This window comes from Phyllobacterium sp. T2-21 (assembly GCF_055378485.1).
The window spans coordinates 1,011,224-1,123,506 of sequence record NZ_AP027912.1 but is presented as its reverse complement, the minus strand read 5'-3'; the positions used below and the strand labels follow the sequence as shown (position 1 = coordinate 1,123,506).

Genomic DNA, 112,283 nt, shown 5'->3' with positions numbered 1-112,283 from the left:
AGCGTTACCGGCCCGCCAGCAAGATCAAACACAGCAAATGAATACAGCGTATCCCGGTTCATACGGATGACCGTTTGCTTGTCAACCGGCACAGGCTCGCGGGAGTGCTTGAACTTGCCCAGTCCGCCTATGTCCTTTGTATTGGCCGCGAGGTAATGGTCGGTCTCCGCGCGGGCGAAATTGTCAACTGTGACCGGCATTTTGCTGCCTGATGTTTCGGCAAATGCTCCGCTGGCCCATACAACCGAAGCAACTGCTAGACTGATCTTAACCGAGCGGAACATGGATATACCTCTTCGTTCAAACTGACTAACGACCCCGTGCCATTCCACAGGGGGCGACACGGAGCATGCGAACACCATCTGATCGATCATCATGTGACCAACCGGCAAATTCTAATCAGTCCGTTTTAGGCATAGACGGATCACCGGTCTTGCCATTTTGTGCCAATGTCTGTCCGGCGACGGCATTTCTCCCATCCAAGAGAAAAGGCGCGGAATGGCGACAAATATTCCGAGAGAAACACACCTATCGCAACTGCGATTGCGCGCGAAACTGCTGCGGCGTAACACCGGCTATTCGGCGGAATGCGCGGCTGAAATGTGCCGGATCGGAATATCCGGAAGCAAATGCGATATCAATAATCTTGGAATCGGTATCCCGTAAAAGGGCGCTCGAGCGCTCAAATCTGACGGTATCGAGAATATCGGAATATGCAAAATCAACGTGAGAGAGTTTGCGTTGAAAGGTGCGCGTGCTGACGCCCGCCATCTCCGCGACCTCGGGAAGCGTTGGAACGGCTCCGTCGAGATAGGATGGCAACATCAGTTTGAGCACCTCGACGATATCGTAGCCGGAAGGCCCATCCTCATGCTCATGCGACGAGGCAAACAATTCGGTCGAACGATTGGAGAGACTAAGGCACGCAATCGGTATGCTGATCCAGGCGGCACGCTGTTCAGACAGGAAGCGCACATTTGGCCAGGAAGATTGCGTCGCCGCACCCGGCGTGTAACGAGCTTCAAAAGCCATCGTCGTCGGCATCCAGTTGGGCCCTGTGAATTGCCGGACGATGTAGACAGAGAAAATATTCTGGAGCCATTGCGCATGCTCCAGATGCAGGAGCGCGCTTGTTCTGCCAAGCCTGCTGCAAACCCGCACGTGATCACTATCGTGTTCGATCCACATGCTCAGGACCGTATCCTCCCGTGAGGCCCAGTTGCAGGCGTGCCGCAACGCAACAAGCAGTGTCGGGGAGTGAGCGATCAGCGCTCTGGTCTTTTCTCTCAGATGGGAATAATGCAGGCGCTGGCTGGCCAGGAAGCCAAAATCTTTGATGCCCTGGGTGCTCTGGGCGGTCTCAATAAAGTGGATTGCCGGCAAGAGCGGGACATAGAGATCGTTTTTCGGCTCCAGAGACGATGGCAGCCGAAATTTTTCCAGAAGCGAATGCGTCGGCGCACCAATTTCATCGAGAATCCCGATAAAAGGAAGAAGAAACTGGCTGCGCGTTATGGGAATGGTAGCCATTGCACCTCGTCGCACTCACGTGGTTGACACTATCACTTGCCAAAATCGCGTGAGATTTACAACTTTTGGGAGTAGTGAATTTCACCGTTACATTGCCAGCACATTCGGCTCACTTATTTGGCAAACATAAATGTCAGGGTCGTGCGCAGCCCCCATTCTGGACTGCCCGCGGGTCCATCGGCGTAGTAACGCCCGCCCAGTTGCAAGCTCATAGCCTGGTTATTGATCTTGAAAACCTGGCTAGCGCCCAAATTGATTGGCACTGTCCATTGATTTGCCTCCCAGTCATAGGTTGAATCCACGCTGAGCGACATCGATCTTCCCTGGCCAAAATTATAGGAAACAAATGGCTGCAACAGACTGGCACTGACATCCTGCCTGCTCGAAGACCCTGCGACCGACCAAATATGATTGCCCAATGCGCCGACCGTCCACTCCTTTCGCTGGACAAGTGCCACCGCTGTCGGCCCAAGTCCGAATTTGCCGCTACCAAGATAATCATCAGTGGCCGTGGGCAGAAGAAACACCGGACCGGCGCCCCATATCAAACCGCCAGGCCCTGCGTTTTTGGGAGATAGAAAAAGGCTGGCATTTATATCGCCTAAACCGGAAACACTTCCGCCTGGCGTGTAGTCCCGGTAGGCGATCGGTATAATCGTGCGTGATATAACGTTCCACTCATCGTTTATGCTGAATGGAATGACAGGCTGAATGTTGAGCCCGTAGGCAAAGCCGTCTTTGTTGGCACCGGCTTTAAAATCAAAATTACTTTGAAGGGGAACGCTGATCAGACTGGCCAGCGGATTGGCTAATTGTTGCGACAGATCGTCAGCAGAAGGTTGCGACCAAGCCGCGCCAGAGTTAAATGTAATAAAACCAATAACCGAAATAATCGTGGCGCAGGGCCGCTTAAGCCCACCGAACAGATCATTTATGTACTGCATTTTCCACCCATCCCCTAAACATCCCGAGAGCTAGTCTTGCTTTAGCAAGACTATGTTATTTGCAACATTTCACGTTTTCCCATCGGAAACTGTGCCGATCCGCACAGTTTCCGATGGGAAAATTTGCTTTTATTGTCATTGTTTTTTGGCAGTCCACATCTCGGCAAGATCGGATCGCCAATGAGAAATTGATACGCGGCTTTTGGGCAATGACTCCTGTCAAATGATACAATTGGAGAAAAGGTGCCGCGTATGTCGCGAGCGAATGCCGAATGCACAGCCCTTTTCTTCCATGACCCAGGTCACGGTGCTCCTCCTGACCAACGAGCCCCATGCCATTCCACAGGGGGGCGACACGGAGCAAGAAAACGCCATCCAGCCGATCATTGCGCGATCGACCGGCCAATTCCAGTTAGCTCGTTTTTAGCATTGGTGGATCATCGGTCTTGCCATTATGTGCCAATGCCTGTCCGGCGACGGCCTTTGGCCCATTCAAGCGAAAGGGCGTTGAGCTTCGTCACCGGTTGACCTGATTTTCCATCTGCGGTCGACCAGAGCCGATCAAGACAAAATGAACACAAACATGAGTTTCGTACGGCTTCGGCGGGTCAGGGCGACATGGCTATTGTGGTCGACGGTTGAAGATTTCTGGTGCGGCGGGCGGCTCCAACTTGCGCCCCAGAATAAGTTTCCAATGCAGCAGTGCTGTTCAGTTGTCTCGTTGATCCGATGTTACGGTTACGTACCTTCCGGGATTGAAGCACTTCAGCGATGCTGGCGTTTCAACGGGAGATGTCCGACCCCAACCTTGCATGTTCGAGCTTTGGGAAGAGATGACAGGGCTGCGGACCTCTGATCGCCGGGTGTCGAAGACGCACCCCGGAAGCATACTTGACTGCGGCACACGAAAAGGAGCGGCAATGCAACAGGAACTTCCCGATGTTCTCGATCCGCGCGAACTCAGTCTGATCGACCGCTACTGGCGCGCTGCAAACTATCTTTCCGTCGGCCAGATTTATCTGATGGATAACCCCCTATTGCGGCAACCCCTGAAGCCCGAACATGTAAAGCCACGCCTCCTGGGACACTGGGGAACGACACCGGGGCTGAATTTCATCTATGCCCATCTCAACAGGTGCATCAAGGCGCGCGATCTCGATATGATCTATGTTTGCGGCCCTGGCCATGGTGGCCCCGGCATGGTTGCCAACACGTATCTCGAGGGAAGCTACAGCGACATATATCCGGCAATCTCCCGCGATGAGACTGGCATGAGGAAACTGTTCAGGCAGTTCTCGTTTCCCGGAGGCATTCCAAGTCACGCCGCACCGGAGACGCCCGGCTCGATCCATGAAGGAGGCGAACTTGGCTATGCGCTTGTTCATGCCTATGGCGCTGCCTTTGACAATCCGGAACTCACGGTCGCATGCGTTGTCGGCGACGGTGAAGCCGAGACCGGTCCCCTCGCCGCTTCCTGGCATTCGAACAAGTTCCTCAATCCCGTGCATGATGGAGCCGTCCTTCCGATCCTGCATCTGAATGGTTACAAGATAGCCAATCCCACAGTGATGGGGCGCATGCCGGACAGCGAGCTGAAAAGCCTGTTCGAAGGATACGGATACGAGCCCCTGTTTGTCGAAGGCAGTGATCCCCAACGGATGCACCAGTTGATGGCGGCGGCCTTAAACAAAGCCTTCGACCGCATTTCTGCGATACAATTGGAAGCCAGAACAGCCGGCAAGGCGTCAAAGCGGCCCAAATGGCCAATGATCATCTTGCGCAGCCCGAAAGGCTGGACGGGTCCCAAGGAAGTCGATGGCAAGAAGGTCGAGGGATTTTGGCGCAGCCACCAGGTGCCCATTGCGAACGCGCGCAACGACAGCAACCACAGACAGCTTCTTGAGAACTGGATGCGAAGTTACGCCCCCGAAAACCTGTTCGACGCGAGCGGCAGGCTGGTCGAGGATCTGCAGGCGCTCGCGCCTTCCGGAGACAGGCGGATGGGAGCCAACCCGCACGCCAATGGAGGTGGGGCACATCGTAAGCTGGATCTACCTGACTTTCGCGCACACGCCGTCCCGGTACCGGAATATGGCACCGTCACGGGAGAGGCGACACGGGTTCTTGGCGGGTACCTACGCGACGTAATGGAGCGAAGCGCTGGAAGCCGGAATTTTCGCCTCTTCGGACCGGATGAAACAGCTTCCAACAGGCTGGACGCGGTCTTTGATGTGACCGGTCGCGTCTGGATGGAGACCATCGAAGCCTTCGACGAGAACCTTGCAACAGACGGCAGGGTGATGGAGGTACTGAGTGAACATCTGTGCCAGGGATGGCTGGAAGGCTACACCCTCACCGGACGCCACGGATTGTTCTCCTGCTATGAAGCATTCATCCACATTGTCGACTCGATGTTCAATCAGCACGCCAAGTGGCTCAAGGTCATCAATGAACTTGCGTGGCGCAAGGACGTGCCGTCCCTGAATTATCTGCTGACCTCCCATGTGTGGCGGCAGGACCATAACGGGTTCAGCCATCAGGACCCCGGTTTCGTTGACCTCGTAACCAACAAGAAGGCAGAGATCGTCCGGGTGTATTTTCCGCCCGATGCCAATACCCTGTTGTGGGTGGCTGATCACTGCCTGAAGACGCATAACCGCGTCAACGTCATCGTCGCGGGTAAGCAGCCCTCACCCCAGTGGCTGGGTATCGAAGACGCCATCAAACATTGCGAAGCCGGAGCAGGCATATGGGACTGGGCCGGCAGCAATGCCGACTATGGCGAGCCTGACGTCGTCATGGCATGTGCCGGCGACGTACCGACACTCGAGACGCTCGCCGCGGTCGATCTCCTGCGGCAATGCCTGCCGCAATTGCGTGTCCGGGTCGTCAACGTCGTCGACTTGATGACGCTTCAGCCGCAGGACCGCCATCCGCATGGTCTGACGGATGCGGCATTTGATGCGCTGTTCACAACAACACAGCCGGTGATCTTTGCCTATCACGGCTATCCCTATCTCATCCACCGCCTGACCTATAGCCGCAGCAATCATGCCAACATTCATGTCAGGGGTTTCAACGAGGAAGGAACGACGACGACGCCGTTCGACATGGTGGTTTTGAACGAACTCGACAGGTATCACCTTGCCATCGAAGCCTTGAAACGCCTGCGCGGGCAACCGCCCCGCGGCGCTGAACAGGCCATCGAGCATTTTCGCAGCAAGCTTGACGAACATGCCCGTTACATCCGGATACATGGCGAAGACATGCCTGAAATCCGGGAGTGGAGCTGGCCCTACCCGTCGGCTGCCGCAACCGGGGATTGAGGCCGTGCCGGATTTGATCCTTGTTCTCAATGCCGGATCGTCAAGCCTCAAGTTCGGGGTGTTTGCGTGCTCTGAAACGGCCGTGACGGAGGTCGCCAGGGGGAAATATTCCGACCTTCACGGCACACCACATTTCTCCACAAGCACCGGCACACGCAAAGCCTCCGGGCTCTCGCTGGAAACGGGCAGTTCATTGCGCCATGTTTTGGAGCACTTGACCGGATGGCTAGCGAGCGAAGGACATATGTCATCGATCGTTGCGGCCGGACATCGTATCGTTCACGGCGGCACTCAGTATTATGCGCCGGTCAGACTGACGCCTGACGTCCTTGACGAACTGGACGCGCTGACCCCGCTGGCTCCTCTCCATCAGCCCGCCAGCCTTGAACCGGTCCGCGTGTTACGGGACGTGCTGACCGACCTTCTGCAGATCGGATGCTTTGACACGGCCTTCCACCATCATCTCGGCATCGAAGCCCGCAGCTACGCACTTCCGATCAGGTATCAAACGCAAGGCATCCGAAAATTCGGTTTTCACGGTTTATCCTACCAGCACGTTGCATCCGAGCTTGCGGTCGTCTCCCCGCAACTGAAGGGAAAACGAACCGTCGTCGCGCATTTGGGCAACGGGTGCAGCCTTTGCGCCATGCGGGATGGCACCAGCGTCGATACGACGATGGGGTATACCCCATTGGACGGTCTGATGATGGGAACGCGATCGGGGAGCTTGGATCCCGGACTTCTTCTCCACCTGATACGCGAGCTCAAAATGAGTCCCGATGCAGTGGAACATCTGCTCTACAACCAGTCGGGCCTCCTGGGAGTCTCCGGAATATCCGCCGACATGCACACCCTGCTGGACTCGAGCGACCCGCACGCCTTGGCGGCAATCGATCTGTTCGTCTACCGTGCCGTCGCCGAAGCCGCCAGAATGACAGCCGCGCTCGAAGGTGTGGAGGTGCTGGTTTTTACCGGAGGCATCGGCGAAAATTCCTGGCAGATTCGTGAACGGATCTGCGCCAGATTGGCTTGGCTCGGCGTTCTTCTGGACCATCGGGCAAATCGTGCCGGAGCGGCCATCATCAGCAAGCCCGAAAGCAAGGTTGACGTCCATGTTGTCGCTGCCAATGAAGAGATCGTCATAGCGCAAAGTGTGGCAGGCGTGCTGAAAATCCAGGGCGCTTGACCTTAGCGATCAGGTCCTGAGCGAGCTGCATTCGAGCATTCTGTTACTGTTACATGCTTCCATTGCTTCAATGCATAATCAATTGTTTACTGGGGGAACCGCCTTCGATTCTGGAGATTGCACCAAACTTTATCGATAGCAGCTCAGGCAATTTCGAACTTCGAAGATCTTGAATAGTGGAAGAAGTGGTGTGTTGAGTTCATCCGATGGATCACGATTTGACGTCACCCGCCATCAAACCGATAAATCCCGCAAAGCATTCAAGCTGGAATTTCAACTCGATCCGGAGAGAGATGCCATGACCAACTCGAACACCACCGCCAGCAAATCCGGCAAGACGTTCACGGTCGAGGCCGATGCCACCGCCGCCTATTGGCACAACAGCGCCGGCAACAGCCTGCCGCCACCCGACATGATGGGAGCTTATATGCGCAACCGACCGGTCCTGACCGGGCCGGCTGAACGCCGCAAGGCCTGGATCATCGGCAGTGGCATCGCGGGCCTTGCCGCCGCCTTTTACATGATCCGCGATGGCGGTATGGCGGGCGAGGACATCACCATATTGGATACGATGCACATCGAGGGCGGCTCGCTTGACGGCGCGGGCAATCCGGAGGACGGCTATATCGTCCGCGGCGGCCGCGAGATGAACTGGAACTACGATAATCTGTGGGACATGTTCCAGGACGTGCAGGCGCTCGAACTGCCCGAGGGCTACAGTGTCCTCGACGAATATCGGTTGGTCAACGACAATGACCCGAACTTCTCCAAGGCCCGGCTCATGCACAAGCAGGGCCAGATACGTGATTTTTCGACGCTGGGCCTCTCCAAATCACAGCAGTGGGAACTGATCCGCCTGATGTTGAAGCGTAAGGAGGATCTCGACGACATCACCATTGAGCAGTATTTCAGCGCAGGCTTCCTCGAAACCAACTTCTGGTACCTCTGGCGCTCCATGTTCGCGTTCGAAAACTGGCAGAGCCTTCTCGAAATGAAGCTCTACATGCACCGGTTCCTCGACGCGATCGATGGACTGACCGACATGTCGGCGCTGATCTTCCCGAAATACAATCAGTTCGACAGTTTTGTTCGTCCCCTGGTAGCGCATCTGCGGGAACGCGGTGTGAAGGTGCAGTTCGACACGCGCGCCTATGATCTCGACATGACCGTCGAAGGCGAGGCCCGCACGGTAACAGCCATCCGGGCCAAGGTGGGCGGAGCCGATACCGCCATTGCCGTTGGCCAGAAGGATCTGGTCTTTGCGCTGACCGGGTCGATGACCGAGGGCACTGCCTATGGCGACATGGACAATGCCCCGGTGCTCGACCGCGGCAGGCATGACCCGGGCGACGCGAGCGATTGGGCACTGTGGAAGAATCTCGCCAGGAAGTCGCCCATCTTCGGCAAGCCCGAGAAATTCTACGGCAATGTCGATGGCTCGATGTGGGAATCAGTGACACTCACCTGCAAACCGTCGCCCTTTGTCGAAAAGCTGAAAGAGCTTTCGGTCAACGATCCCTATTCGGGCAAGACGGTGACCGGAGGGATCATCACCTTTACCGATTCCAATTGGGTGCTCAGCTTTACCTGCAACCGCCAGCCGCACTTCCCGACCCAGCCGAAGGATGTTCTGGTGGTCTGGGTCTATGCGCTGCTGATGGACAAGGAGGGCAACTTCGTCAAAAAGGCGATGCCGGCCTGCACCGGGCGTGAGATCCTGGCCGAGCTTTGCTATCATCTCGGCATTGAAGATCAACTCGACGATGTGGTGGCAAACACCAAGGCGCGCATTGCGCTGATGCCGTATATCACGGCGCAGTTCATGCCGCGTGCGGCGGGCGATCGTCCACACGTTGTGCCCGCGGGTTGCACCAACCTTGGCCTGATGGGCCAGTTTGTCGAGACGTCGAACGACATCATCTTCACCATGGACAGCTCAATCCGCACCGCGCGGGTCGCCGTGTACACGCTTCTGAACCTGCCAAAGCAGGTGCCGGACATCAGCCCGACCCAGTATGATATCCGCTCGCTGCTCAAAGGGGCACGGGCGCTGAACAATGGCGAGCCGTTTCCAGGCGAACGCCTGCTGCATCGTCTGCTGGACAAGACCTATTATGCCCACATCCTGCCGCCGCTGCCCGAATCCGACGCCGCCAAGCGCGGGACCGCCGAAAGCGAACTGACGGGGCTTCTCGGCAAGGGCAACCAGGCGCTCGGCACTGTGTTCGCCTGGCTGGAAAAGATGCGAGAAAACTTCACCACAAACAAGAATTAGGGTTCGCCAGATGACGCGTTAAACAGCCGATTTCAGCGCTGCTCTCTTTTCCCGCTTCAGCAAGAGGCTTACCGTGAGCGCAATCCGATCGAGCGGTTTTTCTCCAAGCTGGAGCACTTCCGACGCGTCGCCACACGCTATGACAAGCCCGTCGCTCAGGCCCTGCCTTGCCAGCCCGCTCCGAGCGCAAGCACGCTTCCCGGCCCGTGCACGGCGGCGAAAAACAAACCCGCTACGAAAGTGAAATGGTCGACAAAGAAGCCGAATTCGGCCTGGTTGCTGGCCCAGTGCGACGGGCCGTGGAATGAAAATCCGAGGAAGATGACGTAAACGGCCGCGACTATCGCCGCCGGAGTGAAAACGGCGCCGGTCAGAAAGGCGATGACCAGCAGCATTTCGAGGATCGCTGCGCACCAGGCGAGAAACAGCGGGAACGGGAAGCCGGCGGCGGCGATGTAACTTGCCGTCGCGCCCATATCCATGAATTTGAAGGTGACAGCCATCAAAAAGACAGCGGCGAAGATAATGCGGGCAATGAGAATGGCGGCAGTCTGCCAGGCCGATTGAGCGTTTTCCATGATGAACCTCCGGGTTGAAGCGGTTGATGCTGCAAGGACGGCCAAGATAGGGAGATTCCGACAGGGCTGGGAAAATTTGTTTTGCCGGGCGATCACCTGCATGGGAAAGGCCCGCCAAGTCAGGCGTTCAATTGGGAATTTCCGGGATGCTTTTAAACACTGCACCGTACTGGAAGATGTCCGAGGACGGCAGGATCGGATCTGCAGGGTAGAGCTTGAGACGTTCGCGGGCTATTATTGGCTAGACGTCACCGGTGTGCCGCTCGCATCAGGATAGGAGCTTCTTCAGCTCGCAATACGCTTGCCAAGGATCGTTTGTACGCGCCACAGGCGCCTTGAAAATCTTCCTTTGAAAAAGCCGAAAACAGGCGAGTTTGGGACATTTTCATTGTAGCCCGAAAGTCTACAATCCCGATCAAAAGCCTGTTTGTATCGTACCTCTTGGCAAAAACACGAATAAAGGCAGTCAAACGAACAACGACTGCTTTGCGCGCCCATACCTGTCGATAGGTAATTGTGCCTTCGACCGGAAGCTGACATTGCGGTGACTGCCTAGAGCTCATCGTCGCACTACAACCGGCCATTCCCGCAAGTTCTGTGTGGATCACGCCCGGCTCGCCCGAACGCTCAGCCACCGATCATGGGGCTTTCCAACGCACCGGCGTACCTCGCTGACGATCCAGCCGGCGTCGGTGAGTGCGGACCGCAGGGCGGACTCGCGCCAGTACGTCTCGACGTAGCGCCGGGGCGCTGCAGCACTGCCGTGTGTGGACACATCCTCGCCGTCGCCCTCTCTAACGGAGGCGTGCAATCGGCCACCGGTCCGGGTCGCCTCGGCAAGCCGCCCAAGCACCGTGCCGAGATCCTCGCGCGCAACATGAATCAGGCACGCACAGGCCCAGATCCCGTCGTAAGGCGTACCGGGACGCTGCGGGTCGGCCAAGTCTTCGGTCAGCGGATCCAACGGGTCAGCCTCGAAGCCACTTTCGCGAAGCAGTTCGACGAAACCCTTTGAAATGTCGGTGCGCCGGACGCTAATTCCTCGCTTCTCAAGCTCAAGTGCATCTCGTCCGCCACCGCTTCCAATCTCCAGCACCCTGCCCGCGCCACCCAGCGCGGTCACGAACACATCGATCTCTGTCGCGACCCATTCGGGCATCGCCGCGGCCTCTGAAGCGTACTCCGCCGCGACCATATCATAGGACCGCACGGTATCCAGGTCGGTGCTCATCCCAGCGCTCCTCCTTCAAGACAACAGGTTCGATGAGCGACAGGCCCATCAGTCCGATGCGCCCGTCACACTTCGGCAGTTGGTGACATCGCGGGCGATTTGCTTCCCAGTTTTAGCAGAAATGCGGTCACAGACACCACCGACCGTCAGAAGCTGTTTCATTACCCTTGACCTTGGTTCGCCAAGAAGCAAATATCCGGATTTAGCTGACCCAGGCGGTAGCCAGTCCGTCATATTCGTCACGCCAGAACGCCGTGCTCGAGGCGGGGAACTCAGCTAGACAAGGTCTTGATCGAAATGCGTATTCAATGGTTCCGAACGGCGATGATCGCCGCCGTCGTTGCTACAGGCTGCGTTGTTTTGTCTGCAAATGCTCAAACTCTAACGTTGCCTCCGGCCCACGGTAAATTCGACTACCAGATTGGAGGCGAATACAGCCCGCAACGCAGTGTTAAGATTGTTGTCCGGGACAGAAAGGTTGCCCCTGCAAAAGGTAAATACAATATCTGTTACGTGAATGCCTTCCAGACGCAACCGAAGCAGAAGGAGTGGTGGACAAAAAACCATCCGAATCTGCTGATCAAGAAAGATGGTGAGTATGTTACCGATCCAAAATGGCCAGAAGAGTATATATTAGACACATCTTCAGACACAAAACGAAAGGATCTGATCAAAATAATCGGTCCCTGGATCGACAAATGTGCGGCTGACGGCTTTAAGGCTCTCGAACCCGACAATCTCGATTCATGGGACAGATCCAAAGGCGCTTTGTCACCAGAAACCAATATCGAGTTTGCCAAGCTGCTGGTCAAACGGGCTCATGATGCCAATCTCGCTGTCGCCCAGAAAAACGCCTCGGAACTTGCACCCAAGGGCCCAAAGATAATCGGCTTTGATTTTGCGATTGTCGAAGAATGCGAATACGAGAAGGAATGCAGCGAGTACACCAAAGTGTATGGCAAACAGGTTTACGAGATCGAATACAATGACAACAACAAGGATACCAATGGCAATCCCGTTGATCCCGTAAGTTTTTTCAATGCCGCGTGCGACGCACGCGGTGACAAGATCTCTATCATCTACCGTGACCGCAAAGTCGTTCGGGACACTTCGCCCGATTACGAATACGAAGTGTGCGACTAATGAGATTGACATACGGTCTTGCTTATTCTGCCAACACAATTTCTAGAAGTAGAGGCTGCATCGCTGCAATCGACTGGATGATGGATGGGCCAATTTCTGTAATTCTTTCGATACGATGTTCTCCCATACGCATCGATTACGCCAGCGCCTGGACGTCAATCGATTGGCGCGATTTGCAGCGGATCATCATCGGGACCATGAGGAATTGTGGTGTTGATTTCCACGCGAAACTGAGCCGGTTGGAAAGACCAGCAGCGAGGTCATCGCCTATCAAAAACGCGCACGCAAACCGTCGCGGCGCAACAGCTGGGTCGAGGAACAAGGGAGCGCATACTACGGGAGCAGGCTGCCACAGATCTATTCACAACAAACGACATTTCTAATGGGCGGCCACACTCGGCAAGCGGATGATGACTTCAAGTCCACCATGACTGGAACGTTCAAACGCAATCGTTCCGTTGTTGAGGGAGACAATCTCCGAAGCAATCGCCAGGCCAAGGCCAGTGCCTGTGACTGTCTCGTCCAACCGCCTGTCGCGAAGACCAATCGTACTGTGATCTGAGAACTGAATGCCCGGACCATCGTCGGATATTTGCCATTCGACGAACGCGCCATCCTGCTTAGCATTGATATGGATTTGCGTGTTCGCCCATTGCGCTGCGTTCTCCAATATCACACCGACAAGCTCGACAAGGTCGTTTACGTCGATGTCGACGTTCAGACCATCCTTGACATTAACGACCCAGACCAGTTGTTCGCCTTTGGGTGTTCTTTTCAACACCGCAATCGTGCGGGGAACAACGCTGCTCAACGACGCGCTGAGGGCGTGCATCCGAACGCGTTGACGCAGTCGAACCAGCCTTAACTGATAATCTATCCGGTCACGCATCTCGTTCGTCAGATCGACGATTGATGCTGCGCTGCGAGTGTTGCCGCCTTTTTCCAGCTCATAGGCGATCGTGCCCAATACCGTCAGCGGGGTTTTAAGCCCGTGAGCAAGATCGGATGCACGGGATCGCGCAAAATCCATCGATTTTTGTTGCATGGCAAGGAGGGCATTTACTTCGCCGACCACAGCAACAACTTCCAGCGGATAGATGGCATCGATTGAAGACGCAGCGCCGTTGCGGATACTTTCAATATCCTTACGCAATTTCCTGAACGGAGAAAGACCGAACTGCACCTGCAGGATGACGGCAACGACAAGGACAAAGCCGAGGACCAGGAGGGCTAAGGCCAGCTCCCACCCAAAGCGGGTGATCGCCTCATCGAGGATAGACCTGTCTTGAGCGACGATGATCTGAAAACGCCGTTCACCTTTGGTTTCTGCAAAGCGCGCCGTCAGGGACAATGCAAGCAATGATTGGCCCACCGGCCCTTGAACGGTCGACAGCTGTCCGCCTTCATTTGAGGGGCTAACCTTGAGAACATAATCCCAGAGCGATCGCGAGCGGATGTTTTGCTGGGTGCCAAGATCTGTGATCTGCCAATAGAGGCCGCTGACCGGTGTCTGATAGCGTGGATCAGGCAAAGCGCCAGTAAGCAAAGGTGCGGCACTGAGGGCGTCCGGATTGATCAAGGCGACAAGGCGCGACATTGTCGCCGATAAATCTGCGGATGCGCCTCGTTCCACGTTGTTGGTGAATAGATAGCCGATGGTTACACCCGCCAAGACGAGGGCAATGGCAATCCAAATACCAGCTCCCAGTATAAGACGAACCCGTAAAGACTGGATTCTCAAGGGGCATCCCCACCAAGGATATACCCAAAACCTCGACGTGTTGCGATGATATCGGCACCTAATCTCTTGCGCAGGCGACCGACCAAGACTTCAACGGCGTTCGAACCGCCCTCGAAGTCCTGCGTATAGAGATGTTCGGTAATCTCGACCTGTGAAACGACGCGTCCGCCCTGATGCGCCATGAAAGCGAGCAGCCGGTATTCTTGTGGTGTCAATACGATTGGAACGCCCGCGCGCGAGACCTGTCTCATCCGTGTGTCGAGAACCAGTTCGCCAATTTCAATCTGAGATGATGCAAAGCCACCTGCCCGACGCACGATCGCACGTATGCGTGCCACGACCTCCTCCATCCGGAAAGGCTTTACAACGTAATCGTCAGCGCCGGACTCGATTCCTTCCACTCTTTCGTCCCATTGTCCGCGCGCAGTAAGAATCAAGACGGGAACGTTACGTCCTGCGCGGCGCCAGCGCTTCAGGATCGTCAAGCCATCCAGTGTTGGAAGGCCCAGGTCAAGGATCACGGCATCGAATGGCTCGGTGTCACCCCGGAACCAAGCGTCTTCTCCATCTCTGGCATATTCCGCAAGGAAACCGGCGGCCGATAGCGCTGTGCCAAGCGACTCGGCTATGCGGCGGTCATCTTCGGCAACGAGTATCCGCATGTTTATCTCACTCTTATGAGTTTGCCTGTGCGGGCATTGAAAGAATAGCGGCTGACTTCGCTGTTGGTCTCGAGCACCTTCAACTCATATTGGAGAATACCCCTCACGGGGCGCAACCGCGCGTCAATGATCTGGCCGTTGGTAAGGTGGCGGGCAATGGTTACAATGTCGTCTAGTGGGAGGGCTCTGTTGGCTTGGACGGCTCTTAAAGCGCCATTTGGTCCTTCAAATTTCTCGTCGGGTCGGTTGCCTCCAGGACCGTCGGGGTAAGATTGCTGATCGCTTCCGGAATCATCCGAATCGGAGACGCCATCGCCCGAGTCTGGTCCATCCATAGAGCCACCGTCGCTCGAAGAGCCATCCGAACCGCCGTCGTCGGAGATTTTGATGTAATGAGCACCCTCGTCACTTGTCCATTCGTGTGCCTGCACCGCCTTGGGAAGGTGTAGTGCTAGGACAACGACCGCAAACCGCAGCAACGCCCTCAAGGGCCGAAAACGCACTCGCATCCTCCTAAAACCATCTAAGCCCTTCAAGGGGATAGCTTAGATCAACGAAGCTGACAATTCGCTGACAACGCACTCACGCGTTTTTCAGGCATCATAAAGTATACCCACCACCGTAGAAGCAAAAACACGTGAATTGGCAACGAGGTCAAAATCCATGCAACCGCGCGGACATTAGACGATCGCACACGATGGCATGTCTCTTCGAGATTCGAGCAAAAACCTGGAGCTGCAACATGAGAGTGCTGTTTCGTTTTGTACCAGTCGTCATTTATGTGACTGCGCTATCGGGAATGTTTTTTACGATATTGGTTGCCTGGCCCGACATGCCTGCAGGACATTTCAGATTTTCATACAATGTCGGGCAAACCGGCGGCCCTTATGTCAAAACAATAAACTGGTAACGAGTCTTCACCAGACTTCAATATGCCCGACCGTCACGAATTCCCAATACCCTAAATCGCAGCGTCCCAATCTTCAGAATCGCACCGATTTAAGTCTCCAAGGTCACATATCTTCGACGTTTGATAGGCCCAAAAGGAATACAAAATGCAGACGCTATTTCGCTTTATGCCAGCTGCCATCTATATGGTCGCTCTATTTGCAATCATTTCGTCGATATTGATCGTTCGGCCATCGCATGTCAGCAGACCGTTCAACTTACATTGCCAGTATGAAAAATACTCCGATTGCAAAATGGTGCGTTGAGGCCGCATCCGAACCTGACAACGCTGCGCGTGCAACTTGCCCGCGCCTGCCCAATACGCAAGAGGACAAGAATGAACTCGATCAGAAAAACACGCCGCATAACAATGATGTTGAGCAGCGCCCTTCTTTTGGCCATGACCGGATCAATCACCGTTCCTTTGTTTGAGAGCAGCCAGGCTATGGCTGCGTCATCTGCAAAGATTGACGCAGCCCAACTGCAACTCAATATGCGCCGCTCTCTTTCAACTATTCTTGTTGCTTACAAAAACGAACCCAAAAAAGGCTCGCGGGCTGATGCCATGCTTATGAAAGCGACAAACAAAGCACTGCAGGCACTTGGGAGCCTTGAAAAAGGTATTAATGCCCGCGACCCCAAGAAAATGACGACTGCTACAAGCAGTCTCTCTGTTGCAGTTGGCCGCATTGAAGCAATTTCGGATTCTGCCAGGATTGCCAATCCGACGGTGCGCGAAGGCGTCAGGGCTCTTTCCACGAACTGGGCCGCCTATGGGACGCGCTATGCGCTTACTGAACCAGTCAAATCAAAACCCGTGAGGGCAAGTTTCGAGCAGGTAAAAGAACTAAAGGCGCAGGTAGCTAAGCTTCGTTCACAGGTGAACAGGCTGCAAACCGAAACAAGGTCCAATACTCAGCTTGCAGCCAATATCAGAAGACTGTCGACCCAATTGGACCGGATCGAACAGGACCGTATTGATGAGGCAAACTATCAGCGAACGGTCTTTCTCCTCGGTTCGTTTATGGGCTGGATGGACGGCTATCGGGTCGTCACGACGACTTACTACCCGGCTTATACCCACTACTTCGTAGTGGAACGGGTTACCTATGAATATTGGGAGACCTGCTGGACCGACTATTACGAGCCCTATTACACCTATACAGACTGGAGCTACTACGATGATCCGTTTACGCCCGCCGTCAACATTAACATCAATATCGACGCATCGACACAAGTGGTGGTCAACAACTACGCTGAACAGAACATCAGCGTCATGATTGACGAGAGTCATCAAACTGAAAATTATTTCGAGAACCTGCCAATTGCCGAAACTGATGTTGACATGAAGCAGGTGGACTACACGCCTTCCACACCGGCTTATGAATTGGAGAAAGAGATCACCAGATCCTCATTGGACTCTCCAAAAACGATACCTGCTCCAATTGAGACAGGCAGCCAGGTCGAGCCCAACGACAATACTGCCGATGAAAATCCAACGGGTGATTCAAATGCACGAGTGCCATCGGTCGCAGAAGAACCAGTAGCTGAGCCTATCGTCCCGGCTAGCGAACCGGAGGAAAAAAAGAGCAGCGCGCGGCCTGAATCATCTGTCCGCACCTCAGAGGAAGCTATAATCGTTGATCAGGATGAACAATCCCCATCCACGAAAAGAGAGCAGGTCATAGAGCCTTCCGACAATGATGATGCGAACGTGCAACCGCCTGATCGCGAGCCGGCGGCAATCCCAGAAGCATCGCATGAAAGTGAAGATGAGCAGCCTGTTCAATGAGAGCAGGAATATGAAAGTTTTGCCGCCTGATGAGCCGTTTTCCAGTGGTTGACCGGATCTGATTGAGATTAAGTTGTGATCAAATAAAAGGTCACGAAGTTTATCCATGCTAGGAACCACGACCGATAGCAAACGCTTACGCTACGTGCCGCTCTTTACACACTAGTGCCTGACAGGCTCCGGTCCCGCATGGTCTCCAGGTCATCTTCCTGCTTCAGGTCAAGCACCACGGACTTCTTGCCCCGGTTGAACGCCATGCGGGATGCGCCCATTCCCCGCATAATCCCGTCATAGGTGGTCACACCCAGCCCAGTCTGAACCTTTTCTACGTCGGGAGTTCGGGCTATCTCCATGAAGCTGTGAGGCACCTAATCTCTCCTGACACCTGTTTCGCCGACCGCAACTAGCATTCCGGCCACGTATGAACTATGAGTTGTGGGTAGAAATGACTATTCCATTTATTGAGAGGATCGATGGATCGCCTTGAGGCCATGTCGATGCTGCTGGAAGTTGTCGATCATGGTAGCTTCTCCGCTGCCGGGCGGGCGATGCGAGTATCGCTGCCAACATTGAGCCGTCGAATTTCCGAACTGGAGGCCCTGCTTGGCGCGCGCCTGCTCACGCGCACGACCCGCAAAATCATGCTGACCGATGCCGGCGCTGTCTACGTCGCCGCCGCACGAGAGATTCTCAATAAGGTGAAACAGGCGGAGCGCGAAGTAGCCGGCGAGTTCATCGAGCCGATCGGCGAATTGGTCGTAACGGCTCCCACGATGTTCGGACGCCTTCATGTCTTACCGATCATTACTGAATTTCTGGAACTTTACTCCGGAATTCATGTGCGGTTGGTGCTGATCGACACCAATCTGGCACTCGTCGAGGAGAATGTAGATGTGGCGATCCGGATCGGCCAGCTGCCAGATAGCGCCATGACCAGCAGCCGCGTGGGATCGATCCGGACCGTCCTGTGCGGCAGTCCCCGTTTGTTTGTAGACAAGGGTGAACCGCGCACACTCGATGATATCGCCCACTTTCCCTCAATTACGGTAAACATGCCCATTCCAGTTGCACAGTGGCGCTTTGGTGTTCCCGGCTCGCAGGACGCACGCATTCCGCCATTGTTGTCTCGCCTGACGGTAACAACGCCGGAGGCGGCAGCGGCGGCAGCGATCCAGGGGGCTGGGCTAACTCAACTCCTGCATTACCAGGTGGCCGATGCTGTAAGAGCCGGAACGCTGCGGATCGTTCTCGAGGAGATGGAACCGGCCCCGTCTCCGATCCATCTGCTCCATACGTCAAAGGCTCCGCTGCCGCTCAAACTTCGCCGTTTCCTCGACTTTGCCGCGCCGCGGCTTCGCAGCGACCTCGCGGCTCTGTCATAGCTCCAAGCCCATCGTGAACCGACGAGTGGGCGCGATACTTCCATTTAATGAAATAATATCTTGTCGATTTGCGTAGTTCTCCACGCTTGGCGTAGCGGTTAGATAGGCTTTCGGCAGGTGGCGGCGTTGTGAGTTCTTTGTAACCTCGCAGACCCCCGCCCGTATTACGAAGGAGGTAGAATCGTGGCGCAGGCTGAGTTTTCACATAACCACATGACTTCCATGCAAGGAGATATTAAAGCGGCCGCGCCTGGCACAACTATCGTGCTGGTGCATGGGGCGTTTGTGGATGGTTCGGGTTGGCGAGCGGTACACGATAGACTGAACCGCGACGGTTATCGCGTCGTCGTCGTGCAGAACGCCATCCGGTCGCTGGAGGATGATGTTGCCAATACGCGGCGTGCGATCGCGGCAGCGCCTGGTAGCGTGATCCTTGTTGGCCACTCCTACGGGGGCGTCGTCATCTCGGAAGCGGGCAATGACCCGAAGGTCGTTGCCCTGGTGTATGTCGCTGCATTCGTCGCTGATGCGGGAGAGTCGGTCCAGACGTTGACGGCCAATCATGCACCGGGCGGATCGAAACCACCCTTCCTGCCGACCGGGGATGGCTACCTCCTGTTTGACACCTCCAAATTTCCTGAAGTCTTCGGCCAGGATCTTTCTCCCGAAACGAGCAGCTTCATGGCAGCGGCGCTTAAGCCTTGGGCCATCGCATCGATGGCGGGCAAGGTCACTGCCGCCGCGTGGCGCGTGAAACCCAGCTGGTATGTGGTCGCCACAGACGACAGACTTGTCCACCCCAGTCTTCAACGCAGGATGGCAGAGTCGGCCGGCGCGCGCGTCGTTGAAGTCGCCGGCAGCCATGCGATCTACATGACCCAACCCGAAGCCATCGCCATGACGATTGTGCAGGCGGCAAGAGCCACGGCGGAATGTGGAGCGAGCCAAGTTCTAGCTTAGAGGCTTACCGCCGCGCCGATAGAACGATGCAGTGATTGGCACATCCGGTTAAAATAAGGATTACTCCACATGTTGACACTTTATTACTTTCCCCATGCCTGCTCGATGGCTTCCCACGTCGCATTGGAAGAGGCGGGAGCCGCCTTTGAGTTAAAGAAGGTAAACATCCTAACAGGCGAACAGTTCAAACCTGAGTACCGGGAGATTAACCCGCGGGCAAAGGTGCCGGCACTTCGCTTCGACGATGGTCAGGTTCTGCTGGAATCCACTGCCATTCTCGGCTGGATCGGGAGTGCATTTCCCGATCAAGCGCTCCTCGGCAGAGATCCGTTTGAACGGGCGCAGACAATTGCGACCTGTGCCTGGCTCTCCGGTACCGTCCATCCCACATTCACGAAGTTCTATCATCCCGAACAGGTGGTATCGGACCGGGGCCTGTTTGCAGCTGTAAAGGCGAAAAGCAAGGAGAACTATTGGGACCACCTCCAGGAAATGGACCGCATCATGGAAGGCCGTACGTGGATGATGGGTAGTCATTTCACTGTCGCTGATCCATACGCCCTGGTGTTCTTCTCATGGGGACGCGATCTTGGGCTGCCGATCAGCGACCTGACCAATCTCATGGCCCTGAAAGACCGTCTGATTGAGCGGCCGGCGGCTCGTCGGGCGCTTGAGAAGGAGAAGAGCGTCCTACTGTCCTTGTGAGCGGTTGGCTGATGCCAAGTTGATCACCACGACCGACTACGCAGATCTCTTAGGTGATTACCAAAAAAATATGGCATCTATGGCAAATCGAAAAAAGCTGATGATGCCGCTCCGGCTCGATCATTGACAGGCTAGCCCCGAGTACGCATGAAACGGTAGCCGCCGACACGTAGCGGAATGTGGAAGTACAAAACACATTATTGAAGGAACCGCTACATGAAGCCCTTCCAGATCAGTATCGCCGACGAACAGATCGACGACCTAAAAACACGGCTGCGCCAAACGCGCTGGCCCGGCTCGATATTTCAGAACGGGGACGAGGATGGGGTGAGCCTCGCACTCGTTCAAAAGCTTGCAACACATTGGTCGGACGAGTTTGATTGGCGCGCAAGGGAGGCGCAATTGAACGAGCTGCCCCAATTCACCGTCGATATCGATGGGCAAGACATTCATTTCATCCATAAAAAGGGCGCGGGACCGAATGCGCGGCCCCTTATATTGACACATGGCTGGCCGGGGTCGTTCGTAGAGTTCGAACGAGTGATACCATTGTTGACGGACCCGGGCTCGCACGGAGGTGACCCGCGCGACGCATTTGACGTTGTGGTGCCTTCGCTCCCCGGCTTCGGCTTCTCAGCAGCGCCAAGGCAACCTGGATTGAATGCCCGGCGGGTTGCCGGACTTTGGCAGAAGCTGATGCTTCAACTTGGCTATAAGCGATACTTTGCGCAAGGTGGCGATATCGGAGCGGGAGTATCGGCCTGGCTTGGTGCTCTCTATCCGGACTCCGTCGAAGGAATCCACTTGAATTACATTCCCGGAAGTTTTCGGCCGCCATTGGGGGCGGATTATCCGGCCATTACAAGTGAGGAGCAGCAGTTTCTGGACTGGGCCACAAAGTTCGCGAGCATGGAGGGTGCCTATTCACAGCTACAGGCGACCAAGCCGCAGACGCTCTCGTTCTCCTTGTCAGACAGCCCGGTCGGTCTGCTGGGTTGGATAACCGAAAAGTTCGCGAGCTGGTCCGACTGTGGCGGCGACCTAGAGACGGTGATATCTGCAGATGTGTTACTGACGAATGTATCGATTTACTGGTTTGGAAACACCATCGACTCGTCCCTTCGCATGTACAAGGAAAATCGGTTGCAGCCTTTTTCGTTTCCGGATGTTTCAAACGTAAGCGTGCCGATGTCGTTCGCACATTTCCCGAAGGAACTGCCAACTCCACCGCGATCATGGGTCGAGCGCGTATTCGATGTGCGGCGATGGACAGATATGGCGAAAGGCGGCCATTTCGCCGCGCTTGAACAGCCCGAACTCTTAGTCCGTGATATTCAGGATTCATTCCGCGTGTCTGGCGCACCAATATCCAACCGTCTGAGATGATTGCAGAATATAACTGGTTATGATGGGATCCTCGGTTCGGTTCAGGGAAGCGGCTTCAAGACTGCGCCAGACGCGTCCTAATTACCTTCCGCACACGCCACCAATAAGTCTGCTCCGCACCCTCGCTGCGATACCACGCGCGCTCATGACGGGCGAAAGCCTCACGTTCCGGGTCGGCGGAGCTGGCAATAATGTCACCTGCCATGCTGTCGATCTCAGTCTTCGGGATCATTCTCGGCTTAATAGCGTCTATCCAAACGACCCACAGGATGAGGCCAATGAAAATCACAACCTGACCGCCGCAGAAGATCAGCAGAAACAAAGCTATACCTTGGAAAATCATATCCAACATTTGCCATCCTCGGACACAGGACCGTATGTAGAATATAGTCAACAGACTGAAAGCGGAAGCATTTTTGTGGACTATAATCCGTTGGACTATTGTCTACAGCATGATCAATCCGCAGCATGGAAAACGTTCGCGGAATTCTGGCGCGCAATGTCAGGCTTGGCAGACAACAGCTGCATCTTTCTCAGGAAGAGCTCGCAGCCCAAGCAAATATTGACCGCACCTATATCTCGGGCATCGAGCGGGAAACGCGAAATCCAACCATTACGATCGTCGCCAAGATCGCGGAGGTTCTTGGAACCACGGCGGCGGCGCTGCTTACCAATCAATCAAAAACAACAGAATTCTAGCGTTACGGGACATAACCCTCGCCCCCGCATAACCACCCGCCAGCATACAAGGCAGCCCAGCGGGTATTGGCGGCTGAGCAAGCCGTCTCGGAGGCCGTCTGCGCTGGCTACTTCGTCAGCTTGGCCACCTGCGTGCTGATGATGGCAATGAACAATCCGGGATCGCCAAAAGCCCGCGCGGAGAGCATGGCCCCATGAACCGAGGCCATCAGCATCTGGGCCTCCTCCTCGGGCCGCCCGTTCAACCGGAACAGGTCCTGCTCCGCTCCGGCGCTGAGCACCGACGCAAGCCATGCCGCGAGGCTTTGGAAATGCGCGCGGACGCGTGATGCGACCTCTTCGGGCAGCATCTGCATCTCGCCAGCCAGCATCGCGCAGACGCAGAAGGGCTGCGAGGCATCGCGAATGCATGTGTCCCAGTAATTCAGGTAGAACTGCAACTGTTCGGCAGGGCTCGCGACCTGCGCGCGCAGCGCTTGCAGACCGGTTTCGGCCTGCTGCCTGTAACGGTCCACCAGCACCGCGACCAGTTCCGCCTTCGTTGGAAAGTGATGGTGGATGCTCGCCTTCCGGATGCCGATCGCAGCCGAGATATCGGCATAGCTGAACCCGTTATAGCCTCCCGCGACGATGAGAGACTGCGCGATATCAAGAATTTTTTCTGAAGTCGAAGCCATTGATTTCATAGCGCTGCCTACCTTCTGGTAGGCTAGATGTCAAGGCCGCGCATCGCTCCCGCTTTTCACAATGAGGTGTTCGAGCACCGGGTTGACTCACAAGCACAACCTTCCTACTGGTAGGTAGATAGCAACAAGGAATCTGCCAATGCAAAGCCAACCTTCAACCCCGTCCAGCTGGCTGCGAATCTATTATTTCGCACGCGCCATTTTCTCCGTCGCATGGGTTGCCGCCGCCATCCTCTTCAGTGCGCAACCCGCTCTCGCCGTGGTTCTGCTCGTCATCTACCCGGCATGGGACGCCCTCGCCAATCTGGTTGATGCCCGTGTCAATGGCGGACTGAAAGCCAACCCGCCCCAAGCATTGAATGTCGCGGTCAGCACGATAACGACGATTGCCGTCATCGCAGCGTTGAGCAGCAGCATGTATGCCGTTCTGGCGGTGTTTGGCGTCTGGGCGATCTTTTCAGGTCTGCTGCAGCTGAATACGGGGATAAAGCGCTGGCGTCATTACGGCGCGCAATGGCCGATGATCCTGAGCGGCGCGCAATCCGCCCTTGCCGGCGGGTTCATGATCAGCCGATCCATCGGCACTGTTGCGCCGACAATACTGGACATTGCTCCCTATGCGGCGTTCGGCGCGTTCTACTTCCTGCTTTCCGCAATCTGGCTTGCCGTCACGGCCTACCGCAAGGCAGTTGCCTAGGCGTTATCGCTCCCTAATCGCGATCCGATGCGGCGGTGAACACCGCCCGTTGGGCTGAGAAGGCGCGCTGGTAGGCGGGGCGCGCTTCGCCGCGCGCGACATAGGCAGCAAGGCTGGGGTACTCCGCCACTATGCCCGATGCCCGCAGCCGGATGAGCACGTGCACCATCATCAGGTCCCCGGCGCTGAACGCACCGTCGAGCCACTCGGCCTCACCCAGCCGGGCGGAGAGTTCGCCGAGCCGGTCGCGGATGCGGTTGTCGACGAGAGGCATGCGCTCCGTGCGCCAGCTCCTGTCCCCCTCCGCAAACAGGGCTACCTGACGCTCGAGGATCGGCGGTTCCACCGTGGCGACAGCGGCAAACATCCAGGCGATGGCGCGCGCCCGCGCACTCCCATCATCCGGCAGGAGGCCGGGATGGCGCTCTGCGATATGCAAGACGATGGCGCCGGACTCGAACAAAGCGAGCCCGTCTTCCTCATAGGTCGGAATCTGTCCGAACGGCTGCAGCGCCAGATGCGCGGGCTCCTTCATCGCGCTGAATGAAACAAGTCTGGTGGTGTAGGGCTGACCGACTTCTTCCAGCGCCCAGCGCACGCGCATGTCGCGCGCCAGGCCCTGGCCCTTGTCGGGTGAACGTTCAAAGGCGGTAATGGTGATCGTCATGGCGGTTCTCCATCGCTTCTGCGTCCTGAAGACGATTGGCTATGCGGGATTCCGACACTGCTTGCTTGAGATAATCTTCGCCATTGGGGGAGCGTCTTCCTTGACCCGCTGGTCCATATAAGCCGCCGGCCAGCCGATATCGTCAAGAATATGGTCGGGAAGCTCGTTGATATGCCGGTGCGTGCGGGCCTTGCGCCAGCGTCGCGCAAGAGGGCCGGACAGGCACTTCATCGCGGTGATGACATGTGAAGTCAAATCGGCCATTTCAGCCTCCATCATTCTGGTTTCCCGGTTAGTGCGATGGGCGCCGGTCAGGATCAATGCGCAACGGGGCCCGTGCCCCCTCGGCATGTGGATACGCCCGGACGGCGTATCCACATGCTTGCGGGCAGCCTGAAACGGCTGCCCGTTTATGACGGCTTCCCCGCTGCGGCTTCCCGCAGCTTGCCGGCGCATTCCTCGCAGCAGACTTCCACGGTCTGGTCGCCGATCTTCACTTCGATGACGGTCGCATCCAGCGCGTCGTCGCAGACGGCACAGGTTTTCTGGCTCATGATCTCAACTCCTTTTACCCGCCTATCGGGCAGGTAGAGGAGACCATTGCGGGCGGTTTGCTGCTATCGAGATCTTTAGCTGTTTCCGGGGTGCGCCGACTGGACAAAGGCGCTGGGCGCACGGCCATAGGCCTGTTTGAACGCCGCGGTGAAATGGCTGTGGCTGGAAAAGCCGAGATCGAGCGCCAGCGCCGTCAGATCATCGCAGCGCGGCAGCAGATCGAGCGCGCGGGCAAGGCGCAGGCGCAGGTGATAGCGGTAGAGCGGCATGCCTTCGACCTGCTGGAACACCTGGGTGAGATAGACGGGCGAGCCGCCGATCTCCCAGGCAATGTCCGCCAGGGTCCAGCGGCGGGAGAGATCGCCCGCCAGCAGCAGCTTGACCCGGTCGGCCAGCCGGCTGCGGGCAAAGCTGGCGCGCGGCGCGTGCGAGGTGCGCGGACCAAGGCTGCGGCACACCAGCGTCAGCAGCAGGCTTTCCGCTTCCAGCGGTTCGATGCTGGCGTTTTCCAGATGGTGCCGGAGGAGCGCCACCAGCGCCTGCGCGCGCGGGTCGATGCGCTGGTGCTGGCCGCGAAACCCGAACATACCGCCCTTTTTCATGAGGGACGGCGGCGCCAGCTCCTGCAAAACGGTTTCGGGCAGCGCCATGGACAGGCTCGAGTCACCGCCGACGACGGGGTGGCTGACCTGATAGCCCTCGCCCGCATTGAAGAACAGCACGTGGTTGGCATCGGCCACCGCCTGCCCGCTGCCGACATGCCTGACATAGACACCGCGATAGGGGAAAACGAGGTGGGTGGCGGATGTGCATTCCTCGGCGCTGCGATGCCGGCAATGGCCGTGGCAGCGGACATTCTTCAGCGATACGACATCCGTATCGAGAAGATCGCTGACTTCAAATTCAGGCATTCCGGCCGTATTGCAAGGCTCGTTCATCGAAAGTCCAATTTCCCGCGGTGCTGTTTCAGCCTACAACAGGGCTCCTGACATCCTGATGTCAGGAGCTTTGAACAAATAATTCATCGGCAAATGATTGCTCGCCAATCGCCGAATGAGCCCTTATAAGGGGGCGCAGTGCGGTTTGTTGGGGATAAAGTTCCGCGTGCCTCGATATTGCCATGTTAGACAATAGCCTCGCGCGCAATGGAAGCGTGACGTACGGGACCTGATGACGCGATCAAACGCAAAAAGCAGAATCGAACAGGCAATCGACGATAATTTTGGCGCCATCCGCCAGATATCGCGCATTGTCCGCTTTTCGCTTTTCACCCATGCGCGCTTCCTCTCGGCCATTCTGGTCGCCGGGATTGCCTCTGCCGCCATGTTTGCGGGTGTCCTCACCGTCATGAACCGGCGCCCGCCCGTGGCCATCGCCGCCATTGCCGCACCGCTGCGCACGCGGCCCGAAGCCGCGCCGAAGGGCGACCGCCTCCCCCCGCCCGCCATCGTGCAGGCGGTACCGGTGGCCAAGGTGCTGGAAAGCCAGGCGGACGGTTCGACGGAAAAATTCGCCTATCATCAGGTCAAGATCGGCGCGAACAAGCCAGCGCAGACGCGGACCGGCGCGGGCCATGCCGCCGCACTCGCCCAGCGGTTTCCGCCCGCCAGCACCGATCCGTTCCAGTCCATTTTGACGGAGAAATCCACGAAGACCAAAACCACGGCCATGCCCGTGGCATTGGCGAGCTTGGGCGAAGAACGCATTCTCGTACGCGGAACGCCGATCAATGTCAGCACGGCCAAGGTGCAGCCAGCCCCCGCTGTCGAGCAGGTGGTTGCCCTGCCCACCCAGGGCGGAGACATCGGCGGTCTCCTGGCCGCAGCCAACATGACCAACGAGGATCGGGCGGCGCTGCAGACGGCGCTGACGGCCAGCAGCAGCGCGTCGCCGGAGCGGATCGAGCTTCTCCTGGAAAAGGCGCCGCGCAAGGATGCGCCGGAGCGGCTGCTGATGGCGCGGCTTTTCCGGCATGACAGCCCGCCATCCGATCTGGCGCGCGACGATGGCGGCATCCTGCGGCGTGTCAGCAACCCGCGGCAGTTCGAACGCCTCGCCCATGATGCCCACATGGCAAGCGCCGATGCGACCAGCCCCGATACGCGCAGGGACGACCGGGCGCAGGCGGCCGAAAGGGAATTTCCCGCCGCCATGCAGCAGCTGGAAAAGCTGAATGTTCCGGCCCACATGGCGGGACAAATTCTGCAGCTTGCCAAGGAAAACGGCATCAAGCTGACCGATGCGGCCCTGCTCGACCAATCCGTCGAACTGGTGTTCCGCACCAATGAACAGGGCGAATCCGAGCCTGTTGCCGTGACCTTCAACACGAAGGACAAAACCAAGCGGTTTTACCATTACCGCGCAGCGCCCGGCAACAAGGCGGAATTCTTCGACGAGGACGGCCAGTCGGCCTCCAAGACCCTGATGAAAAACCCGGTTCCGAATGGGCGGCTCGGCGATGGCTTTGCCTGGCGCACGCACCCGATCCTGAAAGTGCGCAAGCACCACAACGGCGTCGACTACGCCGCGCCGTTCGGCTCGCCCATTCTTGCGGCGGGCGATGGCGAGGTGGTGCTGATCTCATCGGAATCCGGCTACGGCAAATATGTCCGCATCAAGCATGATGGCGGGTTCTTCACCACCTATTCGCATATTTCGCGAACCCCGCCATCGCTGAAAGTCGGCCAGCGTGTCAGCCAGGGGCAGGTGATTGCCTATATCGGCTCGACCGGCCTCTCCACGGGCCCGCATCTCTACTACGAACTGCGCATCGGCGATAAATATTACGACCCGACCGCAACACCGCTGCCTGCCGGAACCGATCTTGAAGGCGCGCGATTGACGGACTTCCGCAAGCAGATCAGCCACGTGGAAAACATCGAGAACTATATCGGCGCACGCATCGCTACCGCATTTGCTCCGCCGGACGATGGCCGGGTGCACACGGCCATCCACTAGATTTTTGCAGGACCAATCGGCGAAGGCCGATCAGTGGCTGCCCGTTTCACTGTCGAGATGCGCCATCTGCGCGGCGGCATAGCGTTCTCCGGCAGCAGCGCCTTTCGGCACAGCCTGCTCGATGCGCTCCAGATCATCCCCGGACAAGGTCAAATCCAGCGCGCCCAGTGCTTCGCTCAGGCGATCCCGGCGGCGGGCGCCAACAACGGGAATGATGTCATCGCCCTGCGCGGCGACCCAAGCAATGGCGATCTGCGCAACGGTGACACCCCTGGCTTCGGCGATGCCCTGCAGGGCATCGACCAGACGCAGGTTCTTGTCGACATTCTCACCTTGAAAGCGCGGGCTGTGGGCGCGGAAATCCGCCGGGCTGGCCGCATCCTTGCGCCAATGGCCGCTGATCAGGCCACGTGACAGCACGCCATAGGCGGTGATGCCGATGCCCAGTTCCCGGCAGGCAGCGAGAATACGGTCCTCGATACCACGCGAAATCAGCGAATACTCGATCTGCAGATCGGCAATCGGATGGACGGCGGCAGCGCGGCGGATGGTTTCGGGTCCAACCTCCGACAGGCCGACATGCCGGACAAACCCGGCCTTCACCATGTCCGCGATGGCGCCGATCGTCTCCTCGATCGGCACATTCGGATCAAGACGCGCCGGGCGATAGACGTCGATGTAGTCGACACCCAGCCTTTGCAGGGAATAGGCGAGCGAGGTTTTCACCGCCGCGGGCCGTCCGTCAAAGCCGATCCAGCCGCCAGCGGGATCGCGCTGCGCACCGAACTTGACGCTGAGGATCGCCTGATCGCGCTTTGTGCCCTTGAGCGCTTCGCTGATCAGCAGCTCATTATGGCCCATGCCGTAGAAATCGCCGGTATCGAGCAGGTTGATGCCCGCTTCCAGCGCCGCGTGAATGGTCGCAATACTCTCGGCACGGTCGGCGGGACCGTATATGCCGGACATGCCCATGCAGCCCAGACCCAATGCCGAGACCTGCGGACCGGTTGCACCCAATGGACGAATTTGCATCTTGTCGAACTCCTTTTGCCGCCGCACTTCCTGCGGCAGGTTGGCTCTTTATAAACCAAGGACATTTGTGCGATAATCCGCCATACTATGTACGGGCTGTACGGAAAACCGAACAATGAACGATCCCAATCTCAGCGATCTCGATGCGCTTGTGTCCGTAGCGCGAGCCCGCAGCTTTCGCGGCGCCGCCAAGCTGCGCGGTGTCTCGGCCTCGTCGCTCAGCGATGCCATCCGCCGGCTGGAAGAGCGTGTCGGCGTGCGCCTGCTCAATCGTACCACCCGCAGCGTTACGCCCACGGAGGCAGGCACACGCCTGCTCGAACGGCTGACGCCGGCACTCGGCGAAATCACCGGTGCGCTCGATGCGCTCAACAGTTTTCGCGACAGCCCGACCGGCACGCTGAAGCTGAATGTTCCCACCATCGTCGCCCACTGCATCCTGCCGCCTATTGTCAACCGGTTCCTCACGGCACATCCGGGGATCAGGCTGGAAGTGACCACCAACGACACCTTCATCGACGTGCTGGCAGCCGGTTTCGACGCGGGTATCCGCTATGATGAAAGCATCGAGCAGGACATGATCGCCGTGCCCATCGGCCCGCGCACCCAGCGTTTCATCTGCGTTGCAACACCGGCCTATCTGGAAAAGCACGGCGAACCGCAGCACCCGAAGGACCTGCTGCAGCATGCCTGCATACGCCACCGCTTTGCCAGCGGCGCCATTGCGCCGTGGGAGTTCGAGCGGAATGGGGAACTGGTGAAGGTCAACCCGACGGGACCGTTGATTGCCTCCACCATGGATCTGGAACTCGGTGCAGCGCTGGCAGGTCTCGGCATTATCAGTACATTCGAGGAGTTTTTGACGGAAGGCCTCGAAAGCGGCGCCTTCCGGCCTGTCCTCGCCGAATGGTGGCAGACTTTTTCAGGCCCCTTCCTCTACTATCCGAGCCGCAGGCTCATGCCGGCTCCGCTGCGCGCATTCGTGGATTTCATCAAATCCGGCGGCGCGAGGCCTTGAACGAGGGATGTCTATTCGTCCTCTTCCTCGTCATCATCGGACTCGATCACATCCCAGATGAAGGCGTTCAAACGCTCTTCGATGCTTTTTCTGGAAGCGCCGGCTTTTTCCATCTCGCGCTTGATCTTGACGAACTGCGCCTTGTCTTCGGGCGAGAGGTATTTTGCAGCGTTTTCGAGTGATGACATGGAACTGGACATACGCGGCTCATACCTTTTCGGGCGCGACAATGGAAGGATCATATCACGCCCAGGGCCAGTCCACCCTCAAGAAGTTCAGGCGATATGCTGCTCCTGGCCGTTATCCCGGTCGCGCTCCGCCTTGTCACGACCCGCAGGGTCAAACAGGAGCAGTGGTGGATTGCCGTCACCAAGCGGCATGTGACTGAGGATATGGATCCGGTTTTGCACATCGCGGCGGATGGAATAGACCAATTCGCCATCAAGACCGCTGTTCATCTGCCTGCTTGCGAGCCGGAACCGCAGCGTCAGTGCCACCAGCCCCAGCACGAAGGCGGGCGGAACGATCAGCCACAGCACCTTCAGCCAATCGGAGAGCGATTGGTACGTGTCAAAAAAATCCTGCCAGAAATTGTAGGTATCCACGGAGCGCTCGAAATCATTGTTACTAGAAAAGATGATAATATCCTATAATGGGATAATCCGAAAGTGGGATTAATCACGATGCTCCAGTTTTTGGTTGGAGCACATGACAAAGTCCCTTCATTCAGAGCCTTATGCCGATTTCTTGGCTGTTCTTGTTGCCGCTCGACAGGCGAAGGGATTTACCCAGCAGGCCGTTGCAGACCGATTGCAAAAGCCGCAATCCTACGTGGCGAAGATTGAAGGTGGCGAGCGCCGTCTCGACATCATTGAATTTATCGCACTTGCGCGTGCGTTGGAAATCGACCCATCGGCAATGTTCACCGACACGCTGCGTGCAATCGATCGCACCATTTAATACGAGTTTAAATCGAAGTTGGGTGATGCTTGGCATCCCGGCTCTGCGTGGTTCGACAAGCTCACCATGAGGGAGTGATTTGGTGACAAGGCCAATCGGAACCGTTGCAGAAGATGGCTCCCTGCAGTCCCCGATCTTCCTCATGGTGAGCTTGTCGAACCACGCAGGATCAGCTTGCAGCGCGCAAAACCATCTCCGGCGCCAGACCCACGAGCTGCGTATAGCGCTCCGGGTCCGTCGCCCCCTCGGTGTTGACAATGAACACGCGCGAACCGGCATCAAGACGGATGGCTTTGCGCAGATCATGATCTTCGGCAACAGCGAGCAGGCCAGCCAAACCGGCGCCGCCGCTTTCGCCCGCAACGACGGCCATGTCCTTTCCCAGCGGCCGGGCCAGGCGGTTCATCGCCGCGACAGCGCCGTCCTCTTCAACCGTCATGAACGCATCGGCGGTACGCGAGAGGATACGCCAGGCCACGGGTGACGGTTCGTAGCATTCGAGCATCGCCATGACGGTGGCTTCGCCGTGGGCGATCTTGACGACCTCGCCCGCCTGGGCGCTGGCAAAAATGCAGGCGGCGCGGGCCGGTTCGACCACGATGAAGGCCGGACGTTCTTTTCCAAGAACAAGCGACAGATATGCTGCGAGCGCCGCGGCAACGCCGCCCACACCGGCCTGCACGAAGACGTGGGTTGGCGTTTGCGGCAGCGCACGCAAGACTTCGCGGATGATGGCCGTGTAGCCCTGCATCACCAGCCCGGGAATGCGTTCATAACCCGGCCAGGAGGTGTCGGACACAACCGTCCAGCCATTGGCCGCGCATACCCGCGCCGACTCCCGGATGGAATCGTCATAGGTGCCGTCGACACGGATCATCTCGGCGCCGTAGCGGGCAATGGCCGCCACCCGTTCATCGCTCACCCCCGCATGCACGAAGATTGCCGACTGCGCACCCACAAGCCGGGCCCCCGCCGCGACGGACTTGCCGTGGTTGCCATCGGTCGCGCAACCGAAGGTCATGCCGCTGGCGATGGCGCGAACGGGCGGTGTGTGGAGTTCCGCAATATCCACGGCGCGTCCCAATTGCCGCTCCGCTTCCTCGAGCACGAGCCGGATCACGGCATAAGAGCCGCCCAGCGCCTTGAAGCTGCCGAGACCGAGGCGCGCGCCCTCATCCTTGACGTGGAGCGCGGCGATGCCGAGACCGGCGGCCAGCGCGGGCAGTGCATGCAGCGGCGTCGGCACGTGATTGTCCCGGTGGGACAGATACCGTTCCACTTCCGCCGCGGCGTCGACACCAAGGGTCTCCGCGTCCCGCGGGTCGAGCGGCTCATTGTGGCTGGGATGCCGGTTAAGGATCAACATTGCTCTTTCACTCCTGCCGTTTGCGCATTTATAGTGCGCTTGAAGCGAGAAAAGCGCTCTTATTTGGCTTGGCTTGCGCAAGTTTGTTGCATGAATGAGGTGTTCCATGGCCAAACCACGGCCGACCGCGCCAGCCGAGCTCGATCATTTCGATCTTGCGATCCTCGATATCCTGCAGAAGGACAATGCAACGCCGCAACGGGTCATCGGCGAAGCGGTCAACCTTTCCGCTCCGGCGGTGCAGCGCCGGATCAAGCGCATGGAGGAAAGCGGCGTCATTCAGGCCAATGTTGCCGTCCTCGACCCCGCTCGGCTCGGGCAGCCGATCACGATCCTTGTCGAAGTGGAGGTGGAAAGCGAGCGCATCGATCTGATTGATGCGGCGAAAAAGAGCTTTGCCGCGGCACCGGAGGTGCAGCAATGCTACTATGTCACCGGTGAGGCAGATTTCATGCTTGTGATCGTCGTGGCCAGCATGGCCGCCTATGAAGGCCTGACCCGGCGGCTGTTCTTTGCCAACCACAATGTCAAACGCTTCCGCACGGTTGTGGTGATGGACCGCGTCAAGGCGAGTCTCGCCATCCCGCTGACCTGATGTTTACCCCGGTTTTCGAGGCCGGCGCGCGAGACCGCGCGCCGGATTGATGTTGTTTGCCCGCTCTGGATCAAACTTGACGGGCAGCACCATGTCTCAGCCGTGCCAGCAGGTTGAGCCAAGGCATCCCATGGAAAATGCTCATCAGCACATACATGAGGGTCATGCCGCTGAAGGGTGATGCATTCTGCATCGCCGAGCAGATCATGCCGGCGTCGCCGGAGAGGGCTGTGACGAGCGCCATGACGGCGAATGTCGGTGCTGCGGCGAGACGCAGCCAGCCGGCAAGGCCGGGATCGGAAGCGCTGCCGGAGTCCGGGCGGAACATCGACGTTCAACCCTGACCGTATTTGTCGTGATGGCGCCACCAGACACCGTTCTCATTCCGGCCGAACGGCGCACGATCCAGCCATTGATACATGCCCCAGATGCCGTCGAGGCCGCGCGCATAGCTGGAATAGGTGTGGTAGACGACGCCTTTATCGAGCACGAAGGCGCTCAGCCCCGGCCGGTCACGGGTGAAGGTGGCAGCATCGGTGCCTGTCATGGCCGCCATCAGATCGACCGGCCCTTCTTCACCGCGCAGCTTCCATTGCTGCACGGTCTTGCCCGCCGGCGACTGGGGCGCCGCCGGTTCCCGGCGGAAATTGTATTCTATGCCGCCGTTGTGCTGCTGCTCCTCTGTGAACAAGACGCTGAAATCCTGGTTGAAATCAGTGTTGAACGACGAAGCCCATGGGAAATTCCAGCCCATGCGTTGTTTGAAACCCTGCAGTTTCGCCAGCGGTGCACGCGATACCGCCGAGAAGGCGACGTCATGATTTTCCAGATGGACGGTGATGCCGTTGAACCCGTCGGCGATCGCCGAGCAGGACGGGCAGCCGGCGGTATAGTCGGGTCCGAACATGAAGTGGTAGACGAGAAGCTGCGAACGGCCCTTGAACAGATCCGCCAGCGAGGCGCTTCCCGCATCGGTATCGAACCGGTATTCCTTGTCGATGCGAACCCAGGGCAGTTCCTGGCGCCGCTGTGTCAGCGCGTCGCTGCGCCGCGTCAGATCCTTCTCATCCTTGAGCAGATCGATCCGTGCAGCCAGCCATTCTTCGCGCGTTCCAGTTATATGAGATGTCATCATTCTTCTCCTTCGATTGTCGGTTGCCTGTCGTCCGTCATTGCCGGTGCGACATGTTGCTTACCGGTCCTGAGTTTAGGGCCGGATACCGAAAGCATGGGAGTTACAATTGTGACGGGATTTCCTTGGGCATGTCCCTTGCATGGTCACACACCGCATGGTGTGCCATCGCAATTGTCCGCGAGCCTCAGGAACTGAGCGGCTTGTCCGGTCCCGGGTCGCCGCCCGCTGCCGCCACCACCAGCCTGCGCAGGTAGTGGTTCCAGCCCTTTTCGTGGTTGACGCGTTCCGTCTCGTCCGGCAGCCCACTATGGGTGAAGCGCACCAGCGTGCCTCCCTCCTTCTCGATGAGGTCGATCTCGACCAGGCTCGATCCCGGCGGCACGTTTTCATGCCCTTCCCAGCCGAAACTGTAGGCGAGGCGATGGACAGGAATCACCTCGGTGAACTGACCGCGAACGGTGTGCGCGTCGTTGATGCTGAGGAGATAAATCCCGCCGGGATGCGGCTCGATTGTCGCTTTCGTCCCCATCCAGCGCAGGATCTTGTCCGGATCGGTGAGGAAGGCGAAGACCGTCGCCTGCGGGGCGGCAATCTCGATTTCATTGCGAAGCGTCTCGGTCATCGGCGATCTCCTCCCAACAGGACGCACACTCACTTCGGCATCGCGCAATGTAAGCCAATCGGGATTTCGCGCAAGAAACAAAAGCGGATGACAGGGACCCGGCATCGCTGCATGATGGCGGGCATGCAGTTGCCGTCCGCTCTTTCCTTTCTCGTCGACGAAGCGACCGGTATGCCGGATGGCGATGCCTTTCTGACGGCGCTCGCGGCCCGGCTCATCGCCGACGGCCTGCCGCTGGCCGGCGGCACGCTCACCCAGGCGGCACCCCATCCGGTCATTGGACGGCGCACCTGGCTGTGGCGCGCCGACACGGGACAGGTGATCGAGGCGCTGGGCCTGGCCGGTCCAGCCGAGCCCCAGGACGCCAACCTTGCCGGCAACTGGCTGGCCAGCCTCGGGACGAATACCGTGCAGGAGGATTTCGCCAACGGTGCCGTGCTTGGCTGGGCCGCGCACCGCCCGCTGACCGGGGAGGAGTCGGACCTGCTGCGCCAGGCCGCCCGCTTTGCCGCTGCGCCGTTGGCATTGCTGGCCGCGCGTTCGACACTGGCCGCACTCCTGACCACCTATCTCGGCCGGCGCAGCGCGACGCAGGTCCTGGCCGGGCGTTTGCGGCGCGAGCCGGGCGAGACCATCCGGGCCGCCTTGCTGTTCGCCGATCTTCGCGGCTTCACCGAATTGTCGGAGACAACAGGAGCGAAGGACGTGATTGCCGCACTCGACGCGTGGTTCGACCGGATCGCCGGTGCCGTCCATGCCTTTGGCGGCGAGGTGCTGAAATTCATCGGCGATGGCGTTCTGGCAATTTTTCCGATTGGCGAGCGTGATGCTGCCGGCGCCTGCGGCGCGGCGCTGCGTGCGGTCGCCGCTGCCCGTGCCGGGATGGACCACCTCAACCGCGACCGCGCCGCGCGGGGGGTGCCGCCGCTGTCGTTCGGCACGGCACTGCATCTCGGCGAGATGCTGTGGGGCAATATCGGCACGGCCGACCGGCTGGATTTCACCGCCATCGGCCCCGCCGTCAATCTGGTCAGCCGGTTGGAGGGCCTGTGCCGCCCGCTTGGCCACACCGTCTTGCTTTCGGGCGCCTTCGCCGCGGAAACCACGATGCCGCTGATTCCGCTCGGCGAGCACCGGCTGCGCGGCATTGCGGTGCCCTGCGCGGTGTTTACACCGGCACAGTGATGCACCGCATTTTTCCCGGACGGGCGGCTGTCTTCAACCGCCCTCCGGCAAGCCACCCGATTATTACAGGGTGGCCATATCGATGACGAAGCGGTAGCGCACGTCGCTCTTGAGCACGCGCTCGTAGGCTTCGTTGATATCCTTGATATCGATGGTCTCGATTTCGGCAACGATGTTATGTTCGCCGCAGAAATCCAGCATTTCCTGGGTTTCCTTGATCGAACCGATGCCCGATCCGGCGAGGCTCTTGCGTCCGGCGATCACCGAGAAGGCATTGACCGGAACCGGATGCTCCGGTGCCCCGACGAGGACCATGGTGCCGTCGATTTTGAGCAGACCGAGATAGGCATTCCAGTCAATCGCCACACCCGCTGTGCAGATGATGACGTCAAAGGTTCCCGCAAGAGTCTTGAACGTTTCGGGATTGCTGGTTGCATAATAGTGGCTTGCGCCGAGCTTCAACCCGTCATCCTGTTTTGACAGGGTCTGGCTGAGCACCGTGATCTCCGCCCCCATCGCGTGACCCAGCTTGACGCCCATATGGCCAAGTCCGCCCATGCCGACAATGGCGATTTTCTTGCCCGGACCCGCCTTCCAGTGCCGCAGCGGTGAATAGAGCGTGATGCCGGCGCACAGCAGCGGCGCGGCGGCATCGAGCGGCAGGTTGTTCGGAATGGAAAGGACGTAACCCTCCTTGACCACGATGGAATCCGAGTAGCCGCCCTGGGTGGGCGTGACACCATCGGCTTCAACATCATTGTAGGTCAGGACGATGCCCGGCATGTACTGCTCGAGATCGGCATCGCGCGCCGCGCATTTCGTGCACGAATTGACGAAACAGCCAACGCCGACGCGGTCGCCCTTCTTGAACTTCGTGACCTTTGCGCCAACGGCCGCCACGATCCCGGCGACCTCATGACCCGGTACCATGGGGAATTTGGAGCCACCCCATTCGTCGCGTGCCTGATGGATATCGGAGTGGCAGACCCCGCAATATTTTACCGAGATGACGACGTCATCGTCATTGGGTTCCCGCCGTTCGAAGACAAACGGGGTGAGCGGTTTGGAGGCGTCGGTTGCCGCATAGCCTTTAGCAAGAGCCATGAATGATTCCTTTTGAGATGACGAGATGTGTCGGGCAACCAGCTATGCCGCAAGCACGTCCAGAGCAGTAGCGCAATCCTGCAGGCTTGTTGCACAATCCTCCAAATTGGAGGCCGCCATTCTCCCAGTCCCACAGTCCCGATGATGGACTGCGCAAACCCGGCCTGATTTTTCTATCGGAGAAATGCCTGTCCTATTTGCCGGTGAGGTCGCGCGCCGCTTCTGTGGTTTCAGCGGGATCGAGCAGCAGCAGTGGTGTGTTGCCTCCGGCAAGCGGGATATGGCTGACGACATGCAGCTGGTTGCCCGCGTCGCGGTGAATGGAATAGACAAGCTCACCGTCAAAACGCTTTTCCACTTTCCTGCTCTCGATGCGGAAACGCAGCGTCAAGGCGACGAGCGCCAGCGTGAAGGCGGGCGGAATCAGCAGCCACAGCGCCTTGATCCAATCGGGCGAGGATTGGAACGTATCGAGCAGGTCTGACCAGAAATTGTAGTTGTCCATGTTCACTCCCTTGTCTCGCGAGGAAAGTGGTCACCCGAGGTTTAGCCTCTGGTGACCGGGGAGTTAGAAAGCCGCCGCAAGACGACCGCCACGGCCTTTAAGCCGAAGCTCTGGACATACGCCGAGACCTCCCCGGCCATAGGGCTGAGGAGACATCATTGCGGTTGATGCCAACCGCTTCGTGAGGGGTTTCTAAGCCCCAAGACCGATCCGTTTCGACCGGTCTCATCGCGGACCATAATGGGAAAGTGAAGCGGGTGGAAGGGGTTGGAAGGAAATGATGGGGGTAGTGAGACCGTACGATATCACCGTGCCCATTTGAGATACTTGATCTGCGGGGCACGTGTTGCAGGTAGCTTCAGAATGACTGCTTAGGTAATGCGGTGGCCAATGGGCGGTTTGAGTAGCCCACGCAGTTTTTGAATAAAATAAGTTCGGGCCTTTATCAACATTTCCGAATCTGTGTTTTTGTATGCCATTTCCTTCACCCAATTCGGCATGTGCGGAACCAGCTCAATAGCGTTAAACATGTCCTTAAGCATTGCCTCTGGCTTTGCAGAGGTGACTTTCTCAATACTGGGTTCAAGGAAGCGTTCAATAATTGGCTTGGCACCAATTTCACAGTGGATGAATATGTCACGTAGCAAATGAGCAGGTGCAGTATAATGGCGGCTGTTACTGCGGTTCCGTACTTCAGGGGCTGTAGCATAAACTACATTGCCAATGACTACGCCGCCGCTAGTAGGGTCCACTCCGCGGTGAACAATTCCATGTCTAAGTTCACGTAAGTAATCTAGCACGTCAGCTCCCGAAAAATTGGAAGTCTTGAGGTTATTCTCCAAAGCTTTTTTAAATTTTGAATCTGGCGACTTTGGCTCAAACTCAGACACCATATCAATCGCTGAAATCAAATTAGTGAGGTAAAGCGAATAATACATTCGCATTTGAGTTCCGTCCGCCGGTGGTCGGAAATTGTCAATTGCGGTCGCAGCCAGAACCATGCACTCAAGATGCCATGAAATACCGTTGAGAAGCTCAATGTCCTGCATAGGGTGTTCCGTTGTAAGGCATTGGCCTCTATTAAACTGTGTCCACTACACCCTATCTACCTTCGTATGGCACAAAACAAAGCTAAAAAGACAGTATACACAAAGCCTTCTAAATTGAATTTTACTACGCACCGTATTCGCAATTGATTGCACGACGACTAGACAATGCATCCTCCGAGCGTACACCGGCCTATTCGTCAATAAAATCGCGCACGGCCTTGTTGTAGCCCGCCGGGTCCTGGAGCATGGCGAAGTGGCTGGCATCGTCCAGTATCACCAGCCTGGCACCGGGAATGGTCTTGGCCATGTAGTCCGTGTGCTCGCGGCTGACCGCCTCGTCATGATCGCCAAGGACGACGGCAATGGGTGTCTTGATCGCCTTCAGGTCATCATCAGTCCAGTTCGGCTGGCTGGCCCACATGCCGCTGATCTGCTCGACAAAAGCATCGTACTCCGCCGGTGTCGGCGAGATTTTCCGGTAAACGCCGCCCGCCTTGTCGATGTAACCGGCAAAGGTCTTGTTCTGCAGCACATCCGGCTTGACGCCGTCCACCTTGGTGTTGGCGGCCTGCGCGAAAACCTTTGTCAGACGTTCCGGGTGATGCATGGCGATGTCGATGCCGATGATACCGCCATCGCTCCAGCCGACCAGCGCCGCCTTGTCCACCTTGAGATAATCGAGCAGGGCCAGATAGTCCGACGCCATCAGGTCATAGCTGAAAGGATCGGCGTTGCGGGTCGAGCGCCCGTGGCCGCGGCTGTCGGCGACAATGACCATGTGGTCCTTGGCAAGATCAGCCACCTGCCCGCCCCAGATATCGCTGTAGCCGAGCCCACCATGAATGAGCAGTACGGGCGATCCGGAACCGTAGACCGCATAATACATCTGGATGCCATTGACCGGGGCGATGCCGCTTTTCACGGCGACCGGCATTGGTGCGGGATCCGGCAACTGCTCCCAGCGCTCGGCGGCGGATGCAGCCGCCGCGCCAGCGGCAAAAAGGAGTCCCAGCGACAGAAGAAACGTCTTGAGGTTCATGATTGCTCTCCATGACAAGGCAGCATGCCTGCGCAGGGAAAGATCAGCATTTTTCCGTCATGGCTGCAATGGGGCTGCCGGGAAGACAAATGAACGGCGGAACCTCTCCTATTCCGCCGCCTCGGCCACGGCCGTGTCCAGCTTCTTGGCCGCAGAGGCCACGGGCAATTGTACCGGCTTCAGGAGCAATGCCATCAGCAGTCCGAACAGGGCGATACAGGCCGCCGTCAGGAACAACGGGGTGAAGGCAGCGGCATAGCTGTCGGCAAGCATCCGGCGCGTTCCCTCGGGAAGCGCCGCCATCATCTTGGGCGTCAGCTCGCCGATATTGCTGACGCCGGGAATGGCACCGGCACCGTGCGGCAGGTTGGCCGCGATGATCGCGCCATAGGCTGATATGGCGATCGAGGCACCGGCCATGCGGGCCAGCGACACGGAACCGGTCGCGGCGCCGACGTCGCGGCTGCCCGCTGCATTCTGGACACCGATGATCGGAAGCTGCTGTCCGATGCCAATGCCGGCACCGTGCATGAGCATCAACAGGCCGATGATGACCACAGGCGTTCCCGCATGCACCTGAGTAAGCAGGCCAAAGGCAATGGCACTGAGCGTGAGACTGGCCACCGACAGGTATTTGTAGCGGCCGGTGGTCGAGATCAGCCGGCCGGTCAGAAGCGAGCCGCCGACAATGCCACCCGTCAGAAGGATGAACAGCAGTCCGGCGAGCGACGGGGACAGGCCCGTCGTGGTCTGCAGGAAGAAGGCGAAGTAATTGACCATGCCGATGGCGATCGAACCGCTGGCGATCGAAATGATCAGGAACAGGGTGAAGGTCGAATTGCGGAACAGCGACAATGGAATGATCGGTTCGGGCGCGTTGCGCTCGACCAGGATCCATGCCGTGGCGCAAAGGACGGCAAATGCCACGAGCGAAACAGTCTGGGGTGCCAGCAGCGAACCGAACAGCTGGGCGCCATCGGCGGCCAGAACAAGGCTGGTCGTGGTCAGGGCGAGCAGGATGGCACCGGCATAGTCGATCTTCGGCCGGCGTGCCGGTTTGCGGTAGGGCAGCATGAAGGCGAGCCCGGCAATGACGGCAATGCCGATCGGCAGGTTGATCAGGAAGATTGAACGCCAGCCGAACAGGTCGCTCATCGTGCCGCCGAGCACAGGGCCGATGGCGCCGGACGCCATGAACACAAGGCTGATATAGCTCTGGTAGCGGGCACGCTCGCGCGGCTCGAACAGATCGGCAGTCACAGAAAAAATCGAGACCATGACGCCGCCGCCGCCGAGGCCCTGCAGCACGCGCGCTGCAATCAGCGTATTCATGGAAATGGCAAGACCGCAGACCGCCGAACCCAGCGTGAAGATGGATATGGCGGCGATCATCACATATTTGCGCCCGAACAGATCGCCCAGCTTGCCATAGACCGGCATCACCGCACTGACGGCAAGCAGATAGGCCGAGCCGATCCAGGCGAAGCGCTCAAGCTCGCCGAACTCGCCGACAATGGTCGGCAGCGCCGTTGACACGATCTGGTTGTCGAGCACGGCCATGAACATGGCTGCCATCAGGAAGAAGAAAAGCATCAGCCGCTTGCGCGGGTCCGCAACGAGCGGCTCGAACGAGTTGGTCATGTTCATGGAGCGGGGTATCCGGTTTTGATTGGCGCAATTTATGTGCTATTAGCATACATATGTCAATCGCACTTTAATGCCTTTTGCATATTTTAATGCTGGTAGGCATCTGTTATGCTGGAATCATGACAGAAATCACGACGACACAAAAAATTGAAACCCCGCAAACCGGGTCGAATGATGATCTCCTGCGCATCGGGCGGGTGATGACCCGCATGCGGCTGATGACCGGCCGGCGGGTGATTGCCCGTCTTGCAATACAGAAGCTGGCGCCCGGCCTTGAACTGACCCATCTCGACGTTCTCGATGCGGTCCGCCGCGGCGAACTTGCCGGCGAGGTGACGGTCGGCGTCATTGCCGAAACCCTGCGGATCGACCCCTCGCGCGCCAGCCGCATCGTGGCCGAGATGGTTGCCAAGAACGTGTTGCGCCGCAAGGCCTCGCAGAACGATGCACGGCGGATCGTCGTGGTCATGACGGCGCTCGGACAACGGCTGGTCGCCGAACTTCACGCGCTGAAGCAGTCCATTGTCGAAAGCGTGGTCGCCGACTGGTCGCCCGAAGACATTGAAATCTTCTCTAAGCTTTTTGAAAAATATGTCGACGGGTTCGAACAGCTGTTTGCGCGCAGCCCAACCGACCCGGCGGATTAGATGAGCTTGCGCAGCGTCAGCTCGTCCTTCAGATAGGCGTAGTAGATCGGGGCGGCGACGAGACCGGCCACGCCGAACCATGCTTCCAGCACTACCATTGCGAGCAGCAGTTCCCAGGAGCGGGACTTGATGCGGGCGCCGATGATCCGGGCATTCAGGAAATATTCGAGCTTGTGAATGATGACGAGGAAGGCGAGCGAGCCGACGGCAGCGATGAACGACACGCTCAAACCCACAACGACGATGATGGTGTTGGAGATCAGGTTGCCGATGACCGGCAGGAGACCAGCGACAAAGGTTACCACGATCATGGTCTTGACCAGCGGCAGGTGCACGCCAAGGATCGGCAGGATGACGACGAGGTAGATCGCCGTCAGGAACGTGTTCAGTGCCGAAATGCGGATCTGCGAGAAAACGATGTTGCGGAACGCGCCGCTGAGGAGGCTGGCCCGCTCGACCAGCGCGACAGCCAGAGGGCCCGGCTCGCGCGACACATTCACCGTGCTCAGCGCGATCATGCCGCCGATCACCATGCCGACAATGACGCGAACGATCAGGACACCGAAATCGCGCCCGACAAGCTGCAGCTGGCCGGCATGTTCGCGTAGCCACTTGGCCGCCATGGATTCCAGTTCATCGAGGCTGGCCGGGAAATACGCCTTCGCCCAGTCCGGCAGGTGAACCTGCGCCGTATCGATGATCTCAGCCATCTTCTTGAACAGCGAGACAACCCCTTCGGTGCCGTTGGTCAATTGTCCGAGTCCGCTGACCACGGCGGCAACGATCAGAAGAATGAAAATGATCGCCAGCAGGGCCAGCGCCAGGGTCTTCGTCAAGCTGTTGGAAACACCCAGTTTACCGAGCTGGGGCGCGGCCAGATGAACAAGATTGTAGACAAGAAGTCCGGATAGCAGAGCCGAAAGCAGTCCTAGCTGCAGGACGGCAAAGAGGGCGACAAGCGTCAGGGCGAAAGACGCAATATAGAGCCGTGTGGCAGTCAGCAAGTGGCACCTTGAGAAGGGCGATCTGTTTCGGATTGTTCCTAGCCTTGAACGGCGTATGGACGCAAGCAAAAGCGGCTCAAATATGGACAAAATTTAATGGCTGCGGCAATTTCCAAGCAACCCCAATACCCGCTAATGTCCTGTTTAACTTATGCCCTTTCGAGGGATGACAAGAACAGGTGAATGAATGGTATCGAAATCGCGTGTCCTGGTATCGATCCTGGTCATTGCGGCGCTGGGTGCAGGCGCTTATGTGACGCGGGATCGCTGGTGGACAAATGGTCTGGGCGTTGCGGCGCAGAATGCTGCCGCACCATCCGGCGGCCAGAGTGACACCGGACGCCGGGGCGGGTCACGGCGCGGTGGCGGACAGAGCCTCGGCCCCACGCCTGTCCTGGTGACTGACGCCAAATCCGCCGATGTCCCGGTCTATATCGATGGCGTCGGATCGGTGCGGCCTCTCAATTCCGTGGTGGTGCGCTCGCAGGTCAGCGGCAAATTGGCGGCCATCGAATTCCAGGAGGGGCAGGACGTGAAGGCGGGTGACGTGCTCGCCCGCATCGACGATGCGATCTACAAGGCACAGCTCGACCAGGCGACGGCAAAGAAGGCACAGGATCAGGCACTGCTTGCCAATTCCAAGCTTGATCTCGAACGGTATACCAAGCTTGCCCAGACCAATGCCGGCACCCAGCAGCAGGCAGACACGCAGCGCGCGCTGGTGGCGCAATACGAAGCGCAGATCAAATCCGACGAGGCCGCCATCGAAAGCGCCCAGGCAACGCTCAACTACACGGTCATCCGCGCGCCCATTGACGGGCGCACCGGCATCCGCAATGTCGATATCGGCAATATCGTCAGCACCTCCGATGCGACGGGCATCGTGACACTCTCGCAGATCAAGCCGATATCGGTGCAATTCGCCATTCCCCAACAGCAATTGAGCAAGATCAACCGGGCAAGTTCGGCCAGCACATTGGCTGTGCAAGCCATTTCCGGAGACGGCAAAACCGTCATCGACAACGGCACGCTTGCCGTCATTGACAATCAGGTCGATCCGACAACGGGAACGGTGAAGCTGAAGGCCAATTTCCCCAATGACAAACTCGTTCTCTGGCCCGGCGCATTCGTCAATGCGCGCCTGCTTGTCCAGACACTGAGCGGCGCGATTGTCGTCCCCACCGCAGCGGTGCAGCGCGGGCCATCGGGAACCTTTGTCTATCTGCTCCAGCAGGGCGATACGGTTGCCATGCGCCCGGTCACCGTGGGACAGCAAGACGACGTGCAGGCAGTCATTACCGATGGCGTCGCAGCCGGCGACCGCATTGTCACCACCGGCTTTGCCCGCCTGCAGGATGGCGCCAAGGTGCAGGTGACCAGCGCCGGGGATCAGGGGGCCGCGCCTGCACCGGACAGCACCCCGGCGGCGGATGACAAACAACCGGCGGGCGCACCCAACAGCGGCGAACGGCAACACAAACGGCGCAACCAGAAGAATGCTGGCGCAAACGGCGAAGAGGCTGACAACGGAACCGCGAAATGAGTGTTTCCACCCCCTTCATCCACCGTCCGATCGCAACCTCGCTGCTGGGGATTGCCGTCCTGCTCGGCGGCATCCTCGGCTATCTCGCGCTGCCGGTTGCCCCCTTGCCGCAGGTGGACTTTCCGACGATCCAGGTGACGACGCAGCTGCCGGGCGCCAATCCCGACACCATGGCTTCGCTCGTTACCGCACCGCTCGAACGGCAGCTGGGGCAAATCCCGTCCCTTTCGTCGATGGTTTCATCAAGCGCTTTCGGCATCAGCCAGGTGACCCTCCAGTTCGATCTCGACCGGGATATCGACGGGGCAGCGCAGGATGTGCAGGCTGCGATCAACGCCGCCGGTTCCATGCTGCCGCGAACCCTGCCCTACCCGCCGACCTATGCGAAGGTGAACCCCGCCGATACGCCGATCATCACGCTTGCCCTGCGCTCGACGAGTTATTCGATCCGTAACCTCAGCGATTTTGCCGACACGATGATGGCGCAGCGCCTGAGCGAAGTCACGGGCGTCGGCAATGTCAATATCCAGGGCGGCGTACGGCCGGCGGTGCGGATACAGGCGGACCTGCCGCGGCTTGCGTCCTATGGCATATCGCTTGAAGACATCCGCACGGCGATCACCAATGCCAGCGTCGCCGGCGCCAAGGGCGCGCTTGATGGCACCCATCAGTCCTATACCATTTCGGCCAATGACCAGATCGTCGATCCGCAGAACTACAACGCGATCATCGTGACGTACAAGAATGGTTCCCCCGTCCTGCTCAAGGACGTGGCGACGGTTGTTGAAGGGCTGGAAAATGCCCGTGTCGGCGCCTGGTACCAGGGGCAGCCGGCGGTCGTGATCGACGTCATGCGCCAGCCGGGTGCCAATGTCATCGATACGGTCTCGCGCGTGCTGCAGCAGATTCCGCGGCTCAAACAGGCATTGCCGGCGGGTGTCACGCTGGATGTGGTGAACGACCGGACCAATACCATCCGCGCATCGATCCATGACGTGCAGCTGACCCTCGCCATCAGCGTCGCGCTCGTCATCCTCGTCGTCTTCATCTTCCTGCGAACTGTCCGGGCCACCATCATTGCGGGCGTTGCCCTGCCGCTGTCGCTTGTGGCGACATTCGGCGTGATGTGGTTTGCCGGGTTCAGCCTTGATAATCTCTCCTTGATGGCTCTCACCATCGGCACCGGTTTCGTGGTCGACGATGCCATCGTGATGATCGAGAATATCGTGCGTCACATAGAAGATGGCGAAGGCCCGCTGGATGCAGCGCTCAAGGGCGCGGGCGAAATCGGCTTCACCATCATATCGCTGACCGTTTCGCTGATCGCCGTGTTCATTCCGCTGCTCTTCATGACGGGCATTGTCGGGCGCATGTTCCGCGAATTTGCTTTGACGCTGACGATAGCGGTTATCGTGTCGGCCGTGGTTTCATTGACGCTGACGCCGATGATGTGCGCCCGCATCCTGCACGGCAAGAGCGAAGGCGAACGCCGCGGCATTCTGCATGGCATCGATCGCGGGATGGACCGGATCATAGCGGGTTACCGCAGCAGCCTTCTCTGGGCGCTGGACCGCAGCAAGCTCATGCTGCTGCTGACAGCCATCACACTGGCGGCAACCGTTGCGCTTTATGTCATTATTCCCAAAGGCTTCCTGCCCTCGCAGGATACGGGGCTGATAACGGCGATCATCGAAACCGAGCCGACAACCTCGTTCGAGGCGATCAAGCGGACCCAGGCTATCGTCACCGACAGGCTGCAGCACGATCCCGACGTCGCCGGTATTGTTTCCGTCGTCGGAACCAGCACGACCAATCTCACGCCCAACACGGGCACGCTCAGCCTTGTGCTGAAACCGCAGGACCAGCGGTCGGATTCCGCCACCCAGATCATCGATCGCTTGCGCGGCGAAACCACCGGTATTCCCGGTGTGCAGGTCACATTCCAAAGCGTGCAGGATATCCGCATCAGCACCCGGACCAGCCGTGCACCTTATCAATATACGTTGACCGGCACGGATACGGCGACTGTCGTCAATTGGGCGCAGCGGCTTGCAACGGAACTGCAGCGCGATCCCTCCCTTATCAATGTCGCTTCGGAAGTCGAAATGGGCGGCGGGCGCATCTTCGTCAATGTCGACCGAGAAACCGCTTCCCGGCTTGGCGTGTCGATGCAGGCGGTCAGCGACACCCTCAATGATGCCTTCGGGCAGCGCCAGATCGGCACCATTTACGGACAGGCCAACCAATACCGCATCATCCTCGAGGCCTCGCCGCAATATCAGGCAGACCCGAAATCGCTGGACAAACTTTATGTCAGCGGCGCCAACGGTACGCAGGTGCGACTGAGCGCGTTTGCCACTGCCTCGTTCACGACGGCTCCCCTGGTCATCGGCCATGACGAACAGTTTCCTGCCGTTACGGTCAGTTTCGACCTTGCTCCTGGGGCATCGCTCAGCCATGCCGTCACCGCGATCCAAGCGGCGCAAAGGGCAATCGCCCTGCCCGACTCCATCCGCGGGCAATATTCCGGCGATGCCGCCGAGTTTGCCAGCTCTCTGGCGGGTGAGCCATGGCTGATCCTTGCGGCTATCGTCACGATCTACATCGTGCTTGGCGTGCTCTACGAGAGTGCGATCCATCCGATTACCATCCTGTCGACACTGCCCTCGGCGGGTGTCGGCGCATTGGTTGCACTGATGCTGTTCGGCCAGGACCTGTCCATCATCGCGCTCATCGGCATTGTGCTGCTGATGGGTATCGTCAAGAAGAACGCGATCATGATGATCGATTTTGCCCTCGAGGCGGAACGAACCGAAGGGCTGGATCCGCGCGCGGCGATTGTCAAAGCGTCGATCCTGCGCTTCCGCCCGATCATGATGACCACGCTCGCGGCGCTCTTCGGCGCGCTGCCGCTGGCGCTTGCCCAAGGGACAGGATCGGAACTGCGTATCCCGCTCGGCATCAGCATCATTGGCGGCCTCGTCCTCAGCCAGCTTCTGACCTTGTACACGACGCCCGTCATCTATCTCGGTTTCGAACGGCTGCGCAGCCGTATCGTCGGACGGCCGACCGGCACGCCCGCCCCTGAAACGGACGGCGCCCTATGAACATTTCGGACCCGTTCATCCGCAGACCCGTTGGAACCACGCTTCTGGCGCTGGGGCTGCTGATCCTCGGGATTGTCGCCTATGGCTTTCTGCCGGTCGCCAGCCTGCCCTCGGTCGATCTGCCCACAATCCGCGTGTCGGCCAGCCGTCCCGGTGCCGATCCGGCCACAATGGCCGCCAGCGTCGCCGCCCCGCTGGAACGCCGCCTGGGCTCCATTGCCGGCGTTACCGAACTGACCTCGGTCAGTTCGCTCGGATCGACCAACATCACAGTCCAGTTCGATCTGTCGCGCGATGTCGACGGTGCGGCACAGGATGTGCAGGCCGCGCTCAATGCGGCGGCAACCGACTTGCCGTCCGATCTGCCGACGCTGCCCAGTTTCCGCAAGGTCAACCCGGCAGCCGCACCTGTCCTCATCCTGGCGCTGACGTCGGATACGGTCTCTGCCAGCGCCATCTATGATGCGGCAGACACGGTTATCGTCCAGCGCATTTCGCAAGTCGACGGCGTCGGCGAAGTGACGGCCAGCGGCGCTGATCAGCCCGCTGTGCGCATCCGCCTCGATCCCGACCGGCTGGCCGCCATGGGCATGTCACTCGACAATGTGCGCACCGCGATCACCAACGCCAACGTGGCCGAGCCGGTCGGCTCTATCGACGGCGCTGATTTTGCCTTCTCGATCGGCACCAATGCGCAGCTGAAAACGCCGGAGGATTACGGCCGCGTCATTATCCGCAGCGGCGACGGAACTGCCGTGCGCCTTTCCGATATCGCCACTGTCGACCAGGGCGTGAGAAACAGCCGTTCGGATGCCTGGTATAACGGCAAGCCCTCCGTGCTTCTCAACATCACGAAGCAGGCCAATGCCAATGTCATCACCACCGTTGATGCGGTAAAGACATTGCTGCCCGATCTGAAACGGCTGATCCCTCCGGGCATCGACATTGCCGTCCTCTCGGACCGCACCACGACCATCCATGCCAGCGTCAACGATATGCAGTGGACCCTTCTGGCAACCATTTGCCTAGTGATGGCGGTCGTCATGGTTTTCCTGCGGCGCGCGACACCGACCATTGCGGCAGGTGTCACGGTGCCCTTGTCGCTGGCCGGCACTTTTGCCGCCATGTGGGCCTGGGGCCTGTCCATCGACAATCTTTCCCTGATGGCGCTGGCCGTGTCCGTCGGGTTCGTTGTCGACGATGCCATTGTGATGATCGAAAACATCTATGCCAATCTAGAAGCGGGCATGAAGCCGATGCGCGCGGCGCTCGAAGGCGCGCGGCAGATCGGTTTCACCGTTGTCTCCATCAGCCTGTCGTTGCTGGCCGCCTTCATTCCCCTGTTCTTCATGGGCGGCATTGTCGGCCGTTTCTTCCAGACGTTCTCGCTGACGCTTGCATTCACCATTGCGGTTTCCACCGTGGTGTCGCTGACCGTCACGCCCATGATCTGCGGACACAGACTGAAGGCCCATGACACCGATGCACGCCCGGGTATTTTCGGCCGTCTCGTCGAAGGCACGCTGGATGCGGTTATCGGTTTCTATGGCCGCACCCTGAAGAGCGTTCTCTATCACCGGGTCCTGGCTGTTCTTGTGATTTTTGCCTGCGTGGCCATCACGGTCTTTCTCTACGTCAAGGTCCCCAAGGGCTTTTTCCCGCAGGACGATACGGGCTTCATCATGGGTGGCACGCAGGCTTCCACCGACATCTCCTATCCGGCCATGGTGCTGTTGCAACGGCAGGCCGCGGAGATCGCGGGCCAGGACCCGGCGGTTGCGGGCGTTGGCTCCTCGGTGGGCGGCGGCGGTTTTTCCTCCGGCGTCAATCGCGGACAGTTGCTGATTTCACTGAAACCGGAGAAAGAACGCGACCCGACCGCTGTCGTCATCGACCGCATGCGCAAATCGCTTGCATCCGTGGCAGGCCTTTCGACCTTCCTTTTTTCACCGGGCGACATCCGTGCCGGCGGCCGCTCCACCCAGTCGCAATATCAGTTCACCCTCTGGGATGCCAACTACAACGAACTGGTCACCTGGGCGCCAAAGATACTCGACCGCCTGAAGCAGGAACCGGGGTTGACCGACGTTGCGACTGACCGCCAGCCGAACGGCTTGCAGGCCAATGTCACCATTGATCGCGTTGCCGCAGCCCGGATGGGGGTAGCAATCGGCGATATAGACAGCGCGCTCAACAATGCCTTTTCGCAACGGCAGATTTCAACCATCTATTCCGCACGCAACCAGTACCGCGTGGTGATCGAAGCGAACAATGACTATGCACGCGACCCCGCGCAGATCGCCAATCTGCATGTCACCGGAACCGGTGGAATTCAGGTGCCACTCAGCAGCGTGGCCAGGATCGAGCGCACGCTGGCACCTCTCGTCGTCAACCATCAGGGCCAGTTTCCGTCCGTCACCATTTCCTACAATCTGGCTCTGGGAACGTCACTGGAAGAGGCAAACAATGCGGTGCAGGCGGCTGTGCTCGAAATGCATCTTCCGGATTCGCTGCATGCGGAATTTGCCGGCGATGCGGCATCGCTCACCCAATCCACGGGCAGCCAGCCCTTGCTTATCCTGGCAGCCCTGCTGACGGTCTACATCGTGCTGGGCATTCTCTATGAAAGTCTCGCCCATCCGCTGACCATCATATCCACCTTGCCGTCTGCCGGGCTTGGCGCCCTGCTGGCGCTGGTAGTGACAGGCACGGACCTGACACTGATCGCCTTCATCGGCATCATCCTTCTGATCGGCATCGTCAAGAAGAACGGCATCATGATGGTGGATTTCGCCCTGCACGGCGAACGGGTTTTCGGTCTCTCGGCCGAAGAGGCCATCTACCAGGCGTGCCTCAAGCGCTTCCGCCCAATCCTCATGACAACACTCGCCGCAATCATGGGCGCCATACCGCTGATCATTGCCACCGGTCCGGGCACGGAGCTGCGCCGCCCGCTCGGCATCACCATCGTCGGCGGCCTTATCGTCTCGCAGGTTCTGACCCTCTACACGACGCCCGTCATCTACCTGATGCTGGCACGGCTGCATCACCGCTGGTCGGTCAGAAAACCGGCTGCCGCAGCCGCGCCCGACACCGCAGGCAAGGCCGGAATACCCCCGGCACAACCGAAAATTTCATAGACTTTTAACAAATCGAAACGCTGGATGAACGACGGATTCCACGTCTGTTCAGGTTGCCCCGCATATTGTTGCACCAGTTACACAGGGGGGTATCCGTCATGCTTGCACAGCGTCTTGGCATCGTCTTTTTCATCTTCCTGGCGTTTGCCTTGTCGTTTGGCAGCTTTGTCCACCACACGGCAAAATATGGCCGTTACCCGCACCTCGCCTCACAGAGCAAGGTCATGCAGGATGCCAGCCGGAACTGAACCGGGCTTTTCACAGGAATACTATCGTTTGGGTTTCTCGGCCTTCTCCAGGCGTTTGAGCAGCTTGACTAGCTGGGACGGGAGTTCCCGGTCGGCCTGAGACGGCTGGGAAGATTGTACCGCATTGCGGAACTCCTGCCGCGTGATCTGCGCGCGGACGACAGCGGCGACCCGTCGATGCGTTGTTCCGTGTTTTACTGCCATAGGCCTTCCCAACCATTTCTGGAGCAAGATTGGCATTCACCTTCCAACGCGCACCCAATCCTCGAAGCGGCCTGTCCTGCGGGTATCCACCGGTTTTCCGCGATGGCGCTCTCTGGGCATAACGGGCTTCACGCGCATTCGTTTCAGATTTTACCGGCCTATGGTCAACAAAAGCTGAAGACCTGCAGGGACGTCCTCGCGCGATATTTTATTTCGCCGGACAGGAACCCAAACCGCCATCGTCGCGTTTTCCTCAAAACCCCAAAAGGATGCGCCATGTTGATCCGTGTCGGATATGAAATTGCTATTCAATGCAACGAACCAACACCTATGACGACCTATCTGAATCTGGAGTCGGACCGGCTTTCCGACATTGTTTGTGAACGCGGCCCCGTCGCAACACCCGGTGTGAAGCTGGAGAATTTTCGCGATCTCTTCGGGAATAATTGCCTGCGCCTTCTGGCTCCGGCCGGAAACCTATCGTTGAAATACGACGCGGTGCTGCGGGATGACGGCTTACCCGACCCTGTTGACGGCGATGCCCGGGAACTGACCGTCGATAAGCTGCCGACCGAGTGTCTGGCCTTTCTGTCGGCAAGCCGCTACTGCGAAACGGACGAGCTCAGCAATCTGGCATGGAACCTCTTCGGTCAGGTGGAGCCGGGCTGGACACGTGTTCAGGCGATCTGTGACTACGTCAATCAGCGCCTGACGTTCAGCTATGGTTTTGCCCGGGCCACGCGGACCGCCGCGCAAGCGCATGAAGAGCGGGTCGGCGTATGCCGCGACTTTGCGCATCTGGCCGTGGCCTTCTGCCGCTGCATGAACATTCCGGCCCGTTACGTCAACGGATACATGGGCGATATCGGCGTTCCCGCCGATCCCGCCCCCATGGATTTCAACGCCTGGTTCGAAGTTTACCTCGGCGGCAAGTGGCACACATTCGACGCGCGCCATAACAAGCGCCGTATTGGCCGCATTGTTGTTGCCCGTGGGCGGGACGCCGCTGATATCCCTCTTATCTATACATTCGGGCCGCACCAGCTGACGAACTTCAAGGTCTGGACGTTCGAGGAGACCAAGCCGTCCTTCTCCAGCCAACACTTTGAAAAGGTTTCACTTGTCACGCCCTGGTTCAGCCAGAGATGGGCCCGGCTTTCGCGGCACATCCAAGCCAGAACAAACGCTGAAAACACGATGTAGCGGGCTTGGGACCGGCGTCCCGCAGGCCGTGGAAGCCGGCTCAATACCCGTGACGGTATCTGCCATATTCCGATATACCGCTCGTCTGTTTGCACTGCGGTAAGCTCTTCCGCAGCCGCAACAAATCGTTTCGAATTGCCATGCCGCATTTGAAGGGCTAGCTTTTTTCCCAAGCGGGATTTCATTCGATTCAGGAAAGGACTATTCCCCATGCCTTTCACAAATCCTCCAGAGCCAGCCTATTCGCAGGATGATTGGGACCTGATGCTGGCGGCCTACAACAGGGCCGCTGCCACCCTTCTCGTGCAGTCAAGCACCGATGACGAAGCGAGGATTATCGCGGAGACCGTGATGACCGCATTCAACCGCGGCAATCGCAGCGTAAACTCACTCGCCGCTCTTGCGGTGATCACGGCCGTCAATGCCCATCCGGACGTCAACGGAACGGACACCCGGCCCGAAAAGCGATACGCCTGACGCAATCCACCCGGCACACACCCTTGCTGCTTTGACATTCAGCTCCATTTGCGGCAGATGTGATCTTCATTGTTTGGGTTGAGGTCTTAGAATGAAATTCATCACTGTCGCGACACTCCTCTGTGGCCTGGCTTTGTCTGCCTGTGGCTCAACCTATGCGACATGGACGCCGCGGCAAACCGAGATTACGGGGAAAAACCCGCCCGAATGCCAGCGCGGCATCGGTATTTGCCCGAGCGAGTATGGCCGCTCCGGACAAATGCGCGCCGGCAAGACGGGCTGACATTACCTATCGAAGCTCCGGCGGAATTGATCGTTGAGATCATCAACAATGGTCTCCGCCCCACTGTGCCCGCGCAAACCCGCGTTAAGGCAATCCGACGCGGATTGCTGAAAGGCCATGTAACCATTGTGGCGCGGGCGCACCCACGCCGCTTCCAGTGTCCAGCGCGTTGCGGTGTAGAAATCTGACGTCGCCGTATTCACCGCCTCGTCTTCCCACGCGTCAGCATGCCCCGGCTGGCCGCCCGTGTGCGCATAGGGACCACGCTGGACATCGCCGCTTGCAATCCAGTAGGCAAAATCGACAGCCGCTTGCCGGTGTTCGGAAAAGGCAGAAACGGCAATCCCGGTTCCGCCGAGGGCAGAACCCATTGGCCCGCTGTTGCCCGCGGTTGGAATGTCGGCAAAGGCCACAAGATGCGGCCGAAATCCCGGAATGGCGTAGTTGACGTAGCCATAGATCAGCGGTGCACAGGCGACCGCCGATCCGGCCTCGGCCATCCGTTCAAGCACGGCAATCGGATCCATCTCGAAACATGCGGGATCGACGAGGGCACTGATCTCGCGCATCATTTCCAGCACACGAACCCCATGCTGCCGTTCGATCAGCTCTCCGGTTGTCGTGGCGCAGGGCGTCCCCATGTTTCCGCTCAGGGTGTAAAAGGTCATGAGCGAATGGGGCGGCCGGAGCGGAAGAAGAACCCTGCCTGCGCGGGCGAGAGCCAGCATTTCGTCCCAGCTGCCGGGTGACTGCTCCAGAAGATCGGGGCGCCAGGCACAGACCTGCGCTGCCGTATCGATCGGAAATGCCCATTGATGTCCCTGCCAGCGGTAGCTCGGATAGGATTGCCCGACACTGCCCTTGAGCAGCGCGCGGCGCTCCGCCTCCCGGCCGGCAACATCCAGCGGGGCGAGGCAGTTCTCTGCCGTAATCTGCCCGACATGCGGATGATCGATGACGATCAGATCATAGGTTCGCGCCAGTTCCTCGACTGGAAAGGACTCAAAATCCTGCAGTGAACGCTTGGCCCATTCCACTGTGACGCCTGTCTTCTCCTGCCAGAGCCTGGAGCAGGCAACCATGGGGTCGTAGCCGCGCGGATGGCTCCACGTCATGCCTTTCAATGTAATGCTGCTCACAGACCGAACTCCTTGCGGATCGCCTCGCTGTGTTCGCCAATGCGCGGCGCGGCACGGTCGGATTTTGCCCGCTTGCCGTTGACCCGGATAGGCGACCGCGTCGTGAGAATGGAAACATTATCCGCCCGTTCCACCCTTTGCAGCATATCGAGAACCTTGAAGCCCTCGCTTGCCATCAGCTCTTCCCAGTTCAGCACTTTCGCGCACCAGATATCAGCGGGTTCGAGGATCGAAAGCCAGTGCTCGGTCTCCCGCGTGGCGAGTTTTTGAGCGATGATGCGTTTGATCTCATCCCGGGCGGTAAACCAGCTGGCGGGCGTATCGCGATAGGGTGCCAGTTCATCCAGACCGAGAAGATCAGCGAGCTTGGGCAACGGCGTCATTGCAAGGGCCAGATAATTGTCCTTGGTCGGGTAAACGCCGTATGGGGCGGAGAGATAGGCGTGCGCACTGCGAAAATCGGAGCGCTTGGGCAGCCGGCGGCCGTCATTCAAATGGGTGGTCAGCACTTCGAACTGGAAGTCGATCAGCGATTCCAGCAGGCTTGTTTCGATATGGCTGCCGGTTCCGCTGATCCCGCGCCGCACCAAGGCGGCAAGAACCCCCTGAACTGTGGCGGCACCCGCCAGCATGTCGGCGACCGCAAGCCCGAATGGCACGGGTCCCTGGCTTTCATCGCCGTTCAGCCACATCAGGCCGGAGCGCGATTGCGCCAGCAGGTCCTGCCCGGGACGGCTCACCCAAGGGCCCTCCTCGCCGTAGCCGCTGATGCTGGCATAGACCAGCCGCGGATTGATGGCTTTCACCGCGTCGTAATCCAGTCCCAGTCGCTTGATGACGCCGGGGCGGAAATTCTGGATGAGGACATCGGCCTTGCCGAGCAATTTTCGCAGGCAAGCAAGGTCGCTCTCACTTTTCAGGTCGATCGCAAGACTTTCCTTGGCACGGTTGATCGCGTGAAAAATCGTCGAGTCGCCACCGATTTCGGTATCGCTAAGATAAAGCCGGCGTGAGAGATCGCCGCCGTCGGGGCGCTCGATCTTGATGACCCGCGCGCCGAGATCCATCAGGCGCAGCGAGGCATAGGGGCCCGACAGGAATTGGCTCATATCAACGACGAGCAGGCCGGCAAGCGGCAGATCAGCATTGTCCGTGGTCATCACTTCTCGGTCTTTCCAATAAAATCGGCGGGATTCTGGTATTTCACCGTTTGCAGATGCTCGCAGTAGAGGACGAGCTCGCCTTCGTTCTTGAACACTTCATAGCTGGCGCGGATCAGCCCCAAATCCTTGTAGCGCGGACGCTTATCGAGATTGGTCCTGATCGTATAAATCGTATCGTTCAGGAACACCGGTTTGATGAAACGCAGCTTGTCATAACCATAGGAAAAGGCGTTGACGCAGTTGGTCGCAACAAGGCCAAGCCCGGCGGAAAAGACAAAGGCACCGGCGACGAGCCGCCTGCCGAAAATGCCTTCGCTTTCCGCAAACATCTGGTCCTGCACATAGGGATGGATGTCAGTGACCAGCGTGTTGAAGAGGTGGCTGTCACTTTCCGAAATCGTCCGCCGAAGCGAACGGATTTTCTGTCCGACAGGCCAATCCTCGTAAAACCAGTTTTCAGCATTCCAGACCGGCAAAGCCGCATGATCGGCCGGCATGTTCTTCGGATGCGTCGACGAGACGCCGACAGTCGGTGAAAACCCGGTCACACCCGCACCCCGCCGCGGTCTTCGCGCACAGTTCCGCGCTGTTTCAGACACCTGAAATCGAACGGGTGTTTCATTGTCCTCGCCTCCTCCATCTTCTTTTGTAAATATTATTTTCACATATGGGTATTCCTGACAAGCCAAAAAACAGGGAAAATTGTGCTGCAATGCAAAAAGCCCGATGGCCGGACATTTTCATCCGGCCATCAGGCTTCTTTGTTCTAAATCCTGTCCTTCGACGCATTAGCGCATGACAATACCCTTACCCATCAGGCGCTCGCGATCATGCGGCCTGTCGAAATCAATCAATGGACCGGCAGGCACAATACCCGTCGGATTCACAGAGGCGATGGAATAGTACCCCGCCTTGATATGATCGATTTTCACCGTCTCGCGCACGTTTTCAAACTGATAGAGCTCTCGCAGATAATGCGAGAGATGATGATAGTCCTCGAGCCGCCGGATGTTGCATTTGAAGACGCCATTATAGGCAGCATCAAACCGGACGAGCGTAACAAACAGCCGCCAGTCGGCCTCGGTCAGGTACTGCCCCGCCAGATAGCGATGATCGGCCAGATGGGCTTCCACGCGATCAAGCGCCGCAAAGACATCACGCACGGCTTCGTCATAACTTGCCTGTGATTTTGCAAAGCCGGCGCGGTAGACGCCGTTGTTAATGTTGTCATAGACGAGGCCGTTCCACCGCTCGATCTCCGGCCGCAGGCTTTCTGGATAGAAATCCCTTTTATCGCCGGTCAGTCCGTCAAAAGCGCCGTTCAGAATGCGGATAATATCGGCAGACTCGTTATTGACGATCTGCCCATCACGGCGGTCCCACAGCACCGGCACCGAAACCTTGCCGGTATAGGTCGCAAGGCTGGCGGTGTAGAGCTGATGCAGATAATGGATCGGCGGCGCTTTTTGCCCGGCATCGACGAGATTGGTGAATGTCCAGCCGTTTTCACCGAGCGCGGGCTCGGCAACCGCAACGCTGATGATGTTTTCCAGCCCCTTGAGATGACGAAAGATCAGCGTCCGCGAAGCCCAGGGACACAGATATGAAACGAAGAGCTGATAGCGCCCGGCCTCAGCCTTGAAGGTTGGCGTTCCCTCCTTGTCGAGCACGCCATCTGCCGTGATCCAGTTGCGAAACCGGGTCGGTTCGCGGTGGAAGGCTCCATCTTTCATTTCACTGGCGGCGACGTCGCCCTTGATCCATTGTCCATTCACCAAGGCTGGCATGTGCTGATTTCCCGACTATTCGACTGCGCGTCAGGATCGCATTTCATGGGTGGCATTCATACCACCCATGCCTTGACAGACTGTTTTTGCCATCGCGACAATGGGAGAATCCGCCTTCCTAGCCCGTGACTGCTCCTTCACTGGCGGATTTGGTCAGCGTGGCAAATTTCGCGAGGACACCCCGTGTATAGCGGGGTGCGGGCTGCTGCCATGCCTTGCGGCGCGCTTCCAGCTCGGCATCACTGACTTCAAGTTGCAGCAGCTGCTTGTGGGCATCGATGGTAATCGTGTCGCCCTCCCTGACGAGGGCAATTGCGCCGCCCTCGAACGCTTCCGGCGTGACATGGCCGACCACCATGCCCCAGGTTCCCCCGGAGAACCGTCCGTCGGTGATGAGCCCGACGCTTTCACCCAGACCGCGTCCGATGATTGCCGATGTCGGCGCCAGCATTTCCGGCATGCCGGGCCCGCCCTTGGGGCCGAGGTAACGCAGGACCAGCACATCGCCCGGCCTGATCTTGTCCGAGAGGATGGCGTCCATCGCCGACTGCTCGTCATCGAACACCCTTGCGGGGCCCCGGATAACCGGGTTTTTGAGGCCGGTGATTTTTGCAACAGCGCCATCCGTCGCCAGATTTCCCCTGAGGATAGCCAAATGTCCCTCCTTGTAGAGGGCCTTGTCGATGGGTCTGATGATGTTCTGATCGGCGGGCGGAGCATCTGGAACGTGGGCCAATTCTTCGGCAATGGTGCGGCCGGTGATCGTCAGGCAGTCACCATGCAGCAACCCGGCATTGAGCAGGATTTTCAGGACCTGCGGGATTCCGCCGACCTGGTGCAGGTCCACAGCCATGTATTGGCCTGATGGCCGAAGGTTGCAGATTACCGGAACCTTGCGGCGCACGCGCTCGAAATCATCCAGCGTCCAGTCGACTTCCGCCGCGTGGGCGATGGCCAGAAAATGCAGCACGCCATTGGTCGACCCGCCGGTGGCCATGATCAGCGATACGGCATTCTCGATGGAATTGCGGGTGATGATGTCCCGCGGCCGGATACCCCGGCGCACAGCTTCGACCAGAACGCGTGCGGACTCGGCTGTGCTGTCCGCCTTTTCGGCATCCGGATTGGCCATGGTCGACGAGGACATCAATGACATGCCCAGTGCCTCGAACGAAGAGCTCATGGTGTTTGCTGTATACATGCCGCCGCAGGAACCGGTGGAGGGACAGGCATGCCGCTCGATGCCTTCAAAATCTTCCTGACTCATCTTGCCCGCCATGAAGGAACCCACGGCTTCGAAGGAAGAAACGATGGAAAGATCCTTGCCCTTCCATTTACCCGGTTTGATCGTGCCGCCATAGACATAGATCGCCGGAACATTGGTCCGGGCAATGGCCATCATGCCGCCGGGCATATTCTTGTCGCAGCCGCCTAGCACCAGAACGCCGTCCATCCATTGACCGTTCACGCAGGTTTCGATGCAATCGGCGATCACCTCGCGCGAGATCAGCGAGTATTTCATGCCCTCCGTGCCCATCGCCATTCCATCGGAGATGGTCGGCGTGCCGAAGATTTGCGGATTGCCGCCCGCTGCCTTGACCGCCGCAACCGCCGCGTCGGCGAGCGGCTGCAAACCGGCATTGCAAGGCGTGATGGTGGAATGGCCATTGGCAATGCCGATCATCGGCTTGTCAAAATCCGCCTTCTCATACCCGAGCGCATAATACATGGCCCGGTTGGGCGAGCGCGCTATTCCCTGCGTGATGTGTTTCGAGCGTTCATTGACTGCCATGACTGTTTCTCCACTAGGATATTTTGGTTCAAGACCGGATTGCCTATTGTTTAGAGCGCTTCCAAACACGTGTGAAATATATAATTCACACTTGATTAGGTCGTATTTTATATTAGAAATGCGGCATGGATCTGCGTCAGCTGCGCTACTTTATCACTGTTGCCGAAGAACTGCATTTCGGGAGAGCTGCGACGCGGCTCAACATGACCCAACCGCCGCTCAGCCAAACCATACTCGCGCTCGAAGAGGAGATCGGCGTCGAACTGTTCACGCGCACCAAGCGCAGCGTCGCGCTGACGCCTGCGGGCGCGCAATGGCTGGACCATGTGCGCAAGGTTCTGGACGCAGCAGGCGCGCTCCCCGGCATTGCCCGGCAGCTCGCGCACGGCACCATGGGCAATTTGAAACTCGCTTTCGTCAGCACAGCCGATTACAGCCTGCTGCCGGCACTGCTCGGCCGTTACAAGACGGATTATCCCGGCGTGCAGATCGGCCTGCAGGAGGCAACGAGTGATGTGCAGATCGAAGCGCTTCTGAACGGAGACATTCACGCAGGCTTGATCATCCCGCCGTCGCAGACCAGCCTTCACGCTTCTCTCACCTATCTGTCATTGCTTCAGGAGGAACTTGTCGCTGCAGTCCCGGAGGAATGGGTAGCATCAGGCAGGTTGGCTCTCTCCAACGGAGCGCTCGACATCAAAGGCGCTCTGTCGGAGCCGCTGATTATCTTTCCCCGCCGCAGCGCGCCGGCCTTTCACGATCTGATCACCGGCTATTATGCCGGCAACGGTGCCGTCCCATGCGTCGGGCAGGAAGCCATCCAGATGCAGACAATCATCAGCCTGGTCTCTGCGGGGATGGGAATCGCTCTGGTGCCGGAATCGCTGCGGAATCTTGGCCGTTCCGGCGTTCGCTACCTGAAATTGTCAGGCACGCCGCCTCGGATCGAGACCGGGCTTGTCTGGCGCCGAGACGATCCGTCGCCAGCGCTCAGACATCTGATTGATATTGCCTCGGCGTTCAACGGATCGCCTTGACCAGATCCTTGTCGGGAAAGCAGGTGGCAGGCAGGCCCTGTTTCGTTTGCCAATCGCCGATGGAGCGCCGTGTCTTGAAGCCAGGAAAACCGTCGGCTCCACCGGCGTCATAACCCTTTTTTTCCAGCGCCCTCTGCAAACCGGCGATGTCCGAGCGATAGAGCCCGCCGACATCACCCCAGCCAGCGGAAAAACCCTTCGCACCATTGGCGATACGGTCACCCACATGTCCGATGAAGAGCGCGTAGAGATCGCTCATATTGTATTCCTTGATCACGTAGAAATTCTTGGTGACCACAAAAGCCGGGCCATGACGCCCGGCCGGCATCAGCAGGAAGCCCTCGCGATTGGTTTCGCTGGCCGGAAACGGCTTGCCATTGACCCGGGTGATGCCAAGCTTGGCCCATGCGACGAAAGGCTTGCCCTGATCCGGGCCTTCCAGGGAGCAGCTGACAGTCTGCGGGACATTGACTTCGTAACCCCAATCACGGCCGCGCTGCCATCCATACTGCGCGAGATAATGACCGATGGAACCGAGCGTATCGGGAACGGAATTCCAGATGTCCCGCTTGCCGTCGCCGTCAAAATCCACTGCATGCTCGAGATAGGATGTCGGCATGAATTGCGGCTGGCCCAGTGCACCTGCCCACGAGCTTTTCATGCTTGCAACGTCGATATAGCCTTTCTCCACAATCTGGAGCGCAGCCAAAAGCTCCTTGCGGAACATGTCCTTGCGCGTTGCCATAAAGGCTTTCGTGCCGAGGACGGCAAAGGCGTTGTAAGGGATTTTCACGCTGCCATAACCGCTTTCGCGTCCCCAGATGGCAAGAACGATCGGCCCCGGAACGCCATATTTGCTTTCAACGGCTTTGAGGATTTTGGCAAACTGGCCGGACCGCGCTGTGCCTCCCGATGTCACCGCGTTGACCGTCTTGTCGTTGAAATACTTGCCGGGAGAGCCGAACTCGGATTGCCGCTGCTCCTTGGGCGTCTGCGGTTTTTCGCCCGGCATGATCAGGTCGGGCAAATCGAAATTGAGCGTGACGCCCGAAAAAGCCTGATCGAAAACCGCTTTGGAAATGCCCTGCGCCTTGGCTTCGGGCCAAAGATCGTTGACAAGCCACGCCCAGAACTGTGCTTCAACTTCCGGTTTTGACGCGGCCAACCCGGCTGTTGCATAGAGAAAGGTCGCAATCAACGCCGCAAGGGCAAGTCGCATCGGGCGTCTCATCAAAAGCCTTCTCCCTATAAAGAGGTCCGCGCGCGCAGGGCAGCAGCCAGCGTGCCCTCGTCCAGATAGTCGAGTTCCCCGCCGACCGGAACGCCATGCGCCAAGCGCGTGATACGCACGTCAAAATCCGCAAGCTGGTCCGTGATGTAATGAGCCGTCGTCTGCCCCTCGACCGTCGCATTGACGGCGAGAATGACCTCCTTGATCTCGTCTTCCGCCACGCGGCTGACAAGGCTGCCGATGTTGAGATCATCTGGACCGACACCATCCAGCGGCGACAGCCGGCCGCCCAGCACATGATAGCGGACGTTCATTGAACCGGCCCGCTCCAGCGCCCAAAGGTCGGCAACGTCCTCAACCACAATCAGCGTCGCCCGTTCACGACGCGGATCGGTACAGATCATGCACGGATCAGATGTATCGACATTGCCGCATGTGGTGCAGATACGCACCTTGTCCGCTGCGTCCTGCATGGCAGAACCCAACGGGATCAGCAGCGCCTCCTTCTTCTTGATGAGATGCAGCGCGGCGCGGCGGGCGGAACGCGGCCCGAGCCCCGGCACTTTGGCCAAAAGCTGGATCAAGCGTTCAATTTCGGGACCGGCGATTCGTTTCGACATATCGCCGGTTTAAAGCAAATTTCGCCCATAGGGAATCGGAGACGCACCGCGAACTCAACCCAAGCAAAAAAGTGGGCGATATTTTACAACCCTGCATTCGTTGTTGCCGGCGACAATCGAAGCAATCATCACCTCAAGCGCGAACAGCGCAAAGGTTCGAAGGCGAAGCAGATGCACCGTATCAGCCGGTGCATCGGGAGAATGGGCTACCCGACTGCGGCAACAGCCTTGCCTTTGAACTTGGAGGTGACTCTATGCGGATTTTTCCGTTTAGCATCACCCTTAATATAAAGAGAACCCGGACGAGCTGGTCATGGACCGTCCGGGTAAATCTTTACAGATAAGGTACGGGTGGTGAGTGAAAACTTACCACCCACTCCAAGAATAACTATAAACTATGCCGACATCGTTTCCAACCGTCTTGCAGTTGCATTGCAATGATCAGAACGGCAGTTTGAACCCCGGAGGAATTGGCAGGCCTGCTGTCAATGCCTGGGTCTTTTCGGCCATGATGGCCTCGACCTTGGCTTTTGCCTCGTTGTGGGCGGCGATGATCAGATCTTCGAGAATCTCGACATCATCTTCCTTGAAGAGCGATGGATCAATCTTGAGCGAGGTTAGCGCCCCCTTACCGGACAGCTTGACCGTGACGAGACCGCCGCCGGAATAGCCCTCCGCCTCCAGCGCCGCGATTTCTTCCTGCATGGCAGCCATCTTGCCCTGCATTTCCTTGGCCTGTTTCATCATGCCCATAATGTCACGCATGGGAAAAACTCCTTTTGATCAATCATCTTCTTCGACAGGGGCCAGCGTATCATCGCCGGAGCCGATCCCGTCCATGCCATCCGGGTCGCCACCTGCCTGCCCGGCGGGTGTTGCGATCCGTACATTGATAATCTTGGCACCCGGGAACCGCGACAGGATCGCCGCGACATCCGGATCGGCGCGCGCATCGCTGAGCATGGAATCGCGCCGGGCCGTCTCGGTTTCATTGATGGTCCGGCCGCCCTGTTCCCGCGACAGCGATACCATCCAGCGCGTACCGGTCCATTCACTTAGTTTCTGTGACAGGTCTGTCAAAAGCGTTTTTGGCGCGTCGTCGGTCAGATTGATCTCGAGCCGTCCCGGCTTGATGCTGACGAGCCGCACACAGTTCTTGACCAGTATTTTGAACTGCATGTTACGCTGTTTGTCGGCGAGCGCTACAATATCGGCGATGCTGGTAACAGGAACAGCCGGCGCCAGTTCTTCGGCAGCCGGTTGCACCGGCACAACAGGTGCCGGCTGCACTGACTGCTCAACCAGCCGCATGGTTGCACCACCACCAGAGGCAACGGAACCGCGCCCGGGTGCGACAGCGTCCGCCGGAGCGGCGCGGCTCATGGCCTCGCCGCCGCCATTGCCGGGACGCGGACCGTCGCTTCGCGGAGGCTGCAGGGAGGAAGACGCCCCATTTTCCAGCGATTTCAGAGCTTCATCCAGCGTCGGCAAATCGGCTGCATGCGCCAGCCGGATCAACAGCATTTCTGCAGCCTGGACGGGGCGATTGGACGCGTCCACCTCGGCAATGCCTTTCAGCAGCATCTGCCATGTCCGGGAGAGAACCCGGATGGAAAGCTTTTCGGCATAATCCCGGCCGCGCAGGCGTTCATCCTCGGACAGGGAAATATCGTCTGCCACATCCGGGGTGAAGCGAATGCGCGTCACCAGATGGTTGAAATCGGCAAGATCGGAAAGAACAACACTGGGGTCGGCGCCGACATCATACTGGGCACGAAACTCGCGCAGGGCAGAGGCCACATCACCACGCATCAGCATCTCGAAAAGATCAATGATCCGGGCACGATCCGCCAGGCCCAGCATGGAGCGTACGGTCTCGGCGTCGACATTACCCGCACCATGGGCGATTGCCTGATCGAAGATCGACAGGGAATCACGCGCCGAACCCTCGCCCGCACGGGCGATCATCGCCAGGGATGCGGCATCAACCGTGATGCTCTCCTTGTCGGCAATCTTCTTCAGCAGCGTCGTCAGCATGTTCGCGTCGATACGGCGCAGGTCGAAACGCTGGCAGCGCGACAGCACCGTGATCGGAACTTTACGGATTTCGGTGGTGGCGAAGATGAATTTGACGTGGGGCGGCGGCTCTTCCAATGTTTTCAACAGGCCGTTGAAGGCCTGATTGGACAGCATGTGCACTTCGTCGATGATATAGACTTTGTACCGGGCCGAAACCGGGCGGTAGCGAACCTGTTCGATGATTTCACGGATGTCATCGATACCCGTATGCGAGGCGGCGTCCATCTCGATGACATCGACATGGCGGCCTTCCATGATCGCCTGACAATGTTCACCGGGAACAGACAGGTCGATCGTTGGCTTGTCGATTTCCGCCGTCTTGTAGTTGAGGGCGCGGGCCAGAATGCGGGCAGTGGTGGTCTTGCCGACCCCCCTAACACCCGTCAGCATCCATGCCTGCGCAATGCGGCCAGTCTCGAACGCATTGGTCAGGGTCCGAACCATCGGCTCCTGACCGACCAGATCGTCGAAATTCTGCGGGCGATATTTGCGGGCAAGCACGCGATAGGCGCTATCTGCCGTTTTGGTGTCCATCCCGGTTGATTCCGCTCCTGCATTACTCTTCATGGCGCTAATTGTCCGATTCTGACATTCGCTTGTCTCGCGTGATGTCAAATTCGTTCCACCAGGCAAGTTTGTACCGCTGCACACCGCAGCGTCAATGCCGGATCACGGCTTTAAAGAGGATAAAGGTGGGAGGCTGGCACGGCGACCCGTGCCTGGCTCGTTGGGGCTGCTTCCTTCCGGACCTGACCCGGTTGGCGAGTGGCTCGTCCACCACCAACCTCCCGAGGCTCATATCGGCAATCTTTGCGCAAAAAGCAAGCGGGACCACAAAAAAACTGCTAATTGTTGCAAATCATGACGTTCATACTCGATAGCAAACTTGCAGCTGATACGATTCCCATTGCAAGGCTGGGCCTTTGCGATCTGCGCCTGATGAATGACCGGCGCTGGCCTTGGCTCATTCTCGTGCCGCAAAGGGCTGATATCAGCGAGATTCACGACCTCACCCCCCTCGACCAGACAATGCTTGTCTTTGAATCGGGCATTGCCGCACAGGCGCTCAAGGCTGTCGTCAATTGCGAAAAGATCAACACCGGTGCTCTCGGCAATATCGTCCGGCAGTTGCACTTGCATATCATTGCTCGCAACACCGGAGATCCGGCATGGCCCGGTCCCGTCTGGGGCTATGGCACGCGCGAACCCTACGGCGAAAAAGACGCACGGGACTTTGCGAACGCCATTCTCAACGCTATCTAATCAGTATCATCACATAGTCCCATTCCGGACCGGTCTTCTGGAGCCCCACTTATGTCATTTCGCCTTTATGATGTTCCGGAAGCGGAAGCGAGCCGCTTCGTCGGCTTTGCCGGCAACAGGATAAACCGCCATTCTGAAAACCGCAGCGATGATGTGGTGACGGTCGCACTTGCGGATGCAAAAGCGCGTATGCTGCTGATCGGGCAAGGCCAGATACTGGTGTCGCAGGGAAACGGCATGGGCAATGCCTTTTTCGGCCTTGAAGAAGCAGCAGCGCTGTTGCCCCACCCGAACAGGACAATCTATCTGGGAATGCAGGAGGACATGCCGGTTCTCGCCGCCGTGAGCGGTATCGATCTGGCAGCCCTTCCCGAGACAATCAAGGCCATTGAATACCGTCCGGTCTATACGCAAGGCCTCATACCCGAAGACCAGCTGGGCGCCATGGCGCAGGCTGTTTCGCTGCTGACCTGGCATGAGAATCACCGTTTCTGCGGCCGCTGCGGCACGGAAACGGTGATGCGCGATGGCGGGTACCGGCGCACTTGCCCGAATTGCGACGCCCAGCATTTCCCGCGCACCGATCCGGTTGCCATCATGATGGTGGTGCGCGGCGATAAATGTCTTCTGGCGCGTGGACCCCATTTCGGACCAGGCATGTATTCCTGCCTTGCCGGGTTCATTGAACCGGGGGAAACCATCGAAAATGCCGTGCGGCGCGAGACACTGGAAGAAACCAATCTGCCTATCGGCCGGGTGGTCTATCACGCATCGCAACCCTGGCCGTTTCCCTATTCGCTGATGATCGGCTGCCATGCGGAAGCATTGTCCGACGATTACACGCTCGACAAGGCGGAGCTGGAGGCGGGCCGCTGGTTCACACGCGATGAAGTCGCCCTGATGCTCGACCGGACGCACCCCGAAGGATTGATGACGCCGCCACCCGGCGCCATCGCCGCCCATCTGATCCGCAGCTGGGTTGAGAGCGGGGCTTAAGCCCTACCAAGGTTGAATTGAAAATATCGCCCAATTGGTATATATCATTGTCATATCTCAAAAGAGGTGCGACATGGAAAAAGCCAAAATCTTCTGGTCCGGACGCTCGCAGGCTGTGCGTCTTCCAAAGGAGTTCCGATTTGACGCAACAGAGGTTCGTATACGGCGTCACGGGCAATCCGTGATTCTTGAGCCGATGCCGGAAAATTGGGCTTGGCTGGATGCGCTTTCATGCCCGTTAGACGACGACTTTGCAAAAGCTGCGGGCGAGAAGCCAGTACCGCAGGAAAGACCTGATCTCGACTATTTCAAATGAAATTCTTGCTTGATACCAACACCATCATTGCGTTGCTGAAAGGCAATGAACGGCTGCACAGCCGACTGCGTCGACATCAGCCGCAGGATTTTGCAATCTCGACCATTGTTGCCCATGAACTATTTTACGGAGCCTACAAATCACAGCGCGCCGTTCAGAATGTGGGCCTTGTTGAAAGTCTGCAATTCCCGGCACTTGAGTTTGATCTGGACGACGCCCGATATGCAGGCGAGTTGCGCGCAAAGCTTGCGCGCGCGGGTAGTCCCATCGGCCCTTACGATGTTTTGGTCGCCGGGCAGGCCCTTGCACGGTCCCTGACCCTCATCACACGCAATGTCCGTGAATTTCAGAGGGTCGAGGGACTCAGCGTTGAAAACTGGGAAGATTAGACCGTCAATCTACTCTTCCTCGCCCTGGCTGCTGCGGAATGTCGTATCGGCGGGATAGACCCCGAGAATCCGCACCTCCTTGGAGAAGAATTCCAGTTCTTCCAGGGCATGGGCAACGTTCTTGTCATCCGGATGCCCTTCAATATCGGCGTAAAACTGCGTGGCGGTGAACTTGCCGTCAATCTGATAGCTTTCCAGCTTGGTCATGTTGACGCCATTGGTGGCAAAGCCGCCCATCGCCTTGTAGAGCGCCGCCGGAACGTTGCGCACGCGAAAGACGAAGGTCGTCATCATGAGTTCGTCGGATGTGCGCGGTGCCCACTTTTTCGTCTTGTTCAGGACGACGAAGCGCGTGACATTGTTTTCCGTGTCCTCGACATCCTCTTCCAGGATATCGAGACCATAAAGGCTGGAGGCGAGCCGCGGTGCAAGTGCCGCCATCGTCTTGTCCTTGACGTCGGAGACCAGCCGCGCCGCACCCGCCGTATCCCCGGCAATGACCGGCTTCCAGCCATTCTTGCGGATGTATTTGCGGCACTGGCCCAGCGCGTGGATATGGCTGTGAACCGTGACGATTTCGCTGCGCTTGGTGCCCGGAAGAACCATCAGCTGAAAATGGATCGGCAGAAAATATTCGCCGACAATGTGCAGGCGCGATTCCGGCAAGAGGTGGTGGATGTCCGCCACGCGCCCGGCGATCGTGTTCTCGATCGGGATCATCGCCAGATCAGCCGCGCCACTTTCAACCGCGTTAAACGCATCCTCAAAGGTCGGGCATGGCAACGGCTCCATGTGCGGAAACATGTTCCGGCATGCGGTGTCGGAATTGGCACCCGGTTCGCCCTGAAAGGAGATGCGGTTGGTCTTGGCCATAATCAATTGCCCTTTATTGAAGTAAGAATGTCACGTGCCCGCTCAAGATCTTCCTGGGTGTCAACACCCAGTGGCACCGAATCAACGATCTCGACATCGATGCGCATGCCGGCTTCCAGCGCGCGCAGCTGTTCCAGCCGTTCGCGCTGTTCGAGCGGCGACGGGCCAAGGCTGACGAATCGCTGCAGAGCTGCACGGCGATAGGCATACAGACCGATGTGGTGGTAGAGCGGGCCGTTGCCGTAGGGAGCCGTCGCACGCGTAAAGTAGAGCGCGCGCATTTTCCCGGTGCCGATATCCGACCCGACGATCTTCACCACATTCGGATTGGTCTTTTCATCTTCCCTGGTGATCTCAACACACAATGTGGCGATATCGGCGGGACCTTCACGCAGCGGCAGGAGCGCGCGTTTGACCAATTCCGGATCAATGGTCGGCAGGTCGCCCTGGACATTGACGATGGCATCAACAGTGCCTTCCGGATCAAGTGCCAGCAAGGCTTCATAGATGCGGTCCGAACCCGATTCATGATCGCTGCGTGTCATGACCACTTCAAGTCCGTGGGCTTCGACCGCCACCTTCACCTCGGCGCTGTCGGTGGCAACAACGGCACGGCCAAGACCGGCCGCCAGGGCACGTTCAGCCACATGCACGATCATCGGCTTGCCGGCAATATCGGCCAATGGCTTGCCGGGCAAGCGTGTGGAGGCCATGCGGGCGGGAATCAGGGTCAATATTTTCATCGTCATAAGCACCCTACGGTGTCAAAAAGTCTCAGGCAGAACTGCCCTTATATGTGTTGCAAGTCTTGAGCAAAAGACCTAGTTTCCGCGCGATCACGAGGGGACTCTCGTCAAGTTATGCAGCGGTCTGCATTGACCAGATAATGAGAACCTCCGCAAGAGGAGCAATGATCGACAATGGATTCGAGCGCATTCAACAAATATGCCATGGCGTTCCTGGCAACAGTTTTCGTTGTCATGACAGCGGGCATCCTTTCGGATTTCTTATTTGATTCCCGTGCGCCCGAAAAACCCGGCTTTATCATCCAGGCTGCAGAAGCCGGCGGTGAAGGTGAAGCCGGCGCGCCAGCCGCAGCAGCTGCGGCCGTGCCGATCGCAACCCTGCTCGCATCGGCGGACGCGACGCGCGGCGAAGCGATTTTCAAGCGCTGCCAGGCTTGCCATACCGGTGAAAAGGGCGGCGCCAACAAGGTCGGCCCGAACCTCTGGGACATCGTCGACCGTCCCATGGCGACGCATGAAGGCTTCAGCTATTCCGGCGCCATCAAGGATTTCTCCAAGGGCGGCAAGGAACTCTGGACGTTCGACCATCTCAACCACTTCCTGACGTCGCCCAAGGGCTACATCAAGGGCACGGCCATGGGCTTTGCCGGTGACAAGAAAGACAATGAACGCGCGGACCTGATCGCTTACCTGCGCACGCTCTCCGACAGTCCAAAGCCGCTTCCTGCTGCCGATGCCGCGCCAGCCGGCGGTGAAAAGCCAGCCGATGCAGCAAAGCCTGCAGATGGCGCTGCGCCGGCACCGACAAAATAAGTCAGCCGTCAATTCCAAGGGAAAGCCGGGTCCAGTGCCCGGCTTTTTTGTATCCGTCAGCCTGATCCTATCAAGACTGCGTGTTTTTTTGCCGAAGGTCTGTTCTCCGCCGCATTTTCTCTTAGACTGACCAAAAAAGAGAACCGTGGAGATCTGATTTGCAATTCCGTCCGCTCGTTGCCAGCCTCGCGCTCCTTGCCATGACAGCCGTGATCCCCCTATCGAATGCACGGGCTGCGGATGCTGAATGGCGGACGGCGGTCAGCGCTCTGGGCAAGCCGAAATACGGGCCGGGCTTCAAGCATTTTGATTTTGTGAATCCCGATGCGCCCAAAGGCGGAACCTTGAATCAAATTGCTCAAGGCTCCTTCGACAGCCTCAACCCCTTCGTCGTCCAGGGAACGTCTGCGGCGGGGCTTCCGGGCGGGACCATACTGGGTGGATATCTCTACGATACGCTTCTCAGCCGGGCGCCTGATGAGCCGGCAACAAATTACGGTCTTCTCGCAGAAGCAGTTGCTTACCCAGATGATTTTTCCTGGGTAAAGTTCCGCCTCAACCCCGCTGCAAAATGGCATGATGGACAGCCCATCACCGTCGATGACGTCATCTGGTCGTTCGATACCCTGAAAGCGCAAAGCCCGATTTACAACAAGTATTATCATGATGTGACAAAGGCCGAGAAGACCGGGGACCGAGAGGTTACCTTCACGTTTGCGAGCGGCGGGAACCGTGAGTTGCCCAGCATTGTCGGCGAGTTTCCCGTCTTGCCAAAGCACTGGTGGGAAGGCACCGATCAATCCGGAAAGAAGCGCGACATCACCAAGCCCACGACGGAAATCCCTCTGGGCTCGGCTGCCTACAAAATCGAAAGCGTCGACTTCGGCAAGACCATCGTATGGAGCCGGGTAGCCGATTACTGGGGCAAGGATCTCCCCACCAATGTCGGGCGCAACAATTTCGATCGTATTCGCTATGAATATTTCCGGGACGCAAACGCCATGTGGGAAGCCTTCAAGAAGGGGGGATTCCAGGATTACCGCGGCGAACCGAGCATCGGCCGCTGGATGCGTGGCTATGATTTCCCGGCGTTCGCCCGGGGTGATGTCGTCAAGGCCGTGTATCCACAGCGGTCGTCTGGTCGCATGCAAGGATTTCTCCTGAACACACGCCGCGACAAATTCAAGGATATCAAGGTGCGCGAAGCCTTGAATTTTGCCTTCGACTTTGAATCGATGAGCAAGAATGCATTTTTCGGTCAATACAAGCGAATAGACAGTTATTTCTCCGGCACGGAACTCGCATCGAGCGGCCTCCCGACAGGCAAAGAACTGGAGATACTTCAAGCGGTTAAAGGTGAAGTACCGGAAGGGGTTTTCAACGAGGAATTCAAGAACCCGGTTTCTGACACACCGCAGGCGCAACGCGATAATTTGCGCAAGGCCGTCACGCTTTTGCGGGAGGCCGGTTATGATCAGAAAAATGGAAAGCTCGTCAATACAGCGACCGGTCAACCTCTGACCATCGAATTTCTGGCGGACGATCCGGGCAATGAACGTACGATCGGACCGTTCATGACGAATCTGCGCAAGCTAGGCATAGATGCGCAAATACGGGCCGTCGATGCTGCCCAGTACGCGGCCAGGGTCAATGATTATGATTTTGACGTGATGGCAATCGCCGGGATCGGGCAAACGCTGTCGCCAGGCAACGAGCAACGCGATTTCTGGGGATCCAGCACGGCCGACACGCCTGGCGGGCGCAATTACATGGGTATCAAAAACCCGGCCATCGACAAGCTGATCGACAGGGTCATCTTTGCCAAGGACCGTGAAGAGCTTGTTGCCGCAACCCGTGCGCTCGACCGGGTTCTCCTGTGGAACTACTATGTTGTTCCGCAGTGGTATGATGACAGGGTCAAGATCGCCTACTGGAACAAGTTCGGCATGCCTGAAAAACAACCGGATTATATCGGTGTCGACCCGCTTTCCTGGTGGATTGACCCTGCCAAGGAACAAGTTCTGAAAGCCCACGCGCAATGATGGCCGGGCGTCTCAATCGCCGCGATCTGCTGAAATATTCCAGTGCAGCGGCTTTGTCCGCCCTCACTCCGCGTCTGGCACTGGCGGATGTGAAGACGGATGTTCCGCTGCATGGTCTTTCCGCCTTTGGCGAACTCAAATATCCGAAGGATTTCACGCATTTCGAATACACCAATCCCGATGCGCCGAAGGGTGGTACGTTCTGCTTCTCGCCGCCGACATGGTATTTCAACCAGTCAACGCAGACATTCAACACGCTGAACGGTTTCAGCGCACGCGGCGATGCACCGCCACGTGTGGAATTGTGCTTTGATTCCTTGATGACATCGGCGCTGGACGAGCCCGATTCCATTTATGGCCTGGTTGCTGAAAGCGTTACGGTTTCCCCGGACAAGCGGACATTCATTTTCAAGTTGCGCCCGCAAGCGCGTTTTCACGACGGCTCCCCCCTGACGGCTCACGATGCGGTGTTCAGCTATGAGACGCTCAAGACAAAGGGACACCCCGATCTCGTGGTGATGATGGCGGAACTCACCGAAATTGTCGCCGAAGATGACCACACATTGCGTCTGACCTTTTCCGGCAAGCATTCCGGCCGCGCCATTCTCGACATCGCAGCAGGGATACCGATCTTTTCCAAGGCGTGGTACGCCACGCGGGATTTCGGCGCATCGACGCTGGAAGCGCCTCTCGGCTCGGGAGCCTATCGCGCGGGCATGATCCTTGCCGGTCAAACGATTGAATACGAGCGCGTTGCCGATTACTGGGCAAAGGATTTGCCGGTACAACGCGGCTCCAACCATTTTGACCACATCCGCATCGAGTTCTTTCGCGACCGGCAACCGGATTTCGAATCCTTCAAGAAGGGCGATATTTACTGGCGCTCCGAATCCGTCGCGAAGACATGGGCGACCGAATACAATTTCCCGGCCATTCAGCAGAAGCGTGTCGTCAAACGCGAGTTCTACAGCGAAAAACGGCCAGTGATGCAGGCCTGGGCTCTGAATCAGCGCCGGGAACAGTTCCGCGACCCTCGGATACGCGAAGCCATCGCGTTGTGTTTTGACTTCGAATGGACCAGCAAGAACCTGTTTTACGATGTCTACAAACGCTCGCAATCGCTGTTCGAGAAATCGGAATTTCGCGCTGAAGGCAAACCCTCCGCCGAAGAGCTGGCCATTATCGAGCCGCTGCGCAACAGGCTGCCGCCGGAGATTTTCGGCGATGCGGTCCTGCAACCCGTATCGGATGGTTCGGGGCGCGACAGAAACAATCTGCGCCGTGCGGTCGAATTGATCACAGCAGCGGGCTATACGCGGCAGAACGGCAAATTCGTCGATGCCAGTGGCAGACCTCTCAATCTGGAAATGTTGATCCAGGCGGAAGTCTTCACACGCTCCTCGGCACCTTTCATCAACAATCTGAACGCCATCGGCATCAATGCCACCCTGCGACTGGTCGATCCGGCACAGTATCAGGTCAGGCTGCAGGACTTTGATTTCGATATGATGGGTGCTGCCTACTCCCTTGGTTCCACGCCGACACAGGAGAGCCTGCAGTCCATCTTTGGCTCCAAATCGGCTGCCATGCCCGGATCGACCAATTTTGCAGGCATTGCGGATCCGGTGATCGATGCGCTGATCGAGAAAGTCGGTGACGTGAAGTCACGGGCAGAACTGGTCACGATTATGCGTGTTCTGGATCGGCTCTTGCGTATAAGGCGTGACTGGATTCCAAATTGGTACAGCGCGAATCACCTCATCGCCTATTGGGATATGTTCGGCTTCAAGGAGCCCAAACCCGATTATGGCTTTCCGGTTGAAACGCTCTGGTGGCTTGACGAAGCAAAGGCAAAGGCAATTGGCAAGATTTAAAATGATATCTCCTGGAGCACCGTCTTAATGGGAGCCTATATTCTACGGCGTTTGCTTCTGATGATACCGACCCTGTTCGGAGTCCTGCTTGTCTGCTTCGTGATTGTACAGTTCGTCCCCGGCGGTCCGGTCCAGCGTATTATCGGCCAGCTCACCGGACAGGGCGGCAACGCGCTTGACCGCATTGGCGGCGGCGGTGCTGATTTTGGTCAGAGCCATGAAACGCTCGGCCTTGGTACGGCCAACTCGAAATATCGCGGCGCTCAAGGCCTCGATCCCGCTTTCATAGCCAGCCTTGAAAAGCAGTTCGGCCTGGACAAGCCGCCGCTCGAGCGGTTCCGTATCCTGGTATGGAACTATCTGCGCTTCGATTTCGGCAACAGCTATTTCCGCGATATCAGCGTGGTGCAGCTCATCAAGGAGAAACTGCCTGTCTCGATATCCCTCGGCCTGTGGATGACGCTGATATCCTATGCCATTTCCATTCCGCTCGGCATTCGCAAGGCTATCAAGGACGGTTCTGCCTTCGACGTGTGGACCAGTGCCGTTGTCGTGGTTGGCTACGCGATACCGGGATTTCTCTTCGGCATCATGCTGATCGTGTTTTTTGCCGGCGGCTCGTTCTTCGACTGGTTCCCGCTGCGCGGTTTGACGTCCAACAATTTCGCCGAGCTCTCGTTCTTCGGCAAGATCGTCGACTATGCCTGGCACATTGCCCTGCCGCTGACGGCCATGTTGCTGTCGGCCTTCGCCACGACGACCCTTCTGACCAAGAATTCGTTCCTCGATGAAATCCGCAAGCAATATGTCACCACGGCGCGGGCCAAGGGCCTGACCGAGGGCAAGATTCTCTATGGACATGTGTTCCGCAACGCCATGCTCATCGTTATTGCCGGTTTCCCCAGCGCCTTCATTTCGATCTTCTTCACCGGTCAGCTGCTGATCGAGGCGATTTTCTCGCTGGATGGACTGGGGTTGCTTGGCTATGAATCGATCATCAATCGCGACTATCCGGTGGTGATAGCCACGGTCTATATTTTCGCCCTTGTCGGCGTCGTCGTCAGTCTCCTGTCCGATCTTCTCTATACATGGATCGACCCGCGCATCGACTTCGAGCGGAGGGACGTCTGATGACCGATACAAGCATTGGCACCCAGCCTTCACCCCCCACCGTTCGGCGCCCGCGGCTGTCGCCGCTCAATGCCCGGCGCTGGCAGAACTTCAAGGCCAACCGCCGCGGCTGGTGGGCCCTGTGGCTGTTCCTGTTCCTGTTCATTGGTTCGCTGTTCGGCGAGTTCATTGCCAATGACCGGCCGATCCTTGTTTCCTACAAGGGCGAAATACTCTTTCCCGTTCTCGTCGATTATCCGGAGGAGAAGTTCAATGGCTTCTATGCGGTGACCGACTATCGCGATCCCGTGATCCAGGACGAGATCAACGCCAATGGCTGGGCCATTTGGCCGCCGATTCGCTATTCCTACCGCACCGTCAACAACGAGCTTCCCGATACGGCGCCGTCAAAACCATTCTGGCTCTATACGCCGGAGGAGCGATGTGCCCGCTATCCGCAGGGTGTGAACGACACCAACTGCACGTTCGGCAACATGAACATTCTGGGCACGGATGATCAGGCGCGCGACGTGTTTGCCCGGGCGCTCTATGGTTTCCGCATTTCCGTGCTGTTCGGACTGATCCTGACGGCAGCGTCTGCGGTTATCGGGGTGACGGCCGGCGCCATGCAGGGTTATTTCGGCGGCTGGCTCGATCTTCTGGCACAGCGCTTCATTGAAATCTGGTCTTCGGTGCCCACGCTCTACCTTCTCCTGATCATGGCTTCGATCCTGCCGCCCGGCTTCTGGATCCTGCTCTGCATCATGCTGCTGTTCTCATGGGTGCATTTTGTCGGCATCGTCCGCGCTGAATTCCTGCGGGCCCGCAATTTCGAATATGTGAATGCCGCGCGTGCACTTGGCGTGCGTGACCGGACAATCATGTTCCGTCACCTTCTGCCCAACGCCATGGTGACCACGCTCACCTTCCTGCCCTTCATCCTCAACGGATCGATCACGACGCTCACCTCGCTCGATTTCCTCGGTTTCGGCCTGCCGCCGGGCTCTGCCTCGCTCGGCGAACTGCTGGCTCAGGGCAAGAACAATCTGCAGGCGCCATGGCTTGGCCTGACCGGTTTCGTCGTCATCTCGCTGATGCTGTCGCTGCTGATCTTCGTCGGTGAGGCAACCCGTGACGCATTCGATCCGCGCAAGGCTTTCAAATGAGTGCGTCCCCCCTCCTTTCCGTCCGTGATCTCTCGGTTGCCTTTACCCAGAACGGCCGCCAGTCGATTGCCGTCGATCATGTCTCGTTCGACATCGCTCAGGGCGAGACGGTTGCGCTCGTCGGCGAATCCGGTTCCGGGAAGTCGGTCTCGGCCCTGTCGATCCTGAAGCTTCTGCCCTACCCGCCGGCCTCGCACCCCTCCGGTCAGATCCTGTTTAACGGACAGGACCTTCTGGACAGCGACGAGAACGATCTGCGGCGTGTGCGCGGCAACGACATCACCATGATCTTCCAGGAGCCGATGACCTCGCTCAATCCGCTCCATACGATCGAGAAGCAGATTGTCGAAGTCCTGAAACTGCACCAGGGCATGGCTGACAAACCGGCGAGGCAACGCACGCTTGCGCTTCTGCACGAAGTGGGCATCCGCGAGCCGGAAAAACGGCTCGATGCCTACCCGCACCAGCTCTCCGGCGGCCAGCGCCAGCGGGTGATGATTGCCATGGCGCTCGCCAACAAGCCGAAGCTGCTGATTGCCGATGAGCCGACCACCGCGCTCGATGTGACCGTGCAGGCACAGATCCTGCAACTGCTTGCCGACCTCAAAAAGGCGCAGGGCATGTCCATGCTGTTCATCACGCATGACCTCGGCATTGTCCGCAAGATTGCCGACCGCGTCTGTGTCATGACCAAGGGTAAAATCGTCGAAACCGGTCCCACCAGGCAGATTTTCGACAATCCGCAGCATGAATATACGCGCCATCTGCTTGCCGCCGAACCCAAAGGCAATCCCCCCTCCGCTGATCTGTCCGCCGCGCCCGTCATGCGCGGCGAGCAGGTGAAGGTCTGGTTCCCGATCAAGCAGGGTTTCCTGCGGCGGACCGTCGACCATGTGAAGGCCGTCGATGGCATCGATGTGACCATCCGCGCCGGACAGACGCTCGGGGTTGTCGGCGAATCCGGCTCGGGCAAAACCACGCTCGGGCTTGCGCTGTCGCGCATGATTTCCTCCCAGGGGGTCATCCGCTTCGGCGAGAAGGACATCAACCAGTTTTCATTCAAGCAGATGCGGCCGCTGCGCCGCGAGCTGCAGATCGTGTTTCAGGACCCGTTCGGCTCGCTGTCGCCGCGCATGTCAATCGCCGATATCGTGGCCGAGGGCCTTGCCGTGCACGAGCCGAAACTGTCGGTGGACGAGCGGGATGCACGCGTCGTTGCCGCACTCAAGGAGGTCAATCTCGATCCGGAAAACCGCTTCCGCTATCCGCATGAATTTTCCGGCGGCCAGCGCCAGCGCATTGCCATTGCCCGGGCCATGGTGCTCAACCCGCGCTTCGTCATGCTGGACGAGCCGACCTCGGCGCTCGACATGAGCGTGCAGGCACAGGTGGTCGACCTCTTGCGCGGATTGCAGCAAAAGCACAATCTGGCCTATCTTTTCATCAGCCACGATCTCAAGGTGGTGAAAGCGCTGGCCAATGACGTGCTTGTCATGCGCAATGGCAAAGCGGTTGAATATGGCCCGTCGGAGGAAATCTTCGCCAATCCGAAGAGCGATTATACAAAAGCACTGATGGCAGCGGCCTTCAGGATAGAAACGGCGGAACAGGGAGCAGTAAGCGAATGACCGGGACAAGCGACACGATTTTTCTGGCTGTAACGGGATGGGACCCGGAGGTCTGGCTATCGGAGTTTGCCAAGAACGCCCCGCAGCGCAAACTTGTCCTGAACACCTATACGGACAAGGAAAAGGTTCGCTACGCACTGGTCTGGAAACAGCGCCCCGGTTCCCTCGCGGACCTGCCGAACCTCGAAGTCATTTTCTCATTGGGCGCCGGTGTGGATCACGTCTTCCATGATGACAGGATTCCCGATGTGCCCATCGTGCGCATCGTATCCCCTGATCTGACGATGCGGATGACGGAATATGTGGTCTGGCAGGTGCTGGATCACCACCGCCTCGGCCTGCGCTACCGGCAGCAGCAGGCAGGCAAGGTCTGGCATGAGGACCGGCGCCAGCCGGCGGCGCATGAGGTCAATGTCGGCATTCTCGGCATGGGCGTGCTTGGCCGTGATGCCGCCTTGAAGCTGCGAATGCTGGGATTCAAGGTCAGCGGCTGGAGCCGCCGTCCCCAGAGCGTCGAAGGCGTGACCAGCCATTTTGGCAATGATGGCCTGAAGGATTTCCTGAAGGATGCGGATATCATCGTTTCGTTGCTGCCGCTGACACCGGAGACCAAGGGTATCCTGTCGATGAGCCTTTTTGCCCAGATGAAGGCGGACGGGCCGCTCGGCGCGCCGATTCTCATCAATGCCGGTCGCGGCGGGCTGCAGAACGAGGCGGATATCCTGGCCGCGCTGGAACGCGGCATGTTGTCGGCTGTCACGCTTGATGTGTTCAACAGGGAACCCCTGCCGAAAGACAGCCCGTTATGGACGCATCCGCAGGTCATCATCACCCCGCATGCGGCCGCAAGCTCCAGCCCGTCGGCGCTGGTTCCGGAGATTGTCGCCCAGATCGAATCCTTCGAGCGCGGCGAGCCGCTTAAAAATATTGTCGACCGGAAAGCCCAGTATTAGAAAAATTTGGCTTTGACAGCCCAGAACCTTCGGATAGATTGCCCGCGCAAGTGTTCTCAGGGCGGGGTGCAATTCCCCACCGGCGGTAATCACTGGGTGTCGAAAGATGTCAGGTGCGAGCCCGCGAGCGCTTTCCGGTTTGCCGGAAAGGACAGCAGATTTCGGTGCAATTCCGAAGCCGACGGTATAGTCCGGATGAAAGAGAACAACTGAAAGCAAGGGCTGCCTTTCCGGCAGTCCCTGACCGTTTTTGGTTGTGCCCTGATTCACGTCAACTCTTGAGGAGACCGACATGGATCAGTTCCAGAATAACAATACCCCACATTTCGCCCCGCGCATCGCCTTCATCCAGGCGCGATGGCATACGGAAATCGTTGACCAGTGCCGTATCGGCTTTGAAGGCGAACTCAAAAGCCAGGGTGTCACCGCCGGACGGTTTGACGTCTATGACGTGCCGGGATCGTTCGACATTCCCCTGCTGGCCAAAAAGCTTGCCGAGACTGGCCAGTACGACGCGATTGTCGCAACAGGTCTCGTCGTCGATGGCGGCATTTACCGGCACGATTTCGTCGCCGGAACTGTGGTCAATGCGCTTCTCACCGCCCAGATGGAGACCGGTGTTCCCATGCTGTCAGCCGTGCTGACACCGCATCATTTCCAGGAAACCGCCCAGCATATCGACTTCTTCACCGGGCATTTCCTGATCAAGGGACAGGAAGCGGCGCGCGCCTGCCTGCAGATCATCCGCACATTCCAGCAGGTGGCTGAGCTATCGGCGGCTTGAATCTAAACAAGCAAAGCAAATGATAAGCCCTCTGTTCCATCGAACAGAGGGCTTATTTGACTAGAGCCGCCGTACCGCTGTCGGCTTGCCATAGAGATAGGCAATGCGTTCGATGGCATCGTGCAGAGGCTCAAGTGTCACGCTCATCGTATGACCGCTTGCGTGCAGCAGCATGGAATGGCTGGCCATCATCGCGGCATGGCCCTTCCAGAAAACAAAATCACCGCGCTTCAGATTGTTGTACTTTGCATCCGGCTCGATCGCATCGCCGATCGTATCAGCCTGCATGTCGGAATCGCGCAAGACGGACTGACCGGTCATCAGCAGCGACAACTGGACCAGACCGGAGCAATCAATTCCGAAACCGGACACGCCGCCCCATAGATAAGGCGTGTGCATCAGGGTCTCGGCAACCGCCACGTGATCGTCGGTGACTTCATCGATCGGAACGAGATGCTTGGCAATGACGGCCTCGCCGCTTGGCAGGATGCCGTAGAGCGTACCGCGGCGTTCCTCGCCGCCCTTTATCGTGACAAGCGATCCCATGGACAGTGCATTGGTTGGCGGGAACTTCAGGTCAGATCCCGGATAGACAAACGTGCGCGGCGCGATGACGATATGCGTCGGCTCGTCATAGCGCTTGTCCAGCGCCGTATCGACGACATAGCCGACATATCCGTCCCGCTCGTTCTGCACCCAGCACCAGCCATTGCTGTCTTCGAACACCAGAACGTCATCGCCGAACAGGAACTGTGTGGTTACACCGGCATCGCCGCGCGCTTCGCCGCGCACATCAACGACCGGATCGGCAATGCGCATGGGTTTGCCTTCCACGAAGTGCTCCGCCTCTACCTGCCCACGCAGGCTTTCGTCTGCCAGATCGGGGCGGAACGCGTTCAACCGTTTATCCAATGTCACAGGGGTAATCCTCTTGCCTTGGCGATGACGAGATCGCCGAGCTTTTCAACATAGAGCGCACCTTTTACCGTTCTCTTGACGAGAACGTTGCGCTTGTCTTTTTCATCACGATGCCGGTCCACCAATCCATAACCACCCATTGTATCCAGCGCGCGGGTAATCACCGGCTTTGTCACCTTCAGCTTGGCAGCCATACCACGAATCGTGTGCGGTGGCGGCTCCAGATAAACCGTCAGCAGCACCGCCAATTGCCGCATCGTCAGGTCATGCGCATCATCCCGCACTTCGGAGACGGCAATTTCCTTCCACAATGTCAGCGCCTGAAACGGCTTCAACTCAATCTGCATGAACGGCTTCCGAGATCATTTCGGTTCCGTATCATTTTATTCCTCGCGGTGCGAAGTGCAAGCGGTCATAGTCGGTCGGCGGCTTCTTAGCCGGGCGCAGGTGCATCCGACAGCATTCGAGAATTTGCCGCCGGACACAGACTGACGAATCTCCGTTATTTCCCAGCCGGAAAACGCGTCTTCAACACATGGTAAAGCGCCCTGATGGCCTGCGCTTCCCCACCAACGGGAGAATGCGGCTTCTCCACCGGGTTCCAGCCATAGATATCGAAATGCCCCCAGATTCTGGTCTTCTCGACAAAGCGCTTCAGGAACAGTGCCGCTGTCACCGATCCGGCAAAACCATCGGTCGTCACATTGTTGATGTCGGCCACGCGGGATGAAAGCCTTGCTTCGTAGGGCTGCCACAACGGCATGCGCCAGACCGGATCGGCCACGGCTTCGGACGCCTTGGCCACATCGGCCGCAAAGCTCTCATCGGTCGCATAAAAGGGCGGCACATCCGGACCAAGCGCAACACGCGCTGCGCCCGTCAGTGTCGCCATGTCGATCAGGATTTCCGGCTCTTCCTCATCGGCCAATGCCAGCGCATCGGCGAGGACGAGGCGTCCCTCCGCATCGGTATTGCCAATCTCGACGGTGATGCCCTTGCGGCTCGTCAGAATATCGCTCGGACGGAAAGCATTGGCCGAGATGGAGTTCTCCACCGCGGGAATGAGGACGCGCAAGCGGACCGGCAGTTTCGCATCCATGATGATGCTCGCAAGGGCCAAAACGTTGGCGGCACCGCCCATGTCCTTCTTCATCAGAAGCATGCTGCTGGCGGGCTTGATATCAAGACCGCCGGTATCGAAGCAGACGCCCTTGCCCACCAGGGTTACCTTCGGAGCATCCTTCTTGCCCCACTCCAGATCGATCAGCCTCGGCTCCTCGCTACCGGCACGGCCGACAGCATGGATCATCGGAAAATTCTTCTTGAGCAGCGCATCGCCCTTAATCACGGTGACAGATGCCTTGTGCTCATCGCCCACCTTGCGCACAGCGGCTTCCAGCGCCTCCGGGCCCATATCATTGGTCGGCGTATTGATGAGGTCACGCGCGAGCGTCACCGCCCTCGCCTGCCGCTTCACATCGGCCTTGTCAGCGCCTTCCGGCAGCATCAGCGCAACGTCCGCATCATCCTTCTTCGTGTACCGGGTGAACTTGTAACCACCGAGCAGGAAGCCGAGAGCCGCCAGATCGGGCGCGCTGACAGGGCCTGCCAGATGCCAGGCGCCCTTCGGCAAAGCCTGCGCGAGTTTGCCTGCTGCCAGAGGATTGTCATCCTTGCCGGTCCCAAGCAATGCGCCGGCGATCTGGCCGTTTTCGCCGGGAACAATGAGCAGCCGGCCGGCCTGCCCTTCGAACCCGTTTGCCCTGGCCCAGGCAAGTGCTGCCGGATCAAGTCCAAGCGCTTCCAGCCCGCCCTTCGCCACGAACCAGACAGGCTTGCTATCCGATGATTTTTGTTTGGTGATTTCGGCAGGCATGATCGTTTGCTCCTGGTGTCAATTTTCTGCTTTTGCGCCGGCAAAGGCGGTGTCATTAACGGTCCGTTAGGGTTAACAGAATATTTCTTTCACATGGGATTGGTTAACGCACCAATGGATGTGCGCTGGGATCTGACGGGGCAAACTATGACAAGCGCAGGGATTATTCAACGCAACCGCCGGCTCATTTTTTCCGTAACCGTGGCTGCCCTTGCAATGAGCATTTCCGGTTGCGCCACCACCGACAAGACAACCACCGGCTCCATCTCACCAGCAGCATCGACAGCAAGTCCCACGGGCAGTTTTGATCATATGAACGCGCAGCAGCTTGCGCAGGCCTCAACCAGCCTGGGAGCGCGGTATCAGAGCAACCCGAAAGACAAAGCTACAGCCATGAATTTTGCTGCGGTGCTGCGCATGATGGGGCGAAACGATCAGGCGCTTGCAGTCATGCGCAGCCTTGCTATCGCCTATCCGAAGGACCGCGAGGTTCTGGCCGCTTACGGCAAGGCATTGGCAAGCAGTGGTGAATTCGAAGCGGCGCTTGACGCAGTTCGCCGCGCCCAGACGCCTGAATATCCGGATTGGAAACTGCTTTCCGCTGAAGCTGCGATCCTCGACCAGCTCGGCAAAACCAGCGAAGCCCGTGACATCTACAAGCGGGCCATGGACCTCAATCCGAACGAGGCGTCGCTGCTTTCCAATCTCGGGATGTCGTATGTGTTGTCAGGCGAATTGAATACAGCCGAAACCTACATGCGCAGAGCGGTCAACGCACAGGGTGCCGACAGCCGCGTCCGGCAGAATCTGGCGCTCGTGGTCGGACTTCAGGGACGGTTTCCCGAAGCGGAAACGATTGCGAAGCAGGAGCTTTCGCCGCAACAGGCGGAAGCCAACGTCAAATATCTGCGGTCCATGCTCGCCCAGCAGAACTCCTGGACGATGCTGAAAGACAAGAAGAAGCCCAACAGCTGACAAAGCAGGAAAACGGCCGCTCGGATCAGACGGCCTTTTCTCTCGGGCTGCGGGCAGGCCTCAATCTTATTTGATCTTATTTAAGGGCCGTCCCGAAGAGCCCGCCCTGCGCCGAGACCTGGATCACAGCGGGCCCGAGAATAACGGCAAAAAGCACGGGCAAGAGAAACAGGATCATTGGAACCGTCAGTTTGGGCGGCAGGGCTGCTGCCTTCTTTTCCGCCGCGTTCAGCCGGGCTTCGCGGCTTTCGTCAGACAAGACACGCAATGCGCCACCAATGGACGTACCATAGCGCTCCGACTGCGTCAGTGCCTGAACCACGGCCTTGACCGACTCAAGCCCCGTCCGCATGGCAAGGTTTTCGTAGGCCTGCCGCCGCTCGGGCAGGAAGGATAATTCGGCGTTCGTCAGGACGAACTCTTCCGCCAGGGCGGTCGACTGGACTCCGATCTCCTCGGAGACTTTCTTGAAGGCAGCTTCGATGGACATCCCGGATTCAACGCAGATCAGCATGAGATCGAGCGAGTCCGGCCACGCCATCTGGATCGAGTGTTTGCGCTTGCTGCCTGCATTGCTCACATAAAGATTGGGCGCGTAAAAGCCGGCATAGCCGCCGATGAGACAGACGAGTATTCGGACCATTGTCGGGTATTGGATCAGGCCATTCATGCCGAACACCCAAAAGGCAGTCAGGCTGAGTGTCAGGAATGGTAGACCGAAGCGCGCCGCCAAGAACAGATTCAAAGCATTCTGTCCGCGAAACCCGGCCGTTCGCAGGGATGCCAGCGTTTTTTCATCGGCAAGCGCCCGTTGTAGGTCCAGCTTTTCCACGAACTGGCGAACACCCTGCCTCTGTACCATGCGCAGGCTACCCTGCGACGCGGCCTTGTGGCGGCTGATACTTTCCGTGGCAAGGCGGGTTCGATCCTTGGCGCGCAGCTGGTCACGCTCCAGTGCGACGGATTTCATCCGCGTCTTCAACACGGAAGTGCGAAGCTTTGGCAGGAAAACCGTTACCACCGTTGCAAAGGCTGAGATTGCAACAAGGACGGTCCGGACCGTATCCGGATTGTCCTGCACGGCTTTGAAGAGGGAAGAGAACACCGCGCTTACTCCGCTCAGAACTTAAAGTTGATCATTTTGCGCATCACGGCGATGCCAATGGACATCCATATCCCGGCACATATTATGATCATGTTGCCCATATCGGTTGTGAACAGAACCATGATGTAGTGAGGACTGGACAAGTAGACGAGGCATGCAACCACGAAAGGCAAGGCGCCGATGATATAGGCGGACGCTTTGGCTTCCATCGACAGGGCCTGAACCTTTGCCTTCATTTTCTTGCGATCCCGCAGCACTCTGGAAAGATTGCCAAGTGCTTCCGACAAGTTACCGCCTGCCTGCGATTGAATCTGAATGACGATGCCGAAGAAGCTCGCTTCCGGACAAGGCATGTATTCCGACATCCGCATGGCCGCCTCCGGAATACTCACCCCAACCTGTTGCATATCCACAATCCGGCGAAACTCGGTGCGAACCGGTTCATGGGCTTCCTGCGCGATCAATCGAATACCGTCATTGAGTGGCAGGCCGGATCGAATGGCGCGAACAATGACATCGATGGAATTGGGAAATTCATGCAGGAAAGCCGCCACGCGCCGCCGCCGCCTGAAATAGACGAATGCGCGCGGCAACCCCAAGGCACCGATCAGGAAAAAGCCTGGCGCCAGATAAAGCGGGGCGCCGAAGAAGGTGCGGAGCACAACCAGCAACAGCCCGACGATGCCCGAATAGATGTAGAACCGCTTTACGGTCACCTTCATGCCCGCTTGTTGCAGCAGCATTTTCAGCGGCGGAGACTTGATGTTCTTGTCACGCAGTTTCTGCCGCTGGTCGATATCGTTCAGCGTGTCCTGTACCGACTTGCGGCGCCTTGTTGCTTCAACCTGCTTGTCCCTGGCTGTTGATTTGCTCAAACCGTCGATCGCGGCCAGCTTGACCGATTTCAGCCGTTCATCCGACTTTTTCTGCTGTTCAATGTTGTCGAAAACGAAGAAATAGGCGAGCGCCGCAACCGCAGTCGTTGCGAGCAACACGAAGGTGAGTTGTTCAAGATCAAGCCCGAACATGATGGGTCTCCCGCCGTGCGGTGTGCATCATGATTGCAATTCCATTGTATCGATGGCTTTGGCGAGCCTGTGCTCCTCATTGTAGTAACGGGCACGATCCCAGAATTTCGGCCGGCTTATGCCGGTCGAGACATGTTTTCCAATAAGCCGGCCATTCGCATCTTCGCCCTCGATATCGTAAAGCATGAGGTCCTGCGTGATGATGACATCCCCTTCCATGCCGACAACTTCGGTCACATGCGTGATGCGGCGCGAACCGTCACGCAGACGGGCGGCCTGAATGATGACATCGACAGAACCGACAATGATCTCCCGCACCGTGCGCTGAGGCAGGGCAAATCCGCCCATGGCGATCATGGATTCCATGCGGTTGAGGCATTCCCGCGGGCTGTTGGCGTGGATGGTGCCCATCGACCCGTCATGACCGGTGTTCATGGCCGACAGAAGGTCGAACACCTCCGGTCCGCGGACTTCACCGACGATGATCCGTTCAGGACGCATGCGCAGGCAATTCTTGACCAGGTCACGCATGGTGATCTCACCTTCCCCCTCCAGATTGGCAGGGCGCGTTTCAAGGCGCACCACATGCGGCTGCTGGAGCTGAAGTTCGGCCGAATCCTCGCAGGTAATAATACGCTCATCCCGGTCGATATAATTCGTCAGGCAGTTCAAAAGCGTGGTCTTGCCCGAGCCCGTGCCGCCGGAAATAACAATATTGCAGCGCACACGTCCGATAATCTGAAGCAGTTCGGCACCGGGTGGCGAGATCGCTCCCAGGCGCACCAACTGATCAAGGGTCAGTTTGTCTTTCTTGAACTTGCGGATTGTGAGAACCGGCCCATCGAGCGCAAGGGGCGGTGCAATGACATTCACACGCGAGCCATCCGGAAGACGCGCATCGCATATGGGGCTGGATTCATCGACGCGGCGGCCAACCTGGCTGACAATGCGTTGGCAGATGTTCAGCAGTTGCTGGTTGTCGCGAAAGCGGACCCCCGATTCCTGGACCTTACCAAGGACTTCAATGTAGGTTTTGCGTGCCCCGTTGACCATGATATCGGCGATATCGTCACGGGCAAGCAAGGGCTCCAGCGGACCATAACCGAGCACATCATTGCAGATATCGTCGAGCAATTCTTCCTGCTCGGCAATTGACATCGCAAAATTCTTGATGGCGATAATATCGTTGACGATATCGCGAATTTCCTCACGCGCCACATCCGGATCGAGTTTGGACAGCTGGGAGAGATCGATCGTATCGATCAGGGCCGTAAAAACCTGCGATTTTGTATCGTAGTAGCTCTCGTTCTTTTCGCGCTGCGGTGCGACCGGCTTTGGCGGCTGCTCGACAACCGCCAAACGCTTTACCTCAGCAATATCCCGAGGGAGCTTTGCCGGTTCCGCGGCGAGCGAGGCATGATTCGTGGGCAACGCCGTCTCAAGCGCAAGCGCCCGGAACTCCTGGACCGGGCGGCCTTCCCCCGTACTTCCGCGTTTGCCGAACATGGGTCTATTCCTTCAGTCTCATTTCTTGCGCTTCAGCTTGGACAAGACCGTGGAAAGCACCGGCTTCTTCTTGGCCTTCAGCTCCAGCCGTCCCGTCAGGATGTGGGCAATCTCATTGATGTTCTGGACAATTGCATTGGAGGAATCGGTCTCGGCAAGCATCCGCCCATTGTTTGACGCGTTCCCGAACAATGCGGGTTCAAAAGGGATCACGCCGATCGGCGCAATCCCCAGCGGGCTGCAGAAATCTGCCGGTGCGATCTCCGGCCGTTTGGGAATGCCGACCTGATTGAGAATGAGGCGCGGCGGCCCGTCATTGGGGCGAAGCTGTTTCAACGTGTCCAGCAGGTTCTTCGTGTTGCGCAAATTGGCCAGTTCCGGCGATGCTACAATCACGATCTCGTCCGCACGCGCCAGGGTTGTGCGGGTCCAGCCGTTCCACGTGTGCGGAATATCCAGAATCACGTGCGGAACGGACCTTTGGGCCACATCAATCAGATGGGCAAAGGAATCCTCGCGGAAATCGAAGACGCGGTCGAGGGTCGACGGCGCTGCGAGCAGTGACAGGTTTTCGGCGCATTGCGCCAGGAGCCGGTCGAGGTAAACATCATCGATGCGTTCGGGCGAGAATACTGCTTCCGCCATGCCTTGCGGCGGGTCCTGGTCAAAATTGATGTTGGCGGTGCCGTAAGGCAGATCCATATCGGCGATGACCACCTCGTTCTTGAACAGCGAGGAGATGCACCATGCGATATTATGCGCCATTGTCGAGGCGCCGACACCGCCCTTGGCGCCGATGAATGCGATGGAGCTTCCCAGCGGCTTTGCGTCGGGATCAACAAAGAGACCGCCAATCACACCAATGATATCGGCCAGATTGACCGGCGCGACCATATATTCAGAAATGCCATTGCGGATCAGCTCGCGGTAAAGCCAAACATCGTTGTAATGTCCGATGATCACCACTTTGGTGCTGGGATCGCAAACCTCCGACAGGGCGGCGAGTTGTTCCAGCATGTCACGCGGGGCAGCCGATGATTCCAGAACGATCAGATTGGGTGTTGGCACGGTCTGAAAGAGTTCGACAGCCGTCGCTGTTCCGCCCATGTGAAGTTGTGCGTGGGTCTTCGCCATGCGGCGATCTTCGCTTGCACGCAATATCTGCTGCGCAACAGCGTCGCTTTCGCAAAATGCCTGTATCGAGATCCGGGGAATTGGCCGGAAGGCGTGCAGCCCCGTACCAGCCGGCCGGCCCTCGGCATCCCCGAATTGATTGTCTGTTTCAAAGGCCAGTTGGCTCATTTTAGCATTCCGCGTTTTGTCGAAAGGTCTCTTTCAGCAATTAGTACTGGACTTCCTGCGTGACGATCGGGGGCGGCTGTGTGGCATTTCTGTACGCATCGATAACCTTGCCGCGACGCTCTGCATCGATTGTCGTCGACGCCCTTGGCCCGAGAAGATCCGCCGGATTGGCTATCTGCGCCGCCAAATTGTTCTGGCTGGCACAGCCAAAGTTCGCATAATGCTTGTTATCCGCTGTTTCGAGGAGATCCTTGGGCCATTGACCGCAAGGTCCGGTCGAGGCCGTCATTGCCGAATAGGATAGGCGGATCGGCGCAGAATCAGCCGGGTCAGCCCGATACCGCTCGCTGGAAATATTGAACGGCTTTACCCCGCTCCTGCGCAACACAGCGACGATGTCATCGCGCAGGCGGCTCGCCGCGCGCTCGTTCGGCGTACCCGACGGCAGAAGTATGTGAATGACGCCCGAACCGTTGGCGTGATAATTGGTCAGAACATTCTGAACGATGCTGCGTTGGGTGATCGACAGCCTGTTGTCGGCATGACCGACCGGAATATCGGCAACCTGCTCTTTTTCGGAGATGACAATGGGATGATTGGTCCGGTAATCATCCGGGATGCTGCCGACGGTCGTACCGCGATCCGCACAGCCCGCAAGCAGAGCAACAGTGAGAAGCGCAAGCACCGGTTTCATCGGTTTCAATTTCCTCAGGGCTGACATGGCAGGGTCCTTGCTCATTTGTAGATGTATCCGACAACACCCTCATACCGGCCGGTGGGCGGGGTGGCAGCTTTTGTCCCATAGACCCGGTTGACTTTTCCGAGGAACATCCCGGCCGCATCGCTGGCAAGATTGAGATTATCGTCGGGCCGGGCAAGGGCGCTACGGGCAACCGGCCGCACCAGATAGGGTGTGACGATGATCACAAGCTCGGTCTCGTTGCGCACGAATTCGCGGCTGCGGAACAGCGTGCCAAGGACAGGTATTTTGGAGAGCCCGGGAAGACCGGAAATAGCCTGTCTCGCATCATCCCGCATCAAGCCGGCAATCATCATGGATCCGCCGGAGGGAAGCTCCACGGTCGTGTCAGCCAGGCGTTTACGGATGGAAATAACGTTGGTCGAAGGCCTCGTCTGACCGATACTCAGAGAAACCGACCCTTCCATGGTTGGTTCTGATACGGACGTACGCACTTTGAGACTGATACGCCCCGGAGAAAGAACCACGGGCACGAATTCAAGGCCGATGCCGTAATCGATCTTTCCAATATTGTAGGTGATTTTTCCCTTATCATCGACATCGGAGCCATTGATCATGTTATATTCGCCGCCCACGCGGAACGTGGCTTTTTCACCCGAAATCGCCGTCAGCGTCGGTTCGGCCAGGGTTTTCATCACACCGGCCAGTTCCATGGCGTTGATATAGGAGTCGATCGTCGCACTGCCGATCGATATGGGAATGCTTGCGCCGGAACTGCTCAGCCCCTTCCCGACAAGGGAAGCCAAATTCTCAGAGCCGAACAGAATGCCGTCGGATTTCGTGGATCCGACCATGTTGACGCCCAGCTGCTTCATTACGGAACGGCTGACTTCCGCTACAGTGACCTTGAGCGTCACCTGATCTTCACCGGCAATCTGGATAAGGTTGACGATCTTGCTCTTCTGTCGCGCTTCGTTCTGGTCACCAATGATAACGCTGCTACTGCCATTGCCGCCGGCAGTGGCGGTCTGTTGATACTGGCCGGTGGTGGCTTCACCGCCGGTGACCAACAGGGTTGCCAGATCCGTGGCCCGCTTGGCGTCAAGCGGTGTCTGCACCGTGCCTGTCAGGATGACGTTGTCATTCAAGAGTTCGACCTTGATATCGGAATCCGGAATATACTTCTTGAGACTGCCCTCGAGCCCGGCAACATCGCGCTCGATGACCAGATCGAAACTGGCCAGCTGTTCGCCATTCGGTCCAAAAACGAAAACATTGGTCTGGCCGACCTGTTTTCCGAATAGATAGATGCGGCGGGCCGTGCGGGTCACGGCATCAGCCACCGTCGGATTGGCGACAAGGATGTCGTAGGCGTCTGCCGGAAGATCGACCACCAATGACTTGTTGAGCGCAAGACTGATCCGCTTTGGCGCGCCTTGCCCCTGATTCAACTTGACCACATTGCTCTGCGCCACGGCGGCCGTCTGGATCGGCAAGGGAGCGATGCAGCAGCCGACAGCGACAAGTCCGGCTTTCCAAAACCGGTGCGCGCGACTACCAGATCTACCCATTCTGAAAATTGCTCCGAAACCCATTTTATTTGCGCCCCAATATTTCAGTGACAGTCCCGGATTTGATCAGCTTGACGTTCCCGGCCCGGCCGGGTGAATTGACGAGATATTCGGCACCCGGCCCTGTCGGCTCCTGTGCATCCTGCAAGGACCGCAGGACCAATGTCATGCGGCTCGCCATTTGCTGGGCCACAGCCAATATCTCCGCCTGCTGCGGTGTCAGCTCGAGCGTTGCCGTGGAACCGACCTTGTTTTTCTGGCCTGTTTCGTCTTCCTGGATTGTCTGGTCGATGGCGAGAACCCGGACATTGCTCAGGATCGTCTCTGTCGCGAACTGCTTCTGCTCTCCATCGATCTGCCGGATCATGATCACGTCGACGTAATCATTGGGCAGGATGAAACCGCCGGCCGACGTATCCGCAGCGATCTGCGTCGCCACAGCGCGCATTCCGGAAGGCAATTGCGCGGACATGAAACTCTGGCCCTTGCCAATCAGTTTTGCTTCCCGAATGGGTTCTCCCGGAAATATCTGCAGCCGGACGGTGGAGCCGCGCAATTCTTCCTCGGCGTTGGGCCGTTCCGAGCGCTTGATGTAGCCATCGGCCAGAGCGGACACCGGCCAGGGCTGCCAACGCATCTGGTTTCGCATTTCGGCACCGACGCCAAGCCCATCCGTGGCGACCAGTACATCCTGTAATTCAATCTGTGGCAGGGGAACTGTTTCTACGACAACCGGTGCATCAGGCTTCATATTCGTCGCGATATAGCCAGCCGCACCGGCGGCTGTAATCGCCACGATGAGAATAACAACGCGTGCCTTTTGCATCTATGAACCCCAATAGACTTTTGTCTAATTTACCCAGGGTTGCACCTTGACTTGGCAATCGTGTAATTATGGTTAACAGTTTACTTAAAAGGACAAAAAACGACGATCACCGGCGTCTGTTTGTGCCGTCTCCCACGAAGCGGCACCGTTTCACTGGCCGATCAACCCTTGGGCGACCGAAAGCTGTCAGGCATGGGCCAACCGGTCTATGACCCAGACGCACATGGGTGAGGACGGAAACATGATGAGACCGGCAGCGCCAAGGGCAACACCGTAGGGAACGCCTTCGTTCTTCTGTGCCAATCGCTGCATGAAATCCAAGCGACCTGAATACACAATGGCAAAATGCGAGTTCCGATACTTGAGGATGGCCAGGGTAAGCGCGCCGCCGAGCAACGACATCACAAGCAGATAGCCGGCCAGATCCATGTTCCACCCCATCCAGACCGCTGTCGCGGTCATGAGCTTGGCATCACCACCACCCATCGTCCCAGTCGCAAACAGCAGGAATGTGAAGGCAAGCACCACAGCCCCGGCGACAAAATGCAGTCCGTAGATATCCCAAGGCATCCCGGTCATGGGCGCCAGAACGGCGAAGGCGACAAGCAGAATAAGCGATACACGATTTTGGATCGTCATCGACAAAAGATCCGATGTCCCTGCAAAGGCCATGGCGAAGGGGAAAACGATCAGTATCGCAGCTTCAATCATCGCACCGTTCCATCAAAGCAAGGGGCCGAGCCATCCCGCATGTCACAATCCCCGCGTGCAAGAGCCTCATTTGGTGACATTGCTCACCGTCGTGGCAAAGCCATCATAGGTTGCCTTTACAGCGGTTCCGAGCGTACCGGCGCCAGCAACGATGCCAATGGAGATGATACCGGCAATCAAAGCATATTCTATGGCTGTCGCCCCCGACCTGTTCCGGGGAAAACCGGTGAATATATTATCGTCCGACTGAGCGAGGCGCTTTGCATTGAACATCATGATTTCCCCCGCATGTCTGCAACCGCGCACGGTCGCCAACTCTCTAACGTGATGTCCTGAACAATATCCCTGGCGCATTGCTTTCAGCTTAAGAAAGACCGTTACGAAAGGGTGAAGGAGAACCGTAAAATCCCCCCGTTTCGAAACGCCTTACCGCCGTGCCACCACAGGCAGAACAAGCGTCACAATTATACTTAATGATAAGTTCACAGGTTTAAGTCTTCCTTCACCAATCATCGGCATCGTTCATTCAACGATTTTGCGAAGGGCACTCCCATGGTTCGATACAACGGCCAACGACGTTTCAGTCAGCATGCAACAATGATCGCACTTATGCTCGCTGCTGCCCTGTCCGGAAGCGCGCAAGCCCATGCCGACACGGGTATCCATGTGGTCATGAACCAGGCAACTGTGCTGAAACTTGCGCGCCCCGCAGATACGGTTGTGGTGGGCGATCCTGAAATAGCGGATGCCGTTGTCAAGGATTCCCGAACCGTCGTCTTGACGGGGAAAGGCTTCGGCATGACCAATATCGTCATCATGGATGCCGAAGGCGGAGCAATCGTCGATGACCAGGTTCTCGTCAGCCGCAGTGTCGCCAATACTGTGCGCGTCTACCGGCGCGCCTTTGTACAAACACTCTCCTGTTCTCCCTTTTGCGAGACATCCCAGAAGACGGCTGCGGAGAAGAAGTCAGACTCGGAAATTGGCGGGAACTGACCGGCCTGCCGCGACCGCTTGCGTCACAGTTGAGAAAGCGTGAATTCGCTCATCACAATTTGCACGTTCCCTCACACGAGATTCTAATATCTGCCTGATAGAGCTTTGTCCGTGGCGGGGAGACGGAGAAAGTCCAGTGATGATGCAGGAAGCTGTCAGAGGTGAAGAACGCGGAAATTCCGATTTGCCGGAAAGCACGCGCTTTGCAAGAAAAAGCTCCCTGTTCACACGCTTTCGCAAAGACAATCGCGGCAGTGTTGCCATTGAATTCGCGCTCATCGCCCTTCCCTTCTTTCTGCTGATCTTTGCCGTTGTCGAGGTTACTCTCAGCTTCACCGCCGAGCAGGTCATGTCGAATACGGTCGATGATATTGCGCGCCAGCTGCGCACCGGGCAATTGAGGACAACGGATGTCAGTGACGCCACAAAATTGAAAGCACTGATTTGTCCCCGCTTGCTCATGGCCGCCACGCCCTGCCCCGATCTGGTGGTCGACCTGCAGACCTATGCGACATTCAAAACCGTCCCCACGACAGTCCCGCTCACATCGAACAATGACGTCGATGTCAGCACCTTGAAAGTCAATCCGGGCGGCGCTGGCACGATCAATCAGCTGCGGATTTTCTATCGCTGGCCCATTCTGACGGATTTGATGAAAACCCGTATCGCAAGCATAAAGAGCCAGGGGAAAACCCTGCTGTTCTCAACAGCCACCTGGCAAAATGAGCCGTACCTCTGATGCGTCGCCAAACAACCAATCACCTGTTTTCTTCCGCGAAGGCTCCCGCCATGCCGCCATTCAAAAGAATCCGTGAAAAAGTGGCCTCTTCCAAGCGCATCCTGGCTGCGTTCGGCAAAGACCGCCGAGGTGTCGCCGCACTGGAATTTGCATTGATTGCGCCGGTGATGATCATGCTTCTTCTCGGGAGCATTGAAATCACCAACGGATTCGACGTGAACAAGAAGCTGGCGCGGGCCGGAGCGATGGTGGGCGATCTGGTGACACAGCAACAATCCGTCACAAAGGAAAAGATCGCCGATATCATGGAAATCGGGACTTCCATCCTCTTGCCCTATTGGCGCGACCTGCCGACAATCACCATCACATCCATCAACGTGGACGCCAACGGCAACGCCACGGTTGCGTGGTCGCAGCGCAAACAAGGTCAAACCATCTCAACGCCTTATACCAAGGGCAGTACCATCACCATCGATCCCAACCTGAAGATTCCCACGTCAAACTTTGTGCGTGTTGAAACAAGCATTGCCTATATTCCGCTCGTTGCCTGGACAATGAAAGACACCGTCAACACGTCCAAAGGCACCAGCGGTCCGGGTATCGTCATGGGCAAGATGATCTATGGCCGGATCCGTCAGGGAGCGACCGCGGTAGCCTGCACCAACTGCTGAATCGCCGGAACCTGCCTTAACAACCGCCCGCGCACATGGTGTTTGTCATCAGCGTCAGTTTCACCTATCTGTGGATTCTGGTTCTGATGGAGTGAGGCATGTCTCGCGCTTTTCTTTTTGTGCTCGATTCTTTTGGCATAGGCGGTGCGCCGGATGCTGCAGCGTTCGGCGACGCAGGTTCAACGACATTCGGTCATATCGTGGAAGCCTGCGCCGACGGGCGCGGCGACAAGGACGGGCTGCGCGCAGGCCCGCTCACTCTCCCGCATTTGAGTTCGCTGGGCCTAGTTCATGCCGCCAATCTCGCTTCCGGTATCAATATCCCCGCCCCGGCCGCCGATCCTGTCGGGCTGTGGGGTGCTGCCGAGGAAGTGTCGAATGGCAAGGACACCCCCTCCGGGCATTGGGAAATTGCCGGTGTACCGGTCACTTTCAATTGGGGTTACTTTCCCAGGACAATTCCGACATTTCCGGACACATTGATTGCCGAAGCTGTGCGGCGCGCCGGCCTGTCGGGCATTCTGGGCAACAAGCATGCCTCCGGCACCGAGGTCATCGAGGAATATGGCGAAGAACATATTCGCAGCGGCAAGCCGATATTCTATACATCCACGGACTCCGTTATCCAGATCGCCGCGCACGAACAGCATTTCGGGTTGGACCGGCTCTACGATCTGTGCGTGCTTGTTCGTGAACTGGTCGACCCGCTGAACATCGGCCGGGTCATTGCCCGTCCGTTTGTCGGGGAAACCGCGCAAACCTTCGAGCGCACCGGCAACCGGCGCGACTATTCGGTGCCGCCGCCGGAACCCACCTTGCTCGACAGACTGACGGAGGCGGGCCGTACTGTCATCGCGATCGGCAAGATCGGTGACATCTATGCGCATAAGGGGGTGTCGCAGGTGCGCAAGGCCAACGGCAATATGGCCTTGTTCGATGAAACGCTGATTGCCATGGACGACGCACAGGACGGCGATCTCGTCTTTACCAATTTTGTCGATTTCGACATGCTCTACGGACACCGCCGCGACGTGCCTGGCTATGCCGCCGCGCTTGAGGCCTTTGACCGGCGGCTGCCGGAGGCCATGGCGAAACTGCGACCCGGCGATCTCCTGATCCTGACCGCCGATCATGGCTGCGACCCGACCTTCAGGGGAACGGACCACACGCGTGAACGCGTTCCGGTTCTGTGCTTTGGGCCCGACCTGCCGCATGGATCTGTCGGCATCCGCACGACATTTGCCGATATTGGCGAGACAGTCGCAGCCCATCTTGCCATTGCGCCCGGCCCACACGGAAAAAGCTTCCTGCGGGGCACTGCATCCCATGCCTGAGCTTCCCGAAGTCGAAACCGTCCGCCGCGGCTTGCAGCCTTTCATGGAGGGAGCAACCATTGCGCGTGTCGAGCAGCGCAGGGCAGATCTGCGCTTTCCTTTTCCGGACCGGTTTGCCGAACGGCTGACCGGACGCACGATCGACTCGCTCGAGCGCCGTGCGAAATACCTCATCATGCATATGGATGACGGACTGGGTCTGATCAGTCATCTCGGCATGTCCGGTTCCTATCGCATCGAACAGGACGGGGCAGACACAGCACCGGGTGTCTTCCATCATGACCGGTCAAGAAACACGACCCATGACCATGTGGTGATCCATGTGGAATCAAAAGACGGGATCAGAAGCCGGATCGTCTACAACGATCCGCGCCGTTTCGGCTTCATGCTGTTTGCCGAGCCAGGAGCGCTCAACACCCATAAATTCCTACAAGACCTCGGTGTCGAGCCGACAGGCAACCGGTTGGACGGCGCATTGCTGGCCAGGCTCTTCGCCGACAGGAATGCGCCGCTGAAGGCAGCCTTGCTCGACCAGAAGCTGATTGCAGGCCTCGGCAACATCTATGTCTGCGAAGCCCTGTGGCGGGCAGAATTATCGCCCCGGCGATTGGCCGGATCCATCGCCGGGAAAAGCGGCGATCCGGCCCCCATGGCGGATCGGCTTGCCACCTCCATTCGTTCCGTCATCGCCGATGCCATAGCGGCAGGCGGTTCCAGCCTGAAAGACTACCGGCAGGCGGACGGAGAACTCGGTTATTTCCAGCATTCATTTTCTGTCTACGACCGTGAAGGCGAGCCTTGCCCGCGTCCTGCCTGTGATGGCACGATAGCCCGCATCGTCCAAAGCGGGCGTTCGACGTTTTTCTGCCCGATCTGCCAGCATTAGGAGGAGTATCCGGATGGCCTACGAAAACATCATTGTGGAGACGCGTGAGAAAGTTGGTTTCATCCAGCTCAATCGTCCACAGGCGCTCAATGCACTCAACTCCGCCCTGCTCGGCGAACTCAGCGCAGCGCTTGAAGCTTTCGACCGGGACAACGGTATCGGCGCCATCGTCATCACGGGCTCGGAAAAGGCCTTTGCCGCCGGTGCGGACATCAAGGAAATGCAGACACTGGATTTCGCCGATGCCTATCTCGGCGATTATTTCAGCGAGTGGGAGCGCGTCACGCGCCTGCGCAAGCCGCTGATCGCCGCTGTGGCCGGTTATGCGCTGGGCGGCGGCTGCGAACTCGCCATGATGTGCGATTTCATCATCGCGGCCGATACCGCCAAATTCGGCCAGCCGGAGATCACCCTCGGCGTCATGCCCGGCATGGGCGGCTCACAGCGGCTGACGCGCTTTGTCGGCAAGTCCAAGGCGATGGATCTGTGCCTGACCGGGCGAATGATGGATGCGGCGGAAGCGGAGCGTTGCGGCCTTGTCTCGCGTGTTGTCCCGGCCGCCGATCTGGTGGAGGAAACGTTGAAGGCTGCCCGGAAGATCGCCTCCTTCTCGCTGCCTGTCGCCATGATGACCAAGGAAACGGTCAACAGGGCCTATGAAACGACCCTTTCGGAAGGATTGAGATTTGAACGGCGTGTATTCCATTCCATGTTCGCGCTGGAAGACCAGAAAGAGGGGATGGCTGCCTTCGCGGAAAAACGCGCCCCGAATTTCAAGAATCGCTAAGGCCGAAATATCCACCGGCAAGCCGACGATTCCAAGTTGACGCAACCGGAAACGTGATCTATAAGCCCGACAACGTTTGGTGGCCCCTCGGCCACCCTATTATTTTGTGACGGCCGCGTTGATGCTGCCGAGTAGCTGACAGAAAAGAGAGGCATCATGGCCAACACTCCTTCGGCCAAGAAAGCGGCGCGTAAGATCGAAGCCCGCACCGAAGTAAACAAATCCCGCCGCTCACGCGTGCGCACCTTCCTTCGCAAGTTCGAAGATGCGGTGGCAAGCGGTGATCAGGCAGCCGCTTCCGTAGCCTTCAAGGCTGTTGAACCGGAAATGATGCGCGCTGCCACGAAGGGTGTCGTGCACAAGAACACGGCATCCCGGAAGGTTTCCCGTCTCGCACAGCGCCTTAAGGGCATGTCTGCCTAATCAGACACAAATAATCTATTTTAAACCCGGCTGGTCCTTAGCCGGGTTTTTTATTTGCCATTTTTTTGGGCATAAATTCGTTTCCGATGAAAAAGATTGTGGCATATCAAAACCCTGACATATGCGGGTCATAAATAGTTTCATACAAAAAGCGACAACCATCATTTCTCTTTTAATTTCAATTACTTACGGCAGGTAGTCATTATCGCCAGACCCCAGCCGGAAGAATCTGTCACCCCAGCCTGTGTCAAGCGATAATTTAATATTTTTTTTTGATCACGTGAGTCCGCAGTGCAGCAAAATCGGCATTCCAAAAAAGGCTTTGAATCCGAAGGCTTTTTCCCTGTCCAACCGGAGGTAGTTAAAAAAAACGCAAAAGCGTTAACCTTTAATTCACTAAAAAAGCGGCGCGCCTGCCCTTGCCCTCCCTGCAAAGGTTTTTGTAAGGTCCAGACATCGAAGGGGTGGGCAAAAACCCATTTAACAGGCTTATCAAATTAATGGGTTCGGACGCAGATTTTTCGTTTGCGTAACGAGTACGTTTTTGTCGGGTATCCGGGTTGTACGACCCTGGATCGTTTCAGAAAAGAAGCAAGTTGGCGGCGCTGGCATCAGCCGGGCGTGAGTCTTTTTGCGCCAAAGTTGAAAGGGATGTGGACGTGGCGGTTTTTAGAATTTCGGTGCGAGATTGTTCAGACCTGTACTACGCGTCCCTGACCTTATCCAACAATTAGCTCCAGGAGATTGAAAGCCGGTCATAGGGGTGACCGGCTCTTGAGGACTGCAACCGGTCATGGACCGGTCCACATGCGAACACGGGCACTATCAAGCCCGAACAGAAAAATATCAGGATGAGGCAATGACAATGACCAGCGGAATAATGGAAAACGGCACGAATGCAGCCATGGTCCCGCTCCATATGGACGAAGGGAAAAGTATGGTATCGGCCGGCAGCCAGGGCGAGACGATTTTCGAGAGGGTCAAGACCAAGCTCAAAGCCAAACTCGGAAATGAAGTTTACTCCAGCTGGTTCGGCCGCCTGAAGCTGGATGAGACATCCAAGAGCATTGTTCGCCTTTCCGTGCCGACCGCATTTCTTCGTTCCTGGATCAACAACCACTACTCCGACATGATCAACACGCTGTGGCATGAAGAGGATGAGCAGGTCCTGAAGGTGGAGATCGTTTTCCGCAGCGCCAGCCGCGCCAGCCGCCCCTCGCTTGAGGCAGAGCCTGCCTTGCGGGCCGACCAGCGTGCGATTGCCCGCGACAAGCCGGTTTTCCCCGTTGGCAGCACATCGCAGGACAAGAAGGCACCGGCACATTTTGCCGACCGTGCAACGGATCGCCCGGGACAGAACTCCGTGTTCGGTTCGCCACTGGATCCGCGCTACACTTTCGAGACATTTGTTGATGGCACGCCAAACCGGGTGGCTCTGGCCGCTGCGCGCACCATTGCGGATGCCGGCGCCAGTGCCGTTCGTTTCAATCCGCTGTTCATTCACGCCTCCGTCGGCCTCGGCAAGACGCATCTACTGCAAGCCATCGCCGCCGATGCCCTGAAGCGCTCGGAGCGGGCCCGCGTGGTCTACCTGACTGCCGAATATTTCATGTGGCGTTTCGCAACGGCTATTCGCGACAACAACGCGCTGTCGTTCAAGGAACAGCTGCGCGATATCGATCTCCTGATCATCGATGACATGCAGTTCCTGCAGGGCAAATCGATCCAGCATGAATTCTGCCATCTGATCAATACGCTGCTCGACAGTGCCAAGCAGGTGGTGGTTGCCGCCGACCGCCCGCCGTCAGAGCTGGAATCGCTCGATGCGCGCGTGCGTTCGCGTCTGCAGGGCGGTGTTGCCCTTGAAATGATTTCGCCGGACTATGCGATGCGCCTGGAGATTCTCAAGCGCCGCCTGGTTGCCGCCCAGCAGGAAGACCAGTCCCTGGATATTTCGCCGGAGATTCTCGATCACGTCGCCCAGTCCGTCACCGGAAGCGGCCGTGAGCTGGAAGGCGCGTTCAACCAGCTGCTGTTCCGCCAGACCTTCGAGCCGAACCTGTCGGTCGACCGGGTCGATGAACTGCTCAGCCATCTGATGCGCGGCGGTGAAGCCAAGCGCATCCGCATCGAAGAAATCCAGCGCATCGTTGCGCGCCACTACAACGTCTCCAAGCAGGACCTTCTGTCCAACCGGCGCACCCGCACCATCGTCAAGCCGCGCCAGATCGCCATGTATCTTGCCAAGATGCTCACACCCCGCTCGCTGCCGGAAATCGGCCGGCGTTTCGGCGGCCGTGACCACACAACCGTTCTGCATGCGGTGCGCAAGATCGAAGATATTGTCGGCAAGGACCAGAAACTGTCGCAGGAACTCGAGCTCCTGAAGCGCCTGATCAACGATCAGGCCCAATAAGGCTACTTCGCCACTTATCAACAGAAAGCCTGCGGTATGGTGCGTTGCAGCCAGCCGCAGGCTTGCTTTTTAGGGTGACTTTCTGCCAATTTGCTTGACCTTGGGGGAACTTCGCCCTCTCGCCAGAAAAAGCGCCGCAGGCCCTTAAGGGCTTTGGGTCGAATAAGACAGTGAGACCGGTTTATCATGCGTGTAACTCTTGAACGTTCCAATCTTCTGAAGTCGCTCAACCATGTTCATCGCGTGGTCGAACGACGCAACACCATTCCGATTCTTTCGAACGTTCTTCTGCATGCCGAGGGCGCAAGCCTTGCCCTCAAGGCCACGGACCTTGACCTGGAAGTCACCGAAGCCACTGCCGCGCAAATCGAACAATCCGGTGCCACCACCGTGCCGGCCCACCTGCTCTATGACATCGTCCGCAAGCTGCCCGACGGGGCTGAAGTAATGCTGGCAACCAATGCCGACGGCAATTCCATGACCGTGACCTCGGGCCGGTCGAATTTCCGCCTGCAGTGCCTGCCGCAATCGGATTTCCCCGAACTGACCGCGGGATCCTTCACGCACACGTTCCGTATCACATCCACGGCACTGAAGAGCCTGATCGAGCGGACGCAGTTCGCCATCTCCACGGAGGAAACCCGCTATTACCTCAACGGCATCTATTTCCATGCCATCGAGAGCGAGGGTTCGCTGAAGCTGCGCGCCGTGGCCACGGACGGACATCGTCTGGCCCGCGCCGAGCTGGAAGCGCCTTCCGGCGCCGAAGGCATGCCCGGCATCATCATCCCGCGCAAGACCGTTGCCGAGCTGCAGAAGCTTGTCGATGATCCCGACATTGCCGTGACCATCGAACTGTCGGACACAAAGATCCGCTTCACCATCGGCTCGGTGGTTCTGACCTCCAAGCTGATTGACGGCACCTTCCCGGACTATCAGCGTGTCATTCCATCCGGCAACGACAAGAAACTGACCATCGACCGCCAGAGCTTCGCGTCTGCCGTCGATCGTGTCTCGACGATTTCGAGCGAACGCGGCCGCGCCGTCAAGCTGACGATTGCCGATGGCCAGCTGACCTTGACGGTCAACAATCCGGATTCGGGCAGCGCCACGGACGAGCTTGCGGCTGATTATGACTCCGATCCGATCGAGATCGGCTTCAATGCCAAATATCTCCTCGATATAACGGCTCAGCTTTCCGGCTCCGAAGCGATCTTCATGCTGGCCGACGCCGGCTCGCCGACACTGGTGCGGGATACAGGCGATGCGAATGCGCTCTACGTGCTCATGCCGATGCGGGTTTGACGCAAACGGACAATCCCGCTGTGACCGATGATCCCAGAACGGACGCGGGCAAACCGGCCCGCGTTTCGATCAGCCGGTTGAAGCTTGCACATTTCCGCAATTACGAAAACCTGTCACTGCGGCTCGGTCCGTCGCATGTGGTGCTGACCGGCGAGAACGGGTCGGGCAAGACCAATCTGCTGGAAGCCGTCTCGTTTCTTTCTCCCGGCCGCGGTTTGCGCCGCGCCACCTATACCGATGTCACCCGCAATGACGCGCCCGATGGTTTTGCCATCCATGCGGCCATCGAGACCGAGGAAGGCTCTGTGGATGTCGGCACCGGACTTGCCGGCAATGCACCGGGCGATACGGCGCGGCGGGTGCGCATCAATGGCGTCACTGCATCCAGTGCCGACGATCTCCTGGAATATTCCCGCATCCTCTGGCTCGTGCCCTCGATGGACGGTCTCTTCTTTACCGGCGCGGCCGGGGACCGGCGGCGTTTTCTCGACCGGATGGTGCTGGCCATCGATCCGGCGCATGGCCGCCGTGTGCTCGACTATGAGAAGGCCATGCGCAGCCGCAACCGCCTGCTGACGGAAGAGCGCAGCAACAGCGCCTGGCTCGATGCTATTGAAACTCCCATGGCGGAGCTTGGCATCGCGATTGCCGCTGCCCGGGCCGAGCTCATGCGCCTGATCAACGGCATGATCGAGCGGCTGCCGGACGACAGTCCCTTCCCCAAGGCCGACTGCATACTCGACGGCGTGTTGGAAGCACGCATCGGTATCGAATCGGCAACAGACGTTGAGGAGGCCTTTCGCCGGGCACTGCACGACGGACGCAGCCGTGACCGGGCGGCGGGACGCACATTGGATGGTCCGCACCGCTCCGACCTGCTGGTACGCCACCGGCCCAAGGCCATGCCTGCCGAACTCTGTTCCACCGGCGAGCAGAAAGCCCTGCTCATCGGCCTTATCCTGTCTCATGCGCGTCTTACTGGTGAACTGGCGGGCATGGCGCCCATCCTGCTTCTGGACGAGATTGCCGCACACCTTGATGAAGGCCGCCGCGCCGCCCTTTTTGACATCATCGAAGACCTTGGCGGACAGGCCTTCATGACGGGTACAGACCGCTCGCTGTTTTCGAGCCTCGCCGGCCGCGCGCAGTTTTTTGACGTGTCGCACGGAGAAGTGCACGCCCGATAGAGCGGGTGATGGCAAGCCCGCCAGCGGCCGTGTTAGCATGCCGGAGAATCGAATTCTTTCTGCAACAATCCCGTGAAACAAGGCCTCCATGGACACATGGGCTGTTATGGCCCAGTGCCTTGATCCAACAAAGGAATTCCCATGTCTGATCTTTCTGCCTTCCCTGTTACCAAGCGCTGGCCGGCACAGCATCCCGACCGCCTTCAGCTCTATTCGCTGCCGACGCCCAATGGCGTGAAGGTGTCCATCATGCTGGAAGAGCTTGGGCTGCCATACGAGACCCATCTCGTTGATATCGGCAAGAACGAAAGCTGGACGCCGGAATACCTGTCACTGAACCCCAACGGCAAGATTCCCGCGATCATCGATCCGGATGGTCCGGGCGGCAAGCCCCTGCCGCTGTTTGAATCCGGCGCAATCCTGCTCTATCTCGCCGAGAAAACGGGCAAATTCCTGCCTGCCGATCCCACCCGGCGCTACGAGACCCTCCAGTGGGTGTTCTTCCAGATGGCTGCCATTGGCCCGATGTTCGGTCAGGTCGGCTTTTTCCATAAGTTTGCCGGCCGGGAGTATGAGGACAAACGTCCGCTCGAGCGTTATGTGACTGAATCGAAACGCCTGCTCGGCGTGCTCGAAACGCACCTTGAAGGCCGTCAGTGGATCATGGATGACGACTACACCATCGCCGATATCGCCACGCTTGGCTGGGTGCGCAACCTGGTTGGCTTCTATGGTGCGGGCGAACTGGTCGACTACGCCAGCCTGAAGAATGTCCCGGCTTGGCTCGAGCGCGGGCTTGCACGCCCGGCAGTGCAGCGCGGTCTCGATATACCCAAGCGACCATAGGCGCCCGGCTGCTGCGATTCCCTGTTGTGAACCTCTGAACGCCGCCGCTTTGGCGGCGTTTGGCTGTGCCCCGGCTGGATTGTGGTATCCGGAGTATCGCTGGGGATGATCTTCGTTCATTCCGCTTGATGTTAAACACCAAAATTACTCAGCGGCCGGAAACTTGCCCCGGCAATTCCGCGAGCCTAGATAGAGCTCTGGAGGACGACCTCCTCGCGGCCGTAAAGGGCTGCGTCTGAACACAAGCCGGGACGGCCCGCACATGGAAAAGGATGGTCGTCATGGCCTGGATTTATCTCGTCGTCGCAGGACTCTTTGAAATCGGCTGGGCCATCGGGCTCAAGTACACCGACGGTTTTACCCGGTTGACGCCGTCGGTACTGACCGGCGCCAGCATGGTGATCAGCGTTCTCGTGCTGGGCCTTGCCCTGCGTGAGCTGCCCGTGGGCAGCGCCTATGCGGTCTGGACCGGTATCGGCACGGTCGGCACCGCGCTGCTCGGCATGTATCTTTTCGGAGAACCGGCAACGGTCATCCGTCTCGTCTGCATCGGCCTGATCGTCTCCGGCATTGCCGGGTTGAAATTTCTTGCCTGAGACAAATCGGATGCTGCATTCGGGGTCCATTTTGTTCTAATGTAGCACCATGAGCGACCCTGAAAACCCTGCCTTCACCTCCACCGAACTTGAACGCTATGCCCGTCACATCATCCTGGCGGAAATCGGCGGTCCCGGCCAGCAGAAGCTCAAGCGCGCCCGCGTGCTTGTCGTGGGCGCTGGCGGATTGGGCGCGCCGGTGCTGCAGTATCTGGCGGCCGCAGGCGTCGGTACGCTTGGCATTGTCGATGATGACCGGGTTTCGTTGTCCAATCTGCAGCGGCAGGTCATACACGACACCGACCTCGTCGGCTCGCCCAAGGTCGAAAGCGCCGTCCGTGCCATTGCCGCAATCAATCCGCACGTCACGGTCGAAGCCCACGAAACGCGCATTGCACCCGATAATGCCGCCGACCTCATCAGCCGTTACCACATCGTCGTCGACGGCTCGGACAATTTCGACACACGCTATCTGCTTGCCGATGCCTGTGCCGCGGAAAAACGCCCGCTGGTTTCCGCAGCGCTCGGACGGTTCGACGGCTCCCTGACGACGCTCAAACCTTATGAACGGAACACCAAGGGCGAACAGAACCCGTCCTATCGTGATCTCTTCCCTTCCCCGCCGCCGCCAGGTCTCGTGCCTGCCTGCGCGGAAGCCGGTGTTCTCGGCGTGCTCCCCGGTGTTATCGGCAGCCTGCAGGCCACCGAAGTCATCAAGCTGATCACCGGTATCGGTGAGCCGCTGATCGGCAGGCTGCTGCTTTACGATGCGTTGAGCTCGCGCTTCGAGACGATCAGGTACAAGGCAAACACCGCTGGAGCTGCGGCGTGAGCGGACAGAAGGTCCTTCGCCATGCCGCTTGAGCTGACAGCGGAGCAAAGGGCAATCGCCAATGGCGCACGCGGCGAGGGTGCGGCGATGGCTCTGCGCATTGTCGCGGCGACAGCCCGCTTGATGGGCGCCCCGTCGCTCATTCCCATCGCGTCAGCCCATATCGACGGCGCGCTCTATCACGGGGATTCCGGCACGCTGTTTGCCGAGAAGCTCGTGGAAGGCGGGGCAAAGGTTGCCGTGAGAGCTACGCTCAATGTCGGCTCACTTGACCTGACCGGCTGTTCGAAGAACCGGCTGGAGCCGCATGAGCGCGGCATGGCCCGGCGGATGATGGATGCCTACCGGACGCTCGGCTGCGAACCGACATGGACATGCGCGCCCTATCAGGCCGGGCACCGCCCCGCCTATGGCAGCGACGTCGCCTGGGGCGAATCCAATGCGGTGGTCTTCTGCAATTCCGTCTTCGGCGCGCGGACCAACCGCTATGGCGACTTTCTCGATATCGCCTGCGCCATTGCAGGCTACGCCCCGTACTACGGATTTCATCTCCCGGAAAACCGCCGGGCCAGAATCGTCTTCGATGTATCGGGGCTGGACGCGGAGTTCCTGGCATCCGAGGCCGCGTGGCCGATCCTTGGCAGTCTTTACGGGCGGGAAATGGGCGATGCCGTGGGTGTTGTCGCCAGTATCGAGCATCATCCCGGAGAAGATGCGCTGAAAGCCTTTGGCGCAGCAGCGGCCTCTGCCGGTGCCGTCGGGCTCTTCCACGTGGCCGGCGTTACGCCCGAAGCGCCGGACCTTGCGACCGCCCTGCAGCATCAGGCGCCGGAAACGGTGATCAAGGTCACCACCGACATGATCCGGGATTCCCGGCGCAGGCTGTCCACAGCGGCCGGTGCCGAATCCATCCATGCCGTGGCCATCGGCAGCCCGCATCTTTCCGGCACCGAATTTGATCGCCTGGAGCGGTTGATCGCCGGACGTCGTCTCCATGTTCCGCTCTATGCCTGCACCGGCCGCCATGCCCTCGCCGCGCTGGAAAGCAGCGGCAAGCGCCTGATACTGGAACAGAGCGGCGTCATTATCGTCGCCGATACCTGTGTCGTCGTCACGCCCATCCTGCCCGATATCGACAATGCCGTTCTGATGACCAATTCGGGAAAGTTTGCCCATTATGCGCCGGGGAATACGGGTTATGGCGTTATTTACGGCTCCATGGCCGAATGTGTGGAAAGTGCCGTTACCGGACGTCCGGTGTTTGGAGCTGCCGAATGAGCCGGTTTCAAACAGAAATTCTTGTGGAAGGCCAGCCAGCTCTGGCAGAGGCGCTGGTTTTGACAGCCCCCATCAGTTTCTGGGGCGGCGTCAATCCCAAGACCGGGCGGATTGCCGACGTGCGCCATCCGCAGCACGGCATCGCCATCACCGGCAAGGTTCTGTGCCTGCCGGGAACCATCGGGTCATCATCGGCGGCAGCCGTGCTTCTGGAACTCGTTTCTGCTGGCCTCGCTCCCGCAGCCATCATCCTGCATGAACCCGACGCCATTCTCCTCCTTGGCCTGATTGTCGCGCAGGAGATGGGCCACGCAACGCCCATGGCTGTCAAACTCGACCGCAAGGAGTTTACCCACCTGATCGATCAAACGCTCACGATTGATGTTGCCGGGATGGTCAGCGTTCAATAATGCGCGTTGTTGCCAGCGACACCGGCTTAAACGAGGTTGGGCAAAACCCGGTCCGGCGGACGATGCCCGTCAATGAAGGTGCGGATATTGATGATCACCTTCTCGCCCATGTCGATGCGGCCTTCCAGCGTTGCCGAACCCATATGCGGTAGGATGACGACCTTGCCCGCCTTGGCCAACTTACGGAGCTTTGAATTGACTGCCGGCTCGTGTTCGAAGACATCAAGCGCCGCGCCGGAGAGTTTCCCGGTTTCCAGCTGGGCGATCAGCGCCTGCTCATCGATGATCTGGCCGCGCGCCGTATTGACGATGAAAGCGGAAGGCTGCATCAGCGCCAGCCGCCGCGCCGAGAGCAAATGGAACGTGGCGGGCGTGGACGGACAGTTGACCGAGATGATGTCCATTCGGGCCAGCATCTGATCGAGACTGTCCCAATAGGTTGCTTCCAGCTCGACTTCAGTCCTCGGACTGACCGGCTTGCGGTTGTGATAATGGATCGACAGGCCAAAAGCCTTGGCGCGGCGTGCAACGGCAGTGCCGATACGGCCCATGCCGACAATGCCGAGGCGCTTGCCCCAGATACGGCGCCCAAGCATCCAGGTCGGGCCCCAGCCCTCCCATTTGCCGTCATCGAGCAGAATGGATGCGCCTTCCACCAATCGCCGCGGCACAGCCAGCATCAGGGCCATGGTCATGTCGGCGGTGTCTTCGCTCAGGACATTGGGGGTATTGGTGACTGTGATGCCGCGCTTGGCGGCGGCAGGAACGTCGATATTGTCAACGCCATTGCCGAAATTGGCGATAAGCTTGAGATTCGGACCGGCCGCATTGATGATCTCTTCATCGATACGGTCGGTAACCGTGGGCACGAGAACATTGGCTTGCTGGACGGCCTCGATCAGTTCCGCCTTTGACAACCGCCGGTCATCGACATTCAACCGCGCTTCGAAGAGTTCACGCATGCGCGTCTCAACGGAATCGGGCAGTTTTCGGGTGATGACGACCAGAGGCTTTTTGTTAACCAATATTCCCCTCCCTTTTTCCGATGATATTGAGACCTCTTTAACCAAGTCATTGCAAACTGCAATTGCTCTTGAGCTCCGATACTTGTCTATCAAGGCGGCGCGTCAAAGACAAAGAAAAATAGGGATCGTTCCTTGTTCAACCGCATAATTGCCGGAAAAGAGCTCAGAACGATGAAGGACTGATTTTGTTGGGCATCTCATTTATTCGTTCTTTCACACTGACCGCCGGTATTGCGTCGGCCCTTTCCCTCGCCGTTCCCGCGGCGATTCCCGGCATTGCCACGGCTTATGCCGCCCAACAGGTTGGCCCCAGCGGCCTGCCATTGCCGCGTTTTGTCAGCCTGAAACCCGGCCGCGTCAATTTGCGCGTCGGACCAGGGCGCGACTACGCCGTGACGTGGCTGTTTCTGAAATCGGGCCTGCCGGTAGAAATCGTCCAGGAATATGACAATTGGCGGCGCATTCGCGATTCCGAGGGAACCGAAGGCTGGGTCTATCAATCCCTCCTCTCCGGCAAGCGCACCGCGATGACAGCCCCGTGGCAGCGTGACAAGGACAATGTCATGCTGAATGTCTATCGCAGTGCCGATGACAAGGCGGGCATCGTGGCGCAGGTGCAGCCCGGCGTTCTGGCAACCCTCAAGATGTGCAATGGGGATTGGTGCCGGCTGATATTCAGCGGCGCCAGCGGCTGGATGCGCCAATCGGATATCTGGGGTGCCTATCCCGGAGAGAAGTTTGATTGATCCATAGAATCCGGGCGGGCTTGCCTCACATGCCCGTCAGACTGCACAATCCGTCATCATTGATATGCGATTGGATCAGCCGCGTTTTTTGCGCAGGCGGATGATGATGTCCACGTTGACGATTTCCATGCCTTCCGGCACCGGCGGAAGATGGCCGACCATGGCCGAGCCGTCCGGAATATCGATCACCTGGTTCTCGCCTTCGACGAAAAAGTGATGGTGATCGGAAACGTTGGTATCGAAATAGGTTTTTGCGCCTTCGACGGCGAGGATGCGCAGCATGCCTGCCTGGGTAAACTGGTGCAGGGTATTGTAGACCGTCGCAAGGGAAACAGGCACATTGGCGCCGAGCGCCTCTTCATGCAGTTCTTCCGCCGAAAGATGACGATCGCCCTTGGCGAAGATCAGACTGGCAAGCGCTACACGCTGACGGGTGGGACGCAAACCCGCAAAGCGCAGGCGCTCTTGCAAGGGTACGTCGGCATCAATCTCATAAGAAATATGCATGGCCCGTCTGCCACTCCGTTAAATGATATCAAAAGTCTCACCATAGACTGTTGTCTATCGTGTTACATCATTGATATATGCCGTCTTGCGAAATCGATCAATAGGCCGCAATTCAGCCATTCCGTTAGGGATAAGCCAACAGACCGTTTTCAGCGAGAAACACTCTGTGATAGGGTCCGCCCGCGCAAAAGCGCCAGCATTGAAGCAATTGATGGGAGACAGAATGCCAGAACAGAAATCAAGCTACGGGTATGAAGAGCTCCTTGCTTGCGCCCGCGGAGAGATGTTCGGTCAGGGCAATGCCCAGTTGCCAGCGCCACCCATGCTGATGTTTGATCGCATTACCGAGATTTCCGAGACCGGCGGCGAAAACGGCAAGGGCTATATCCGTGCTGAATTCGACATCAAGCCGGACCTGTGGTTCTTCCCGTGTCACTTCATTGGCGATCCCGTCATGCCGGGCTGCCTCGGTCTCGACGCCATGTGGCAGCTGACCGGCTTTTATCTGGGCTGGCTCGGCGAGCCCGGCAAGGGCCGCGCGCTGTCGACCGGCGAGGTCAAGTTCACCGGCATGGTCACCCCGAAGACCAAGATTGTCGAGTATGGCATCGACTTCAAGCGCGTCATGCGCGGTCGTCTGGTGCTGGGCATTGCGGACGGCTGGCTAAAAGCCGACGGCGAAACTATCTATAAGGCAACCGACCTGCGGGTTGGCCTATTCAAGGAAAGCGCTGCCTGACCCTATCGGTCAGCGCAGCACCTTCAAGGAGATCGCAATGCGGCGAGTGGTTGTGACGGGGATGGGTATCGTGTCCTCTATCGGAAATAACGTGCAGGAGGTGCTGGAATCCCTGCGTGCAGCGAAATCGGGTATTGTCTTCGCGGAAGACTATGCAAAATACGGTTTCCGCAGTCAGGTGCACGGCGCTCCCACGCTTGATCCGGCAACGCTGGTCGACCGGCGCGCCATGCGCTTCCATGGCGGGGGAACCGCATGGAATCACGTGGCCATGGACCAGGCCATCGCCGATGCCGGTCTCGACGAGAGCCAGATTTCCAACGAGCGCACCGGTATCATCATGGGCTCCGGCGGTTCATCCACCCGCACCATCGTCGAAGCTGCCGATAAAACCCGCGAATCGGGTTCATCTAAGAAGGTCGGGCCGTTTGCCGTGCCGAAAGCCATGTCTTCGACCGCATCGGCAACACTTGCCACCTGGTTCAAGATCAAGGGTGTCAACTATTCCATTTCATCGGCCTGCGCGACGTCCAATCACTGCGTCGGCAATGCCTTCGAGATGATCCAGTATGGCAAGCAGGACATGATGTTTGCCGGCGGCTGCGAAGATCTCGACTGGACGCTTTCCGTGCTTTTCGACGGCATGGGCGCCATGTCATCCAAGTTCAACGACCGGCCTTCGGTTGCATCGCGCGCCTATGACAAGAACCGCGACGGTTTCGTCATCTCCGGCGGCGCAGGTGTGCTGGTTCTGGAAGAGCTGGAACACGCCAAAGCGCGCGGCGCCAAGATTTACGGTGAAATCGTCGGTTACGGCGTGACATCCGACGGCGCCGACATGGTTGCGCCAAGCGGTGAAGGCGCCGCCCGCTGTATGCGGATGGCCATCGAGAACGTGAAGGGCAAGGTGGATTACATCAATCCGCACGCCACATCGACACCGGTTGGCGATCTCAAGGAGATCGAAGCCATTCGCGAAGTGTTCGGCACGGCGGAAGCCGGCTGCCCGCCGATCTCGGCGACAAAATCACTGACCGGGCACTCGCAGGGCGCCACCGGCGTGCACGAATCAATCTATTCGCTTTTGATGATGAACCACAATTTCATTGCCGAGAGCGCCAATATTGAAGAACTCGATCCGGCATTCGAGGACATGCCTATTGTGCGCAAGCGGATCGACAATGCCAAACTGGATACGGTGCTGACCAATTCCTTCGGATTTGGTGGCACCAATGCAACGCTGGTGTTCCAGCGTTTCCAGGGTTGAGAGGGAAGAATATGGGTGAACTGATGAAAGGCAAACGCGGTCTCATTATGGGGGTCGCGAACAGCCATTCCATTGCCTGGGGCATTGCCAAGGAACTGGCCGACAACGGCGCTGAACTCGCCTTCACCTATCAGGGCGATGCCTTCGGCAAGCGTGTTGCACCGCTCGCGGAACAACTCGGCTCCAAGCTGCTGCTTCCCTGTGATGTCGAGGATATCGCAACCGTCGACGCCGTGTTCGAGACCCTGGAAAAGGAATGGGGCACGCTTGATTTCGTCGTGCATGCCATCGGCTTTTCCGACAAGTCGCAGCTCAAGGGCCGCTATGCCGATGTCACCACGCGCGACAATTTCAGCCGCACCATGGTGATATCAGCCTATTCCTTCACGGAAGTGGCGCAGCGTGCTTCGAAACTGATGACGAATGGCGGCTCCATCCTGACGCTGACCTATGGCGGCTCGACCCGCGTCATGCCGAACTACAACGTCATGGGCGTGGCCAAGGCTGCCCTTGAAGCCATGGTGCGCTATCTCGCCGCCGATTACGGCCCGGAAAGCATCCGCGTCAACGCGATCTCCGCCGGTCCGGTCCGCACGCTGGCTGGCGCCGGCATCGGCGATGCACGCGCCATGTTCTCCTACCAGAAGCGCAACGCGCCGCTGCGCCGCACCGTCGATATCGACGATGTCGGCCGCTCGGCACTCTATCTTCTCTCGGATATGTCGAGCGGCGTGACCGGCGAAATCCACTATGTGGATTCAGGCTACAACATCGTATCGATGCCAACGCTCGAAGAACTGAAGAAATCCGACGACGGCAAGGAATAAACCCTCCTGCCAGAATTGACAGCAGTCCCGTGAGACCAGGCTTGGTTTTGCGGGATTTTTGTTGAAAGTGGGCCTCCCTTTTTCGTCAGGAATGTCAGGAGACCCACCATGCGCCTCGTTGAAACGCTTATCTACAGCCTGCGCCCGGGAACAGGAGCCGAATTCCACAAACTGGTGTGCGAGGAAAGCCTGCCCATACACCAGTCCATCGATATGGATGTGGTCGATTTCGGCCAATCGGAACATCACCCCGATGCCTATTTCCTCGTGCGCGCCTATGACAATCTCGACCACCTCAACGCTTCGCAGGAAGCGCTCTATTCCAGCGATACCTGGCGCAGGGGTCCACGTCCCGCCATTCTGCAACGGATCGTCGTCAGCCTCAAATCCATGGCGTGGATGAGCGAGGCGGCCATCGAAGAAACGAGGCTATGCGGTATCCGGCGGCGGCGATTGAACTGACTATTTTTTCGCTTCGATGATCTTGTAACCGGCGGTGTCCTCGATCGGCAGGACGGAGCGGAACAGTGCCTTCAGGCCCGCCTCGTAAGGCATCTGGCGGTTGGCGACGAGCAGCAGTCTGCCGCCCGGCTTCAGCCGCTTGGCGGCAGCCGCAATGAAACCCTGTCCCATGGTCGGGTCGGCACTGCGTCCCGCATGGAATGGCGGGTTCATGACGATGGTGTCGTAAATCTCGGCGATGGCTTCGCCATTCACATCATGCCAGTGGAATGACAAAGGCAGCTCGGTTGCACCGGCAAGGTTCAGTTTTGCCGCTTCGAGTGCTTCAAAATCCGCCTCATAGACTGCCAGCGATTTCAGCTTTCCCGGATGTTTCAGGACTTCGCTGGCAAGATAGCCCCAACCGGCGCCGAAATCGGCGACATGGCCGCTGATGCGTCCGGCAAAATGCTTCACCAGCAGCGCGGATCCCTTGTCGATGGCAGTGTGGGAAAACATGCCGGGTGCGGTGATAAAACGCG

111 protein-coding genes, 1 other RNA gene, 1 pseudogene and 1 riboswitch (2 of these 114 running past the window's edge) are annotated in these 112,283 nt (G+C 58.2%); of the genes and pseudogenes, 59 read left to right on the top strand and 54 right to left on the bottom strand.

All coding sequences use genetic code 11. The features are described 5' to 3' along the window. From ACZ5FP_RS05600 to ACZ5FP_RS05590, 3 genes are all read right to left on the bottom strand, one after another. Nucleotides 1-377, bottom strand: the beginning of a protein-coding gene (locus ACZ5FP_RS05600; protein WP_464662647.1) for a DUF1254 domain-containing protein. Its footprint begins 745 nt before the window's first position; only the first 377 of its 1,122 coding nucleotides appear in the window; the start codon lies at nt 375-377; the stop codon falls past the left edge of the window. A 151-nt stretch (nt 378-528) separates the two neighbouring features. Further along, nucleotides 529-1,530: a helix-turn-helix transcriptional regulator gene (locus ACZ5FP_RS05595; protein WP_464662646.1), complete on the bottom strand. Its 1,002-nt coding sequence runs from the start codon at nt 1,528-1,530 to the stop codon at nt 529-531. 113 nt (nt 1,531-1,643) lie between these two features. Then, nucleotides 1,644-2,474, bottom strand: coding sequence for a transporter (locus ACZ5FP_RS05590; RefSeq protein WP_464662644.1), 831 nt, complete (start codon nt 2,472-2,474; stop codon nt 1,644-1,646). A gap of 920 nt (nt 2,475-3,394) precedes the next feature. Between ACZ5FP_RS05590 and ACZ5FP_RS05585 the strand changes: the two genes are divergently transcribed. From ACZ5FP_RS05585 to ACZ5FP_RS05570, 4 genes and pseudogenes are all read left to right on the top strand, one after another. After that, on the top strand, nt 3,395-5,800 hold the full coding sequence (locus ACZ5FP_RS05585) for a phosphoketolase family protein (RefSeq protein ID WP_464662643.1): 2,406 nt from the start codon (nt 3,395-3,397) through the stop codon (nt 5,798-5,800). Nucleotides 5,801-5,804: 4 nt separating this feature from the next. Continuing rightward, on the top strand, nt 5,805-6,986 hold the full coding sequence (locus ACZ5FP_RS05580) for an acetate/propionate family kinase (protein ID WP_464662641.1): 1,182 nt from the start codon (nt 5,805-5,807) through the stop codon (nt 6,984-6,986). 298 nt (nt 6,987-7,284) lie between these two features. Continuing rightward, entirely contained in the window at nt 7,285-9,261 is a 1,977-nt protein-coding gene (locus ACZ5FP_RS05575) for an oleate hydratase (RefSeq protein WP_464662639.1), read from the top strand. Nucleotides 9,262-9,330: 69 nt separating this feature from the next. Next, nucleotides 9,331-9,417, top strand: a pseudogene (locus tag ACZ5FP_RS05570) (IS5/IS1182 family transposase); the annotation flags it as partial. Here the strand turns inward: ACZ5FP_RS05570 and ACZ5FP_RS05565 are convergent. Further along, the gene (locus ACZ5FP_RS05565) at nt 9,417-9,839 is read right to left on the bottom strand and encodes a DoxX family protein (protein ID WP_464663191.1); all 423 of its coding nucleotides are present in this window, start codon (nt 9,837-9,839) and stop codon (nt 9,417-9,419) included. The pseudogene ACZ5FP_RS05570 and the gene ACZ5FP_RS05565 overlap by 1 nt on opposite strands. A 604-nt stretch (nt 9,840-10,443) precedes the next feature. After that, a complete protein-coding gene (locus ACZ5FP_RS05560; RefSeq protein WP_464662637.1) occupies nt 10,444-11,070 on the bottom strand; it encodes a class I SAM-dependent methyltransferase in 627 nt (208 codons plus the stop codon). Nucleotides 11,071-11,367: 297 nt separating this feature from the next. Between ACZ5FP_RS05560 and ACZ5FP_RS05555 the strand changes: the two genes are divergently transcribed. Then, complete coding sequence (locus tag ACZ5FP_RS05555) at nt 11,368-12,213, top strand: endo alpha-1,4 polygalactosaminidase (RefSeq protein WP_464663189.1); 846 nt, start codon at nt 11,368-11,370, stop codon at nt 12,211-12,213. A gap of 379 nt (nt 12,214-12,592) precedes the next feature. Here ACZ5FP_RS05555 and ACZ5FP_RS05550 read toward each other — a convergent pair whose 3' ends face one another. Together ACZ5FP_RS05550 and ACZ5FP_RS05545 are read right to left on the bottom strand one after the other, a co-directional pair. Next, complete coding sequence (locus ACZ5FP_RS05550) at nt 12,593-13,954, bottom strand: sensor histidine kinase (RefSeq protein WP_464662635.1); 1,362 nt, start codon at nt 13,952-13,954, stop codon at nt 12,593-12,595. Beyond that, nucleotides 13,951-14,616 (bottom strand): response regulator transcription factor, encoded by a 666-nt coding sequence (locus ACZ5FP_RS05545; protein ID WP_464662633.1) that lies wholly within the window; start codon nt 14,614-14,616, stop codon nt 13,951-13,953. The genes ACZ5FP_RS05550 and ACZ5FP_RS05545 overlap by 4 nt, the downstream gene beginning before the upstream one ends. A gap of 1,285 nt (nt 14,617-15,901) precedes the next feature. On the opposite strand from ACZ5FP_RS05545, the gene ACZ5FP_RS05540 reads away from it, so the two are divergent. Continuing rightward, nucleotides 15,902-17,356, top strand: coding sequence for an FtsB/FtsL family cell division protein (locus tag ACZ5FP_RS05540; protein WP_464662631.1), 1,455 nt, complete (start codon nt 15,902-15,904; stop codon nt 17,354-17,356). Nucleotides 17,357-17,511: 155 nt separating this feature from the next. Here the strand turns inward: ACZ5FP_RS05540 and ACZ5FP_RS05535 are convergent, their stop codons facing one another. Further along, entirely contained in the window at nt 17,512-17,724 is a 213-nt protein-coding gene (locus ACZ5FP_RS05535; protein ID WP_464662629.1) for a hypothetical protein, read from the bottom strand. 105 nt (nt 17,725-17,829) lie between these two features. Here ACZ5FP_RS05535 and ACZ5FP_RS05530 point away from each other — a divergent pair, with 105 nt between their 5' ends. From ACZ5FP_RS05530 to ACZ5FP_RS05515, 4 genes are all read left to right on the top strand, one after another. Then, on the top strand, nt 17,830-18,738 hold the full coding sequence (locus tag ACZ5FP_RS05530; protein ID WP_464662627.1) for a LysR family transcriptional regulator: 909 nt from the start codon (nt 17,830-17,832) through the stop codon (nt 18,736-18,738). A gap of 183 nt (nt 18,739-18,921) precedes the next feature. Next, on the top strand, nt 18,922-19,698 hold the full coding sequence (locus tag ACZ5FP_RS05525; RefSeq protein WP_464662626.1) for an alpha/beta fold hydrolase: 777 nt from the start codon (nt 18,922-18,924) through the stop codon (nt 19,696-19,698). A gap of 69 nt (nt 19,699-19,767) precedes the next feature. After that, the gene (locus ACZ5FP_RS05520) at nt 19,768-20,403 is read left to right on the top strand and encodes a glutathione S-transferase family protein (RefSeq protein WP_464662624.1); all 636 of its coding nucleotides are present in this window, start codon (nt 19,768-19,770) and stop codon (nt 20,401-20,403) included. A 216-nt stretch (nt 20,404-20,619) separates the two neighbouring features. Then, the gene (locus ACZ5FP_RS05515) at nt 20,620-21,789 is read left to right on the top strand and encodes an epoxide hydrolase family protein (protein ID WP_464662622.1); all 1,170 of its coding nucleotides are present in this window, start codon (nt 20,620-20,622) and stop codon (nt 21,787-21,789) included. Nucleotides 21,790-21,844: 55 nt separating this feature from the next. Here the strand turns inward: ACZ5FP_RS05515 and ACZ5FP_RS05510 are convergent, their stop codons facing one another. Continuing rightward, complete coding sequence (locus ACZ5FP_RS05510) at nt 21,845-22,141, bottom strand: hypothetical protein (protein WP_464662621.1); 297 nt, start codon at nt 22,139-22,141, stop codon at nt 21,845-21,847. 116 nt (nt 22,142-22,257) lie between these two features. Between ACZ5FP_RS05510 and ACZ5FP_RS05505 the strand changes: the two genes are divergently transcribed. Continuing rightward, the gene (locus ACZ5FP_RS05505) at nt 22,258-22,488 is read left to right on the top strand and encodes a helix-turn-helix domain-containing protein (protein ID WP_288191711.1); all 231 of its coding nucleotides are present in this window, start codon (nt 22,258-22,260) and stop codon (nt 22,486-22,488) included. A 107-nt stretch (nt 22,489-22,595) separates the two neighbouring features. On the opposite strand, the gene ACZ5FP_RS05500 is transcribed toward ACZ5FP_RS05505, so the two are convergent. Then, nucleotides 22,596-23,174 (bottom strand): TetR/AcrR family transcriptional regulator, encoded by a 579-nt coding sequence (locus ACZ5FP_RS05500; protein WP_464662620.1) that lies wholly within the window; start codon nt 23,172-23,174, stop codon nt 22,596-22,598. A 139-nt stretch (nt 23,175-23,313) separates the two neighbouring features. Here ACZ5FP_RS05500 and ACZ5FP_RS05495 point away from each other — a divergent pair, with 139 nt between their 5' ends. Then, nucleotides 23,314-23,871, top strand: coding sequence for a DUF308 domain-containing protein (locus tag ACZ5FP_RS05495; protein WP_464662618.1), 558 nt, complete (start codon nt 23,314-23,316; stop codon nt 23,869-23,871). 13 nt (nt 23,872-23,884) lie between these two features. Here ACZ5FP_RS05495 and ACZ5FP_RS05490 read toward each other — a convergent pair whose 3' ends face one another. From ACZ5FP_RS05490 to ACZ5FP_RS05475, 4 genes are all read right to left on the bottom strand, one after another. After that, nucleotides 23,885-24,538, bottom strand: a complete 654-nt coding sequence (locus ACZ5FP_RS05490) for a glutathione S-transferase family protein (RefSeq protein ID WP_464662617.1) — start codon at nt 24,536-24,538, stop codon at nt 23,885-23,887. Between the two features lie 39 nt (nt 24,539-24,577). After that, nucleotides 24,578-24,817 (bottom strand): DUF1127 domain-containing protein, encoded by a 240-nt coding sequence (locus tag ACZ5FP_RS05485; RefSeq protein ID WP_464662615.1) that lies wholly within the window; start codon nt 24,815-24,817, stop codon nt 24,578-24,580. Between the two features lie 131 nt (nt 24,818-24,948). Continuing rightward, nucleotides 24,949-25,092 (bottom strand): hypothetical protein, encoded by a 144-nt coding sequence (locus ACZ5FP_RS05480; RefSeq protein ID WP_464662613.1) that lies wholly within the window; start codon nt 25,090-25,092, stop codon nt 24,949-24,951. A gap of 75 nt (nt 25,093-25,167) precedes the next feature. Further along, on the bottom strand, nt 25,168-26,004 hold the full coding sequence (locus ACZ5FP_RS05475) for a helix-turn-helix domain-containing protein (RefSeq protein WP_464662612.1): 837 nt from the start codon (nt 26,002-26,004) through the stop codon (nt 25,168-25,170). 259 nt (nt 26,005-26,263) lie between these two features. Here ACZ5FP_RS05475 and ACZ5FP_RS05470 point away from each other — a divergent pair, with 259 nt between their 5' ends. Further along, nucleotides 26,264-28,051: a M23 family metallopeptidase gene (locus tag ACZ5FP_RS05470; protein ID WP_464662610.1), complete on the top strand. Its 1,788-nt coding sequence runs from the start codon at nt 26,264-26,266 to the stop codon at nt 28,049-28,051. 30 nt (nt 28,052-28,081) lie between these two features. On the opposite strand, the gene ACZ5FP_RS05465 is transcribed toward ACZ5FP_RS05470, so the two are convergent. Further along, nucleotides 28,082-29,083, bottom strand: a complete 1,002-nt coding sequence (locus ACZ5FP_RS05465) for an aldo/keto reductase (RefSeq protein WP_464662609.1) — start codon at nt 29,081-29,083, stop codon at nt 28,082-28,084. Between the two features lie 115 nt (nt 29,084-29,198). On the opposite strand from ACZ5FP_RS05465, the gene ACZ5FP_RS05460 reads away from it, so the two are divergent. Next, the gene (locus ACZ5FP_RS05460) at nt 29,199-30,101 is read left to right on the top strand and encodes a LysR family transcriptional regulator (RefSeq protein WP_464662607.1); all 903 of its coding nucleotides are present in this window, start codon (nt 29,199-29,201) and stop codon (nt 30,099-30,101) included. Between the two features lie 11 nt (nt 30,102-30,112). Here ACZ5FP_RS05460 and ACZ5FP_RS05455 read toward each other — a convergent pair whose 3' ends face one another. Both ACZ5FP_RS05455 and ACZ5FP_RS05450 read right to left on the bottom strand, forming a co-directional pair. Beyond that, nucleotides 30,113-30,301, bottom strand: coding sequence for a hypothetical protein (locus ACZ5FP_RS05455; RefSeq protein ID WP_130268630.1), 189 nt, complete (start codon nt 30,299-30,301; stop codon nt 30,113-30,115). 75 nt (nt 30,302-30,376) lie between these two features. Further along, complete coding sequence (locus ACZ5FP_RS05450) at nt 30,377-30,706, bottom strand: hypothetical protein (RefSeq protein WP_464662605.1); 330 nt, start codon at nt 30,704-30,706, stop codon at nt 30,377-30,379. Between the two features lie 103 nt (nt 30,707-30,809). On the opposite strand from ACZ5FP_RS05450, the gene ACZ5FP_RS05445 reads away from it, so the two are divergent. After that, nucleotides 30,810-31,061 carry a helix-turn-helix domain-containing protein gene (locus ACZ5FP_RS05445; RefSeq protein WP_464662603.1) on the top strand — a complete coding sequence of 84 codons (252 nt, stop codon included), beginning with the start codon at nt 30,810-30,812 and terminating at the stop codon, nt 31,059-31,061. Between the two features lie 169 nt (nt 31,062-31,230). Here ACZ5FP_RS05445 and ACZ5FP_RS05440 read toward each other — a convergent pair whose 3' ends face one another. Beyond that, nucleotides 31,231-32,427, bottom strand: a complete 1,197-nt coding sequence (locus ACZ5FP_RS05440) for a diaminopropionate ammonia-lyase (RefSeq protein WP_464662602.1) — start codon at nt 32,425-32,427, stop codon at nt 31,231-31,233. A 106-nt stretch (nt 32,428-32,533) separates the two neighbouring features. Here ACZ5FP_RS05440 and ACZ5FP_RS05435 point away from each other — a divergent pair, with 106 nt between their 5' ends. After that, the gene (locus ACZ5FP_RS05435) at nt 32,534-33,022 is read left to right on the top strand and encodes an Lrp/AsnC family transcriptional regulator (protein WP_464662600.1); all 489 of its coding nucleotides are present in this window, start codon (nt 32,534-32,536) and stop codon (nt 33,020-33,022) included. Nucleotides 33,023-33,092: 70 nt separating this feature from the next. Here the strand turns inward: ACZ5FP_RS05435 and ACZ5FP_RS05430 are convergent, their stop codons facing one another. The 3 genes from ACZ5FP_RS05430 to ACZ5FP_RS05420 all read right to left on the bottom strand — a co-directional run bounded on the left by ACZ5FP_RS05430 (nt 33,093) and on the right by ACZ5FP_RS05420 (nt 34,779). Continuing rightward, complete coding sequence (locus ACZ5FP_RS05430; protein ID WP_464662598.1) at nt 33,093-33,350, bottom strand: hypothetical protein; 258 nt, start codon at nt 33,348-33,350, stop codon at nt 33,093-33,095. Between the two features lie 6 nt (nt 33,351-33,356). Next, nucleotides 33,357-34,154 (bottom strand): DUF899 domain-containing protein, encoded by a 798-nt coding sequence (locus ACZ5FP_RS05425; protein WP_464663187.1) that lies wholly within the window; start codon nt 34,152-34,154, stop codon nt 33,357-33,359. A gap of 187 nt (nt 34,155-34,341) precedes the next feature. Further along, nucleotides 34,342-34,779 (bottom strand): SRPBCC family protein, encoded by a 438-nt coding sequence (locus ACZ5FP_RS05420; RefSeq protein ID WP_403169728.1) that lies wholly within the window; start codon nt 34,777-34,779, stop codon nt 34,342-34,344. 123 nt (nt 34,780-34,902) lie between these two features. On the opposite strand from ACZ5FP_RS05420, the gene ACZ5FP_RS05415 reads away from it, so the two are divergent. Continuing rightward, a complete protein-coding gene (locus tag ACZ5FP_RS05415; protein WP_464663185.1) occupies nt 34,903-35,964 on the top strand; it encodes an adenylate/guanylate cyclase domain-containing protein in 1,062 nt (353 codons plus the stop codon). 63 nt (nt 35,965-36,027) lie between these two features. Here ACZ5FP_RS05415 and ACZ5FP_RS05410 read toward each other — a convergent pair whose 3' ends face one another. The 5 genes from ACZ5FP_RS05410 to ACZ5FP_RS05390 all read right to left on the bottom strand — a co-directional run bounded on the left by ACZ5FP_RS05410 (nt 36,028) and on the right by ACZ5FP_RS05390 (nt 41,308). Then, nucleotides 36,028-37,068, bottom strand: a complete 1,041-nt coding sequence (locus ACZ5FP_RS05410; RefSeq protein ID WP_464662596.1) for an NAD(P)-dependent alcohol dehydrogenase — start codon at nt 37,066-37,068, stop codon at nt 36,028-36,030. Nucleotides 37,069-37,261: 193 nt separating this feature from the next. After that, nucleotides 37,262-37,573 (bottom strand): hypothetical protein, encoded by a 312-nt coding sequence (locus ACZ5FP_RS05405; RefSeq protein WP_464662594.1) that lies wholly within the window; start codon nt 37,571-37,573, stop codon nt 37,262-37,264. A 371-nt stretch (nt 37,574-37,944) separates the two neighbouring features. Further along, on the bottom strand, nt 37,945-38,622 hold the full coding sequence (locus ACZ5FP_RS05400; RefSeq protein ID WP_464662593.1) for a hypothetical protein: 678 nt from the start codon (nt 38,620-38,622) through the stop codon (nt 37,945-37,947). Nucleotides 38,623-38,812: 190 nt separating this feature from the next. Further along, nucleotides 38,813-39,661 (bottom strand): alpha/beta fold hydrolase, encoded by an 849-nt coding sequence (locus ACZ5FP_RS05395; protein WP_464662591.1) that lies wholly within the window; start codon nt 39,659-39,661, stop codon nt 38,813-38,815. A 108-nt stretch (nt 39,662-39,769) separates the two neighbouring features. Next, nucleotides 39,770-41,308: an MDR family MFS transporter gene (locus ACZ5FP_RS05390; protein WP_464662590.1), complete on the bottom strand. Its 1,539-nt coding sequence runs from the start codon at nt 41,306-41,308 to the stop codon at nt 39,770-39,772. Nucleotides 41,309-41,427: 119 nt separating this feature from the next. Here ACZ5FP_RS05390 and ACZ5FP_RS05385 point away from each other — a divergent pair, with 119 nt between their 5' ends. After that, the gene (locus tag ACZ5FP_RS05385; protein WP_464662588.1) at nt 41,428-41,955 is read left to right on the top strand and encodes a MarR family winged helix-turn-helix transcriptional regulator; all 528 of its coding nucleotides are present in this window, start codon (nt 41,428-41,430) and stop codon (nt 41,953-41,955) included. Here the strand turns inward: ACZ5FP_RS05385 and ACZ5FP_RS05380 are convergent. Then, nucleotides 41,952-42,959: an AI-2E family transporter gene (locus tag ACZ5FP_RS05380; RefSeq protein WP_464662586.1), complete on the bottom strand. Its 1,008-nt coding sequence runs from the start codon at nt 42,957-42,959 to the stop codon at nt 41,952-41,954. The genes ACZ5FP_RS05385 and ACZ5FP_RS05380 overlap by 4 nt on opposite strands. Nucleotides 42,960-43,146: 187 nt before the next feature. Here ACZ5FP_RS05380 and ACZ5FP_RS05375 point away from each other — a divergent pair, with 187 nt between their 5' ends. From ACZ5FP_RS05375 to ACZ5FP_RS05345, 7 genes are all read left to right on the top strand, one after another. Then, nucleotides 43,147-44,502 carry an efflux RND transporter periplasmic adaptor subunit gene (locus ACZ5FP_RS05375; RefSeq protein WP_464662585.1) on the top strand — a complete coding sequence of 452 codons (1,356 nt, stop codon included), beginning with the start codon at nt 43,147-43,149 and terminating at the stop codon, nt 44,500-44,502. Further along, nucleotides 44,499-47,609, top strand: a complete 3,111-nt coding sequence (locus tag ACZ5FP_RS05370) for an efflux RND transporter permease subunit (RefSeq protein WP_464662583.1) — start codon at nt 44,499-44,501, stop codon at nt 47,607-47,609. The genes ACZ5FP_RS05375 and ACZ5FP_RS05370 overlap by 4 nt, the downstream gene beginning before the upstream one ends. Further along, entirely contained in the window at nt 47,606-50,749 is a 3,144-nt protein-coding gene (locus tag ACZ5FP_RS05365) for an efflux RND transporter permease subunit (protein ID WP_464662582.1), read from the top strand. The genes ACZ5FP_RS05370 and ACZ5FP_RS05365 overlap by 4 nt, the downstream gene beginning before the upstream one ends. Before the next feature lie 98 nt (nt 50,750-50,847). Then, nucleotides 50,848-50,997 (top strand): hypothetical protein, encoded by a 150-nt coding sequence (locus tag ACZ5FP_RS05360; protein WP_464662580.1) that lies wholly within the window; start codon nt 50,848-50,850, stop codon nt 50,995-50,997. A 480-nt stretch (nt 50,998-51,477) separates the two neighbouring features. Then, the gene (locus ACZ5FP_RS05355; protein WP_464663184.1) at nt 51,478-52,404 is read left to right on the top strand and encodes a transglutaminase-like domain-containing protein; all 927 of its coding nucleotides are present in this window, start codon (nt 51,478-51,480) and stop codon (nt 52,402-52,404) included. 210 nt (nt 52,405-52,614) lie between these two features. Then, nucleotides 52,615-52,881 carry a hypothetical protein gene (locus ACZ5FP_RS05350; RefSeq protein ID WP_403169698.1) on the top strand — a complete coding sequence of 89 codons (267 nt, stop codon included), beginning with the start codon at nt 52,615-52,617 and terminating at the stop codon, nt 52,879-52,881. 91 nt (nt 52,882-52,972) lie between these two features. After that, the gene (locus ACZ5FP_RS05345) at nt 52,973-53,164 is read left to right on the top strand and encodes a hypothetical protein (protein WP_346306109.1); all 192 of its coding nucleotides are present in this window, start codon (nt 52,973-52,975) and stop codon (nt 53,162-53,164) included. Between the two features lie 2 nt (nt 53,165-53,166). Here ACZ5FP_RS05345 and ACZ5FP_RS05340 read toward each other — a convergent pair whose 3' ends face one another. From ACZ5FP_RS05340 to ilvD, 5 genes are all read right to left on the bottom strand, one after another. Next, a complete protein-coding gene (locus ACZ5FP_RS05340; RefSeq protein WP_464663183.1) occupies nt 53,167-54,279 on the bottom strand; it encodes an extracellular solute-binding protein in 1,113 nt (370 codons plus the stop codon). Between the two features lie 20 nt (nt 54,280-54,299). Continuing rightward, nucleotides 54,300-55,463: a CaiB/BaiF CoA transferase family protein gene (locus tag ACZ5FP_RS05335; RefSeq protein ID WP_464662578.1), complete on the bottom strand. Its 1,164-nt coding sequence runs from the start codon at nt 55,461-55,463 to the stop codon at nt 54,300-54,302. Then, nucleotides 55,463-56,014, bottom strand: a complete 552-nt coding sequence (locus ACZ5FP_RS05330; RefSeq protein ID WP_223611979.1) for a MaoC family dehydratase — start codon at nt 56,012-56,014, stop codon at nt 55,463-55,465. The genes ACZ5FP_RS05335 and ACZ5FP_RS05330 overlap by 1 nt, the downstream gene beginning before the upstream one ends. Before the next feature lie 240 nt (nt 56,015-56,254). Further along, nucleotides 56,255-57,253 carry a glutathione S-transferase family protein gene (locus ACZ5FP_RS05325; protein WP_464662577.1) on the bottom strand — a complete coding sequence of 333 codons (999 nt, stop codon included), beginning with the start codon at nt 57,251-57,253 and terminating at the stop codon, nt 56,255-56,257. 118 nt (nt 57,254-57,371) lie between these two features. Continuing rightward, nucleotides 57,372-59,045 carry a dihydroxy-acid dehydratase gene (gene ilvD / locus ACZ5FP_RS05320; RefSeq protein WP_464662575.1) on the bottom strand — a complete coding sequence of 558 codons (1,674 nt, stop codon included), beginning with the start codon at nt 59,043-59,045 and terminating at the stop codon, nt 57,372-57,374. 125 nt (nt 59,046-59,170) lie between these two features. Between ilvD and ACZ5FP_RS05315 the strand changes: the two genes are divergently transcribed. Continuing rightward, entirely contained in the window at nt 59,171-60,082 is a 912-nt protein-coding gene (locus tag ACZ5FP_RS05315; protein ID WP_464662573.1) for a LysR family transcriptional regulator, read from the top strand. Here the strand turns inward: ACZ5FP_RS05315 and ACZ5FP_RS05310 are convergent. The 5 genes from ACZ5FP_RS05310 to ffs all read right to left on the bottom strand — a co-directional run bounded on the left by ACZ5FP_RS05310 (nt 60,066) and on the right by ffs (nt 64,801). Continuing rightward, on the bottom strand, nt 60,066-61,301 hold the full coding sequence (locus tag ACZ5FP_RS05310; RefSeq protein ID WP_464662571.1) for a lytic murein transglycosylase: 1,236 nt from the start codon (nt 61,299-61,301) through the stop codon (nt 60,066-60,068). The two genes, ACZ5FP_RS05315 and ACZ5FP_RS05310, sit on opposite strands and share 17 nt — an antisense overlap. A 26-nt stretch (nt 61,302-61,327) precedes the next feature. After that, nucleotides 61,328-61,933 (bottom strand): recombination mediator RecR, encoded by a 606-nt coding sequence (recR, locus tag ACZ5FP_RS05305; RefSeq protein WP_464662569.1) that lies wholly within the window; start codon nt 61,931-61,933, stop codon nt 61,328-61,330. Nucleotides 61,934-62,374: 441 nt separating this feature from the next. Further along, nucleotides 62,375-62,698: a YbaB/EbfC family nucleoid-associated protein gene (locus ACZ5FP_RS05300; RefSeq protein WP_464662567.1), complete on the bottom strand. Its 324-nt coding sequence runs from the start codon at nt 62,696-62,698 to the stop codon at nt 62,375-62,377. A gap of 18 nt (nt 62,699-62,716) precedes the next feature. Then, nucleotides 62,717-64,579 (bottom strand): DNA polymerase III subunit gamma/tau, encoded by a 1,863-nt coding sequence (locus tag ACZ5FP_RS05295; protein ID WP_464662565.1) that lies wholly within the window; start codon nt 64,577-64,579, stop codon nt 62,717-62,719. A gap of 125 nt (nt 64,580-64,704) precedes the next feature. Beyond that, nucleotides 64,705-64,801, bottom strand: an RNA gene (gene ffs, locus ACZ5FP_RS05290) — signal recognition particle sRNA small type. Nucleotides 64,802-64,870: 69 nt separating this feature from the next. Between ffs and ACZ5FP_RS05285 the strand changes: the two genes are divergently transcribed. The 4 genes from ACZ5FP_RS05285 to ACZ5FP_RS05270 all read left to right on the top strand — a co-directional run bounded on the left by ACZ5FP_RS05285 (nt 64,871) and on the right by ACZ5FP_RS05270 (nt 66,976). Continuing rightward, the gene (locus ACZ5FP_RS05285) at nt 64,871-65,275 is read left to right on the top strand and encodes an HIT domain-containing protein (protein WP_105736783.1); all 405 of its coding nucleotides are present in this window, start codon (nt 64,871-64,873) and stop codon (nt 65,273-65,275) included. Between the two features lie 51 nt (nt 65,276-65,326). After that, nucleotides 65,327-66,271 carry an NAD(+) diphosphatase gene (gene nudC / locus ACZ5FP_RS05280; RefSeq protein WP_464662563.1) on the top strand — a complete coding sequence of 315 codons (945 nt, stop codon included), beginning with the start codon at nt 65,327-65,329 and terminating at the stop codon, nt 66,269-66,271. A 73-nt stretch (nt 66,272-66,344) separates the two neighbouring features. Continuing rightward, complete coding sequence (locus ACZ5FP_RS05275; protein WP_464662561.1) at nt 66,345-66,587, top strand: antitoxin; 243 nt, start codon at nt 66,345-66,347, stop codon at nt 66,585-66,587. Next, nucleotides 66,584-66,976 (top strand): PIN domain-containing protein, encoded by a 393-nt coding sequence (locus ACZ5FP_RS05270; RefSeq protein WP_464662559.1) that lies wholly within the window; start codon nt 66,584-66,586, stop codon nt 66,974-66,976. Before ACZ5FP_RS05275 ends, ACZ5FP_RS05270 begins: the two co-directional genes overlap by 4 nt. A gap of 9 nt (nt 66,977-66,985) precedes the next feature. Here the strand turns inward: ACZ5FP_RS05270 and ACZ5FP_RS05265 are convergent, their stop codons facing one another. Beyond that, a complete protein-coding gene (locus ACZ5FP_RS05265; protein WP_464662558.1) occupies nt 66,986-67,849 on the bottom strand; it encodes a prephenate dehydratase in 864 nt (287 codons plus the stop codon). Nucleotides 67,850-67,851: 2 nt separating this feature from the next. Further along, nucleotides 67,852-68,604 carry a 3-deoxy-manno-octulosonate cytidylyltransferase gene (locus ACZ5FP_RS05260; protein WP_288191753.1) on the bottom strand — a complete coding sequence of 251 codons (753 nt, stop codon included), beginning with the start codon at nt 68,602-68,604 and terminating at the stop codon, nt 67,852-67,854. Nucleotides 68,605-68,769: 165 nt separating this feature from the next. Here ACZ5FP_RS05260 and ACZ5FP_RS05255 point away from each other — a divergent pair, with 165 nt between their 5' ends. The 8 genes from ACZ5FP_RS05255 (at nt 68,770) to ACZ5FP_RS05220 (ending at nt 78,965) form a co-directional block, all read left to right on the top strand. Continuing rightward, complete coding sequence (locus ACZ5FP_RS05255) at nt 68,770-69,408, top strand: c-type cytochrome (protein WP_223611997.1); 639 nt, start codon at nt 68,770-68,772, stop codon at nt 69,406-69,408. A 200-nt stretch (nt 69,409-69,608) separates the two neighbouring features. Further along, complete coding sequence (locus ACZ5FP_RS05250) at nt 69,609-71,450, top strand: extracellular solute-binding protein (RefSeq protein ID WP_464663181.1); 1,842 nt, start codon at nt 69,609-69,611, stop codon at nt 71,448-71,450. Next, a complete protein-coding gene (locus ACZ5FP_RS05245) occupies nt 71,450-73,324 on the top strand; it encodes an extracellular solute-binding protein (RefSeq protein WP_464663179.1) in 1,875 nt (624 codons plus the stop codon). Before ACZ5FP_RS05250 ends, ACZ5FP_RS05245 begins: the two co-directional genes overlap by 1 nt. A 27-nt stretch (nt 73,325-73,351) precedes the next feature. Next, complete coding sequence (locus ACZ5FP_RS05240; protein ID WP_464662556.1) at nt 73,352-74,455, top strand: microcin C ABC transporter permease YejB; 1,104 nt, start codon at nt 73,352-73,354, stop codon at nt 74,453-74,455. Beyond that, nucleotides 74,455-75,600, top strand: coding sequence for an ABC transporter permease (locus tag ACZ5FP_RS05235; RefSeq protein ID WP_464662554.1), 1,146 nt, complete (start codon nt 74,455-74,457; stop codon nt 75,598-75,600). Before ACZ5FP_RS05240 ends, ACZ5FP_RS05235 begins: the two co-directional genes overlap by 1 nt. Next, a complete protein-coding gene (locus ACZ5FP_RS05230; RefSeq protein ID WP_464662553.1) occupies nt 75,597-77,228 on the top strand; it encodes an ABC transporter ATP-binding protein in 1,632 nt (543 codons plus the stop codon). Before ACZ5FP_RS05235 ends, ACZ5FP_RS05230 begins: the two co-directional genes overlap by 4 nt. Beyond that, complete coding sequence (locus tag ACZ5FP_RS05225) at nt 77,225-78,181, top strand: 2-hydroxyacid dehydrogenase (protein ID WP_464662552.1); 957 nt, start codon at nt 77,225-77,227, stop codon at nt 78,179-78,181. Before ACZ5FP_RS05230 ends, ACZ5FP_RS05225 begins: the two co-directional genes overlap by 4 nt. A 48-nt stretch (nt 78,182-78,229) precedes the next feature. Then, nucleotides 78,230-78,392, top strand: a riboswitch (FMN riboswitch). An 81-nt stretch (nt 78,393-78,473) separates the two neighbouring features. Then, on the top strand, nt 78,474-78,965 hold the full coding sequence (locus ACZ5FP_RS05220) for a 6,7-dimethyl-8-ribityllumazine synthase (RefSeq protein WP_464662550.1): 492 nt from the start codon (nt 78,474-78,476) through the stop codon (nt 78,963-78,965). Between the two features lie 60 nt (nt 78,966-79,025). Here ACZ5FP_RS05220 and ACZ5FP_RS05215 read toward each other — a convergent pair whose 3' ends face one another. The 3 genes from ACZ5FP_RS05215 to ACZ5FP_RS05205 all read right to left on the bottom strand — a co-directional run bounded on the left by ACZ5FP_RS05215 (nt 79,026) and on the right by ACZ5FP_RS05205 (nt 81,759). Next, nucleotides 79,026-79,892: a C40 family peptidase gene (locus tag ACZ5FP_RS05215; protein ID WP_464663178.1), complete on the bottom strand. Its 867-nt coding sequence runs from the start codon at nt 79,890-79,892 to the stop codon at nt 79,026-79,028. Beyond that, complete coding sequence (locus ACZ5FP_RS05210) at nt 79,880-80,230, bottom strand: MarR family transcriptional regulator (protein WP_105736645.1); 351 nt, start codon at nt 80,228-80,230, stop codon at nt 79,880-79,882. The genes ACZ5FP_RS05215 and ACZ5FP_RS05210 overlap by 13 nt, the downstream gene beginning before the upstream one ends. A gap of 155 nt (nt 80,231-80,385) precedes the next feature. Further along, nucleotides 80,386-81,759 (bottom strand): leucyl aminopeptidase family protein, encoded by a 1,374-nt coding sequence (locus ACZ5FP_RS05205; protein ID WP_464662549.1) that lies wholly within the window; start codon nt 81,757-81,759, stop codon nt 80,386-80,388. Nucleotides 81,760-81,906: 147 nt separating this feature from the next. Here ACZ5FP_RS05205 and ACZ5FP_RS05200 point away from each other — a divergent pair, with 147 nt between their 5' ends. After that, nucleotides 81,907-82,734, top strand: a complete 828-nt coding sequence (locus ACZ5FP_RS05200) for a tetratricopeptide repeat protein (protein ID WP_464663176.1) — start codon at nt 81,907-81,909, stop codon at nt 82,732-82,734. Nucleotides 82,735-82,810: 76 nt separating this feature from the next. Here the strand turns inward: ACZ5FP_RS05200 and ACZ5FP_RS05195 are convergent, their stop codons facing one another. The 9 genes from ACZ5FP_RS05195 to ACZ5FP_RS05155 form a co-directional block, all read right to left on the bottom strand. After that, a complete protein-coding gene (locus ACZ5FP_RS05195; RefSeq protein WP_464662547.1) occupies nt 82,811-83,839 on the bottom strand; it encodes a type II secretion system F family protein in 1,029 nt (342 codons plus the stop codon). A 14-nt stretch (nt 83,840-83,853) separates the two neighbouring features. After that, nucleotides 83,854-84,867: a type II secretion system F family protein gene (locus ACZ5FP_RS05190; RefSeq protein WP_223612011.1), complete on the bottom strand. Its 1,014-nt coding sequence runs from the start codon at nt 84,865-84,867 to the stop codon at nt 83,854-83,856. Nucleotides 84,868-84,894: 27 nt separating this feature from the next. Beyond that, nucleotides 84,895-86,373, bottom strand: coding sequence for a CpaF family protein (locus tag ACZ5FP_RS05185; RefSeq protein ID WP_403169660.1), 1,479 nt, complete (start codon nt 86,371-86,373; stop codon nt 84,895-84,897). 18 nt (nt 86,374-86,391) lie between these two features. Then, nucleotides 86,392-87,675, bottom strand: coding sequence for an AAA family ATPase (locus ACZ5FP_RS05180; protein WP_464662545.1), 1,284 nt, complete (start codon nt 87,673-87,675; stop codon nt 86,392-86,394). A gap of 40 nt (nt 87,676-87,715) precedes the next feature. Continuing rightward, entirely contained in the window at nt 87,716-88,369 is a 654-nt protein-coding gene (locus ACZ5FP_RS05175; protein WP_464662544.1) for a CpaD family pilus assembly protein, read from the bottom strand. 41 nt (nt 88,370-88,410) lie between these two features. Next, the gene (locus tag ACZ5FP_RS05170; protein ID WP_464662543.1) at nt 88,411-89,946 is read right to left on the bottom strand and encodes a type II and III secretion system protein family protein; all 1,536 of its coding nucleotides are present in this window, start codon (nt 89,944-89,946) and stop codon (nt 88,411-88,413) included. 25 nt (nt 89,947-89,971) lie between these two features. Next, nucleotides 89,972-90,772 carry a Flp pilus assembly protein CpaB gene (gene cpaB / locus ACZ5FP_RS05165; protein WP_223612019.1) on the bottom strand — a complete coding sequence of 267 codons (801 nt, stop codon included), beginning with the start codon at nt 90,770-90,772 and terminating at the stop codon, nt 89,972-89,974. A 186-nt stretch (nt 90,773-90,958) separates the two neighbouring features. Then, a complete protein-coding gene (locus tag ACZ5FP_RS05160) occupies nt 90,959-91,483 on the bottom strand; it encodes an A24 family peptidase (RefSeq protein WP_223612020.1) in 525 nt (174 codons plus the stop codon). A 66-nt stretch (nt 91,484-91,549) separates the two neighbouring features. After that, entirely contained in the window at nt 91,550-91,759 is a 210-nt protein-coding gene (locus ACZ5FP_RS05155) for a Flp family type IVb pilin (RefSeq protein WP_223612022.1), read from the bottom strand. Between the two features lie 321 nt (nt 91,760-92,080). On the opposite strand from ACZ5FP_RS05155, the gene ACZ5FP_RS05150 reads away from it, so the two are divergent. The 15 genes from ACZ5FP_RS05150 to ACZ5FP_RS05080 all read left to right on the top strand — a co-directional run bounded on the left by ACZ5FP_RS05150 (nt 92,081) and on the right by ACZ5FP_RS05080 (nt 106,189). Continuing rightward, a complete protein-coding gene (locus ACZ5FP_RS05150) occupies nt 92,081-92,479 on the top strand; it encodes a pilus assembly protein N-terminal domain-containing protein (RefSeq protein ID WP_464662540.1) in 399 nt (132 codons plus the stop codon). A gap of 139 nt (nt 92,480-92,618) precedes the next feature. Further along, nucleotides 92,619-93,218, top strand: coding sequence for a TadE/TadG family type IV pilus assembly protein (locus tag ACZ5FP_RS05145; protein ID WP_464662539.1), 600 nt, complete (start codon nt 92,619-92,621; stop codon nt 93,216-93,218). Then, entirely contained in the window at nt 93,218-93,889 is a 672-nt protein-coding gene (locus tag ACZ5FP_RS05140; RefSeq protein ID WP_464662537.1) for a TadE/TadG family type IV pilus assembly protein, read from the top strand. Before ACZ5FP_RS05145 ends, ACZ5FP_RS05140 begins: the two co-directional genes overlap by 1 nt. Before the next feature lie 98 nt (nt 93,890-93,987). Continuing rightward, nucleotides 93,988-95,223, top strand: coding sequence for a phosphopentomutase (locus ACZ5FP_RS05135; protein ID WP_464662536.1), 1,236 nt, complete (start codon nt 93,988-93,990; stop codon nt 95,221-95,223). Beyond that, complete coding sequence (gene mutM / locus ACZ5FP_RS05130) at nt 95,216-96,109, top strand: bifunctional DNA-formamidopyrimidine glycosylase/DNA-(apurinic or apyrimidinic site) lyase (protein ID WP_464662535.1); 894 nt, start codon at nt 95,216-95,218, stop codon at nt 96,107-96,109. The genes ACZ5FP_RS05135 and mutM overlap by 8 nt, the downstream gene beginning before the upstream one ends. Nucleotides 96,110-96,122: 13 nt before the next feature. Continuing rightward, nucleotides 96,123-96,896 carry an enoyl-CoA hydratase gene (locus ACZ5FP_RS05125; RefSeq protein WP_464662533.1) on the top strand — a complete coding sequence of 258 codons (774 nt, stop codon included), beginning with the start codon at nt 96,123-96,125 and terminating at the stop codon, nt 96,894-96,896. 156 nt (nt 96,897-97,052) lie between these two features. Further along, the gene (rpsT, locus tag ACZ5FP_RS05120; RefSeq protein WP_105736677.1) at nt 97,053-97,319 is read left to right on the top strand and encodes a 30S ribosomal protein S20; all 267 of its coding nucleotides are present in this window, start codon (nt 97,053-97,055) and stop codon (nt 97,317-97,319) included. Nucleotides 97,320-98,184: 865 nt separating this feature from the next. Beyond that, nucleotides 98,185-99,735, top strand: a complete 1,551-nt coding sequence (gene dnaA, locus ACZ5FP_RS05115; RefSeq protein WP_374042655.1) for a chromosomal replication initiator protein DnaA — start codon at nt 98,185-98,187, stop codon at nt 99,733-99,735. Nucleotides 99,736-99,921: 186 nt separating this feature from the next. Beyond that, nucleotides 99,922-101,040, top strand: coding sequence for a DNA polymerase III subunit beta (dnaN, locus tag ACZ5FP_RS05110; RefSeq protein WP_403169633.1), 1,119 nt, complete (start codon nt 99,922-99,924; stop codon nt 101,038-101,040). Nucleotides 101,041-101,060: 20 nt separating this feature from the next. Continuing rightward, a complete protein-coding gene (gene recF / locus ACZ5FP_RS05105) occupies nt 101,061-102,227 on the top strand; it encodes a DNA replication/repair protein RecF (protein ID WP_464662530.1) in 1,167 nt (388 codons plus the stop codon). A 141-nt stretch (nt 102,228-102,368) separates the two neighbouring features. Next, nucleotides 102,369-103,073: a glutathione S-transferase N-terminal domain-containing protein gene (locus ACZ5FP_RS05100; protein WP_464662529.1), complete on the top strand. Its 705-nt coding sequence runs from the start codon at nt 102,369-102,371 to the stop codon at nt 103,071-103,073. Nucleotides 103,074-103,354: 281 nt separating this feature from the next. Further along, nucleotides 103,355-103,669, top strand: a complete 315-nt coding sequence (gene sugE, locus ACZ5FP_RS05095) for a quaternary ammonium compound efflux SMR transporter SugE (protein ID WP_105736796.1) — start codon at nt 103,355-103,357, stop codon at nt 103,667-103,669. A 49-nt stretch (nt 103,670-103,718) separates the two neighbouring features. Beyond that, nucleotides 103,719-104,501 carry a molybdopterin-synthase adenylyltransferase MoeB gene (locus tag ACZ5FP_RS05090; RefSeq protein WP_464662527.1) on the top strand — a complete coding sequence of 261 codons (783 nt, stop codon included), beginning with the start codon at nt 103,719-103,721 and terminating at the stop codon, nt 104,499-104,501. A gap of 21 nt (nt 104,502-104,522) precedes the next feature. After that, nucleotides 104,523-105,779: an aconitase X gene (locus ACZ5FP_RS05085; protein ID WP_464662525.1), complete on the top strand. Its 1,257-nt coding sequence runs from the start codon at nt 104,523-104,525 to the stop codon at nt 105,777-105,779. Beyond that, on the top strand, nt 105,776-106,189 hold the full coding sequence (locus ACZ5FP_RS05080; protein WP_464662524.1) for an aconitase X swivel domain-containing protein: 414 nt from the start codon (nt 105,776-105,778) through the stop codon (nt 106,187-106,189). The genes ACZ5FP_RS05085 and ACZ5FP_RS05080 overlap by 4 nt, the downstream gene beginning before the upstream one ends. 26 nt (nt 106,190-106,215) lie before the next feature. Here ACZ5FP_RS05080 and ACZ5FP_RS05075 read toward each other — a convergent pair whose 3' ends face one another. Next, nucleotides 106,216-107,217 (bottom strand): 2-hydroxyacid dehydrogenase, encoded by a 1,002-nt coding sequence (locus ACZ5FP_RS05075; protein WP_223612408.1) that lies wholly within the window; start codon nt 107,215-107,217, stop codon nt 106,216-106,218. A gap of 185 nt (nt 107,218-107,402) precedes the next feature. Here ACZ5FP_RS05075 and ACZ5FP_RS05070 point away from each other — a divergent pair, with 185 nt between their 5' ends. After that, nucleotides 107,403-107,960, top strand: coding sequence for an SH3 domain-containing protein (locus ACZ5FP_RS05070; protein ID WP_374042648.1), 558 nt, complete (start codon nt 107,403-107,405; stop codon nt 107,958-107,960). 75 nt (nt 107,961-108,035) lie between these two features. Here ACZ5FP_RS05070 and irrA read toward each other — a convergent pair whose 3' ends face one another. After that, nucleotides 108,036-108,467 (bottom strand): iron response transcriptional regulator IrrA, encoded by a 432-nt coding sequence (gene irrA / locus ACZ5FP_RS05065; protein WP_105736688.1) that lies wholly within the window; start codon nt 108,465-108,467, stop codon nt 108,036-108,038. Between the two features lie 223 nt (nt 108,468-108,690). Between irrA and fabA the strand changes: the two genes are divergently transcribed. The 4 genes from fabA (at nt 108,691) to ACZ5FP_RS05045 (ending at nt 111,762) form a co-directional block, all read left to right on the top strand. Continuing rightward, on the top strand, nt 108,691-109,206 hold the full coding sequence (gene fabA / locus ACZ5FP_RS05060) for a 3-hydroxyacyl-[acyl-carrier-protein] dehydratase FabA (RefSeq protein ID WP_105736690.1): 516 nt from the start codon (nt 108,691-108,693) through the stop codon (nt 109,204-109,206). Between the two features lie 37 nt (nt 109,207-109,243). Next, nucleotides 109,244-110,473, top strand: coding sequence for a beta-ketoacyl-ACP synthase I (gene fabB / locus ACZ5FP_RS05055; RefSeq protein WP_105736691.1), 1,230 nt, complete (start codon nt 109,244-109,246; stop codon nt 110,471-110,473). 11 nt (nt 110,474-110,484) lie between these two features. Further along, nucleotides 110,485-111,300: an enoyl-ACP reductase FabI gene (fabI, locus tag ACZ5FP_RS05050; protein ID WP_223612046.1), complete on the top strand. Its 816-nt coding sequence runs from the start codon at nt 110,485-110,487 to the stop codon at nt 111,298-111,300. A gap of 108 nt (nt 111,301-111,408) precedes the next feature. Then, nucleotides 111,409-111,762, top strand: a complete 354-nt coding sequence (locus tag ACZ5FP_RS05045; protein WP_223612048.1) for a hypothetical protein — start codon at nt 111,409-111,411, stop codon at nt 111,760-111,762. On the opposite strand, the gene ACZ5FP_RS05040 is transcribed toward ACZ5FP_RS05045, so the two are convergent. After that, a protein-coding gene (locus ACZ5FP_RS05040) for a class I SAM-dependent methyltransferase (RefSeq protein WP_464662521.1) crosses the window boundary here: on the bottom strand, nt 111,763-112,283 show its 3' portion. 499 nt of this gene lie beyond the right edge of the window; the window shows 521 of its 1,020 coding nt (coding positions 500-1,020); its start codon lies off the right edge, out of view — the gene reads right to left on this strand; the stop codon is at nt 111,763-111,765. It lies immediately after the preceding gene.

What these genes read in the sequence shown, in the direction of transcription:
- ACZ5FP_RS05595 (WP_464662646.1), bottom strand. Translation starts at nt 1,530, where the DNA reads ATGGCTACCATTCCCATAACGCGCAGCCAGTTTCTTCTTCCTTTTATC.
- ACZ5FP_RS05590 (WP_464662644.1), bottom strand. Translation starts at nt 2,474, where the DNA reads ATGCAGTACATAAATGATCTGTTCGGTGGGCTTAAGCGGCCCTGCGCC.
- ACZ5FP_RS05585 (WP_464662643.1), top strand. Translation starts at nt 3,395, where the DNA reads ATGCAACAGGAACTTCCCGATGTTCTCGATCCGCGCGAACTCAGTCTG.
- ACZ5FP_RS05575 (WP_464662639.1), top strand. Translation starts at nt 7,285, where the DNA reads ATGACCAACTCGAACACCACCGCCAGCAAATCCGGCAAGACGTTCACG.
- ACZ5FP_RS05565 (WP_464663191.1), bottom strand. Translation starts at nt 9,839, where the DNA reads ATGGAAAACGCTCAATCGGCCTGGCAGACTGCCGCCATTCTCATTGCC.
- ACZ5FP_RS05560 (WP_464662637.1), bottom strand. Translation starts at nt 11,070, where the DNA reads ATGAGCACCGACCTGGATACCGTGCGGTCCTATGATATGGTCGCGGCG.
- ACZ5FP_RS05555 (WP_464663189.1), top strand. Translation starts at nt 11,368, where the DNA reads ATGCGTATTCAATGGTTCCGAACGGCGATGATCGCCGCCGTCGTTGCT.
- ACZ5FP_RS05545 (WP_464662633.1), bottom strand. Translation starts at nt 14,616, where the DNA reads ATGCGGATACTCGTTGCCGAAGATGACCGCCGCATAGCCGAGTCGCTT.
- ACZ5FP_RS05540 (WP_464662631.1), top strand. Translation starts at nt 15,902, where the DNA reads ATGAACTCGATCAGAAAAACACGCCGCATAACAATGATGTTGAGCAGC.
- ACZ5FP_RS05530 (WP_464662627.1), top strand. Translation starts at nt 17,830, where the DNA reads ATGGATCGCCTTGAGGCCATGTCGATGCTGCTGGAAGTTGTCGATCAT.
- ACZ5FP_RS05520 (WP_464662624.1), top strand. Translation starts at nt 19,768, where the DNA reads ATGTTGACACTTTATTACTTTCCCCATGCCTGCTCGATGGCTTCCCAC.
- ACZ5FP_RS05515 (WP_464662622.1), top strand. Translation starts at nt 20,620, where the DNA reads ATGAAGCCCTTCCAGATCAGTATCGCCGACGAACAGATCGACGACCTA.
- ACZ5FP_RS05510 (WP_464662621.1), bottom strand. Translation starts at nt 22,141, where the DNA reads ATGTTGGATATGATTTTCCAAGGTATAGCTTTGTTTCTGCTGATCTTC.
- ACZ5FP_RS05505 (WP_288191711.1), top strand. Translation starts at nt 22,258, where the DNA reads ATGGAAAACGTTCGCGGAATTCTGGCGCGCAATGTCAGGCTTGGCAGA.
- ACZ5FP_RS05500 (WP_464662620.1), bottom strand. Translation starts at nt 23,174, where the DNA reads ATGAAATCAATGGCTTCGACTTCAGAAAAAATTCTTGATATCGCGCAG.
- ACZ5FP_RS05495 (WP_464662618.1), top strand. Translation starts at nt 23,314, where the DNA reads ATGCAAAGCCAACCTTCAACCCCGTCCAGCTGGCTGCGAATCTATTAT.
- ACZ5FP_RS05490 (WP_464662617.1), bottom strand. Translation starts at nt 24,538, where the DNA reads ATGACGATCACCATTACCGCCTTTGAACGTTCACCCGACAAGGGCCAG.
- ACZ5FP_RS05485 (WP_464662615.1), bottom strand. Translation starts at nt 24,817, where the DNA reads ATGATGGAGGCTGAAATGGCCGATTTGACTTCACATGTCATCACCGCG.
- ACZ5FP_RS05480 (WP_464662613.1), bottom strand. Translation starts at nt 25,092, where the DNA reads ATGAGCCAGAAAACCTGTGCCGTCTGCGACGACGCGCTGGATGCGACC.
- ACZ5FP_RS05475 (WP_464662612.1), bottom strand. Translation starts at nt 26,004, where the DNA reads ATGCCTGAATTTGAAGTCAGCGATCTTCTCGATACGGATGTCGTATCG.
- ACZ5FP_RS05470 (WP_464662610.1), top strand. Translation starts at nt 26,264, where the DNA reads ATGACGCGATCAAACGCAAAAAGCAGAATCGAACAGGCAATCGACGAT.
- ACZ5FP_RS05465 (WP_464662609.1), bottom strand. Translation starts at nt 29,083, where the DNA reads ATGCAAATTCGTCCATTGGGTGCAACCGGTCCGCAGGTCTCGGCATTG.
- ACZ5FP_RS05460 (WP_464662607.1), top strand. Translation starts at nt 29,199, where the DNA reads ATGAACGATCCCAATCTCAGCGATCTCGATGCGCTTGTGTCCGTAGCG.
- ACZ5FP_RS05455 (WP_130268630.1), bottom strand. Translation starts at nt 30,301, where the DNA reads ATGTCCAGTTCCATGTCATCACTCGAAAACGCTGCAAAATACCTCTCG.
- ACZ5FP_RS05445 (WP_464662603.1), top strand. Translation starts at nt 30,810, where the DNA reads ATGACAAAGTCCCTTCATTCAGAGCCTTATGCCGATTTCTTGGCTGTT.
- ACZ5FP_RS05440 (WP_464662602.1), bottom strand. Translation starts at nt 32,427, where the DNA reads ATGTTGATCCTTAACCGGCATCCCAGCCACAATGAGCCGCTCGACCCG.
- ACZ5FP_RS05435 (WP_464662600.1), top strand. Translation starts at nt 32,534, where the DNA reads ATGGCCAAACCACGGCCGACCGCGCCAGCCGAGCTCGATCATTTCGAT.
- ACZ5FP_RS05430 (WP_464662598.1), bottom strand. Translation starts at nt 33,350, where the DNA reads ATGTTCCGCCCGGACTCCGGCAGCGCTTCCGATCCCGGCCTTGCCGGC.
- ACZ5FP_RS05425 (WP_464663187.1), bottom strand. Translation starts at nt 34,154, where the DNA reads ATGACATCTCATATAACTGGAACGCGCGAAGAATGGCTGGCTGCACGG.
- ACZ5FP_RS05420 (WP_403169728.1), bottom strand. Translation starts at nt 34,779, where the DNA reads ATGACCGAGACGCTTCGCAATGAAATCGAGATTGCCGCCCCGCAGGCG.
- ACZ5FP_RS05415 (WP_464663185.1), top strand. Translation starts at nt 34,903, where the DNA reads ATGCAGTTGCCGTCCGCTCTTTCCTTTCTCGTCGACGAAGCGACCGGT.
- ACZ5FP_RS05410 (WP_464662596.1), bottom strand. Translation starts at nt 37,068, where the DNA reads ATGGCTCTTGCTAAAGGCTATGCGGCAACCGACGCCTCCAAACCGCTC.
- ACZ5FP_RS05405 (WP_464662594.1), bottom strand. Translation starts at nt 37,573, where the DNA reads ATGGACAACTACAATTTCTGGTCAGACCTGCTCGATACGTTCCAATCC.
- ACZ5FP_RS05400 (WP_464662593.1), bottom strand. Translation starts at nt 38,622, where the DNA reads ATGCAGGACATTGAGCTTCTCAACGGTATTTCATGGCATCTTGAGTGC.
- ACZ5FP_RS05395 (WP_464662591.1), bottom strand. Translation starts at nt 39,661, where the DNA reads ATGAACCTCAAGACGTTTCTTCTGTCGCTGGGACTCCTTTTTGCCGCT.
- ACZ5FP_RS05390 (WP_464662590.1), bottom strand. Translation starts at nt 41,308, where the DNA reads ATGAACATGACCAACTCGTTCGAGCCGCTCGTTGCGGACCCGCGCAAG.
- ACZ5FP_RS05385 (WP_464662588.1), top strand. Translation starts at nt 41,428, where the DNA reads ATGACAGAAATCACGACGACACAAAAAATTGAAACCCCGCAAACCGGG.
- ACZ5FP_RS05375 (WP_464662585.1), top strand. Translation starts at nt 43,147, where the DNA reads ATGGTATCGAAATCGCGTGTCCTGGTATCGATCCTGGTCATTGCGGCG.
- ACZ5FP_RS05370 (WP_464662583.1), top strand. Translation starts at nt 44,499, where the DNA reads ATGAGTGTTTCCACCCCCTTCATCCACCGTCCGATCGCAACCTCGCTG.
- ACZ5FP_RS05365 (WP_464662582.1), top strand. Translation starts at nt 47,606, where the DNA reads ATGAACATTTCGGACCCGTTCATCCGCAGACCCGTTGGAACCACGCTT.
- ACZ5FP_RS05360 (WP_464662580.1), top strand. Translation starts at nt 50,848, where the DNA reads ATGCTTGCACAGCGTCTTGGCATCGTCTTTTTCATCTTCCTGGCGTTT.
- ACZ5FP_RS05355 (WP_464663184.1), top strand. Translation starts at nt 51,478, where the DNA reads ATGTTGATCCGTGTCGGATATGAAATTGCTATTCAATGCAACGAACCA.
- ACZ5FP_RS05350 (WP_403169698.1), top strand. Translation starts at nt 52,615, where the DNA reads ATGCCTTTCACAAATCCTCCAGAGCCAGCCTATTCGCAGGATGATTGG.
- ACZ5FP_RS05345 (WP_346306109.1), top strand. Translation starts at nt 52,973, where the DNA reads ATGAAATTCATCACTGTCGCGACACTCCTCTGTGGCCTGGCTTTGTCT.
- ACZ5FP_RS05340 (WP_464663183.1), bottom strand. Translation starts at nt 54,279, where the DNA reads ATGACGTGGAGCCATCCGCGCGGCTACGACCCCATGGTTGCCTGCTCC.
- ACZ5FP_RS05335 (WP_464662578.1), bottom strand. Translation starts at nt 55,463, where the DNA reads ATGACCACGGACAATGCTGATCTGCCGCTTGCCGGCCTGCTCGTCGTT.
- ACZ5FP_RS05325 (WP_464662577.1), bottom strand. Translation starts at nt 57,253, where the DNA reads ATGCCAGCCTTGGTGAATGGACAATGGATCAAGGGCGACGTCGCCGCC.
- ilvD (WP_464662575.1), bottom strand. Translation starts at nt 59,045, where the DNA reads ATGGCAGTCAATGAACGCTCGAAACACATCACGCAGGGAATAGCGCGC.
- ACZ5FP_RS05315 (WP_464662573.1), top strand. Translation starts at nt 59,171, where the DNA reads ATGGATCTGCGTCAGCTGCGCTACTTTATCACTGTTGCCGAAGAACTG.
- ACZ5FP_RS05310 (WP_464662571.1), bottom strand. Translation starts at nt 61,301, where the DNA reads ATGCGACTTGCCCTTGCGGCGTTGATTGCGACCTTTCTCTATGCAACA.
- recR (WP_464662569.1), bottom strand. Translation starts at nt 61,933, where the DNA reads ATGTCGAAACGAATCGCCGGTCCCGAAATTGAACGCTTGATCCAGCTT.
- ACZ5FP_RS05300 (WP_464662567.1), bottom strand. Translation starts at nt 62,698, where the DNA reads ATGCGTGACATTATGGGCATGATGAAACAGGCCAAGGAAATGCAGGGC.
- ACZ5FP_RS05295 (WP_464662565.1), bottom strand. Translation starts at nt 64,579, where the DNA reads ATGAAGAGTAATGCAGGAGCGGAATCAACCGGGATGGACACCAAAACG.
- nudC (WP_464662563.1), top strand. Translation starts at nt 65,327, where the DNA reads ATGTCATTTCGCCTTTATGATGTTCCGGAAGCGGAAGCGAGCCGCTTC.
- ACZ5FP_RS05275 (WP_464662561.1), top strand. Translation starts at nt 66,345, where the DNA reads ATGGAAAAAGCCAAAATCTTCTGGTCCGGACGCTCGCAGGCTGTGCGT.
- ACZ5FP_RS05270 (WP_464662559.1), top strand. Translation starts at nt 66,584, where the DNA reads ATGAAATTCTTGCTTGATACCAACACCATCATTGCGTTGCTGAAAGGC.
- ACZ5FP_RS05265 (WP_464662558.1), bottom strand. Translation starts at nt 67,849, where the DNA reads ATGGCCAAGACCAACCGCATCTCCTTTCAGGGCGAACCGGGTGCCAAT.
- ACZ5FP_RS05255 (WP_223611997.1), top strand. Translation starts at nt 68,770, where the DNA reads ATGGATTCGAGCGCATTCAACAAATATGCCATGGCGTTCCTGGCAACA.
- ACZ5FP_RS05250 (WP_464663181.1), top strand. Translation starts at nt 69,609, where the DNA reads ATGACAGCCGTGATCCCCCTATCGAATGCACGGGCTGCGGATGCTGAA.
- ACZ5FP_RS05245 (WP_464663179.1), top strand. Translation starts at nt 71,450, where the DNA reads ATGGCCGGGCGTCTCAATCGCCGCGATCTGCTGAAATATTCCAGTGCA.
- ACZ5FP_RS05240 (WP_464662556.1), top strand. Translation starts at nt 73,352, where the DNA reads ATGGGAGCCTATATTCTACGGCGTTTGCTTCTGATGATACCGACCCTG.
- ACZ5FP_RS05235 (WP_464662554.1), top strand. Translation starts at nt 74,455, where the DNA reads ATGACCGATACAAGCATTGGCACCCAGCCTTCACCCCCCACCGTTCGG.
- ACZ5FP_RS05230 (WP_464662553.1), top strand. Translation starts at nt 75,597, where the DNA reads ATGAGTGCGTCCCCCCTCCTTTCCGTCCGTGATCTCTCGGTTGCCTTT.
- ACZ5FP_RS05225 (WP_464662552.1), top strand. Translation starts at nt 77,225, where the DNA reads ATGACCGGGACAAGCGACACGATTTTTCTGGCTGTAACGGGATGGGAC.
- ACZ5FP_RS05220 (WP_464662550.1), top strand. Translation starts at nt 78,474, where the DNA reads ATGGATCAGTTCCAGAATAACAATACCCCACATTTCGCCCCGCGCATC.
- ACZ5FP_RS05210 (WP_105736645.1), bottom strand. Translation starts at nt 80,230, where the DNA reads ATGCAGATTGAGTTGAAGCCGTTTCAGGCGCTGACATTGTGGAAGGAA.
- ACZ5FP_RS05205 (WP_464662549.1), bottom strand. Translation starts at nt 81,759, where the DNA reads ATGCCTGCCGAAATCACCAAACAAAAATCATCGGATAGCAAGCCTGTC.
- ACZ5FP_RS05200 (WP_464663176.1), top strand. Translation starts at nt 81,907, where the DNA reads ATGACAAGCGCAGGGATTATTCAACGCAACCGCCGGCTCATTTTTTCC.
- ACZ5FP_RS05190 (WP_223612011.1), bottom strand. Translation starts at nt 84,867, where the DNA reads ATGTTCGGGCTTGATCTTGAACAACTCACCTTCGTGTTGCTCGCAACG.
- ACZ5FP_RS05185 (WP_403169660.1), bottom strand. Translation starts at nt 86,373, where the DNA reads ATGTTCGGCAAACGCGGAAGTACGGGGGAAGGCCGCCCGGTCCAGGAG.
- ACZ5FP_RS05180 (WP_464662545.1), bottom strand. Translation starts at nt 87,675, where the DNA reads ATGAGCCAACTGGCCTTTGAAACAGACAATCAATTCGGGGATGCCGAG.
- ACZ5FP_RS05175 (WP_464662544.1), bottom strand. Translation starts at nt 88,369, where the DNA reads ATGAAACCGGTGCTTGCGCTTCTCACTGTTGCTCTGCTTGCGGGCTGT.
- ACZ5FP_RS05170 (WP_464662543.1), bottom strand. Translation starts at nt 89,946, where the DNA reads ATGGGTAGATCTGGTAGTCGCGCGCACCGGTTTTGGAAAGCCGGACTT.
- cpaB (WP_223612019.1), bottom strand. Translation starts at nt 90,772, where the DNA reads ATGCAAAAGGCACGCGTTGTTATTCTCATCGTGGCGATTACAGCCGCC.
- ACZ5FP_RS05160 (WP_223612020.1), bottom strand. Translation starts at nt 91,483, where the DNA reads ATGATTGAAGCTGCGATACTGATCGTTTTCCCCTTCGCCATGGCCTTT.
- ACZ5FP_RS05155 (WP_223612022.1), bottom strand. Translation starts at nt 91,759, where the DNA reads ATGATGTTCAATGCAAAGCGCCTCGCTCAGTCGGACGATAATATATTC.
- ACZ5FP_RS05150 (WP_464662540.1), top strand. Translation starts at nt 92,081, where the DNA reads ATGATCGCACTTATGCTCGCTGCTGCCCTGTCCGGAAGCGCGCAAGCC.
- ACZ5FP_RS05145 (WP_464662539.1), top strand. Translation starts at nt 92,619, where the DNA reads ATGATGCAGGAAGCTGTCAGAGGTGAAGAACGCGGAAATTCCGATTTG.
- ACZ5FP_RS05140 (WP_464662537.1), top strand. Translation starts at nt 93,218, where the DNA reads ATGCGTCGCCAAACAACCAATCACCTGTTTTCTTCCGCGAAGGCTCCC.
- ACZ5FP_RS05135 (WP_464662536.1), top strand. Translation starts at nt 93,988, where the DNA reads ATGTCTCGCGCTTTTCTTTTTGTGCTCGATTCTTTTGGCATAGGCGGT.
- mutM (WP_464662535.1), top strand. Translation starts at nt 95,216, where the DNA reads ATGCCTGAGCTTCCCGAAGTCGAAACCGTCCGCCGCGGCTTGCAGCCT.
- ACZ5FP_RS05125 (WP_464662533.1), top strand. Translation starts at nt 96,123, where the DNA reads ATGGCCTACGAAAACATCATTGTGGAGACGCGTGAGAAAGTTGGTTTC.
- rpsT (WP_105736677.1), top strand. Translation starts at nt 97,053, where the DNA reads ATGGCCAACACTCCTTCGGCCAAGAAAGCGGCGCGTAAGATCGAAGCC.
- dnaA (WP_374042655.1), top strand. Translation starts at nt 98,185, where the DNA reads ATGACCAGCGGAATAATGGAAAACGGCACGAATGCAGCCATGGTCCCG.
- dnaN (WP_403169633.1), top strand. Translation starts at nt 99,922, where the DNA reads ATGCGTGTAACTCTTGAACGTTCCAATCTTCTGAAGTCGCTCAACCAT.
- ACZ5FP_RS05100 (WP_464662529.1), top strand. Translation starts at nt 102,369, where the DNA reads ATGTCTGATCTTTCTGCCTTCCCTGTTACCAAGCGCTGGCCGGCACAG.
- sugE (WP_105736796.1), top strand. Translation starts at nt 103,355, where the DNA reads ATGGCCTGGATTTATCTCGTCGTCGCAGGACTCTTTGAAATCGGCTGG.
- ACZ5FP_RS05090 (WP_464662527.1), top strand. Translation starts at nt 103,719, where the DNA reads ATGAGCGACCCTGAAAACCCTGCCTTCACCTCCACCGAACTTGAACGC.
- ACZ5FP_RS05085 (WP_464662525.1), top strand. Translation starts at nt 104,523, where the DNA reads ATGCCGCTTGAGCTGACAGCGGAGCAAAGGGCAATCGCCAATGGCGCA.
- ACZ5FP_RS05080 (WP_464662524.1), top strand. Translation starts at nt 105,776, where the DNA reads ATGAGCCGGTTTCAAACAGAAATTCTTGTGGAAGGCCAGCCAGCTCTG.
- irrA (WP_105736688.1), bottom strand. Translation starts at nt 108,467, where the DNA reads ATGCATATTTCTTATGAGATTGATGCCGACGTACCCTTGCAAGAGCGC.
- fabA (WP_105736690.1), top strand. Translation starts at nt 108,691, where the DNA reads ATGCCAGAACAGAAATCAAGCTACGGGTATGAAGAGCTCCTTGCTTGC.
- fabB (WP_105736691.1), top strand. Translation starts at nt 109,244, where the DNA reads ATGCGGCGAGTGGTTGTGACGGGGATGGGTATCGTGTCCTCTATCGGA.
- fabI (WP_223612046.1), top strand. Translation starts at nt 110,485, where the DNA reads ATGGGTGAACTGATGAAAGGCAAACGCGGTCTCATTATGGGGGTCGCG.
- ACZ5FP_RS05045 (WP_223612048.1), top strand. Translation starts at nt 111,409, where the DNA reads ATGCGCCTCGTTGAAACGCTTATCTACAGCCTGCGCCCGGGAACAGGA.